The sequence below is a fragment of the Arthrobacter sp. 179 genome (assembly GCF_052379645.1).
In the GTDB taxonomy this organism is placed as follows: domain Bacteria; phylum Actinomycetota; class Actinomycetes; order Actinomycetales; family Micrococcaceae; genus Arthrobacter_H.
Map to the genome: position 1 here is coordinate 1 of NZ_JBQSYU010000001.1, position 110,198 is coordinate 110,198.

General features: G+C 67.6%; 113 protein-coding genes, 2 tRNA genes, 2 pseudogenes and 1 riboswitch (1 of these 118 running past the window's edge). Of the genes and pseudogenes, 55 read left to right on the top strand and 62 right to left on the bottom strand.

The window, feature by feature from the left end:
- Nucleotides 1–243: 243 nt before the first annotated feature.
- A complete protein-coding gene (locus ACT3UE_RS00005) occupies nucleotides 244–3,975 on the bottom strand; it encodes a proline dehydrogenase family protein (protein ID WP_444566062.1) in 3,732 nt (1,243 codons plus the stop codon).
- Nucleotides 3,976–4,093: 118 nt separating this feature from the next.
- Here ACT3UE_RS00005 and ACT3UE_RS00010 point away from each other — a divergent pair, with 118 nt between their 5' ends.
- The 7 genes from ACT3UE_RS00010 to ACT3UE_RS00040 all read left to right on the top strand — a co-directional run bounded on the left by ACT3UE_RS00010 (nucleotide 4,094) and on the right by ACT3UE_RS00040 (nucleotide 10,369).
- A complete protein-coding gene (locus ACT3UE_RS00010; protein ID WP_444553823.1) occupies nucleotides 4,094–5,023 on the top strand; it encodes a LysR family transcriptional regulator in 930 nt (309 codons plus the stop codon).
- 162 nt (nucleotides 5,024–5,185) lie between these two features.
- Nucleotides 5,186–6,706, top strand: coding sequence for a sodium/proline symporter PutP (gene putP / locus ACT3UE_RS00015; RefSeq protein ID WP_444553824.1), 1,521 nt, complete (start codon nucleotides 5,186–5,188; stop codon nucleotides 6,704–6,706).
- Between the two features lie 253 nt (nucleotides 6,707–6,959).
- On the top strand, nucleotides 6,960–7,223 hold the full coding sequence (locus tag ACT3UE_RS00020) for a GlsB/YeaQ/YmgE family stress response membrane protein (protein ID WP_444553919.1): 264 nt from the start codon (nucleotides 6,960–6,962) through the stop codon (nucleotides 7,221–7,223).
- Nucleotides 7,224–7,338: 115 nt separating this feature from the next.
- Nucleotides 7,339–8,742, top strand: coding sequence for a DUF1731 domain-containing protein (locus tag ACT3UE_RS00025; protein ID WP_444553825.1), 1,404 nt, complete (start codon nucleotides 7,339–7,341; stop codon nucleotides 8,740–8,742).
- A gap of 6 nt (nucleotides 8,743–8,748) precedes the next feature.
- Entirely contained in the window at nucleotides 8,749–9,267 is a 519-nt protein-coding gene (locus ACT3UE_RS00030) for a methylated-DNA--[protein]-cysteine S-methyltransferase (RefSeq protein WP_444553826.1), read from the top strand.
- Nucleotides 9,268–9,283: 16 nt separating this feature from the next.
- Entirely contained in the window at nucleotides 9,284–9,682 is a 399-nt protein-coding gene (locus tag ACT3UE_RS00035; protein WP_444566063.1) for a hypothetical protein, read from the top strand.
- 57 nt (nucleotides 9,683–9,739) lie between these two features.
- On the top strand, nucleotides 9,740–10,369 hold the full coding sequence (locus ACT3UE_RS00040) for a DUF2249 domain-containing protein (protein ID WP_444553828.1): 630 nt from the start codon (nucleotides 9,740–9,742) through the stop codon (nucleotides 10,367–10,369).
- 7 nt (nucleotides 10,370–10,376) lie between these two features.
- Here ACT3UE_RS00040 and ACT3UE_RS00045 read toward each other — a convergent pair whose 3' ends face one another.
- On the bottom strand, nucleotides 10,377–11,294 hold the full coding sequence (locus ACT3UE_RS00045) for a 2-dehydropantoate 2-reductase (RefSeq protein ID WP_444553829.1): 918 nt from the start codon (nucleotides 11,292–11,294) through the stop codon (nucleotides 10,377–10,379).
- 38 nt (nucleotides 11,295–11,332) lie between these two features.
- On the opposite strand from ACT3UE_RS00045, the gene ACT3UE_RS00050 reads away from it, so the two are divergent.
- The gene (locus tag ACT3UE_RS00050; RefSeq protein ID WP_444553830.1) at nucleotides 11,333–11,869 is read left to right on the top strand and encodes a DUF421 domain-containing protein; all 537 of its coding nucleotides are present in this window, start codon (nucleotides 11,333–11,335) and stop codon (nucleotides 11,867–11,869) included.
- A gap of 57 nt (nucleotides 11,870–11,926) precedes the next feature.
- On the opposite strand, the gene ACT3UE_RS00055 is transcribed toward ACT3UE_RS00050, so the two are convergent.
- Nucleotides 11,927–12,002: transfer RNA gene (locus tag ACT3UE_RS00055), tRNA-Ala, on the bottom strand.
- 201 nt (nucleotides 12,003–12,203) lie between these two features.
- Between ACT3UE_RS00055 and ACT3UE_RS00060 the strand changes: the two genes are divergently transcribed.
- Together ACT3UE_RS00060 and ACT3UE_RS00065 are read left to right on the top strand one after the other, a co-directional pair.
- Nucleotides 12,204–12,629, top strand: coding sequence for a VOC family protein (locus ACT3UE_RS00060; RefSeq protein WP_444553831.1), 426 nt, complete (start codon nucleotides 12,204–12,206; stop codon nucleotides 12,627–12,629).
- 158 nt (nucleotides 12,630–12,787) lie between these two features.
- Nucleotides 12,788–14,170, top strand: coding sequence for a sugar porter family MFS transporter (locus ACT3UE_RS00065; RefSeq protein WP_444553832.1), 1,383 nt, complete (start codon nucleotides 12,788–12,790; stop codon nucleotides 14,168–14,170).
- Nucleotides 14,171–14,183: 13 nt separating this feature from the next.
- Here the strand turns inward: ACT3UE_RS00065 and ACT3UE_RS00070 are convergent, their stop codons facing one another.
- The 3 genes from ACT3UE_RS00070 to ACT3UE_RS00080 form a co-directional block, all read right to left on the bottom strand.
- Nucleotides 14,184–15,419, bottom strand: coding sequence for an MFS transporter (locus ACT3UE_RS00070; protein WP_444553833.1), 1,236 nt, complete (start codon nucleotides 15,417–15,419; stop codon nucleotides 14,184–14,186).
- Between the two features lie 145 nt (nucleotides 15,420–15,564).
- Nucleotides 15,565–16,773, bottom strand: coding sequence for an NAD(P)/FAD-dependent oxidoreductase (locus tag ACT3UE_RS00075; protein ID WP_444561151.1), 1,209 nt, complete (start codon nucleotides 16,771–16,773; stop codon nucleotides 15,565–15,567).
- Nucleotides 16,774–16,866: 93 nt separating this feature from the next.
- Complete coding sequence (locus ACT3UE_RS00080; RefSeq protein WP_444561150.1) at nucleotides 16,867–18,018, bottom strand: N(5)-(carboxyethyl)ornithine synthase; 1,152 nt, start codon at nucleotides 18,016–18,018, stop codon at nucleotides 16,867–16,869.
- A 107-nt stretch (nucleotides 18,019–18,125) separates the two neighbouring features.
- Here ACT3UE_RS00080 and ACT3UE_RS00085 point away from each other — a divergent pair, with 107 nt between their 5' ends.
- Nucleotides 18,126–19,034: a cation diffusion facilitator family transporter gene (locus ACT3UE_RS00085; protein ID WP_444553836.1), complete on the top strand. Its 909-nt coding sequence runs from the start codon at nucleotides 18,126–18,128 to the stop codon at nucleotides 19,032–19,034.
- Here the strand turns inward: ACT3UE_RS00085 and ACT3UE_RS00090 are convergent.
- From ACT3UE_RS00090 to ACT3UE_RS00115, 6 genes are all read right to left on the bottom strand, one after another.
- Complete coding sequence (locus tag ACT3UE_RS00090) at nucleotides 19,031–20,503, bottom strand: enoyl-CoA hydratase/isomerase family protein (RefSeq protein ID WP_444566064.1); 1,473 nt, start codon at nucleotides 20,501–20,503, stop codon at nucleotides 19,031–19,033. The two genes, ACT3UE_RS00085 and ACT3UE_RS00090, sit on opposite strands and share 4 nt — an antisense overlap.
- A 14-nt stretch (nucleotides 20,504–20,517) precedes the next feature.
- Nucleotides 20,518–21,729: an acetyl-CoA C-acetyltransferase gene (locus ACT3UE_RS00095; protein WP_444553838.1), complete on the bottom strand. Its 1,212-nt coding sequence runs from the start codon at nucleotides 21,727–21,729 to the stop codon at nucleotides 20,518–20,520.
- 16 nt (nucleotides 21,730–21,745) lie between these two features.
- Nucleotides 21,746–21,976: a hypothetical protein gene (locus tag ACT3UE_RS00100; RefSeq protein WP_444553839.1), complete on the bottom strand. Its 231-nt coding sequence runs from the start codon at nucleotides 21,974–21,976 to the stop codon at nucleotides 21,746–21,748.
- Nucleotides 21,977–22,051: 75 nt separating this feature from the next.
- Nucleotides 22,052–22,127 (bottom strand) — tRNA-Ala (locus ACT3UE_RS00105).
- An 83-nt stretch (nucleotides 22,128–22,210) separates the two neighbouring features.
- The gene (locus tag ACT3UE_RS00110) at nucleotides 22,211–23,365 is read right to left on the bottom strand and encodes an alanine racemase (RefSeq protein ID WP_444553840.1); all 1,155 of its coding nucleotides are present in this window, start codon (nucleotides 23,363–23,365) and stop codon (nucleotides 22,211–22,213) included.
- Nucleotides 23,352–23,567, bottom strand: coding sequence for a helix-turn-helix domain-containing protein (locus ACT3UE_RS00115; RefSeq protein ID WP_086994207.1), 216 nt, complete (start codon nucleotides 23,565–23,567; stop codon nucleotides 23,352–23,354). Before ACT3UE_RS00115 ends, ACT3UE_RS00110 begins: the two co-directional genes overlap by 14 nt.
- Nucleotides 23,568–23,964: 397 nt before the next feature.
- Between ACT3UE_RS00115 and ACT3UE_RS00120 the strand changes: the two genes are divergently transcribed.
- Nucleotides 23,965–24,438, top strand: a complete 474-nt coding sequence (locus ACT3UE_RS00120; RefSeq protein ID WP_444553841.1) for an Lrp/AsnC family transcriptional regulator — start codon at nucleotides 23,965–23,967, stop codon at nucleotides 24,436–24,438.
- 21 nt (nucleotides 24,439–24,459) lie between these two features.
- Here the strand turns inward: ACT3UE_RS00120 and ACT3UE_RS00125 are convergent, their stop codons facing one another.
- Nucleotides 24,460–25,926 (bottom strand): SDR family oxidoreductase, encoded by a 1,467-nt coding sequence (locus ACT3UE_RS00125; protein ID WP_444566065.1) that lies wholly within the window; start codon nucleotides 25,924–25,926, stop codon nucleotides 24,460–24,462.
- Between the two features lie 55 nt (nucleotides 25,927–25,981).
- Entirely contained in the window at nucleotides 25,982–26,794 is an 813-nt protein-coding gene (locus ACT3UE_RS00130; RefSeq protein WP_444553843.1) for a tryptophan-rich sensory protein, read from the bottom strand.
- Nucleotides 26,795–26,899: 105 nt separating this feature from the next.
- Here ACT3UE_RS00130 and ACT3UE_RS00135 point away from each other — a divergent pair, with 105 nt between their 5' ends.
- The 8 genes from ACT3UE_RS00135 (at nucleotide 26,900) to ACT3UE_RS00170 (ending at nucleotide 34,395) form a co-directional block, all read left to right on the top strand.
- Complete coding sequence (locus tag ACT3UE_RS00135) at nucleotides 26,900–27,457, top strand: MarR family winged helix-turn-helix transcriptional regulator (protein WP_444553844.1); 558 nt, start codon at nucleotides 26,900–26,902, stop codon at nucleotides 27,455–27,457.
- A gap of 77 nt (nucleotides 27,458–27,534) precedes the next feature.
- On the top strand, nucleotides 27,535–28,593 hold the full coding sequence (locus ACT3UE_RS00140; RefSeq protein ID WP_444553845.1) for a polyprenyl synthetase family protein: 1,059 nt from the start codon (nucleotides 27,535–27,537) through the stop codon (nucleotides 28,591–28,593).
- Nucleotides 28,594–28,595: 2 nt separating this feature from the next.
- Nucleotides 28,596–29,480, top strand: a complete 885-nt coding sequence (locus ACT3UE_RS00145) for a phytoene/squalene synthase family protein (protein WP_444553846.1) — start codon at nucleotides 28,596–28,598, stop codon at nucleotides 29,478–29,480.
- A complete protein-coding gene (gene crtI, locus ACT3UE_RS00150; RefSeq protein ID WP_444553847.1) occupies nucleotides 29,480–31,219 on the top strand; it encodes a phytoene desaturase family protein in 1,740 nt (579 codons plus the stop codon). Before ACT3UE_RS00145 ends, crtI begins: the two co-directional genes overlap by 1 nt.
- On the top strand, nucleotides 31,216–31,578 hold the full coding sequence (locus tag ACT3UE_RS00155) for a lycopene cyclase domain-containing protein (protein ID WP_444553848.1): 363 nt from the start codon (nucleotides 31,216–31,218) through the stop codon (nucleotides 31,576–31,578). The genes crtI and ACT3UE_RS00155 overlap by 4 nt, the downstream gene beginning before the upstream one ends.
- A complete protein-coding gene (locus ACT3UE_RS00160) occupies nucleotides 31,575–31,889 on the top strand; it encodes a lycopene cyclase domain-containing protein (RefSeq protein ID WP_444553849.1) in 315 nt (104 codons plus the stop codon). Before ACT3UE_RS00155 ends, ACT3UE_RS00160 begins: the two co-directional genes overlap by 4 nt.
- A complete protein-coding gene (locus ACT3UE_RS00165) occupies nucleotides 31,886–32,740 on the top strand; it encodes a prenyltransferase (RefSeq protein WP_444553850.1) in 855 nt (284 codons plus the stop codon). Before ACT3UE_RS00160 ends, ACT3UE_RS00165 begins: the two co-directional genes overlap by 4 nt.
- On the top strand, nucleotides 32,737–34,395 hold the full coding sequence (locus ACT3UE_RS00170; protein WP_444553851.1) for a cryptochrome/photolyase family protein: 1,659 nt from the start codon (nucleotides 32,737–32,739) through the stop codon (nucleotides 34,393–34,395). The genes ACT3UE_RS00165 and ACT3UE_RS00170 overlap by 4 nt, the downstream gene beginning before the upstream one ends.
- Before the next feature lie 78 nt (nucleotides 34,396–34,473).
- Here ACT3UE_RS00170 and ACT3UE_RS00175 read toward each other — a convergent pair whose 3' ends face one another.
- The 3 genes from ACT3UE_RS00175 to ACT3UE_RS00185 form a co-directional block, all read right to left on the bottom strand.
- Complete coding sequence (locus tag ACT3UE_RS00175) at nucleotides 34,474–34,884, bottom strand: hypothetical protein (protein WP_444553852.1); 411 nt, start codon at nucleotides 34,882–34,884, stop codon at nucleotides 34,474–34,476.
- A 154-nt stretch (nucleotides 34,885–35,038) separates the two neighbouring features.
- Nucleotides 35,039–35,539: a DUF456 domain-containing protein gene (locus ACT3UE_RS00180; RefSeq protein WP_444553853.1), complete on the bottom strand. Its 501-nt coding sequence runs from the start codon at nucleotides 35,537–35,539 to the stop codon at nucleotides 35,039–35,041.
- A 43-nt stretch (nucleotides 35,540–35,582) separates the two neighbouring features.
- The gene (locus tag ACT3UE_RS00185; protein WP_444553854.1) at nucleotides 35,583–36,347 is read right to left on the bottom strand and encodes a SurA N-terminal domain-containing protein; all 765 of its coding nucleotides are present in this window, start codon (nucleotides 36,345–36,347) and stop codon (nucleotides 35,583–35,585) included.
- Nucleotides 36,348–36,591: 244 nt separating this feature from the next.
- Here ACT3UE_RS00185 and ACT3UE_RS00190 point away from each other — a divergent pair, with 244 nt between their 5' ends.
- The 8 genes and pseudogenes from ACT3UE_RS00190 to ACT3UE_RS00225 all read left to right on the top strand — a co-directional run bounded on the left by ACT3UE_RS00190 (nucleotide 36,592) and on the right by ACT3UE_RS00225 (nucleotide 44,147).
- Nucleotides 36,592–37,350 carry a LamB/YcsF family protein gene (locus ACT3UE_RS00190; RefSeq protein WP_444553855.1) on the top strand — a complete coding sequence of 253 codons (759 nt, stop codon included), beginning with the start codon at nucleotides 36,592–36,594 and terminating at the stop codon, nucleotides 37,348–37,350.
- Nucleotides 37,347–38,972, top strand: a complete 1,626-nt coding sequence (locus ACT3UE_RS00195) for a carboxyltransferase domain-containing protein (RefSeq protein ID WP_444566066.1) — start codon at nucleotides 37,347–37,349, stop codon at nucleotides 38,970–38,972. The genes ACT3UE_RS00190 and ACT3UE_RS00195 overlap by 4 nt, the downstream gene beginning before the upstream one ends.
- On the top strand, nucleotides 38,969–39,700 hold the full coding sequence (locus tag ACT3UE_RS00200) for a GntR family transcriptional regulator (RefSeq protein WP_444553857.1): 732 nt from the start codon (nucleotides 38,969–38,971) through the stop codon (nucleotides 39,698–39,700). The genes ACT3UE_RS00195 and ACT3UE_RS00200 overlap by 4 nt, the downstream gene beginning before the upstream one ends.
- Nucleotides 39,701–39,823: 123 nt before the next feature.
- Complete coding sequence (locus ACT3UE_RS00205; protein ID WP_444553858.1) at nucleotides 39,824–40,081, top strand: hypothetical protein; 258 nt, start codon at nucleotides 39,824–39,826, stop codon at nucleotides 40,079–40,081.
- Between the two features lie 19 nt (nucleotides 40,082–40,100).
- Nucleotides 40,101–40,982: an FHA domain-containing protein gene (locus ACT3UE_RS00210; RefSeq protein WP_444566067.1), complete on the top strand. Its 882-nt coding sequence runs from the start codon at nucleotides 40,101–40,103 to the stop codon at nucleotides 40,980–40,982.
- Nucleotides 40,983–41,084: 102 nt separating this feature from the next.
- Nucleotides 41,085–42,542, top strand: a complete 1,458-nt coding sequence (locus ACT3UE_RS00215) for a GuaB1 family IMP dehydrogenase-related protein (protein WP_444553860.1) — start codon at nucleotides 41,085–41,087, stop codon at nucleotides 42,540–42,542.
- Between the two features lie 77 nt (nucleotides 42,543–42,619).
- Complete coding sequence (locus ACT3UE_RS00220; RefSeq protein ID WP_444566068.1) at nucleotides 42,620–43,417, top strand: ABC transporter ATP-binding protein; 798 nt, start codon at nucleotides 42,620–42,622, stop codon at nucleotides 43,415–43,417.
- Nucleotides 43,414–44,147 (top strand): annotated as a pseudogene (locus tag ACT3UE_RS00225) (ABC transporter permease). Before ACT3UE_RS00220 ends, ACT3UE_RS00225 begins: the two are co-directional and overlap by 4 nt.
- Here the strand turns inward: ACT3UE_RS00225 and ACT3UE_RS00230 are convergent.
- The gene (locus ACT3UE_RS00230; RefSeq protein ID WP_444566069.1) at nucleotides 44,144–44,635 is read right to left on the bottom strand and encodes an Lrp/AsnC family transcriptional regulator; all 492 of its coding nucleotides are present in this window, start codon (nucleotides 44,633–44,635) and stop codon (nucleotides 44,144–44,146) included. The pseudogene ACT3UE_RS00225 and the gene ACT3UE_RS00230 sit on opposite strands and share 4 nt — an antisense overlap.
- 177 nt (nucleotides 44,636–44,812) lie before the next feature.
- Between ACT3UE_RS00230 and ald the strand changes: the two genes are divergently transcribed.
- Both ald and ACT3UE_RS00240 read left to right on the top strand, forming a co-directional pair.
- A complete protein-coding gene (gene ald, locus ACT3UE_RS00235) occupies nucleotides 44,813–45,943 on the top strand; it encodes an alanine dehydrogenase (protein WP_444553865.1) in 1,131 nt (376 codons plus the stop codon).
- Between the two features lie 75 nt (nucleotides 45,944–46,018).
- Nucleotides 46,019–46,573: a DUF421 domain-containing protein gene (locus ACT3UE_RS00240; protein WP_444566070.1), complete on the top strand. Its 555-nt coding sequence runs from the start codon at nucleotides 46,019–46,021 to the stop codon at nucleotides 46,571–46,573.
- A gap of 16 nt (nucleotides 46,574–46,589) precedes the next feature.
- On the opposite strand, the gene ACT3UE_RS00245 is transcribed toward ACT3UE_RS00240, so the two are convergent.
- A complete protein-coding gene (locus ACT3UE_RS00245) occupies nucleotides 46,590–47,042 on the bottom strand; it encodes a DedA family protein (RefSeq protein WP_444553867.1) in 453 nt (150 codons plus the stop codon).
- Nucleotides 47,043–47,091: 49 nt separating this feature from the next.
- Nucleotides 47,092–48,363 (bottom strand): MFS transporter, encoded by a 1,272-nt coding sequence (locus tag ACT3UE_RS00250; RefSeq protein WP_444553868.1) that lies wholly within the window; start codon nucleotides 48,361–48,363, stop codon nucleotides 47,092–47,094.
- Between the two features lie 180 nt (nucleotides 48,364–48,543).
- On the opposite strand from ACT3UE_RS00250, the gene ACT3UE_RS00255 reads away from it, so the two are divergent.
- The 3 genes from ACT3UE_RS00255 (at nucleotide 48,544) to ACT3UE_RS00265 (ending at nucleotide 51,408) form a co-directional block, all read left to right on the top strand.
- Entirely contained in the window at nucleotides 48,544–49,464 is a 921-nt protein-coding gene (locus ACT3UE_RS00255) for an NAD(P)H-binding protein (RefSeq protein ID WP_444561136.1), read from the top strand.
- A 67-nt stretch (nucleotides 49,465–49,531) separates the two neighbouring features.
- Nucleotides 49,532–50,506 (top strand): D-2-hydroxyacid dehydrogenase family protein, encoded by a 975-nt coding sequence (locus ACT3UE_RS00260; RefSeq protein WP_444553870.1) that lies wholly within the window; start codon nucleotides 49,532–49,534, stop codon nucleotides 50,504–50,506.
- 50 nt (nucleotides 50,507–50,556) lie between these two features.
- Complete coding sequence (locus tag ACT3UE_RS00265) at nucleotides 50,557–51,408, top strand: hypothetical protein (RefSeq protein WP_444553871.1); 852 nt, start codon at nucleotides 50,557–50,559, stop codon at nucleotides 51,406–51,408.
- Here the strand turns inward: ACT3UE_RS00265 and ACT3UE_RS00270 are convergent.
- From ACT3UE_RS00270 to ACT3UE_RS00280, 3 genes are all read right to left on the bottom strand, one after another.
- Complete coding sequence (locus tag ACT3UE_RS00270; RefSeq protein WP_444553872.1) at nucleotides 51,391–51,735, bottom strand: bifunctional 3-phenylpropionate/cinnamic acid dioxygenase ferredoxin subunit; 345 nt, start codon at nucleotides 51,733–51,735, stop codon at nucleotides 51,391–51,393. The genes ACT3UE_RS00265 and ACT3UE_RS00270 overlap by 18 nt on opposite strands.
- Before the next feature lie 160 nt (nucleotides 51,736–51,895).
- Entirely contained in the window at nucleotides 51,896–53,650 is a 1,755-nt protein-coding gene (locus ACT3UE_RS00275) for an MDR family MFS transporter (RefSeq protein ID WP_444566071.1), read from the bottom strand.
- Complete coding sequence (locus ACT3UE_RS00280; RefSeq protein ID WP_444566072.1) at nucleotides 53,637–54,272, bottom strand: TetR/AcrR family transcriptional regulator; 636 nt, start codon at nucleotides 54,270–54,272, stop codon at nucleotides 53,637–53,639. The genes ACT3UE_RS00275 and ACT3UE_RS00280 overlap by 14 nt, the downstream gene beginning before the upstream one ends.
- A 160-nt stretch (nucleotides 54,273–54,432) precedes the next feature.
- On the opposite strand from ACT3UE_RS00280, the gene ACT3UE_RS00285 reads away from it, so the two are divergent.
- Nucleotides 54,433–56,241: a bifunctional metallophosphatase/5'-nucleotidase gene (locus tag ACT3UE_RS00285; RefSeq protein ID WP_444566073.1), complete on the top strand. Its 1,809-nt coding sequence runs from the start codon at nucleotides 54,433–54,435 to the stop codon at nucleotides 56,239–56,241.
- 50 nt (nucleotides 56,242–56,291) lie between these two features.
- Here the strand turns inward: ACT3UE_RS00285 and ACT3UE_RS00290 are convergent, their stop codons facing one another.
- Both ACT3UE_RS00290 and ACT3UE_RS00295 read right to left on the bottom strand, forming a co-directional pair.
- Nucleotides 56,292–56,744 (bottom strand): hypothetical protein, encoded by a 453-nt coding sequence (locus ACT3UE_RS00290; protein WP_444553876.1) that lies wholly within the window; start codon nucleotides 56,742–56,744, stop codon nucleotides 56,292–56,294.
- A gap of 41 nt (nucleotides 56,745–56,785) precedes the next feature.
- Nucleotides 56,786–56,992 (bottom strand): hypothetical protein, encoded by a 207-nt coding sequence (locus tag ACT3UE_RS00295; protein ID WP_444553877.1) that lies wholly within the window; start codon nucleotides 56,990–56,992, stop codon nucleotides 56,786–56,788.
- 65 nt (nucleotides 56,993–57,057) lie between these two features.
- Between ACT3UE_RS00295 and ACT3UE_RS00300 the strand changes: the two genes are divergently transcribed.
- Complete coding sequence (locus ACT3UE_RS00300; protein WP_444553878.1) at nucleotides 57,058–57,510, top strand: SRPBCC family protein; 453 nt, start codon at nucleotides 57,058–57,060, stop codon at nucleotides 57,508–57,510.
- A 202-nt stretch (nucleotides 57,511–57,712) separates the two neighbouring features.
- Here the strand turns inward: ACT3UE_RS00300 and ACT3UE_RS00305 are convergent, their stop codons facing one another.
- Complete coding sequence (locus tag ACT3UE_RS00305) at nucleotides 57,713–58,381, bottom strand: DUF6226 family protein (protein ID WP_444553879.1); 669 nt, start codon at nucleotides 58,379–58,381, stop codon at nucleotides 57,713–57,715.
- A gap of 152 nt (nucleotides 58,382–58,533) precedes the next feature.
- Nucleotides 58,534–58,649, top strand: a riboswitch (SAM riboswitch).
- Nucleotides 58,650–58,683: 34 nt separating this feature from the next.
- Between ACT3UE_RS00305 and ACT3UE_RS00310 the strand changes: the two genes are divergently transcribed.
- The 3 genes and pseudogenes from ACT3UE_RS00310 to ACT3UE_RS00320 all read left to right on the top strand — a co-directional run.
- Nucleotides 58,684–59,226 carry an OsmC family protein gene (locus ACT3UE_RS00310; protein WP_444553880.1) on the top strand — a complete coding sequence of 181 codons (543 nt, stop codon included), beginning with the start codon at nucleotides 58,684–58,686 and terminating at the stop codon, nucleotides 59,224–59,226.
- Nucleotides 59,227–59,771: 545 nt separating this feature from the next.
- Complete coding sequence (locus tag ACT3UE_RS00315) at nucleotides 59,772–60,389, top strand: DUF805 domain-containing protein (RefSeq protein ID WP_444553881.1); 618 nt, start codon at nucleotides 59,772–59,774, stop codon at nucleotides 60,387–60,389.
- Nucleotides 60,390–60,621: 232 nt separating this feature from the next.
- Nucleotides 60,622–60,870: pseudogene (locus ACT3UE_RS00320) on the top strand (DUF805 domain-containing protein); the annotation flags it as partial.
- 275 nt (nucleotides 60,871–61,145) lie between these two features.
- Here the strand turns inward: ACT3UE_RS00320 and ACT3UE_RS00325 are convergent.
- The 9 genes from ACT3UE_RS00325 to ACT3UE_RS00365 form a co-directional block, all read right to left on the bottom strand.
- The gene (locus ACT3UE_RS00325; RefSeq protein WP_444553882.1) at nucleotides 61,146–61,985 is read right to left on the bottom strand and encodes an ABC transporter permease subunit; all 840 of its coding nucleotides are present in this window, start codon (nucleotides 61,983–61,985) and stop codon (nucleotides 61,146–61,148) included.
- Nucleotides 61,982–62,944, bottom strand: coding sequence for an ABC transporter ATP-binding protein (locus tag ACT3UE_RS00330; protein WP_444553883.1), 963 nt, complete (start codon nucleotides 62,942–62,944; stop codon nucleotides 61,982–61,984). The genes ACT3UE_RS00325 and ACT3UE_RS00330 overlap by 4 nt, the downstream gene beginning before the upstream one ends.
- A complete protein-coding gene (locus ACT3UE_RS00335; RefSeq protein WP_444553884.1) occupies nucleotides 62,928–63,593 on the bottom strand; it encodes a TetR/AcrR family transcriptional regulator in 666 nt (221 codons plus the stop codon). The genes ACT3UE_RS00330 and ACT3UE_RS00335 overlap by 17 nt, the downstream gene beginning before the upstream one ends.
- A 109-nt stretch (nucleotides 63,594–63,702) precedes the next feature.
- On the bottom strand, nucleotides 63,703–65,109 hold the full coding sequence (locus ACT3UE_RS00340; protein ID WP_444553885.1) for an MBL fold metallo-hydrolase: 1,407 nt from the start codon (nucleotides 65,107–65,109) through the stop codon (nucleotides 63,703–63,705).
- Nucleotides 65,110–65,238: 129 nt separating this feature from the next.
- The gene (locus ACT3UE_RS00345; protein WP_444553886.1) at nucleotides 65,239–66,513 is read right to left on the bottom strand and encodes an MFS transporter; all 1,275 of its coding nucleotides are present in this window, start codon (nucleotides 66,511–66,513) and stop codon (nucleotides 65,239–65,241) included.
- Between the two features lie 62 nt (nucleotides 66,514–66,575).
- Nucleotides 66,576–66,944: a thioredoxin gene (gene trxA, locus ACT3UE_RS00350; protein WP_444553887.1), complete on the bottom strand. Its 369-nt coding sequence runs from the start codon at nucleotides 66,942–66,944 to the stop codon at nucleotides 66,576–66,578.
- A 40-nt stretch (nucleotides 66,945–66,984) separates the two neighbouring features.
- On the bottom strand, nucleotides 66,985–67,875 hold the full coding sequence (locus ACT3UE_RS00355) for a sulfite exporter TauE/SafE family protein (RefSeq protein ID WP_444566074.1): 891 nt from the start codon (nucleotides 67,873–67,875) through the stop codon (nucleotides 66,985–66,987).
- Between the two features lie 45 nt (nucleotides 67,876–67,920).
- A complete protein-coding gene (locus ACT3UE_RS00360) occupies nucleotides 67,921–68,217 on the bottom strand; it encodes a rhodanese-like domain-containing protein (protein ID WP_444566075.1) in 297 nt (98 codons plus the stop codon).
- Nucleotides 68,218–68,246: 29 nt separating this feature from the next.
- Nucleotides 68,247–68,840: a rhodanese-like domain-containing protein gene (locus ACT3UE_RS00365; RefSeq protein WP_444566076.1), complete on the bottom strand. Its 594-nt coding sequence runs from the start codon at nucleotides 68,838–68,840 to the stop codon at nucleotides 68,247–68,249.
- A gap of 118 nt (nucleotides 68,841–68,958) precedes the next feature.
- On the opposite strand from ACT3UE_RS00365, the gene ACT3UE_RS00370 reads away from it, so the two are divergent.
- From ACT3UE_RS00370 to ACT3UE_RS00395, 6 genes are all read left to right on the top strand, one after another.
- Nucleotides 68,959–69,216: a metal-sensitive transcriptional regulator gene (locus tag ACT3UE_RS00370; RefSeq protein WP_444553891.1), complete on the top strand. Its 258-nt coding sequence runs from the start codon at nucleotides 68,959–68,961 to the stop codon at nucleotides 69,214–69,216.
- 112 nt (nucleotides 69,217–69,328) lie between these two features.
- Nucleotides 69,329–69,526, top strand: a complete 198-nt coding sequence (locus tag ACT3UE_RS00375; RefSeq protein ID WP_444553892.1) for a hypothetical protein — start codon at nucleotides 69,329–69,331, stop codon at nucleotides 69,524–69,526.
- A gap of 36 nt (nucleotides 69,527–69,562) precedes the next feature.
- Nucleotides 69,563–69,751, top strand: coding sequence for a hypothetical protein (locus ACT3UE_RS00380; RefSeq protein WP_444566077.1), 189 nt, complete (start codon nucleotides 69,563–69,565; stop codon nucleotides 69,749–69,751).
- 88 nt (nucleotides 69,752–69,839) lie between these two features.
- Nucleotides 69,840–70,847 carry a uridine-preferring nucleoside hydrolase UriH gene (gene uriH / locus ACT3UE_RS00385; RefSeq protein WP_444566078.1) on the top strand — a complete coding sequence of 336 codons (1,008 nt, stop codon included), beginning with the start codon at nucleotides 69,840–69,842 and terminating at the stop codon, nucleotides 70,845–70,847.
- Entirely contained in the window at nucleotides 70,844–71,812 is a 969-nt protein-coding gene (locus ACT3UE_RS00390) for a ribokinase (protein ID WP_444553895.1), read from the top strand. The genes uriH and ACT3UE_RS00390 overlap by 4 nt, the downstream gene beginning before the upstream one ends.
- Nucleotides 71,813–71,845: 33 nt before the next feature.
- The gene (locus ACT3UE_RS00395; protein ID WP_444553896.1) at nucleotides 71,846–72,709 is read left to right on the top strand and encodes a fumarylacetoacetate hydrolase family protein; all 864 of its coding nucleotides are present in this window, start codon (nucleotides 71,846–71,848) and stop codon (nucleotides 72,707–72,709) included.
- A 19-nt stretch (nucleotides 72,710–72,728) separates the two neighbouring features.
- Here the strand turns inward: ACT3UE_RS00395 and ACT3UE_RS00400 are convergent, their stop codons facing one another.
- Both ACT3UE_RS00400 and ACT3UE_RS00405 read right to left on the bottom strand, forming a co-directional pair.
- Nucleotides 72,729–73,406 carry a FadR/GntR family transcriptional regulator gene (locus ACT3UE_RS00400; RefSeq protein WP_444553897.1) on the bottom strand — a complete coding sequence of 226 codons (678 nt, stop codon included), beginning with the start codon at nucleotides 73,404–73,406 and terminating at the stop codon, nucleotides 72,729–72,731.
- Nucleotides 73,403–74,680, bottom strand: coding sequence for an MFS transporter (locus ACT3UE_RS00405; protein ID WP_444553898.1), 1,278 nt, complete (start codon nucleotides 74,678–74,680; stop codon nucleotides 73,403–73,405). Before ACT3UE_RS00405 ends, ACT3UE_RS00400 begins: the two co-directional genes overlap by 4 nt.
- An 82-nt stretch (nucleotides 74,681–74,762) precedes the next feature.
- Here ACT3UE_RS00405 and rraA point away from each other — a divergent pair, with 82 nt between their 5' ends.
- The 4 genes from rraA to ACT3UE_RS00425 all read left to right on the top strand — a co-directional run bounded on the left by rraA (nucleotide 74,763) and on the right by ACT3UE_RS00425 (nucleotide 77,400).
- Complete coding sequence (gene rraA / locus ACT3UE_RS00410; RefSeq protein WP_444566079.1) at nucleotides 74,763–75,227, top strand: ribonuclease E activity regulator RraA; 465 nt, start codon at nucleotides 74,763–74,765, stop codon at nucleotides 75,225–75,227.
- 51 nt (nucleotides 75,228–75,278) lie between these two features.
- On the top strand, nucleotides 75,279–75,914 hold the full coding sequence (locus ACT3UE_RS00415; protein ID WP_444566080.1) for a hypothetical protein: 636 nt from the start codon (nucleotides 75,279–75,281) through the stop codon (nucleotides 75,912–75,914).
- 112 nt (nucleotides 75,915–76,026) lie between these two features.
- A complete protein-coding gene (locus ACT3UE_RS00420; RefSeq protein WP_444566081.1) occupies nucleotides 76,027–76,761 on the top strand; it encodes a YcnI family copper-binding membrane protein in 735 nt (244 codons plus the stop codon).
- Between the two features lie 63 nt (nucleotides 76,762–76,824).
- Entirely contained in the window at nucleotides 76,825–77,400 is a 576-nt protein-coding gene (locus ACT3UE_RS00425) for a copper resistance CopC family protein (protein WP_444553902.1), read from the top strand.
- 21 nt (nucleotides 77,401–77,421) lie between these two features.
- On the opposite strand, the gene ACT3UE_RS00430 is transcribed toward ACT3UE_RS00425, so the two are convergent.
- Nucleotides 77,422–78,267, bottom strand: coding sequence for an HpcH/HpaI aldolase/citrate lyase family protein (locus tag ACT3UE_RS00430; RefSeq protein ID WP_444553903.1), 846 nt, complete (start codon nucleotides 78,265–78,267; stop codon nucleotides 77,422–77,424).
- Between the two features lie 149 nt (nucleotides 78,268–78,416).
- Here ACT3UE_RS00430 and ACT3UE_RS00435 point away from each other — a divergent pair, with 149 nt between their 5' ends.
- On the top strand, nucleotides 78,417–79,514 hold the full coding sequence (locus ACT3UE_RS00435; protein WP_444553904.1) for a YihY/virulence factor BrkB family protein: 1,098 nt from the start codon (nucleotides 78,417–78,419) through the stop codon (nucleotides 79,512–79,514).
- Here the strand turns inward: ACT3UE_RS00435 and ACT3UE_RS00440 are convergent.
- Nucleotides 79,511–80,758 carry an NAD(P)/FAD-dependent oxidoreductase gene (locus ACT3UE_RS00440; RefSeq protein ID WP_444561127.1) on the bottom strand — a complete coding sequence of 416 codons (1,248 nt, stop codon included), beginning with the start codon at nucleotides 80,756–80,758 and terminating at the stop codon, nucleotides 79,511–79,513. The genes ACT3UE_RS00435 and ACT3UE_RS00440 overlap by 4 nt on opposite strands.
- Entirely contained in the window at nucleotides 80,755–81,798 is a 1,044-nt protein-coding gene (locus ACT3UE_RS00445) for a Gfo/Idh/MocA family protein (protein WP_444553906.1), read from the bottom strand. The genes ACT3UE_RS00440 and ACT3UE_RS00445 overlap by 4 nt, the downstream gene beginning before the upstream one ends.
- 179 nt (nucleotides 81,799–81,977) lie before the next feature.
- On the opposite strand from ACT3UE_RS00445, the gene ACT3UE_RS00450 reads away from it, so the two are divergent.
- Nucleotides 81,978–82,406, top strand: a complete 429-nt coding sequence (locus tag ACT3UE_RS00450) for a LapA family protein (RefSeq protein ID WP_444553907.1) — start codon at nucleotides 81,978–81,980, stop codon at nucleotides 82,404–82,406.
- A 70-nt stretch (nucleotides 82,407–82,476) separates the two neighbouring features.
- Here the strand turns inward: ACT3UE_RS00450 and ACT3UE_RS00455 are convergent, their stop codons facing one another.
- Both ACT3UE_RS00455 and ACT3UE_RS00460 read right to left on the bottom strand, forming a co-directional pair.
- Nucleotides 82,477–84,069, bottom strand: a complete 1,593-nt coding sequence (locus ACT3UE_RS00455; RefSeq protein ID WP_444553908.1) for a GMC family oxidoreductase — start codon at nucleotides 84,067–84,069, stop codon at nucleotides 82,477–82,479.
- A 36-nt stretch (nucleotides 84,070–84,105) separates the two neighbouring features.
- Nucleotides 84,106–85,623: an aldehyde dehydrogenase family protein gene (locus ACT3UE_RS00460; RefSeq protein ID WP_444553910.1), complete on the bottom strand. Its 1,518-nt coding sequence runs from the start codon at nucleotides 85,621–85,623 to the stop codon at nucleotides 84,106–84,108.
- Nucleotides 85,624–85,931: 308 nt separating this feature from the next.
- On the opposite strand from ACT3UE_RS00460, the gene ACT3UE_RS00465 reads away from it, so the two are divergent.
- Nucleotides 85,932–86,228 carry a DUF503 domain-containing protein gene (locus ACT3UE_RS00465; RefSeq protein ID WP_444553911.1) on the top strand — a complete coding sequence of 99 codons (297 nt, stop codon included), beginning with the start codon at nucleotides 85,932–85,934 and terminating at the stop codon, nucleotides 86,226–86,228.
- Nucleotides 86,229–86,246: 18 nt separating this feature from the next.
- Here ACT3UE_RS00465 and ACT3UE_RS00470 read toward each other — a convergent pair whose 3' ends face one another.
- The gene (locus ACT3UE_RS00470; RefSeq protein ID WP_444566082.1) at nucleotides 86,247–87,434 is read right to left on the bottom strand and encodes an NAD(P)-dependent malic enzyme; all 1,188 of its coding nucleotides are present in this window, start codon (nucleotides 87,432–87,434) and stop codon (nucleotides 86,247–86,249) included.
- A gap of 232 nt (nucleotides 87,435–87,666) precedes the next feature.
- Nucleotides 87,667–88,512 (bottom strand): carbon-nitrogen hydrolase family protein, encoded by an 846-nt coding sequence (locus ACT3UE_RS00475; protein WP_444566114.1) that lies wholly within the window; start codon nucleotides 88,510–88,512, stop codon nucleotides 87,667–87,669.
- Nucleotides 88,513–88,595: 83 nt separating this feature from the next.
- Here ACT3UE_RS00475 and ACT3UE_RS00480 point away from each other — a divergent pair, with 83 nt between their 5' ends.
- Nucleotides 88,596–89,006, top strand: coding sequence for a helix-turn-helix domain-containing protein (locus ACT3UE_RS00480; protein WP_444566115.1), 411 nt, complete (start codon nucleotides 88,596–88,598; stop codon nucleotides 89,004–89,006).
- A 58-nt stretch (nucleotides 89,007–89,064) separates the two neighbouring features.
- Nucleotides 89,065–90,360, top strand: a complete 1,296-nt coding sequence (locus tag ACT3UE_RS00485; RefSeq protein WP_444566083.1) for an aminotransferase-like domain-containing protein — start codon at nucleotides 89,065–89,067, stop codon at nucleotides 90,358–90,360.
- A 31-nt stretch (nucleotides 90,361–90,391) separates the two neighbouring features.
- On the opposite strand, the gene ACT3UE_RS00490 is transcribed toward ACT3UE_RS00485, so the two are convergent.
- The 6 genes from ACT3UE_RS00490 to ACT3UE_RS00515 all read right to left on the bottom strand — a co-directional run bounded on the left by ACT3UE_RS00490 (nucleotide 90,392) and on the right by ACT3UE_RS00515 (nucleotide 96,576).
- On the bottom strand, nucleotides 90,392–91,114 hold the full coding sequence (locus ACT3UE_RS00490) for an NUDIX hydrolase (protein WP_444553914.1): 723 nt from the start codon (nucleotides 91,112–91,114) through the stop codon (nucleotides 90,392–90,394).
- 17 nt (nucleotides 91,115–91,131) lie between these two features.
- Nucleotides 91,132–91,713, bottom strand: a complete 582-nt coding sequence (gene idi, locus ACT3UE_RS00495) for an isopentenyl-diphosphate Delta-isomerase (protein ID WP_444566084.1) — start codon at nucleotides 91,711–91,713, stop codon at nucleotides 91,132–91,134.
- A 57-nt stretch (nucleotides 91,714–91,770) separates the two neighbouring features.
- Nucleotides 91,771–93,156, bottom strand: a complete 1,386-nt coding sequence (locus tag ACT3UE_RS00500) for a dihydrolipoamide acetyltransferase family protein (protein WP_444555641.1) — start codon at nucleotides 93,154–93,156, stop codon at nucleotides 91,771–91,773.
- A 41-nt stretch (nucleotides 93,157–93,197) separates the two neighbouring features.
- Nucleotides 93,198–94,172 (bottom strand): alpha-ketoacid dehydrogenase subunit beta, encoded by a 975-nt coding sequence (locus ACT3UE_RS00505; RefSeq protein ID WP_444555642.1) that lies wholly within the window; start codon nucleotides 94,170–94,172, stop codon nucleotides 93,198–93,200.
- Nucleotides 94,169–95,332, bottom strand: a complete 1,164-nt coding sequence (pdhA, locus tag ACT3UE_RS00510; RefSeq protein ID WP_444555643.1) for a pyruvate dehydrogenase (acetyl-transferring) E1 component subunit alpha — start codon at nucleotides 95,330–95,332, stop codon at nucleotides 94,169–94,171. The genes ACT3UE_RS00505 and pdhA overlap by 4 nt, the downstream gene beginning before the upstream one ends.
- 122 nt (nucleotides 95,333–95,454) lie before the next feature.
- Nucleotides 95,455–96,576 carry a histidinol-phosphate transaminase gene (locus tag ACT3UE_RS00515; protein WP_444555644.1) on the bottom strand — a complete coding sequence of 374 codons (1,122 nt, stop codon included), beginning with the start codon at nucleotides 96,574–96,576 and terminating at the stop codon, nucleotides 95,455–95,457.
- Nucleotides 96,577–96,692: 116 nt separating this feature from the next.
- Between ACT3UE_RS00515 and ACT3UE_RS00520 the strand changes: the two genes are divergently transcribed.
- Nucleotides 96,693–97,103 (top strand): phage holin family protein, encoded by a 411-nt coding sequence (locus tag ACT3UE_RS00520; RefSeq protein ID WP_444561157.1) that lies wholly within the window; start codon nucleotides 96,693–96,695, stop codon nucleotides 97,101–97,103.
- A gap of 15 nt (nucleotides 97,104–97,118) precedes the next feature.
- Here ACT3UE_RS00520 and ACT3UE_RS00525 read toward each other — a convergent pair whose 3' ends face one another.
- Both ACT3UE_RS00525 and ACT3UE_RS00530 read right to left on the bottom strand, forming a co-directional pair.
- Nucleotides 97,119–98,582, bottom strand: a complete 1,464-nt coding sequence (locus ACT3UE_RS00525; protein ID WP_444566085.1) for a hypothetical protein — start codon at nucleotides 98,580–98,582, stop codon at nucleotides 97,119–97,121.
- Nucleotides 98,579–98,800, bottom strand: coding sequence for a hypothetical protein (locus tag ACT3UE_RS00530; protein ID WP_444566086.1), 222 nt, complete (start codon nucleotides 98,798–98,800; stop codon nucleotides 98,579–98,581). Before ACT3UE_RS00530 ends, ACT3UE_RS00525 begins: the two co-directional genes overlap by 4 nt.
- 198 nt (nucleotides 98,801–98,998) lie before the next feature.
- On the opposite strand from ACT3UE_RS00530, the gene purB reads away from it, so the two are divergent.
- A complete protein-coding gene (purB, locus tag ACT3UE_RS00535; protein ID WP_444555648.1) occupies nucleotides 98,999–100,408 on the top strand; it encodes an adenylosuccinate lyase in 1,410 nt (469 codons plus the stop codon).
- A gap of 3 nt (nucleotides 100,409–100,411) precedes the next feature.
- Here purB and ACT3UE_RS00540 read toward each other — a convergent pair whose 3' ends face one another.
- The 10 genes from ACT3UE_RS00540 to ACT3UE_RS00585 all read right to left on the bottom strand — a co-directional run.
- Nucleotides 100,412–101,239, bottom strand: a complete 828-nt coding sequence (locus ACT3UE_RS00540) for an ABC transporter ATP-binding protein (protein ID WP_444555649.1) — start codon at nucleotides 101,237–101,239, stop codon at nucleotides 100,412–100,414.
- The gene (locus tag ACT3UE_RS00545) at nucleotides 101,236–102,390 is read right to left on the bottom strand and encodes a FecCD family ABC transporter permease (RefSeq protein WP_444555650.1); all 1,155 of its coding nucleotides are present in this window, start codon (nucleotides 102,388–102,390) and stop codon (nucleotides 101,236–101,238) included. The genes ACT3UE_RS00540 and ACT3UE_RS00545 overlap by 4 nt, the downstream gene beginning before the upstream one ends.
- Nucleotides 102,387–103,358: a FecCD family ABC transporter permease gene (locus ACT3UE_RS00550; RefSeq protein ID WP_444555651.1), complete on the bottom strand. Its 972-nt coding sequence runs from the start codon at nucleotides 103,356–103,358 to the stop codon at nucleotides 102,387–102,389. Before ACT3UE_RS00550 ends, ACT3UE_RS00545 begins: the two co-directional genes overlap by 4 nt.
- A gap of 85 nt (nucleotides 103,359–103,443) precedes the next feature.
- Complete coding sequence (locus tag ACT3UE_RS00555) at nucleotides 103,444–104,484, bottom strand: iron-siderophore ABC transporter substrate-binding protein (protein WP_444555652.1); 1,041 nt, start codon at nucleotides 104,482–104,484, stop codon at nucleotides 103,444–103,446.
- Between the two features lie 132 nt (nucleotides 104,485–104,616).
- Nucleotides 104,617–105,228, bottom strand: coding sequence for a response regulator transcription factor (locus ACT3UE_RS00560; protein ID WP_444555658.1), 612 nt, complete (start codon nucleotides 105,226–105,228; stop codon nucleotides 104,617–104,619).
- Nucleotides 105,222–106,355, bottom strand: a complete 1,134-nt coding sequence (locus tag ACT3UE_RS00565; RefSeq protein WP_444555653.1) for a sensor histidine kinase — start codon at nucleotides 106,353–106,355, stop codon at nucleotides 105,222–105,224. Before ACT3UE_RS00565 ends, ACT3UE_RS00560 begins: the two co-directional genes overlap by 7 nt.
- 11 nt (nucleotides 106,356–106,366) lie before the next feature.
- Complete coding sequence (locus ACT3UE_RS00570; RefSeq protein WP_444555654.1) at nucleotides 106,367–107,119, bottom strand: ABC transporter permease; 753 nt, start codon at nucleotides 107,117–107,119, stop codon at nucleotides 106,367–106,369.
- Nucleotides 107,120–107,157: 38 nt separating this feature from the next.
- Nucleotides 107,158–108,105: an ABC transporter ATP-binding protein gene (locus ACT3UE_RS00575; RefSeq protein ID WP_444555655.1), complete on the bottom strand. Its 948-nt coding sequence runs from the start codon at nucleotides 108,103–108,105 to the stop codon at nucleotides 107,158–107,160.
- Nucleotides 108,106–108,194: 89 nt separating this feature from the next.
- A complete protein-coding gene (locus ACT3UE_RS00580; protein WP_444561122.1) occupies nucleotides 108,195–109,736 on the bottom strand; it encodes a M81 family metallopeptidase in 1,542 nt (513 codons plus the stop codon).
- A protein-coding gene (locus tag ACT3UE_RS00585) for an aminotransferase class I/II-fold pyridoxal phosphate-dependent enzyme (protein ID WP_444561121.1) crosses the window boundary here: on the bottom strand, nucleotides 109,736–110,198 show its 3' end. Its footprint extends 743 nt past the window's final position; the window shows 463 of its 1,206 coding nt (coding positions 744–1,206); the start codon falls outside the window, past its right edge; the stop codon is at nucleotides 109,736–109,738. Before ACT3UE_RS00585 ends, ACT3UE_RS00580 begins: the two co-directional genes overlap by 1 nt.

Sequence of the window (110,198 nt, forward strand, 5' to 3'; positions counted from 1 at the left end):
GGGCCATCACCGAGGCCAGCGCCACGGCGGCGAGGCCATCGGGCTCGGGGGCCGGGCTTTCGCGGTCCACGAGCAGGACAATGACCTGGACCAGGGCCGCGGAGGAGCCCGGGGTTTCTTCGCTCATGGGCGGGCGGCTTTCGTGATGGGAGGGTAGTTGACTCCACCGATGATGCCACACAGACGAACGACGCCGGCCCGGGGTCGGAACCCCGGGCCGGCGTCGTTGGACACGCTGCGGATCTAGATGATCGCGTCGCTGAGGTGGTCGGGCGTACCGAAACGGTGGGCCGTGATCGAGATCGCCTGTTCACGCAGGAACGGGAGCATCTCGACCCGCCCCGCGGCCACGACCGGGTGGTCGTAGATCGCGACGTCGGGTTTGCCCTGTGCCGCGGCGTAGGTGGCCCGCGACGAGGCGCCGATGTAGCGGATCCGGGTTCCGGAATCGGGGCCGGTCCGGCGTGCCAGACGCTCGACGTGTCCCTTCCACATCCGGTCGTCCTCGACCGCCACCTCGACGCCCTCGGAACGCAGTGCCGCCAGCACGCGGGCCGGCAGTTCGGTGGTGACGCTGACACTGATCCCCGCCCCCGGGCGTTCGGTGGTGCCGATCCGTCCGCTGGCCCCGGCGCTGGAGGTGGCCTTATGGGCGCGGAGCCCGGCAGCCACCACCCGCAACAGTTCGGCCATCCCGTGGCCGGAGGTGCCCTCCTCGTAGCGCACGGTCACCGGGACCGGACGATAGCGGAAGAGGTTGCGTTCGGCCTGCAGCATGGAGACGTCCTTGACGGCCCCGAACTCCTTGACCACCTGGTGGTAGTCGGTCGCCCGGGCGGTCTGCAGCCAGAGGAAGTCCTCGGCGGCGATGGCGTTGCCCGTCGCGGGACCGGCCTCGGCTGCGACGACCCCGAGGATGTCGCTGCCTCCGGCGACCTCCGCGTTCGAGGTGGCCGAGGTGTCGGTCCCCGTCGCGGTGCGCACGGTGGCGTGGGAGACGGCCGCATGGGATTCGGCCGCGGCTTCGGCCTCGGCGCTGACCGGGGCGTCGGCCCAGGAGCCCATGCCGACCAGGTAGTTCGGCCCACCGGCCTTGGTCCCGGCGCCGACGGCCGACTTCTTCCAGCCCCCGAACGGCTGCCGGCGCACGATCGCCCCGGTGATGCCGCGGTTGACGTAGAGGTTGCCGGCCTTGACGTTGTCCAGCCAGTACTCCAGCTCATCGGGGTCCAGCGAGTGGAGCCCGGTGGTGAGTCCGTACTCGATGTCGTTGACCATTTCGACGGCTTCTTCGAGGGTCTCGGCGGTCATGACCCCCAGGATCGGGCCGAAGTACTCGGTCAGGTGGTATTCGGAGCCACGCTGCACCCCGGTGCGCACCCCCGGGCTCCACAGTTGGCCGGTGTCGTCGAGTTGGCGCGGTTCCAGCACCCAGCGTTCACCGGCCCCCAGGGTGGTCAGCCCGCGCAGCAGCTTGCCCTGCGCCGGTTCGATGACCGGGCCCATCTGGGTTCCGGCGTCGTCCGGGTAGCCGACCTGTAGTGAACGGACGGCGTCGATGAGCTGGCTGTGGAAGCGCGGCGACTTGGCGACCGCGCCGACCATGATCACCAACGAGGCAGCCGAGCACTTCTGTCCGGCGTGGCCGAAGGCGGAGGCCGCGACGTCGCGGGCCGCCAGATCCAGGTCGGCCGAGGCCGTCACGATGAGCGCGTTCTTGCCCGAGGTCTCCGCCAGCAACGGCAGGTCCTCGCGGAAGGAACGGAACAGTTCGGCGGTTTCATACCCACCGGTGAGGATCAGCCGGTCGACGCTGGGATGCGAGACCAGCCGGGTGCCCAGATCGCGTTCGGAGAGCTGGACGAAGGAGAGCAGTTCGCGACCGATCCCGGCCGCGTCCAACGCCTCCCAGATGGCCTGGACCATGATGGCCCCGGAGCGCGCCGCCTGCTTGGCCGGTTTGATGACGACGCCGGAGCCGGCGGCCAGTGCCGAGAGGGTGGAACCGGCGGGGATGGCCACCGGGAAGTTCCACGGAGGGGTCACCACGGTCAGCCGTGAGGGGACGAACGTGGCCCCGTCGACGGTGTCCAACGCGCGGGCGGATTCGGCATAGAAGTGGGCGAAGTCGATGGCTTCGGAGACTTCCGGGTCGCCCTGGTCCAGGGTCTTGCCGCATTCGGAGGCCATGACCTCAAGTAGTTCACCGCGATGGGCGGCGAGCCGTTCGCCGGCGTGGTGCAGGACCGCGGCACGCTCGGCACCGCTGAGCCCGCCCCAGGATTCCGCTGCCGCGTGGGTGGCCGCGATGACGGCGTCGACCTCGTCGGTGGTGTTCAGCAGATGGGATTCGATGGTCTCGCGCCCCAGTGTGCTCTGCGGGACACTGGCCAGGATGTCGTTGGCCCAGGCCCGGTTCCCGGCCAGATCGGGGTCGGTGTCGGGGGTGTTGGAGAACTTCCGTTCCCCCGAGGCGTATTCGGCGACCTCCGCGGCGGCTGCTTCGGTGTCGTAGCTGCCGCGGTCCTGGATGCGGTTCGGGGTGGGGACGACATCGCTCAGGTCCTCCAGGGAGGCCCGGAACCGGTCCGTCTCGCGTTCGAAGAGGGCTTCGTTCTCGTGCAGTTCGAAGACGGCCGACATGAAGTTCTCCTGGCTGGCCCCTTCTTCGAGCCGGCGGATGAGGTAGGAGATCGCCACGTCGAATTCCCCGGGGTGGACCACCGGGGTGTAGAGCAGCAGGGAGCCGACGTCGGCCTTCACGGCCGCTGCCTGGCCGGTGGCCATGCCCAACAGCATCTCGAAGTCGATGCCTTCGGAGATCCCGCGGGCCTTCGCCAGCAGGTGGGCCAGGGCGACGTCGAAGAGGTTGTGCCCGGCGATGCCCAGGTGCACGTTGGCGGTGCGCTCGGGACGCAGTGCGTAGTCGATCACTGCCTTATAGGAGGTATCCGTGGCCTGTTTGGAATGCCAGGTCGCGGCCGGCCAGCCGTGGATGTCGGCTTCCATGATCTCCATGGGCAGGTTGGCGCCCTTGACCAGGCGGACCTTCACCGGTGCGCCGCCGGAGCCGACGCGTTCGGCAGCGAACTCCTGGAGTTCGATCATCGCCGGCAGGGCGTCCGGCAGGTACGCCTGCAGCACGATGCCGGCTTCGACGTCCTTGAACTCGGGCAGGGCCATGAGCCGTTTGAAGACGGCCATGGTCAGGTCGAGGTCCTTGTATTCCTCCATGTCCAGGTTGATGAACTTGCGCGGGGAGGAATCGCGGGCCTGCCGGTAGAGCGGGGTCAGCTGCTCCACGATGTTCCCGACGGCCGTGTCGAAGTCCCAGTGGTTGTGCGGGGCGACGCTGGAGGAGACCTTCACGGACACGTAGTCCACGTCGGGGCGGCGCAGGAGCCGGGAGATGCCCGCCAGCCGGCGACCGGCCTCCTTCTCGCCGAGGATGGCCTCGCCGAGCAGGTTGATGTTCAGCCGCACGTCCTCCTGCTGGATCTTCTCGATGGCCGGACCGAGTTTGGCATCGGTGGCATCGACGATCAGGTGGCCGACCATCTGGCGCAGGACGCGACGGGCGACGGGGATCACGACCCCGGGCAGGGCGGGGGCCATGGCCCCTCCGAGGGCGACGGCGGAACGCATGTACCAGGGCAGGAAGGAGGGGACCTTCGGGGCCAGTGCCCGCAGGTTCCGGGCGGCGACATGCAGGTCCTCCGGGCGGATCACCCCGTCGACGAAGCCGACGGTGAAGTCCAGACCCTGCGGATCCTTCAGCACTCCGGCCAGTTGGCGGGCCGAGGCATCGACGGGTTGTTTGGAACCTTCGGTCAGCCAGTGGCGGACCAGGGCAATGGCGTCGTCGGCCAGGTCCCGAGGGGAAATGGGGTCCGTCCCGACGGAAGGAGAAGTAGTGGTCACGTCAGTGATGCTCCTAGCAGAAAACGACCGGTGGGGAACCGGCCTGCGCGACATGGGGCAGAGTCCCCCACGAAGTAAGTATCCAACGCCCATGAGTTAAGGAAAAGCGACGAATAGTGAAGGATGATGTTAAGCGGAAGTGAATCGACGATGAATCGTGAAAGGGGTCACCATGCTGGAGGTCAGGAGGCTGCGCCTTTTACGGGAATTGAGCATCCGCGGCACGGTATCCGGGGTCGCCGCGGCGCTGAATTACAGTCCGTCGGCTGTCTCACAACAGTTGTCCCTGCTCGAGAAGGAAGCCGGGGTGGCACTCCTGCGCCGTAGCGGTCGGATGTTGGCCCTCACCCCGCAGGCGCAGGTCCTGGTTGCACACACCACCGAGTTGCTCGCGGCGCTGGAACGCGCCGAAGCCGCCCTGTCCAGCACCCTGCCGGCGATCTCGGGGACCGTGCGGCTGGCCATGTTCCAAAGTGCCGTACTGGCCCTGATGCCAGCCGCACTGGAGGCCTTGCGCACCGACCATCCGGGAATTCGCGTGGAAATGACCCAACACGAACCGGAAACGGCACTGCATGAGACCTGGGCCCGCGATTTCGACCTGGTGGTCGCCGAACAGTATCCGGGCCATGCGGCCACCCACTACCACGGGCTGGACCGGCAACCGCTGGCACTGGACTCCATCCGGTTGGGGGTGGCGGCCGAGGCGACCGGCCCCTCGGCGGTCGATGCCCTGGAGCAGGCCGCCACCCTGCCCTGGGTCATGGAACCGCGCGGCACCGCCTCGCGGCACTGGGCCGAGCAGCTTTGCCGGACCGCGGGCTTCGAACCGGATGTCAGATACGAATCGGCCGATCTGCAGGCACATATCGCCCTCGTGGAGTCCGGGCAGGCGGTGGCCCTGCTACCTGATCTGGTCTGGGCCCACCGTGAACCGCGGCTGCGACGCCTCGAAGTCCCCTCACGCCCCTGGCGGACGACCTTCACCGCCGCCCGGGAATCCAGCACCCAGAACCCGGCCATCGCCGCGGTCCGCAAAGCCCTGGAGGACCAGGCGGACTCCTTGGCCCGGAACACCCCCCATGTGGTCACGGAAAGATAACACCCCCGTGACGCCAATCACACAGATCATTGACAATGCCCTACTCTGAGAAGCACACACTCGCATCGCCCGGTGGTTGACAAAGGTTGACAGCTGGCCGGACGTACCTTTCCGGGGACTCCTCGGACGCACATTCCACCTTCCAGCCAAACGAGGAACACCATGTCTGAACAAGCATTCCAGCTTGTGGCCATCGTCATATATCTCGCCGCAATGCTCGGGATCGGCTACTACGCCTACCGCCAAACCTCCGACCTCGACGACTACATGCTCGCGGGCCGCGGACTCCGCCCCGGGGTCGCCGCACTCTCCGCCGGCGCCTCCGACATGTCCGGCTGGCTGCTGCTGGGCCTTCCCGGTGCCATCTACGCCTCCGGGCTGATCGAAGCCTGGATCGCCATCGGCCTGACCGTCGGCGCATGGTTGAACTGGAAGTTCGTCGCCCCGCGCCTGCGCTCCTACACGGAGATCTCGCAGAACGCGATCACGATTCCCAGCTTCTTCGAGAAGCGGCTCAAGGATAATTCGCACGTGCTGCGCATCGCCGCCTCGGCGATCATCCTGGTCTTCTTCACCTTCTATGTCTCCTCCGGCATGGTCGCCGCAGGCAAGTTCTTCGAGAGCTCCTTCGGCTGGAACTACACCATCGGCATGGTCACCGTGGCCGTGATCACCCTGGGCTACACGCTCTTCGGCGGCTTCATCGGCGCTACCCTGACCGATGTCGCCCAGGGGCTGCTGATGTTCGTTGCCCTGATCACCGTGCCGATCGTGGGCGTGATCGCCACCGGCGGCATCGGTGCCACGGTCGACGGCATCAAGGCGGCCCAGCCCGGCGCACTGAACCTCTTCGATGGATTCGGTGTGGAGCCGACCGGGCTCTGGCTGCTGGGCATCATTTCCGCCGCGGCCTGGGGCCTGGGCTACTTCGGCCAGCCGCACATCATCGTCCGGTTCATGGCACTGCGGAGCCCCGCCGACGCCAAGGCCGGCCGCCGGATCGGCGTCAGCTGGATGGCCATCTCGGCCCTCGGCGCCGTGGCCACCGCCCTGGTCGGCATCGCCTACTTCGCCGACGACCCGGCCAAGGAAATCACCGACCCGGAGACGGTCTTCCTGCTGTTGAGCCAGATCTTCTTCCACCCCTTCCTCGCCGGCCTGGTGCTGGCGGCGGTGCTGGCGGCGGTCATGTCCACGATCTCCTCGCAGCTCATCGTCTCCTCCTCCGCCTTGGTGGAGGACCTCTACAACATCGTCGGCCGGGAATCGACGCCCAAGAAGCAGGTCGCACTGGGCCGGGCCGGCGTGCTGGTGATCGCCGTGATCGCCTTCCTCATCGCCCTGGACCGCGAGGCCAGCGTGCTGGATCTGGTGGCCTTCGCCTGGGCCGGCTTCGGCGCGGCCTTCGGCCCGCTGGTGCTGCTGAGCCTGTACTGGCGCAAGCTGACGAGCACCGGCGCCTTGAGCGGCATGATCGTCGCCGCGGCCACCGTGTTCATCTGGGGCAAGACCCCCGTGTTGACGGAGAACCTGTACGAGATCATCCCGGCGTTCATCCTCAACGTCGTCGTTGCCGTCGTCGTCTCGAAGATGACGGCGAAGCCCAACGAACTCATCGACGAGGAGTTCTCCGCCATGGAGGGCCAGGTGGCAGCAAAGCCCCGCCAGGCCTCCACCAAGTAGAAGCAGGCGACCGCCGACGGCGGCATGCCACCAGCGTCCCGGATTCCGGGATGCCGGTGGCATGCCGCCGTCGTCTTTCCCGAGGGGGTGGACGGCTCGTGGCGGACCTCACGGACGCGATGTGACGACAAATCTGGTCCAGAGCGATTTTTGTCAATTCTTGCTGCTAATATTTCGATACGTACCCCGGAGACAGCATGTCCCCGGGGCAAACCGCCCACGCCACGTGGGAACGTAAAGGAGGAATATCGTGCTGCATTTCCTGGCTTTTCTACTTCTTGGACTGATTGCCGGTGCCATCGCGAAGGCGATCCTGCCCGGTAGGCAGGGAGGCGGCTGGATCGCCACCCTCATCCTCGGCGTCATCGGCGCCATGCTGGGTGGTTGGATCGGCGGCGAGTTGTTCAACGCTAATACAGGCCAATTCTTCAGCATCGTTTCCTGGATCTGGGCCATCATCGGTTCGTTGATCGTTCTGGTCATCTGGGGCTTCATCACAGGGCGCCGCAAGGCCTAGGCCATAGCGGCAACACCGACGAAGGTGGCCATCCCGCACGGGGTGGCCACCTCACGCGTTAACGCCCCTTTTCATGGCCCCTGTTTGTCCGGTGGTTCGCGGCTAAGCTGAAACCATGGCCTGGAACCGCACGCAAGAGCATGTGCTCGCCCTGGCGCCGGACGATGTCTGGCGCATCATCTCCGATCCCGCCCGCCTGCCCGACTGGAACCCCGCGGTCAGGTCCCTGGTCCCCGCCCACGACGGCGCCCTGGTTCCGGGCAGCCGGCTGGCCTTCACCCCGAATCCCCCGTTGCTGGGCGCGGTGCATTCGCGGACGGCACCGGATGCGGTGGTCACACGCAACCAGGCGGGGGTCTCCTTTGCCTGGCGCCAGCCGCAGCCCGGTGGTGGCCTGCTGGTGCATTGGGAGATCGCCGAGCATCCAGCCGGGACCCTGCTGACCCAACGGGTCGCCATCGAAGGCCACGGGTCCTGGCTGTTCACCGAGTCGAACGCCAAGCCGCTGGCCTCGCACTTCGCGGAGAATTGTGCCCGGCTCTACCGATTGGCCGGCGGAACCCCGGATCCGTCCCACCGGATCGTCATTGCCGGCGGCAGCGGCTTCCTCGGCATCCGGTTGGCCGCAGATCTCCTCTGCCACGGCCTGGACCCCGTGATCCTCACGCGGAGTCCCGACCCCGTCTCTCCGTTCCGCCAAGTCCGTTGGGATGGGCACAGCCAGGGCGCCTGGACCACCGAACTGGACCCTGCCGAGGGCAGCGTCAGCCTGGTCAACTTGGCCGGACGGCTGGTGGATGCCCGCCCCACGGCAGAGAACATCGCCGAACTGCGCGACTCGCGGGTCGATGCCACCCGCGCACTCGTCCAGGCCAGCCGGAAACACGAGGTCCCGCTGGACCACTGGGTCCAGGCCAGCACGACCGCCATCTACTCCGATGCCGGTGATGAACGGCTCACCGAGGACTCCCCCTTGCCCGAGGCCACGGCCGCCCTGCCGCAGATGACCGGTGTCGCCCGGCCCTGGGAGGAGGCACTGAACGGCGCCCGGGCCCTCCGGTCCACCATCCTGCGCACCGGCGTCGTCCTGGAACAGGAGAGTCCTGCCTTCGACCGGTTGTCCCTGCTCGCCCGCACCGGACTGGGCGGCCCGGTCGGCTCGGGCGTCCAATGGGTCAGCTGGATCCATCTGACCGATTGGCTGCGCATCGTGCGGGCCGGCCTCGGACTGGAGCCCGGGATCGATCTGGATGAAGGGGTCGTGATCGCCGCTTCCCCGGCTCCGGTCCGCAATGCCGGGTTCATGGCGGCACTGAGATCCGTGCTGGCGCCGGGCCCGTTGAAACGTTTCTCACTGGCCACCCCGGAACCGATGCTCAAACTCGGCGCGGCCGCCCTCCGCACCGACCCCGCCCTGGGTCTGACCGGACGGCATGCGACGTCGAACCGGCTGCCCCGGGCCGGGTTCGCCTTCACCTATCCCGAACTCGATGGCGCACTCGCGGCCATCACCGGTTAGTCCGCCATGCTCCGCTACGCGTACATGGACTCACCGATCGGTCGGATCCGGCTCTCCGCCACCGGGAAGGGGTTGGCCGGCGTCCACATGGAAGACCATGCCCACCAGCCCGCGGGGCCGCCGGAAGGCACCGAGGTCTCCGATTCCGCGCCCTGCCCGATCATCGGGCAGGGCATCGACGAACTCGGCGAATACTTCGCCGGCACCCGAACCCGTTTCGACGTGACCCTGGATCCCTCCGGCACCGACTTCCAGCAGCGGGTCTGGGCCCTGCTGCGCACCATCGACCATGGGACGACGCGCAGCTACGGGGATCTGGCCGCCGCACTCGGTGACCCTCATTTGTCCCGCGCCGTCGGTACCGCCAACGGACGTAACCCGCTGTCGATCATCGTCCCCTGTCATCGCGTCATCGGCGCCGATGGGTCGATGACCGGCTATGGCGGAGGGGTCGACCGCAAACTCTTCCTGCTCCGGCTCGAGGGCGTCCTGCCGTCGGCCGAGGACCAGCCCCCGTTGTTCTGACGCCCGAGGAGGCACCATGCGTACCGTCGCCATTGTCTACTACGGCCGCCACGGCCCCAGCCGCGCCTATGCCCAGGCACTGGAGAATGCCCTGCGCGGTGCGGGGAACCTGGCCGAACAGATCCAGGTGCGTGACGCCGCGGCCAACGACGTCGTCTTCTACGACGGGCTGGTCCTGGTCGGGCCGCCACTCTTCGGCCGCCTGCATGGCCTGGCCCTGGCCCGCGCGCTCGCCCCCGAACGCCATAGCGCCGTCGTGGTCCTCGGCGGAAACCGGCCGGCGGAACACTACCGGAAGCTGTTCCGTCCGGCCGAGCGCCCCAGCATCTCCTTCTTCCAGGAGCAATCCCACCAGGACACCTCGGTGGTCTTTTCCACGGTGGCCCCGGTGGTGGACTGGGCCAGGAAGCTCTAGGAACGGCCACGGCCTACCGTGGAGTCACCAGTTCCCCCGAAATCAAGGAGACCACCGATGACCAACACCGATCCTCCCGGAACCACGCAGGAACTGGACCTGCGGGAACTGGATGCCCCCGAGCGCCACCGGCACGTCCTGGAACGGTATGCGCAGCTGCCGGTCGAGGCGTCCCTTCTTCTGGTCGACGACCGCGACCCGCACGACCTGCGCCACGAGTTCGAGTCCGAACACCCGGGCAGCCACGAGTGGGAGCAGCTGGCCTCCGGCCCCGGACGGTGGCGTATCCGCCTCACGAAAATGGCCAGCACCCCGCTGCCTCGGTTGCTACTCGACACCCGGGCCGTGGCCGGGCGAACGGGCGAACCCGGGGTCTCGGGAGCGGTGTGGAACATTCCGGCCCGCGAACGCGACCTCGACTCGAACATCATCTCCCTGGAGCCTGGAGGCTCCATCGACGCCTACGCCGGCCCCGAACTCGATGTACTCATCCACGTCCTGGGCGGCGAGGGCACCCTGGGCACCGAACGCGGGGACGTCCCGCTCTCCCCCGGGTCGCTGGTCTGGTTGCCCCGCCGGTCCCGGCGGTCATTCGCGGCCGGGCCGGGCGGGCTGCGCTACCTCACGGTGCATCAGCGCCGGCAGTCACTGGTGCTGCGGACCACGCGTCCCGACGCCCCGGCCTGACCCCTCCTCAGGGTGCCGGTGCGGCCGCGGCCCGCCCGCCGGCCCGGAGCTGCACCAACGTCAGATCCACCAGCGGAGTGTCCACCTCCACGGCGCGGGCCCGCACCTGGAGGTCCCCCAGGATGTGTTCGGCCTCCGTGGCGTGTCCGGAGACCACATCACGGTAGAGCGAGGAAACGAACGCCGAACCGGGATCGGTGAGCAGACCGACGGCCTGGTCGTGGCTGGCCGTCTGCGTGCGATGCCCGGCCGCCGCGGCGACGGCCTCGGTTTCGGCGATCGCGGCATCGATATGGGCCCGCCCCCCGGCGGCGAGGATGTTGCCGACACTGTTGCGGAACAGGCAGGTGACGACCCCGGCGGCGGCAATGAACACCCACTTGTCCCAGAGCGCCTGCAGCACGTCGTTCGTTTCGAAGAGCTCCAGCCCGGGGACCCGCAGCGTGTCGGAGATCCGTGCAGGCACGGCACTGCCGTCGAAGGTGCCGATGGTCATGGTGGCCAGGTCCGTCATTTGCCGCACGGAACCCTCCTCGCCCAATGCGGCAATGATCTTCACCAACCCGCCCAGCGGGATTCCGGCCGGCAGGGACCGGATCAGGTCGATATGGCGCATCCCGTTGAGGAAGGGGACGACGGTGGTCCCGGTGCCGATGAACGGGGCCGCGTCGTCCAGGGCGGCGTCGAGGCCGGTGGCCTTCACGGCCAGCAGGACCAGATCGAATTCCCCGGCGGACTGACCGGCCGTGATGACCTGGACGGGCAGGACCCGGTCACCGTCCGGGGCCATGAACCGCAGCCCCCCGCGGCGGAGTTCTTCGGCCCGGGCGGCCCGGACCAGATAGGTGACGTCACGGCCTGCTTCCAGCAGTCGTGCACCAAAAGCACCACCGGTGGCCCCGGCGCCTACGATCAGTATCCTCATATCGACAGTATCCCCCACCCCCATGCCAGAATGTCCGAATGGACTTGAGTTACTTCTGGACCGGCTGGGAGCCGGTCATACATACCCTGCTCATCGGCATCGTCGGCTATCTCGTGCTGGTGATCCTGCTCCGGGGGACCGGGCCGCGCACCATGGCGAAAATGACGCCGTTGGACTTCGTCATCGCCGTCACCCTGGGGTCCACCTTCGGCCGCACCGTCACGGCGGTCGATGTCAGTCTCGCCCAGGCGGTGGCAGCACTGGTGCTGCTCGTCGGGGTGCAGTGGGCCCTGGCAGGTCTCCGGGCGCGCTGGAACGTCATGCGCCGTGTCCTGGACTCACCCCCGGTGCTGCTCTACTACAACGAGGAACTGCAGCACCGGGCGTTGCGCCGCCACCGGTTGACGGAAGCCGATGTGCACACCGCTGCCCGGCAATCGGGGCAGGGGTCCCTGGCGGACGTCCAGGCAGTGGTCCTGCAACAGGACGGCTCGCTGGGAGTCATCACCCGTTCCGCGATGGGCGACGGCTCCAGCATCCTGCCCTACGCCGAGCGCGAGGGTGAAGGCCACTAACCCGGGAAAGACAAAAAGGGCTTCCCGATTCCAATGAACCGGGAAGCCCTTTTCCTGTGGTGGAGGTAAGGGGATTCGAACCCCTGACCTTCTGCATGCCATGCAGACGCGCTACCAACTGCGCCATACCCCCGCAGGTCGTCCCCACCGTCGGCTTCCGACGTCCGGGACGATTCAATAATCTACAGCACCGGCCCCGTGATGCGCCAATCGGGGCCTCCCACGCGGGAGCGCCACCGGCAGGAGCGCCCCTCCCCTTCACAAGCCCGCGCTGCGGCAGCAGGATGGGTGGAGGACACCACCGTGTCCGTTCCCCCGGACGAAGGGCACCACCATGAGCATCGGAATGACCCCCTACCTGAGCTTCGGCGGCAATGCCCGTGAAGCCATGGAATTCTACAAATCAGTTTTCGGCGGCGAGCTGAGCGTGCTGACCTTCGCCGAGGGCATGGGCGAAAAGGATCCGGAACAGAGCCAAAAAGTCATGCACTCCTCGTTGTTCCTCGAACGGGGCATCCACCTGATGGCCAGTGATCCGGGCCCGGGATGCGATCCCACCCCGAACGGGACCATCTCGCTGAGTTCGGACGGGTCCGAGGGCGGCGACGGGGACACCCTGCGCGGCTGGTGGGACCGGCTCGCCGCCGACGCCACCATCACCATGGCACTGGAAGAAGCCCCCTGGGGCGATTCCTTCGGACAACTGACCGATGGGTTCGGCATCAACTGGATGTTCAACATCACGGCCGCCCACGGCTAGGCCCCGGGCCGCCTTCCGGCCCCGGAGGGTGCTGGCTGTTCCGGAGGGGACCAGGACCAGTAGGCTGAAAACGGTGGACCAGGCCACCTCGTCCAGGTGCTTCGCCTGCCGTGGCAGCCCCACGGCCCGCGTCCCGACCGCCTCTCAAGAAAGCCGCCATGCGCACAGAATCCCGGGACCGCACGAACCCTGCCCCGAAATCGCCCAAACTGGTCTACGCGGTCAGTGCCATCGCAGCGGTCGGGGGTTTCCTCTTCGGCTACGACACCGGGGTGATCTCCGGGGCCCTGCTGTTCATCAACGACGACTTCTCCCTGACACCGCTCACCGAAGGCGTGGTCGTCAGTTCCATCCTCGTCGGGGCGATCATCGGCGCCGTGGGATGCGGGCCCCTCGCGGACCGTCATGGACGGAAGAACACCATCATCGCCGCGGCAACCGTCTTCACGATTGGTGCACTGTTGGCGGCCTTCGCCCCCACGGCGGAACTACTGGTCGTCGCCCGCCTGGTCCTGGGTCTGGCGGTCGGGGCCGCGTCGGTGCTGGTTCCGCTCTTCATCGCCGAAGCAGCACCCCCGGCGATCCGCGGTCGGCTGGTTTCGGCCAACCAGCTGCTCATCACCATCGGCATCCTGGCTGCCTACCTGACCAACGCACTGTTCGCCTACGACGGCGGATGGCGGTGGATGTTCGGTCTGGGCGTGATTCCGGCGATCGTGTTGGGCGTGGGGATGCTCTTCCTGCCGGAGACCCCCCGGTGGCTCTTCGAGAAGGGGCGGACCGAGGAGGCCCGCACCGTATTGGGCCGGCTCCGGGACCCGCAGACGGCCGATACCGAGTTCCAGGAGATCCACCGGTCCCTGCACGAGGACCTCGAACCCAAGTCCACACTGCGCGACCTCACCACTCCGTGGGTCCGGCCGGCGCTGATCGCCGGCATAGGCGTGTCCATCTTCGGCCAGGCCAGCGGCATCAACAGCGTCATCTACTACGCCCCGACGATCTTCAACTCCACCGGGCTCGGAGCCTCCACCGCCATCCTGGGCACCGTGGGCATCGGGGCCGTGAACGTCGTCATGACCATCGTCGGCATGTCCCTGGTGGACAGGATCGGGCGTCGCATCCTGCTGATGAGCGGATTCGCCGTCATGAGCATCACGCTCCTCGTCCTCGGCTTCGTGCTCCACGGCGACAGCCTGGACCCCTCGGCCGGGTGGATCGCCATGGTGTGTCTGGCCGTCTACATCGCCGCCTTCGGCGCCAGCGTCGGCATCGTCGTCTTCGTGCTGCCCTCCGAGGTCTACCCGCAGCGGATCCGCGGCTCGGCCATGAGCGCCACCCTGATGTGCAACTGGGGCATGAACTTCGTGGTGTCGCTGACCTTCCTGTCCCTGTTCGACGCGCTCGGCAAGTCGTGGACCTTCTGGCTCTATGCCCTCATCTGTGCGCTGGGCTGGCTCTTCGCCGTCAAGCTCGTTCCCGAGACCAAGGGACGCAGCCTGGAGGAGATCGAGTCCTGGTCACGGGCGCGGGCGAACTGATGCCCCCTGGGGTCTAGTTGGGCCCGGCGGCCGGGATTTGCGCCGCGGCCGCCTCGGCGGCCGCCCGGACCTTGAAGACCCGGGCGGTCAGCAGTGCCAGGCACAGACCCAGCAGGGCCAGGCCTGCCCCCAGGAAGGCCGGGGCCTGGTAGCCGAAGCCGAGTTTGATCACCACGGCACCCAGGGCCGCACCGAGGGCGTTGGCGACATTCAGCGCCGAGTGGTTCAACGAGGCCGCCAACGATTGGGCCTTCGGCGCCGAATCCATGAGCAGGGCCTGCAGGCTCGGCACCAGGATGGAGCCGGTACCGCCTAGGATGAAGACCAGGATCAGGGCGGGCACCGGGTAGGGCGAGAGGACCCCGAAGGCGCTCATGAACACGACCATGGCCGAGGTGGCGATGTAGATGCTGCCATGGACCGACCAGTCGGCCAGCCTCCCACCCAGCAGGTTCCCCAGGACCATCCCGATCCCGTAGAGGCTCAGGACCAGCGGGACGGCCCCTTTTTCCAGACCGGTGACATCGGTCAGGGTCGGTGAGATGTAGGAGTAGACGGCGAAGAAGCCCCCGAAGCCGACGATGCCGGTGGCCATCGCCAACCAGACCCGTCCGCTGCGCAACGCGGACAGTTCCCGGCGGATGCTCGCCCCCTCATGGATCGGGTTGTAGGGGACCCAGAGGCGGATGCAGATCAACGTCAGGACACCGACCAGGGCCACCGAGGCGAACATCCACCGCCACCCCAGCTGCTGACCCAGCCAGGTCACCGCGGGCACCCCGAGGACGTTGGCCACCGACAGGCCCATCATGACCCAGGCGATCGCCCGGCCACGCATGGTGGCGGGGACCAGGTTCCCGGCGAGGATGGCGGCGAGTCCGAAGTAGGCCCCGTGGGGCAGCCCGGAGAGGAAGCGGGTCACCAGCATCGAATCGTAGGTCGGGGCCAAGAACGAGGAGAAGTTGGCGAGGGTGAAGAACACCATCAGCCAGGACACCATCGTCTTATGCGCCACCCGGGCCCCCAGGGCGGTCAGCAGCGGGGCCCCGACCACGACGCCGAGGGCGTAGGCGGAAATCATCAGCCCCATGTCGGCGTTGCCGACACCGAGGTCCGTTGCCCCCTCCTGGAGCAGGCCCATGATGGCGAACTCGGTGGTGCCGATGCCGAATCCGCCCAACGCCAGCGAGACCATGGCAATGAACAGGGGACGCCCGGTAAGCATGGTGTTATGTGGCGGGTGGGTCATGCGGCGGTTCCTACCTTCGGGGTTCTGCGGTGGAGGGTGACCGGCCAGGTGCCTCTTTGCCGTCCGTGGCGCGTATCGACCACAACAGTCTATGGACCCCGTTCCATTCCCGCACCATCGACGACGCGGAGCCCCGCCCCGGGGCTCAGAGGTCGGCCAGTTCCACCCCGGTGTCGGCCAGCCGCTCCTCAGCCACCGTGCGGCCCACGATGGAACGCAGGGTGTCGTTGACATCCCAGATGTTCACGTTCATGGCCGCCGTAACGACGCCTTCCTCGAGCCAGAAGGCAATGAACTCCCCCGAGTCCAGGCTCCCCCGGACGACGGCCTGGGCACCGGGCCCGGCATGCCCGACGTATTCCATGCCCAGATCGAACTGGTCGGTGAAGAAGTAGGGCAGCCAGTCGTAGCGGTCCGCATGCTTCAGGATGGTCTTGGCCGCGAGTTCACCTTGCCGGATGGCGTTGTCCCAGTGCTCGACCCGCAGCCGGCCCAATTTGGTGTTCACCGCGTTGGCGAGGTCCCCGGCGGCGAGGATATCGGGATCGCTGGTGCGCAACGACGCGTCCACCAGCACCCCGTTGTCGGTTTCGAGCCCGGCGGCCTCCGCCAGGGAGGTGGCCGGGACGGCGCCGATGGCAATGAGCACGACGTCGGCCGGCACCTCGCCGTCCGAGGTGTCCAGGCCGGCGGCCCGTCCGTCCCGTTCGATGATGCCCTTCACCTGGGTGCCCAGGCGCAGCTGGACCCCGTTGCTGCGGTGCACCTCCGCGAAGTGTGCGCCGATCTTTTCGCCCATGACGTTTTCCAGCGGCGTGTTGTTCGGGGCGACCACGGTCACTTCCATCCCGGCCTGCCGGGCGCTGGCGGCGACTTCGAGGCCGATCCAGCCGGCCCCGACGACGGCGAGGCGCCCTCCGGCGGCCAGGGCGTCCTTGAGAATCTGCGCATCGCCCAGCCGGCGCAACATCATCACCCCGGGCAGATCGGTCCCGGGCAGGTCGAGGTGACGCGAATCGGCGCCGGTGGCCAACAGCAACTGGCCATAGGGGAACTCATCCCCCGAATCCAGCCGCACCACATGACGTTGACGGTCGATCTCGGAGGCGTGCCCACCGAGCACCAGGTTCACCTCGTGCGCGGCGTACCATTCGGCGTCGTGCTCGACGCCTGCCTCGGCGTCCTGCTTGCCCTGGAGGAACTCCTTGGACAGCGGGGGACGCTCATAGGGCGGGGTCGCCTCATCGGCGATCAGGGTGATGCTCCCGGAGTACCCCTGCTCGCGCAGGGTCTGGGCGGCATGCGATGCCGCGAGTCCCCCACCGATGATGACCGTACCGTCCGATGTTGCCATGATGACCTCCCGGCTGATGCTGCTTTTCCCCGGTATGGGGACTCCTTCCTTCAACGTAGGCCCGTCCCCGCCGGGGTGCAAGCACCGGTGGGATCAGGCCGGCTCGTGCGGGTACCCCAGCGCCCGGTGCTGGAATTCGAGGATCGCCGGGTTGGCGACCGCACCGTCCCGGATCTCGATGGCCCGGGTGACGGTTTCGCTGTTTCCCCAGGCGTCCGGACCGCCCATGACCAGGGGCAGGAACGGCAGAAGTGCCTCGCTGATCTCCCAGCTGGCCGAGTTCCAGAGATAGGACGGGCTGTGGTCCACCGCGTAGTAGTCGATGTTCTTTCCAACGGTGAACATCGGCTCCGCGAAGGTGGTGGGACGGGCCCAGTCGAAGCCCATTCCCGCGTCGCAGGAGACGTCGATGATCAGGCTGCCCGGTTCGAACGCCCCCAGGTCCTCCGTGCGCAGATACAGCAACGGGTCGTTGGGGTCCTGCAAGGTGCAGTTCACCACGATGTCGCTTTCGGCCAGGAACGGTGCCAGCGGGACCCGCCCCCGGTCATCGGTGATGACCTCGGAGAGGTAGGGGCCGCCGTCGTGGTCGAATTGGATCATCTGTGCGGCGTGGATCGGCGCCGCCACCGAGGCGACCTTGCGGTTGGTGAGCACCCGGATGTCGCTCACCCCGTGGGCCTTCAGCGCGGTGACCGCACCCCGGGCGGTGGCCCCGAAACCGATGACGACGGCGGTGAGCCGGCGCCCGTAGTCCCCGGTGACCCCGGTCAGGGCCATCGAATGGATGACCGAGCTGTAGCCGGCGAGCTCGTTGTTCTTATGGAAGACATGCAGGGAGAACCCGCCGTCACCGGCCCAGTGGTTCATGGCTTCGAAGGCGATCAGCGTCAGCTTCTTGTCGATGGCCAGCTGGGTCATTTCGCGGTCCTGGACGCAATGCGGCCACCCCCAGAGCGTCTGGCCTTCGTGCAGGTCCTCGAGGTCCCGGGCCTGCGGTTTGGCCAGCAGGACCGTATCGGCGGCATCGATGACAGCGGTACGGTTCGATACCCCGCGAACCAGGGTGGTCAGATCGGCGTCGGAATATCCGAACCTCTCCCCGTAGCCCTCCTCCAGAACCATGCGGGCCCGCAATGCCGGATCGATGCGTTCCAGGTGCGCGGGGTGGATGGGGACGCGATGCTCGTCGACTTTTCGCGATATGCCCAGTACGCCCAGAACGGGTTCCTTCTCAGTTGCCATGGTCCACATCCCTTATCGGGGCGCCGCCCTGGCGCCATTGGCCTTAGGCTACACCGCAGCCGGGCCCACGGTCCCCGGTCCTAGACTGGCACCATGGGGAAGCCAACATGACCGTGGTCATCGCGTTCATCGCCAACATCCTGGTGGCGATCGCGAAGTCGGTGGCTGCCGTGGTGACCGGCTCGGCCTCCATGGTCGCGGAGGCCGCCCACTCCTGGGCCGATGCGGGAAACGAGATCTTCCTGCTCATCGCCGACCGGCGTTCGGCCCGCCCGAAGGACTCAAGGCACCCGCTGGGTTTCGGGCGGGAAGCCTACGTCTGGTCGATGTTCGCCGCCGTGGGGATCTTCACCGCCGGCGCCGTCTTCTCGATCATGCACGGGCTCCAGGAACTCAGCAACCCGGCCCCCGTGGAGTCCCCCGGGATCGCCTTCCTCATCCTGGGGCTGGCCTTCCTGATCGAGGGCACCTCCTTCACCCAGGCCGTGGTGCAGGCCCGGCGCAAGGCCCAAGCGCAGGGCACCTCGACGTTCGAGCTGGTGCTGCGGACCTCCAATACGACCCTGCGGGCCGTGGTGGCGGAGGACTTCGCCGCCCTGATCGGTCTCCTCGCCGCCGGCACCGGCATCTACCTCCACCAGGTCACCGGCGATGCCCGATGGGATGCGGCCGGCTCGATCGTCATCGGCGTGCTGCTGGCCGTCGTGGCGTTGGTGCTCATCGACAGGAACCGGTTGTTCCTGATCGGCGCCAGTTCCACCCCGGAAATCCGGGCGCGGGTCGGCCGGGCCCTGCAGCGGCATCGGGAAATCGAGCGGGTCACCTACCTGCATCTGGAATACATCGGACCGGACCGGCTTTTTCTGGTCGCCGAAGTGGATCTGGTGGGAAACGATCCGGAGGAGGACGTGGCCCGGCAGATGCGCCGGCTCGAACGTGAGCTCGAAGCCCATGAAGGCATCGAAACAGCCGTGTTGTCGCTCTCGGTCAGCGACGAGGCGTCACTGGAGTTCTAGGCCTCACGCCAGCGGGTGATTCCACCGGTCCACGCCGGGAATCCGGCACCATCTACCGAGGCGATGTTCAGTGCTGCGGCCATCGCCGGCCCCTGGTCCTCCAGGTGTTTGCGTCCGGCCCGGGCCATCGCCGAGAGCAGGCGTGTCTGGGCCGGATCGGTGGACAGCCCGGGGGCCTCCTGCCCTCCTTCGGGGGCCGGGGCGATGGCGTCCCGGCGGGGCGGCTCCTGCAGGCTTTCGACCACGGCCTGGAACAGCGGGGACGCCAGCCCCGCCTTCTCGGCGGCCCGTTCAACGGAGATGGCTGACATCCCCCCGACCACCAGGTCCCGTGCGGTGTCCCGGGCGGCCGCCAGGAGGTCCGCTCCCATCCGCCGGGCCATTTCCGGGGCGCTCATCCGCGCATCCTCGCCGACTTCGTCGTCCGCCACCGCAGCGGTTCCCGCGGCGGCAGGAGTCTGGGCAGCGGCGGAGGTCACCGCATCGGGAACGGCACCGGTGGTCGCGTCGATGGCCTGGCGTCCGGCCGCCTTGCGGTCGGTGTGCCGCAGGCCGATCATCGCCGTGGAGACCGGCGAAACGACGGTCTGCGTGTAGTAGCGGGCCTCGATGGCGGTGGCTGTCTCCACGTCGACCTGTGCCCCTTCCACGGCGGCGGCGAGGATGGCGCGTGGCGCCGGGTTGTGCAGCGCGTCCGGGCGGCCGCGCAGTCGGGCGGGCAGGAACTGCAGGATCTCGGTCAACGCGTTCCGGCCGGGTCCGGTGGGAACCTGCGGTGCCCCGTCGGGAAAGACGTAGCCCTCGGCGTCCCAGGGCTGGCGCGCCACGGGATGCTCCCGGATCCACCGTCGTGCTGCCGGCAGCAGGTGTTCCTCGGTCTCGAGCGACTCGTCGATGATGCCCAGTTGGAGCCCGTCCCGGGCGCCCACGATGGTTCCGCTGAGCAGCAGTTCGTCCAGGGCGCGTTCGATGCCGAGCAGCCGGGTGGTGCGCAGGACGCCTCCGGCGCCCGGGCAGATCCCGAAATCGACTTCGGGCAGACCGAACCTGTTGCCGGGGGCGTCCACGGCGATGCGGTGGTGGGTGGCCAAGGCCAGCCCCAGGCCGCCGCCGATGGCCGCCCCGTTCAGTGCGGCCACGACGGGGACCCCGGTCGTTTCCAGGCGGCGCAGCAACCGGCCCCACCCCCGGGCCAGCTCATCCACCGTCCGGGCATCCGCGGCGGTCGCCGCGGCCATCGCCTCCAGATCGGCGCTGGCGCAGAAACTGCTCTTCGCCGAGGTGAGGATGATTCCGGCGACGGAGGCGGGGTCCGCGGCCCGGCGTTCGTCGAGGGCATCCAGCCGTCGGGTCATCGAGGCGATGAAGGCAGCATCGAGCAGGTTCACCGTCCGTCCGGGGGCATCGAGGATCCAGGTGAGGATCCCGGCGTCGTCCTCCTGCTCGCGAATGGCCTCTTGCTCTTCCATGTCCATCCTCCGGTTCAGCTGCGTTCGATCAGGGTGGCGACGCCCATGCCGCCGCCGATGCACAACGTGACCACCGCACGGCGGAGCCCGGTGCGTTCGAGTTCATCGACCATGGTGCCCAGGATCATCGCCCCCGTGGCACCGAGGGGGTGGCCCATCGCGATGGCGCCACCGTGGACGTTGAGCCGGTCGTCGGCGATGGCGAAGTCACGCTGGTATTTGAGTGCGACGGCGGCGAAGGCCTCGTTGATCTCCCACAGGTCGATGTCCTCGGGGCCCAACCCCGCGGTGGCCAACAGCTTGCGGGTGGCGGGGGTGGGGCCGGTGAGCATGACCGTCGGATCCGCTCCGGAGACCGCGGCTGCGGTGATACGCGCCCGCGGGGTCAGCCCCAGGTCCTCGCCCACGGTTTCGGAGCCGATCAGGACCAGACCGGCCCCGTCGACGATGCCCGAGGAGTTGCCCCCGGTATGGACGTGGTCGATCTCCGGGACCCAATGGTATTTTTCCAGCGCGACGGCATCGAAGCCGCCATCGGTGCCCATCCGGGCGAAGGCGGGACGGATCGAGGCCAGCGTGTCCACGGTGGTCCCGCGGCGCAGATGCTCGTCGTGGTCCAGGACGGCCACCCCGTTCTGGTCCTTCACCGGCACGATCGACCGCTCGAAGTACCCGTGGTCCCACGCCGCGGCAGCCCGTTGCTGTGATCTGGCGGCGAAGGCGTCCACGGTCCTGCGGTCGAAGCCTTCGATCGTGGCGATGAGGTCGGCGCTGATCCCCTGCGGGACGTAGGAGGTGTCGAAGCTGGTGGCCGGGTCGAAGGCCCAGGCCCCGCCGTCGGAGCCGATGGGGACCCTGGACATGGATTCGACGCCGCCGGCGATGACCAGATGTTCCCAGCCGGAGCGGACCTTCGCGGCGGCAAGATTGGCGGCCTCCAGTCCGGAGGCACAAAACCGGTTGAGTTGGAATCCGCCGACGGTGTCCGGAAGTCCGGCGGCGATGGCCGCGATCCGGGCGATGTCGGCCCCCTGGTCGCCGATCGGGGTGACCACCCCGAGGATGAGATCGTCGATGCGTGATTCATCCAGCCCCGGATTGCGTTCACGCAGGGCATCGATCAGACCGGTGACCAGCGAAATCGGTTTGGTCCCGTGCAGGGCCCCCTGGCGACCGCGACCGCGCGGGGTGCGCACGGCGTCATAGATATAGGCTTCGCTGCTCATGCCAGCTCGGCTCCCTTCAGCGCATCCGTCCTGCGTGCAACATCGCACGGTGGTTCCATCGTAGGCGGTTCGGCTCCACGGGGGCAGGGTCGGGTGCTTCACCGGTCGGCGGCAGGGAAACCATGGCCCGGATCTTCTGCGGTGCTGCCTGCGACTTCGCGGGCGAGGCATTATGCCTGGCCGTCCTTCCCACGGGCCAGCCGTGGGCGGCGGCGAACCAGCTGGCAGGAGCCGCAGGTGAACTCATTGGAAGCCCGGGACCCGGTCGGCCGAAGGGCAGAAAAAGAGTCCAGTCGGGGTGACACCCGGCTGGACTCCGCTGTGGTGGAGCTTGGGGGAATCGAACCCCCGACCTTTTCATTGCGAACGAAACGCTCTACCAACTGAGCTAAAGCCCCGCGCGCATGAAATCACACGCTGATACCACGTCCGTCAGCTTAACGCACTCCAAGGGGTCAACACAAAACATGCCGGCCCCGGCTCAGCTATTGCGGCCGCGCGCAGCCACGATCCAGCGGTCGACTATGTCGTAACCGGCCTCCGGACCGGTCCTGCCGTCCTTCCGCCGGACCACCGTCACCGCATCCACGAGATTCGGCACGAGGCACACGTGGTTCGGGATGACCTGCAGGACCTCCCCATGGCCCGGAAGCCGACTTCCCGCCGGGTACTCCACGGTCCCGTGGTGCTCCGATAGTGCCGAGACATGCGCCCGTGGGGCACCCAGGATCCGCCCGAATCCGGTGGCCCAGGCGGGGCGGTCCCCTCCGAGGACCTTCGACCCGGCATCGAGCACCACCTGCCCACCGCCCTCGGGGCGGTCCCGCCGGGAGACGACCGTTGCCGCGACCGTCAACGCGATGTCCCCGACGTCGCAGTGGCCCATTTCCAGCTGCTGGGCATCGTTGAACACATAGACCCCGGGCCTGACCTCGGTGGCCGCGCCGGGCTCCGAGGCATAGGCCGTCGGGGTTGAACCGCCACTGAGCTCCAACCCTTCGAAGCCGGCGGCCCGCAGCGAACCGGCGGCCTGACGCAGAACCCGGGATTCGTCGTCCACGGCGCCCGCGGAGGCGCCGGGGCCATAGCTGTGCCCGGGGAAGGTGAACAAGCCCACGATGCGCAGCCCGGCCTCGCGGGCCGCCACGGCAACGGACGCGGCCTCCTGCGGATCCGCGCCGCTGCGGTGGTGTCCGCTGTCGAGTTCGATCATGATGCCGGCCGTAGCTGCTTCCTCGCCCAGTCGGGAGGCCAGGTTCCGTGCTCCTTCGAGGGAATCGACGCCGACGCGCAACCGGGTCCGTCGGGCCAGTGCCGCCAATCGGGGTGCCATCGGCTCGCCCACCCAGAGCGGATAGGCGATGAACAGGTCCTCCACGCCGGCGTCGGCGAAGACCTCGGCCTCCCCGAGGGTCGCTACGGTGAGTCCGGTTGCTCCGGCGGCCCGCTGCATGGCCGCGATCTGCAGGATCTTATGGGTTTTGGCATGGGGACGCAGTCGCTGTCCCCGTGCGGAAACGGCCCGCCCCAGCGCGTCGATGTTCCGGCGAAGGATATCGAGGTCGATCAGGACCTCGGGGGTCTGCAGCGTCGAGGGGACGACGGCGGGGAGCTTGCTGCCCCTAGCGGCTTCCATCACTGGTGATGCCACCGTCCTGTTTGAGCCCTTCGCGGGTGGCGACATATTGACGCTCGATATAGGCCTCGAGTTCGCTGCGCTCCACGCGCCAGACGCCCCGCCCGCCGACCTTGATGGCGGGGAGCTCGCCGCTACGGACCAGCGAACGAACCTGGGGCATGTTCACGCTCAACTCCTCGGCGACGTCTTCCAGACGCATGAATCTCATATCTCGAAGTTAGCCCGTGTTTGACGTCGTTTCCAGTCATTAGGAGCACGTGGGGACAATCAGGGGTCACGTCACGTAGGCCCGCAGGATTCCCTCTGGGGGAATCTCGCGGGCCATACTCGTAGTGGACTATTGGTTGCGGGGCTTCTTGGGCCGTACCGTTCCGGAAGCGCTGGTGGTGCCGCCGAACCGTCAACCTGACCTTCGAATGCTTGTGGCATTGCCCAGTTCCTCTCATCAATAGACCATTCGCCGGTCAGACCGCGCAACAGTATTGATTTTGATTGATCAATATGACTACTCTTGGATTCCGTTCGCGGAGAACGTTGGTCATTTTGACCGGCATCCGGCCGAGGCCATCCGCAGCACCCCAGCAAAGGAGCACCGGGTGACACCCGAGCGATATCAACTCGACACCACGGATCGCCGCATCCTGGCCGCCATGGACCAGGACCCGCGCATCCCGATCATGATGCTGGCCCAGCGGCTGGGCCTGGCTCGTGGGACCGTACAATCCCGCCTCGAGAAGCTGGCAGCCTCGGGTGCCTTGCGTCCCAACAGCAGTCGCGTCACCCCTGCCGCCCTGGGCCGCGGGGTCTCCGCCTCCGTCTCCGCGGAATTGGACCAGTCCAAGCTGGACGAGGCGATCGCTGCGTTGCGGGACATTCCCGAGGTGCTCGAATGCTTCGCGCCGGCCGGTGACACCGACCTGCTCATCCGGGTCGTGGCCTCGGACCCGGATGACCTGTACCGGGTCAGTGAGGTCATCCGTTTCTGCCCGGGCATCACGCGCACCTCGACGTCGATGTTCCTGCGTGAGGTCATCCCCTACCGCACCACCGGCCTGCTCCACGAACCCTGATCCGTCGAAAGGCAGTGGGTTTCAGGCCCCGGAGCGTTGATGCGCTGCGCGGACCACGCGGTCCACCATGCTCTTGAAGATGACCCCATGGAAGGGCAGAACCCCCAGCCAATAGAGCCGACCCCATAAGCCGCGGGGGAAGAAGATCGCCCGCTGACGGTACATGCTTCCGCCCCCGGGCGCCGGCTCGACCCTCAACTCCAGCCAGGCGCCACCGGGCACCTTCATCTCGGCGCGCAACAGCAGTGACTTCCCGGGCTCGATGGCCTCGACGCGCCACCAATCAACGACGTCATTGAGCATGAGGTTCGTTTGACTCCTGCGCCCACGACGCAGCCCGACACCACCGGCCAGCTTGTCCATCCAGCCACGGACCGACCAGGCCAGGGGCATGGAGTACCAGCCGTTATCGCCACCGATGCCCTCGATGACCTTCCACACCTGCTCGGGGGAAGCGTCGGAGGCCCGTTCCCGGTCGTCGGTGAAAACGGTCCGCCGGGCCCATTCCGGGTCACTCGGCAAGGGTTCGGCCGGCTCCGCCAGTACTTCGGCATTGGCCCAGGACGTCTCCACGGCCCCCGCCTCGATCTTGATCAGAGCCAACTCCACCGACCGCTCATAGCCGGTCAGGCCGCCCTCGGGAGGAGAAATCAGATCATCGATGCGCCGGTCCTTCACCACGCAGTCATGCTGCAACGACTCCACCAGCGGGATGGCCAGTGCGCGGGGAATGGGCGTGACCAGATTGACCCACTGGCCGGCGAGCCACGGGGTGAGCACGGGCAGCGCAATCACCCAGGGTTGGCGCAGACCCGCGACCTTGGCATAACCGCGCATCATCTCCGAATAGGTCGGGGCGTCGGGCCCGCCGATATCGAAGGTTCCGGCGGCCCCTTCGGGCAACTCGGCGGCATTGACCAGATAGTAGAGCGCGTCCCGGACGGCGATGGGTTGGACCCGGTTCCTCACCCAGCGGGGCGCGGGCATGACCGGCAGGACGTCGGTGAGGTGCCTGACCATTTCGAAGCTGGCGGATCCTGAGCCGATCAGTAGTCCGGCTTGCAAGACCACCGTTGGGGTTCCCGAGGTGGAGAGGATCTCACCCACCTCCTTGCGGGAGGCCAGATGGCGGCTGAGCTCACCTTCGGGGTGGAGCCCGGAGAGGTAGACAATCCGCTTCAGACCAGCTTCGCGCGCGGCCTGGGCCACGTTGAGCGCACAGCTACGCTCGATTCGTTCGAAGGAGGCGTCCCCACCCATGGAGTGCACCAGATACATCATGACGTCGACCCCCTCGACCAGCTGCTGCGCGGCCCGGGCGTCCTCGAGGGCCCCTTCGACGACTTCCACCTGATGGGCCCACGGAATATCGCGGAGCTTGGCGGGATTGCGGGTCAGCACCCGCACGGTGTGCCCCCGTTCCAGCAATAGCGGAACCAACCGGCCCCCGACGTATCCGGTGGCTCCGGCCACGGCAATGCGGCTCATCTGCTTCTCCTTCGTCGGTGGTGCTCTTGAAAACTGGTGGTTCAACGAACAGCTGTCACGACCGCGCGACCTCGGCTGCCGGCCCGTGCGTGACCAGTCGTGCCGCCACGACGGCTACCAGGACGAGGGCTGCGGCACTGGCCGCAGTGACGGCCACGGGGGTGGATTCCAGCCCGCCGTCGCTGCGGCCGACGGTGATCCAGACCAATCCCCACGCCAGCGCCACACCGGGTCCCAGCCGACCGCGCGAGTACACCGCGGTTCCCACGCCGATCGCTGCGACCACCAGTAGGACGGCACCGGCGATGACCGGCACCGGAAGCCCGAAACCCGTGAACCCGGAGGAGGCCAGCAAGGCCGAGACGTTGGCCACTGCGGCCACCGACACCCACCCCAGATAGAGGCCAAACGTGCCACCGAGAACAACCCGGTCCAGCAGATTGGACTCCGGGGTGCGCCGCAGGATCACCAGGATGACGCACAGCGTGGCCAAAAGGGCGAAGATCACCACCACGCTGACCCCCAACCATCCCAGTTGGACCACCCCGAGCCACAGGGCGTTGAGCAGGCCGGACGCCGCCGCCCATCCTCGGAGCTTGCGGTGAAGGGCATCATCCCGCCGGGAGGGCAGGAACTGGACCACGGCGTAGAGCAGGAGGCCGAGATAGATGATGCTCCAGATCGAAAAGGCACCCGACCCCGGTGCCAGGATGGTGCCATCCGCTGACAGCCAGCCGTCCGCCACATCCTGCACCGACGTCCCGACCACGGCGCCGCTTCCGAGGAAGGCCCCGGCGATGGCCAAGGCCATGGCGGCAGCCGTCAGCAATGGGGCCAGGGTGCCCGAGCGTGCTGTCGTGGTCGGCATTCTTCGCTCCTGCTTCATCGTCTCCAGAGGAGTCGCACTCGACAAATGGTGATTCATGCACAAGTATGTAGCTAGATTTTCTTATTATCAAGTAAGGCTGGACCCATGGCAGAGAATGAGCAACCCACCTCCCCGGCGAGCCGAATGCACCCGGCATCAGTGCACCTGCGCAGGATCCTGGTGCTCAATGACGTCATGGAATACCGCATGCGGATGCACCTGAAAACAAACGACACCGATTTCCAGGCCATGCAACAACTCATGCAGCTGGGGCCGCTGACACCCTCGAAATTGGCTGGGGCCCTCCACCTGACCACGGCGGCCATCACCAGCGTCATCGACCGGCTGGAAAAAGCGGGCCATGCCGAACGCGTCCCCCACCCCACCGACCGCCGCGGGGTCCTGGTCAAACCCACCGACTCCTCGGTACGCGAGGCCATGGCGCAACTCATGCCGATGATCCTGAAAACCGACTCCCTGGTGCGGGAGATGGACGACAAGGAACAGCAGGCCGTCACCCGCTATCTGCAGGGAGCAGCGGATGCCGTACAGGAACGGATCGACGCGATGGCCCAGGAACACCAGGAGCAGTCGGAGGAAACCGGCGGACCCACCACCGCCGGCCCCACCGCAAAGGCGAAGAAGACGGAGGATGGGACATGAGTACCGAACTCCATGAGTGGAAACACGCAGGCTCATCCGGAAGCGTGTGCACGAGGCCGCCTCCTGAATCAACCGGCATGGCGCCTTCGCCCCAGGAGGCCTCCCCCTCCTTCGACGAGATGGTGCAACGAATACTCGATGCGGAGCAACGGGCGGACCGTGCGGCACCGGGGTTGAACTCACGGAACTACGACGCCTTGTGCCGGCGACTGGAAGCCACCCTGCACGGCGGCAAGCGGACGCGACCCCACCTGGTCCACGTCGCCTTCCGGGCCTTTGGAGGCCGGGATCTCGAGGCAGCAGCCACACTCGGTGCCGGATTCGAAATGCTTCACGCCGCCTTGCTGATGCACGACGACGTCATCGACCGTGATTTCGTCCGTCGCGGTGTCCCGACCCTGGGAGCCGGGTATCGCGACGATGCACTGGCCCATGGACATGCCTCGGGGACCGCCGAACATGCAGGACATTCAGCCTCCATCATCGCCGGCGACATCCTGCTGGCTGGTTCCATTCGCCTGGCGGCCTTGGCCTCGGCCGGCTCCCCGAACGCCCGCACCATCCTCGACGTGGTGCATTCCGCGCTCCTGGCTTCAGCCGCCGGGGAACTCGATGACCTGGTGTTCTCCCTCTCCCCGGCCAGGACACCTGAATCCGATGTGCTGAACATGGAACGGCTCAAGACCGCCATCTACTCCTTCGAAGCCCCGCTGCAAGCCGGGGCGTTGCTCGCTGGCGCGCCGCCACGTCTGGCGGCACGGTTGGGCGGGTTGGGCCGGAACCTGGGAACCGCCTACCAGATCATCGACGACGTCCTGGGGACCTTCGGGAACCCCCAGGAGACCGGCAAGTCCATCGACTCGGACCTACGCTCGGGCAAACGCACCGTGCTGACGGCCCAGGCGGAAGGCCACCACGGGTTCCGCTACGCCCGGGATGCCTACGCTGCCGGTCGTGCCGGCATCGAGGAGGTGCGTTCGGCGTTGGCCGATAGCGGCGCCGAACCCCGAGCCCGGGCCCTCGCGTCGAAGTTGGTCACCTCCGCCTTGAACGAGGCACGGGGTCTCGAGCTGACTCCGGCGATCCTCGACGAGCTCGCCACGATCGGCGAACATGTCCTGAATCGGAAGAAGTAGTCATGAGCATCGAGGACCTCTCCAAATACTCCGACGCGGCCGGCCGAAGTGCCGGCGTCGTGATTTCCCGCTATTCCTCCTCGTTCGGTCTCGCCTGCCGGATGCTGGGCCCCCGGGCCCGCCGGGACATCGAGAACATCTATGCGTTGGTTCGTGTCGCCGACGAAGTGGTGGACGGCGCAGCGGCTGCCGCCGGTCTGGATGTCGTCGCCGTGGGCGAGCAATTGAACCGCCTCGAACAGGAGACCGAGCTGGCGATGCTGTCGGGGTACAGCACCAACCTGGTGGTCCACGCCTTCGCCGGCACGGCCCGGGACTGCGGGATCCAGGCAAGCCTGACACAACCGTTCTTTGCGTCGATGCGAGCCGACCTGACGGTCACCCGGCATGATGCCGACTCATTGGAGGAATACATCTATGGTTCCGCCGAGGTGGTGGGACTGATGTGCCTGCGCGTCTTCCAGACCATGCCCGGAGCCAGCAAGGGCCACGACCAGGAACTGGAACGGGCGGCACGCAGCCTCGGATCAGCCTTCCAGAAAGTCAACTTCCTGCGCGATCTGGCGGCCGACGGCGAGGAACTGGGACGCAACTACGTTGCCGCCTCCGGCACCGCGCCCCTCGACGAGGCGGCCAAGGACCATTTGATCGCCCAGATCCGCTCGGAACTCATCGAAGCGCAGGCGGGCCTTCCCCTTTTGGCCCCCGGCGCCCGGCGGGCCGTTGGCTTGGCCCACGGGCTGTTCGTGGCCCTGGTCGATCGGCTTGACGCAGCTCCCGCAGAGCACCTGCTCCAACGCAGGATCCGGGTCCCGGGAGCCGAGAAAGCTTCGATCGCGCTGCGTGCCATCGCAGCACGGTCCCCGCGCAAGGCAAAGGCAGTTTGATGAGCTGGACTTCATTCCGACGTCGTGCCGCACGACGCTACTACGACCCCGCCGCCCGGGCCGCACGACGAAACAGGCGCGGTCCCACCGGCTCGGCCCCCACCACCGGCCCTTCGTCCCCGACGGGCCAAGCAACCCGCAGGATCGTGGTCATCGGCGGCGGCATCGCGGGGCTGGCCACCGCTGGCCTATTGGCCCGCGACGGTCACGACGTCACGCTTTTGGAACGCGGGGAACAACTCGGAGGACGGGCCGGACGCCATGCGGTCGACGGCTTCACCTTCGATACCGGCCCCTCCTGGTACCTCATGCCCGAGGTCATCGACCACTGGTTCCGGCTCATGGGAACCAGTGCCGACGAGCAACTCGACCTCGTGAAGCTCGCCCCCGCCTACCGCACCTTCTTCGAGGCGTACCAGGAGCCGGTGGACGTGCGCACCGGCCGAGCCGACGTCGAGGCACTTTTCGATTCCATGGATCCCGGGTCCGGGCAGAAGCTGCGGTCCTATCTCGAGTCAGCGGAACTGACCTACTCGCTGGCCAAGAAGCACTTCCTCTACGACGACTTCCGCACCTTGGCGGGGCTGGCCCACCCCATGGTGCTCCGCCATGGGGTGGACATGGCCCGGCTGCTGGCCACGAACCTCAACGCCTTCATCAGCGCAAGGTTCCGCGACCCGCGCCAACGCCAGTTGCTCGGATACCCCGCGGTCTTCCTGGGGACCACCCCCTTCAAGGCGCCGGCGATGTATCACCTGATGAGCCACCTGGATCTCGCCGACGGCGTCCTCTACCCCAAGGGCGGATTCGCCGCCCTCGTCGATGCCATGGAAGCCATTGCACGCGCCGCAGGCGTCACGATCATCACCGACGCCACCGCGCAACGGATCACCACCCGTGACGGGTCCCGCCGGCGTGCCGTGGTCGATACCGTGGAATACTCCGATGCCGCCGGGGCCCGGCAGGTAATCCAGGCCACCGACGTGGTGGCCGCCACCGATTTGCACCATGTCGAGACCACGCTGCTTCCGCCCGGAAGGCAGAGCCACCCCGAACGGATGTGGCGGCGGCGCGACCCGGGCCCCAGTGCGGTACTGGTCTGTCTGGGGATCCGTGGAAACCTCGATGAATTGGTCCACCACAACCTGCTCTTCACCGCCGACTGGCGGGAGAACTTCGGCCGGATCGACGCCGGGGAGGACCTGGCCTCGCAGACATCAATCTACGTCTGCAAACCCAGTGAAACCGATGCCGGTGTTGCCCCGGCCGGGCACGAGAACCTTTTCATCCTCGTCCCTTCCCCGCCCGTTGAGGCCTGGGGTGCCGGTGGCGCCGACGGCACCGGGGCGCCCATGGTGGAACGGGTGGCCGACGCCGCCCTCGACCAGCTCGCCGAATGGGCGGAGATCCCCGACCTGCGTGAGCGGATCGTCGTGCGGCGCAGCTACGGTCCCGGGGATTTCGTGGAGAACTTCAATGCCTGGAAGGGCAGTGCACTGGGTGCTGCCCATACCTTGCGCCAGAGCGCCTTCCTGCGGCCGGGGATCCGCAGCGCCAAGGTAGACGGTCTGTTCTACGCCGGAAGTTCCGTCCGCCCCGGCATCGGGGTCCCCATGTGCATGATCAGCGCCGAACTGGTCCTCAAGGCCATCCGCGGGCAGACGTTCCGGGGCGCGTTGCCGGTGCCCGGGCCTCGAACGACCAGGGCGAATGCCGAATCCCCGGCGAGAACGGCATGACCTATCTGCTGATCCTGTTGTTTCTGCTCGGCTGCATGACGCTGCTCGATGCCCGCTTCGGCCTGTTCTTCTGGTCACGCCCTTGGAAGGCGGCGCTCGTCCTGGCCCTGGGCATCGTCTATTTCCTGAGTTGGGATCTATGGGCCATCGCTGCGGGCATCTTCCTGCACCGCGACTCCCCCTTGATGACCGGCATCATGCTGGCCGACCAGCTTCCCTTGGAGGAGCCGGTCTTCCTGCTGTTCCTGAGCTACCAGACCATGATCGCGTTCACCGGATGCATTCTCTGGCTTCGCCACCTGGCCCGGGACAAGACAGGCCACCGGGCCACCGTGCAGGAAGGACCGGTGGGCTCGTGAGCTATCTGGCACTGAACTACTTCTTTCTGGGGCTGTCCCTGCTGACACTGCTCGGGGCCTCCCTGGCCCGTCGGCTGGATCGCCGTCGGATGACGGCGATGTTGGTCGGTGTCTTCGCCCTGTTGATCCTGACGGCAGTCTTCGACAACGTCATGATCGGCTCAGGGCTTTTCGACTACTCCTCCGAGACGCTGGCCGGGCCGAGGGTCGGTCTGGCTCCGTTGGAGGACTTCGCCTATCCTCTGGGGGCCGCCATCCTGCTGCCTTCGGCTTGGTTGCTGTTGGATCCCCGTCCCCGAAAGGACCCATGAAGGACCTCATTGCCACCTCCCGCCCCGTCTCGTGGGTCAACACCGCCTACCCGTTCGCGGCTGCCTACCTGCTGGCCACGGGTGGCATCGACTGGATCCTGGTGGTGGGGACACTGTTCTTCCTGCTGCCGTACAACCTGGCGATGTATGGGATCAACGACGTCTTCGACTACGAATCGGACCTGCTGAACCCCCGCAAGGGCGGGGCCGAAGGGGCGGTCGTGGATCGAACCCGGCACCGGACGATCCTGTGGGCCTCGGCGTTGTTCGCGCTGCCCTTCGTCCTTGCCCTGGCCACGCAGGGCGGTTGGCCCGCCAACCTGGTCCTGCTGGTGTCCTTGTTCGCCGTCTATGCGTACAGCGCCCCGGTGTTCCGGTTCAAGGAACGCCCCTTCCTGGATTCGGCCACCTCCAGCATCCACTTCGTCTCCCCTGCCCTGTACGGGCTGGTCCTGGCCGGGGCCACCTTCACCCCCGGGCTGTGGTGTCTTTTGGCGGCCTACTTCCTTTGGGGGATGGCCAGTCATGCCTTCGGGTCGGTGCAGGACATCGTCCCGGACCGTGAGGCGGGCCTGGGCTCGGTGGGCACCGTGCTCGGCGCCCGCCCGACCGTCGTCGCCGCTGCCGCTGCCTATGTTGCCGCCGGACTGTTGATGCTAGCCAGTGCTTGGCCCGGGCCCCTGGCCGGGCTGTTGGCCTTGCCGTATGCGGCCAACGTCCTGCAGTTCCTGCGTGTTGACGATGCCGGATCGGGGGTCGCCAACCGGGGATGGCGCCGCTTTTTGTGGTTGAACTACTTCACAGGGTTCTGCGTGACCATGCTGCTGATCTGGTATGTGGGGATCCGATGAGTTCGATCATGTGGTTTCGCGACGACCTACGCCTCGCCGACAACCCCGCCCTCCTGGCGGCCACCGACGACGGCGGGGTCGTGGCCGTTTACATCCTCGACGAGGAATCGGAGGGGCTGCACCCACTGGGTGGGGCCGCCCGCTGGTGGCTGCATCAGGCCTTGACCGGTCTGCACAGCGATCTCGCGGACCGGGGCATCCAATTGGTGTTGCGCCGTGGCCCGGCGGCCACGGTCATGTCGGCTCTGGTGCAGGAGCTGAACCCGGAGAGCATCTATTGGAACCGCAGGTACTGGGAACCAGAACGGGTAGTGGATACGGCGGTCAAGGAGAACAGTCGGGTCGCCGGAGTCCATGCCGAGAGCTTCCAGGCCTCGCTCCTTCACGAACCGTGGAAGGTCACCACCGGTCAGGGCGGGCAGTACCGGGTCTTCACGCCGTTTTGGAACCAGCTCAAGAAACTGGACTTCCGACACCCGATGGAAGCCCCGTCAGTTGGCGCCAACCCACGTGATCCGCGGCCGGGAAAGGAGATCCCCGCAATCGGTTCGGACGATCTGGCTACCTGGACACTGGTTCCTGCCGGTTCCACCTGGCCGGAAAAACTCGCGACCCATTGGAGCCCCGGAGAGGCCGCCGCCTGGCGCTTGCTGGAGGAGTTCAGCGAGGAGGCCGTGGCCGACTACGAAGAGGGGCATGATTTCCCGGGCATCGCCGGCACCAGTCGACTGTCGCCGTATCTTCGCTGGGGACACATCAGCCCCTTCCAACTCTGGCATGCCCTCTCCGAGGCTCCCGGCCCGAGCACGGCTGGCGCTGCGGCCTTTCTGCGGCAGGTGGGATGGCGCGAGTTCTGCTGGCATCAGCTCTTCCACCACCCGGAATTGGCCCAAGCGAACCTACGGCGGGTCTTCGACGGCTTCGACTGGAGATGGCCGACGGAACCCGGGTCGGCCACACCGGCCCGGCTGCGCGGTATCCGCAGCCCGACGGCGACCACCGAGCAGGCCGTCTCGGAGGAACCCGTGGACGCCTGGAAGGCGGGGTGCACCGGGCTGCCCATGGTCGACGCGGGCATGCGTCAGCTGTGGGAAACCGGGTGGATGCACAACCGCGTGCGGATGCTGGTCGCCAGCTTCCTGACCAAGAACATGGGGGTGCATTGGCAGGTCGGGGAACAATGGTTCTGGGAGACCCTGGTGGATGCCGATCAGGCGTCCAACCCGGCGAACTGGCAATGGGTGGCCGGTTCCGGCGCCGATGCTTCACCGTTCTTCCGGATCTTCAACCCGCAAACCCAAGCCAAGCGCTTCGACGCGAATGGCCGGTATGTCTCCCGCTGGGTCCCGGACGCAGCACTTCCCGACTATCCCGAGCCCCTCGAGGACCTCTCCGAGTCCCGTCGGCGGGCGTTGGCGGATTACGACCGGATCAAGAAGTCTAGCATGCATCGGGCTATTTGGCTCGGCGCAAGGTGGCCCCTGGAAGAAGGCCGGGTAGCGCCACCGCATGTAGAACATGACGACCACACCCAGGGCAAGCACCGCGATACCCAGGATGAACACCATCCCGAGCCCGGCGATGTTGCTTCCCGATCCGTACTCGGGGTCCATCGAGTCGACCGCGGTCTTGAAGAGCGCCTTCGACGTCGGTGACACCCCGCGGCAGGTCGCAGGCTCTTCGGCCGCAGCTGGAGCGCTGTTGAAAGGGCTGCTCTGCGGCCAGCACCAGGGCTAGGAGCCGGTGGCGCCCATCATCGACTGCATCAGATCGGGGTTGGCGGACTGGTAGGTCAGCCAGAGGATCCCGGCGCTCAAGGCCAGCGAAAGGCCGCCCCAGATGACCCCGAGCTTGGCCAGGAAGCGGACCTCGTCGCTCGGCATGGGGAGTTTGTCCGTCTTGAAATCATCGGCCAGACGCCCCATCCGCATCGCCGGGGATTCGGGGACGCGTTCGGTGAGCCCGGCCAGCGTGTTGGCGGCCCAGTCGGTGCGTCCGCCCTGCAGGCGGGCGATGGTCAGATCGTGCTTGCGATCCTGACGGAGCTGGATGATGCGATCACCATGGCGGGCCAGCAGGATGTCCTCGCCGAGATGCATCGTCCTGCCCGTTGCACGCTGCTGACGATCCGGTGCGACGCTCATGACCATGCTCCCTCCGAGTGAATCGACACTCCGTGAAATTCTTCGTACTATCAAAGTACGCCGCAAATCCGCGCCGACACGGTGAAGGGCGTTGGAAGGCGAGCAAACTCACAAGGGGGTGTGGGGCGCGCCGCCCCGCGGGGAGCGCCCACGTTCACCGAGCGGAAAAATGCCAGATGACCCCGATGGTCCAGACCGAACCGGCGAGCGCGGCGCAACCGAATTCGATGAGTATTCCGATCCCCGTGGACTTCAGTGTCCTCACGCTGGCGCGCATCGCGGATCCCAGGTTCCGCCTCCGGGCATATTCGGCCAGGAGCAGCCCGACACCGAACCCCAGGAAGAGCCCGACGATGGGGATCAGGAACATCCCGGCAATGCCTGCGGCCACGGCGAACAGGATCGTTCCCCGGGGGATCTGTTGGCTTTTGAGGCTGCGCCCGGTCAGGACCATCGACGCCGACCAGCCGGCCAGGGCCAGGACCATGCCCACCACCGCGCAGGTCCACGCCGCCGGGCCGCCGATGAACAGGGCCCATCCCAAGAGCGTGAGGATCGTCAGCAGGCTTCCCGGCAACACGGGATAGATCGTTCCTGCGACGGAAAAGACCAGCAAAAGGCCGGCGATGATGGTGACCAGGACCTGTGTATCCACGGTCCTAGTCTGCCAGCATCACCGGCCCGGAAACGTCTCGATCCTAGAGGTTGATCTTGACGTCGGCGTCCTTACGCAGCTTCTTCACCAGTGTCTGGGTGGCTTCGTTCTCCTTCTGCTGGACGAGCTGCTGCTTCAGCTGGGACTTGGCGTCCTTGTACTTGGGCATCTCCGGGGCGTCCTCACCGGATTTGCCCTGCTGCTTCTGGGCGTCCTCGGCCTTCTTATAGGCGGCCTTCAGCTCCTTTTCGCTGGGTTCGAAGGGACCGGCTTCCTTCTCGATGTAGCCTTCGACCTCGACCTGCTGCTTGATCTGCTTATCAACGGTCTTGCGCTCCATGCCCTGCTTCTTCAGGGCGGCCAGGAACTCCTTCTTATCCATCTGCTGGGACTTCGCCGCTTCGGTCAGCGCCTTGTCCATCTGCCTTTCGGTGGCTTTCACGCCGGCTGTCCTGGCCTTCTGGATCAGCAGTTCGGTGCCGACCATGCCGTCGGCGACCTGCTTCTTCATCTCCGTCTGGTCGGAGAGGTCCTGGCCGGACATCTGTGCCTGCATGGCCGCCTGCTGGAACTGGCTCTCGTAGACACGGGTGAACTCCTTCTTGGAGATGTCCTTGTCATTCACCGTGGCCACGACATCGGGAATGCCCTTCAGGTCCGGCGAGGGGGCGGCCGCCTGCTCACTGGACTGCGAGGAGGGTGCCGCGGACGAGCCATCGGCTTCTTCATTGCCGCCGCTACCGCAGGCAGTGACCAGGGAAAGCGACCCCACCAGTGCCAGTGCGGCCAGCATCTTCTTCTTGTTCACGTGCTACCTCCTGAGGATTTTGAATCTTGTCGAGGCTAGCAATGCGACCTGAACGTCCACTGAAGATCGCCCCCTCCACGGCAGATTTATGCTCTGGGCCAACTTCCGGCCCCTCCGGGCGGGGCCGGTTCTCCGCCGTGGCTGCTCCTCGCCGACGGCGGAACCAGCCCGCAACCATCGGATTGTTGAACAATCATTGTCTCTGGTGCATGCTGGTCGGACCAGCAACCGGACGGAGACCACGGTGCCCACCATCGACCTGAACAGCGACGTCGGCGAATCCTTCGGCGAGTGGAGCAAGGGCGACGATGCCGCCATGTTCCGCTCCGTCACCAGCGCCAATGTCGCCTGCGGCTTCCATGCCGGCGACCCCTCCACCATGGGCCGGACGTGCCGCGATGCCGTGGCTGCCGGAGTAGGCATCGGGGCCCATGTCTCCTATCAGGACCTGGCCGGCTTCGGCCGCCGCTTCGTGGACTGCTCCCCCGTCCAACTGGCCGACGACATCCTGTACCAGCTCGGGGCCCTCGATGCGGTGGCCCGTGCGGCCGGTGGTTCCATCAGCTACGTCAAACCCCATGGCGCCCTCTACAACGCCATCGTCCACCACCGTGAGCACGCCGAGGCCGTCGTCGACGCGGTCAAGGCCTTCGGCAACGATCTGCCCCTGCTCCTGCTGCCCGGATCCGTGGCACTGGAACGCGCCGAATCCGCCGGATTGCGTCCGGTCATCGAGGCCTTCGCGGACCGTGCCTATGATTCCGACGGGTCGCTGGTCCCGCGCCGCGAAGAAGGGGCCGTGCTCCACGATGCGGCAGCCATCAGCACCAACATGGTCCGGCTGGCCACCCGGGGCACCCTGACGGCCCGGGACGGCTCGACGTTGTCGATCCCCGCCGAGAGCATCTGCCTGCACGGCGACACCACCGGAGCCGTCGAACTCGCGGGCGCGGTCCGCCGGGGACTGGAGGAGGCAGGCGTGGACATCCGGCCGTTCGCATGAGGACGACGGCGCTGCGTTGGGCCGGCACGCGCACCCTCCTGGTCGAAGTCGGCACGCTGGAGGACGTCGTGGCCCTCCACCGCCGGTTGACCGATGCTCCGTTGCCCGGACAGATCGAGGTGCTCGCCGCGGCATCCACCGTGATGCTCGCCTTCGACACCCGCGCCCACGCCCTGGCGGCCCCCGCCGCCCTGGACCGGTTGGATGACGGGCCGTCGACCACGGTGGGCGGACGCGAGATCACCGTGGACGTGGTGTACGACGGCGATGACCTCGCCGAGGTCGCCCGGATGACCGGACTGGGCGCCGACGGGGTCATCGCCGCCCACACGGCCCAGCTCTGGACGGCCGCCTTCGGTGGTTTCGCGCCGGGTTTCGCCTACCTCCACGGGGACGACGCGTCCTTGGAGGTGCCGCGTCGGCAGTCCCCACGCACGGCCGTGCCGGCCGGATCGGTGGCCGTGGCGGGGAGGTTCTCGGCCATCTACCCGGCCCGGTCCCCGGGTGGGTGGCAGCTGATCGGCCGCACGCAGGCCGTGATGTGGGATCTGGACCGGGACCCTCCGGCGCTGGTCCGGCCCGGGGACCGGGTCCGCTACCGTGCCGTCCGTGAACTCGTTGAGCTCCACCCGACGGCCGGCACCCCCACCCCACGGGCCGAAGACACCGGAGGCGCCGAGGCCTCCGACACCTCCCTTCTTGTTCTTTCCCCGGGACCGCAGTCCCTGATCCAGGATCTGGGCCGCCCGGGGCTGGGCGATCTCGGGGTTCCGGCGGCAGGTGCCGCCGATACCGCCTCGGCCCGGCAGGCCAACCGGCTGGTGGGAAACCCTGCCCACGCGGCGGTGGTCGAAACCCTGGTGGGAGGACTGCGGATCCAGGCCTGCGGCGAGCTGACGCTGTCCTTGACCGGTGCCGCCGAGACGGCGACGGTCTCCGGACCCCACGGCCGACGGCCCGTGGCGGCCCGCGCACCCTTCGCCCTCCACGATCACGAGGTCCTCACGGTGCAGGCCCCGACCAGCGGATTACGCAGCTACCTCGCGGTCCGCGGCGGGCTGGTGGCCGAGGCGGTGCTGGGCAGCCGTTCGGCGGACACGTTATCGGGCCTCGGCCCGGCACCACTGGTGTCCGGCACCTCGGTGCCGGTCGCTTCCGTGGCCCGCGGGCATATCGTCACCCACCCCGAACCCTCCGTCCTGCCCCGGCCCCGGGAGGGCACCGTAAATCTGCGCATCACCTCCGGCCCCCGGGCCGACTGGTTCGCCCCTGACGCCATCGATGCCCTCTGCCGCCACCCATGGTCCGCCGGAAGCCAGTCGAACCGGGTCGGGCTCCGCCTGGAGACCGGCGACCGGCAAACCCCCGTGGAACGCATCCGGACCGGCGAGCTGTCCAGCGAAGGCACGGCCACCGGCTCCCTGCAGGTTCCCCCCTCGGGGCTGCCCGTCCTCTTCCTCACCGACCATCCCGTCACCGGCGGGTACCCGGTGATCGCCGTCGTCGTCCCCGAGGACCTGCCGGCCGCAGCCCAGGTTCCCCCGGGTACGTCCATCCGCTTCACCGTGGTGGACCCCGACACCCTGCTGCCCCGACCACCAGCCAGGAGCCGGGAGCCATGACGCCTCCAGTTCATGAGCACGACGGCGCTGGCTCCCGTCACGCCCACACGGGGGCGTGGATCGCCGCGGTCCTTCGCCGGCGGATCGCAGCGGGCCTGCTGACCCCGGGGTCGAAGCTCTCCGAGCAGAAGCTCTCGGTGGAGCTCGGTGTCTCGCGCAACACCCTGCGGGAAGCCTTCGGGACACTCGTCGCCGAATCGGTGGTGGTGCGGATCCCCAACCGCGGGGTCTTCGTGGCCTCCCCCGGAGCCGAGGACGTCCGGGAGATCTACCGGGTGCGCCGGGTGATCGAACCCTCCGCCGTCCTGTGGGGCACCCCTGCGGAACGGGAACTGGAAGCCATGGACGCCATCGTCCGCCGGGCCGCGGAGGCCCGGGACGCCGGGTCGGTGCCCGGGATGGCTGACGCGAACCAGGCCCTGCATCAAGCGGTCATCGCCCTGACCGGAAGCCAGACGCTCCAGGTGCTCATGGACCGGGTGCTGGCCCGGATGAGACTGGTCTTCCACACCATGTCCACGACGCCGGATTTCCATCCGCACTACGTGGAACGCAATATCGGCCTCGTGGCCTGCCTGCGGGCCGGCCGGCCGGAGGAGGCGGCCCGGATGCTGCGCGATGGCCTCGATGCCGCCGAGGGGGAAATCCTGGCCCGCATCGAGGCCCGGGCCCCCGATCCGGAGGTCCGCCATCGCGCAGTGCCGGTCACGCCAATACGAAATAAATAGGTCTATCAAATAATTGATAACTAGAATATCGTACTACTTGAGACGAACGCAGTCCCACACCAGACCTGACTCACCCGGAGCAGGCACCGAAATTTCGTCCGCGACCGAAGAGGAAGTTTTGCGATGTCACAGGAAGCCAGCACGCCACAGGAATCCGGAGCAAACCAGGTCAGCGACTGGTCGGATCTGGGCCAGCAGTTGTGGTCCTATCTCACCGGACGCGGCGCAGCCGTGAACTACACGCTCGTTGACATGACCGTCGAAGTCCCCCGGGACATCGGTCCGGACGCACCTCGTGCGACCTGGAAGTTCGACGGCACGCTGCGGGTCACCACCAGCGATGATCAGGCCGTCGGCTCGGACCCCCACCGGGATCGGTGATGATCCGATGAGACTGGATATGGACCTCGCCTTCTCAGTCACCGTCCCGGCGACCGATACCGAGCCGGAGTCCACGGTGAACGGAACCATGAAGGCCAACGGGACCGAGGTGGTCATCAGCACCGACACCCCCGATCTGTACCGGATCGGTCCGCGTGCCGATCTGCGCTCGGTCAGGGGATTCGCCAAGGAGCTCAGCGAGTGGGGCCTGAGTGTTTCACTGGCTTCACCCGAAGGGACCATCGTGTCGCTGGGAGCCGTCAAGGCCAATGCCGCACAGCGGCTACTCACCAGATCGGCCCACATCCGGCCGGGAAAGGACGGGACTTGGTCCGCGCTGCTCCGCGGTTCCCCGGGCGATCCCGCACAGAGCCTGGTTCCCCCGGGAACACCCTTCCCGCTCTCGCCCACGTTCCAGCGCAACTACCGGATGCGACCGACGACGACCCACTACACCTATGGTGGCGGCCGCCCACGGTTGATCTTCGTGAAGGACGGCGAAGCCTGGGACGGGCGCCCGGCGCAGGTCTTCGACCTGAGCGTAGAAACCACGGTGATCGGCGGCAACGCCGAGGCCGAACTCCGGCTACCGCAGACCAGCGATGCCCATGCCACCATCACCCACTCCACGGATGATGAGTACATCCTCACGGCCACCTCACCGGTGACCGGCAGCACCCGGTTGCCGGAGGGTGGCTCCTACACGTTGCGTACCGGCGCCCGCATCGGCATCGGCCCCTGGCGGCTGGTCTTCGTCCGCGAGGAATATGCCGACCATGGTCGCCCCCATGGCGGTCGGCAAGGCGGCGAGTTGGCCTACCAGAAGCCGCAGTACGATCACCGGTATGGAGCGGTCGAACACGACGCAATCTACGGACTGGGAGACCCGCGCGAGGACTAGCCCCGGGTGCCTCGCCACGCATGGCGCGGCGAGGCACCGGACATGCCCCACGACCCCGGCGGTGGTGTCGCGTGGACTCATTTGAACGGTACCCTCGAGCATGTGAAGTTTCTCAATGACGTCAACCCGTCCCATGACCTGACCTATAACGACACCTTCATGGTGCCCTCGCGTTCGGCCATCGCCTCACGCACGAGCGTGGACCTGACCACCCCCGACGGCATCGGAACCTCGATCCCGTTGGTGGTGTCCAACATGACCGCCGTCGCCGGACGGCGCATGGCGGAAACCGTGGCCCGTCGCGGAGGCATCGCGATCCTGCCCCAGGACATCAGCCGGGAGGCGGTCGACGACATGGTCGGCCAGGTCAAGGGCGCCCATACCGTCTTCGAAACCCCGATCACCGTCCAGACCACCGATTCCGTCTCGACCGCCCTGTCCCTGCTGGGGAAGCGGTCCCACGGGGCCGCCGTCGTCCTCAACGGCCACGAGCCGGTGGGCATCGTCACCCTGGGCGACTGCCAGGAGGTCGACCGCTTTGCCCGCATCTCCGAGGTGATGAGCGAGAACATCGTCACCGCTTCGGTCGACGAGGACCCGCGCGCCGTCTTCGATACGATCGCCGAACGCCATCTGTCCATGGTTCCCATGCTCGAGGACGGCCGGCTGGCCGGGGTGCTGACCCGCAAGGGCATCCTGCGCTCGACCATCTACTCCCCCGCCGTCGACCCGCAGGGCCGGCTCATGGTCGGTGGCGCCGTGGGCATCAACGGGGACGTGGGGGCCAAGACCACCAGCCTGCTCGAATCCGGCGTCGACGTCCTCGTCGTGGACACCGCCCACGGCCACCAGGAGAAGATGATCGAGGCGCTGCCGCAGGTCACCGCCGCCCGGGATGAATTCGCCGAACGCACCGGCCGTCGGCTGAAGGTCGTGGCCGGGAACGTCGTGGCCGCCGAGGGGGTGACCGATCTGGTCTCCGCCGGGGCGGACATCCTGAAGGTCGGCGTCGGCCCGGGGGCCATGTGCACCACCCGCATGATGACCGGGGTGGGACGCCCCCAGTTCTCGGCCGTGCTCGAATGCGCGCAGGCTGCCCACGAATCGGGGGCCGAAGTCTGGGCCGACGGCGGGGTGAAGTACCCGCGCGACGTCGCCCTGGCCCTGGCCGCGGGCGCCGCCAGCGTCATGATCGGCTCCTGGTTCGCCGGAACCCACGAATCCGCGGGCGACCTGGTGGTGGACCCCCACGGCCGCTCCTATAAGGAAAGCTTCGGGATGGCCTCCGCCCGTGCCGTGCAGAACCGTACCAAGAGGCAGTCGGCCTTCGACCGGGCCCGTTCGGGACTATTTGAGGAAGGCATCTCGCATTCGCGGATGTACCTCGACCCGGCGCGTCCCGGGGTGGAGGACCTGGTTGATTCGATCATTTCCGGCGTCCGTTCCTCCTTCACCTACGCGGGAGCCGAGTCGATCGCCAGGTTCCGCGAACGTGCCGTCGTCGGCGTGCAGTCCAGCGCCGGCTATGAGGAAGGCCGTCCCCGCGAAACCTCCTGGTAGCCACCCGCTCCGGGCCGCCGGCCGGATGCGGGCCCACGGGCTTGACCCGTGGCCCCGGCAGGGATCTCATGGGTTCCATGGGCACTGAGGCACCAGCCATCGAAGTCGACGACCTGGTGGTCCGTCGCGGCCGGACCGTGGTCCTGGACGGACTGGGGTTCTCGGTCGGTTCCGGGGACGTGGTGGGGTTGCTTGGCCCCAGCGGCTGCGGGAAGTCGACCCTGCTGCGCAGCATCGTCGGAACCCAGCTGGTCCACGGCGGGAGTGTCCGGGTCCTCGGCGAGCCGGCCGGTTCCCGGCAGCTCCGCCGCCGGGTCAGCTACATGACCCAATCGCTGAGCATCTATGACGATCTCACGGTGCGGCAGAACCTCGAATACTTCCGCAAGGTCCTCGTCGCCCCCGGCGGGGACACCGACCGGGTGCTGGAGCTGACGGATCTGGCCGGTTCGGCCCATGAGGTCACCGAAAACCTCTCGGGTGGCCAGCGCAGCCGGGTTTCGCTGGCGGTGGCCCTGCTCGGGGACCCCGAGGTGATGATCCTGGATGAGCCCACCGTCGGACTCGATCCCGTGCTGCGGGCGGACCTCTGGTCCCTCTTCCGGCAATTGGCCGCGGACGGGGCCACCCTGCTGATCTCCAGCCATGTGATGGATGAGGCGACCCGGTGCGACCGGTTGCTGCTGATGCGCGAGGGCAGGTTCATTGCCGACGATTCCCCCGCCGGACTGCTGCGGAGCACGGGAACCGGGACCACCGAGGAGGCCTTCCTGACCCTGATCGCCGCCAACGACCCGCCGGCCACGGCCACCCCGCGGACCCGCGGACGGCATCGCCGGGCCCCGGCCGGTCAGGCCCCGGGAGGCAACCGGTGAGCCCCTCGGGCACCTGGGCGACCGCCGGACGCGTCCTGGCGCAGATCCTTCATGATCCACGCACGATCGCCCTCCTGCTGGTCGTCCCGAGCCTCCTGATCGGCCTGGTGGCCTGGATCTTCTCCGAGACCGACGTCTTCAGCACCATCGGGCCGGCCCTCATCGCGATGTTCCCGTTCATCGTCATGTTCCTGGTGGCGAGCATCAGCACGCTGCGCGAACGTCGTTCCGGGACCCTTGAACGGCTGTTGACCATGCCCCTGGGCAAGGGGTCCTTCGTGCTCGGCTACGCGTTGGCCTTCGGTCTGCTCGCGGTGGCGCAGACGGCGATCGCCGTGGCATTCTCGATCTGGGTCTGCGGTCTGGAGATCAACGGCCGGCTCTGGCTGCTCTTCCTGGTCGCGGTGGCCGATGCCCTGCTGGGCACCGCCCTGGGCCTGCTGGCCAGTGCCTTTGCCCGCACCGAGTTCCAGGTCGTGCAGTTCATGCCTGCCTTCGTCTTCCCGCAGATCCTCCTGGGGGACTCTTCCTGCCCCGCGCCCAGCTCCCGGACGTGCTGGAAACGATCGGGGACTGGCTGCCGCTCTCCCACGCCATGGACGCCCTGACCGCCGTGGCCACCGGTGACGAGGACTCCGGCTACATCGTGGTGCGGACCCTGTTCATCGGGGCGTGGATCGTCGGTTCCATCGTCCTGGGTTCGATCACCCTGCGCCGCCGCACGCCCTAGAGCCAGGGAACTTCGCCGCGGGTATGTTCGAAGACCAGTGAGGTCTGCGTGGAGGCCACCGCCGGATTGGCCGAGAGGTTGTCCAGGACGAACTGGCGCACATCGTTGGAATCCTTGACCGCCACGTGGATCACGAAGTCATCCGTTCCTCCCAGGAAGAACAGCTGCATCACCCCGGCCTTGCTGCGGATCTCCTCGGCGAAACTGGACATCAGGTGCCGTGCCCCGGGGCGGATCCGCACGAAGATCAGCGCCTCGAGCGCATGCCCGAGGACCTCCGGATCCAGATCCAAGGTGAATTTGCGGATGACCCCCGTCTCACGCAGCGCGTTCATGCGGGCCAGGCAGGTCGAGGGGGCGATCCCGAGCTCCTCGGCCAAGGAGTTGTTGGTCCGCCGCGAGTTCTCGGTGAGCATCCGCAACAGACCACGGTCGATATCATCGAGCTCGTAATGCCGACTGGTCCGAACATTCTTCGCTGTGGCCACGTCACACTCTTTCGGGCGGATGGAAATTACGGATATTCTCGATTGTACCGAAATAAAATCTGCGTCACACCCGAAGAACCGCAGGAAAGCCACCACTGTTTCGTACCGCCAGCCGTCGACCCCTGGAGAGGAAATCCGAGGGTCCGTCACGGCGTACAGACCCACCAAGGAGTCCTCATGATCATCGGCGTCCCCCGTGAAATCAAGAACAACGAGTTCCGCGTCGCCATCACCCCGGCAGGGGTCTCCGAATTCGTCGCCCAGGGTCACGAGGTCCTCGTCGAGACCGGCGCGGGCCTCGGCTCGGGCATCCCCGACGAACTCTACGTCGACGCAGGGGCGACGATCGCCTCGGACGCCGACGGGGCCTGGGCCGACGCCGACATGGTGCTCAAGGTCAAGGAACCCGTCGCCGAGGAATACCACCGCATCCGTGCCGGCCAGATCCTCTTCGCCTACCTGCATCTGGCCGCCTCGAGCGAGTGCGCCCGGGCCATCATCGACGCCGGCGCCACGGCGATCGCCTACGAGACGGTCACCGCCGGCCGGACCCTGCCGCTGCTGGCGCCCATGTCCGAAGTCGCCGGTCGGCTCGCCGCACAGATCGGGGCCTTCCAGCTCCAACAGCCCACCGGCGGCTCGGGCATCCTGATGGGCGGCGTGCCCGGCACCCGCCCGGCCAAGGTCGTGGTCATCGGTGGTGGTGTCGCCGGTGAAAATGCGGCGGCGATCACCTCCGGCATGGGCGCCGACGTGACGATCATCGACATCAGCCTGGCCCGGTTGAAGGAAATCGATGTCGCCTACAACGGTCGGATCAAGACGCTGGCCTCCACGAAGTTCACGATCGCCGGCGAGGTCGCCGCGGCGGATCTGGTCATCGGTTCGGTGCTGATCCCCGGGGCCGCGGCCCCGAAGCTGGTCACCACGGAGATGGTCTCGCATATGCGTCCGGGATCGGTGTTGGTGGACATCGCGATCGACCAGGGTGGCTGCTTCGAGGGATCGCATGCCACCACGCATGTCGACCCCACCTATACGGTGCACGACGCCGTCTACTACTGCGTGGGGAACATGCCCGGCGCCGTCCCGCAGACCTCGACGGTGGCGCTGACCAACGCGACCTTGCCCTACGCGCTACGGATCGCCTCCAAGGGCTGGCAGCAGGCACTACAGGACGACGACGGGCTCGCCAACGGCTTGACCGTGCACGACGGCCACGTCACCTTCGCCCCCGTGGCCGAGGCCCTGGGGCTGGCCCACACCCCGACCGCAGAGGTTCTCGCCGCAGCAACGAACCACGCGTAGGCCCCTCCGCCGCTGCTCCCCGTCGGGCCCCAGCCGCCTACCGGTCTAGGCTTGAGGCTGGCGGAAAGGAAAAAGATGTGGGAAGAATATGGACTGACGTGGGTTGATGCGGCACGGGTGGTGGTATCCGCCATTGCGCTCTACCTCGTGGTGCTGGGGCTGATCAGGGTCATGGGCCAGCGCACGATGGCGAGCCTGTCCAGCTTCGACCTGGCAGCCGCCGTAGCCCTCGGCGCCGTCGTCGGGCGGGCGATCCTCGGCTACACCCCGACGGTGGTCGCCGGCGCCCTGGGACTGGTCACCCTGCTGGCGCTGCAGGCGGTTACCGGTCAGCTGCGTCGGTTCCGGCGGGTCTCGGGAATGATCAACAACCGCGCGTTCATACTCATGGCCGGGGACGAGGTCATCCAGGCCAACCTGCGGCGGACCCACGTCTCCGAGCGGGAACTGGTGGCCCGGCTGCGCCAGGCAGGCATCCGCCACCGCACCGAGGTCGCCTGCGTGATCCTGGAGTCCACCGGGCAGATCAGCATCCTGCGTTCGGGGGTCCTGATCGAACCGCGGATGCTCGAAGGCGTCACGGGCGCGGATCTGGTCCCGGCCTCGTTCATGGCGGTCCCCTCCGACTAGGGGCAAGCCCCATGCTCTAGCCGTTCCGGCGCCGGTACCTGATCCACAGGACGGCCCCGGCCACCACCACGACCCCGGCCAACGCGATCCACTGCCAGCCGACCGCGATGGCCGCGTAGACCACCGCCATCCCCACCGTGGCGTAGATCAACGCCCACATCAGGCAGCCGACGATCACGGCGGGCAGGTAGCGCGACAACGGCATCCGGGACATCCCCGCGCTGGCGTTCACCGCGGTCTGGATCCCGATGGTGAGGAAGGACAGCGGAACCGCCAGGATCCCCCAGCGGGCGACGAAGCGCTGGGCCCGGCGGTAGATCGGGCCTTCCAGGACGTATTCGAAGCGGGAATGGCTCACCCCCGCGGCGACCCCGCGACCCACCCAGTAGGTCGTGTTCGCCCGCGCCATGGAGAGCAGGAAGAGGAAGAGGTACGCCCAGCCGAAGGGAGCCTCGCGTAACCAATCCATTCACCCAGAATACCGCCGAATCCAGGGCGTCCCGACCACGGCCGGACCCTTAGGGAACGGATTTGATCCGATACACCAGGGCGGCCGCCGCCAGACCGATGATCGCCGCCAAGACGAACAGGGCCATGTAGCCGCCGAGGAACTTCACCGCCAGCAACGCCAGCGCCGGGGCGACCACCTGGGGCAGCGCGGCCGCGACATTGACCACCCCCATGTCCTTGCCACGGGCCGCTGCCGAGGGCAGCACCTGGGTCAACAGCGCGAAGTCGACCGCGAGATAGGCCCCGAAGCCGATGCCCAGGACCGCCGCGCCGACCATCGCCGCCGGCCAGACCTGGAAGAACGCCATGATCAGCGCGGCGCAGGCGATCACCGCCGAGGCCCCGGCGACGAAGACCTTGCGCTGTCCCACCCGGTCGCTCCACCGCCCGGCCAGCACGCTGGTGATGACCACCATGACCGCGTAGAGCCCGGTCAGCACCAGCACCCCGGCGGCGGGATCCGGATGGTGGATCACATCGGTGAGGAAGAACAGCAGGTAGACGATGACCAGCTGGTTGCCCACGAACATGAGGAAACGGGTCAGCCAGGCCCAGCCGAAGTCCGGATGCTTCACGGGGTTGATCCAGAAGGAGCGCAGGAACCGGCCGAGCCGGAACGGCGGATGGTGCCCCGGAGGAAGGACCGGATCATCACGATGGGTCAGGTAGGGGATCACCCCGACGGCGATGGCCGCCGCGCAGATCCAGTATCCGACGGCAATGTTGCCGGAGATGACGAATCCGACGACGGATCCCCCGAGGATGCCCAGGGTCTGGCCCATGGCCGCCAGCCCGCCCACGGAAGCCCGCTGGGCGACCGGCACCCGGTCCGGGACCGCAGCGGTGATGGTCGAGTACATGGCGTTGCAGCCGGCCTGGACCAACGCCCAGCCGATCACCAGGGCGGCGACCGTGGTGGCCCCGGAAAGGAAGAGCATCGCCGCGGTGCCCAGCACCGCTCCGGCGAGGATCCACGGCGAGCGCCGGCCCCATCTGGAGGTGGTCCGGTCCGACAGGGCCCCGGTGACGGGGTTGGCGACCAGCGCGACGGCGGCACCGCAGGCGGTCACCAGGGTGAGGATGGCTTCCTTGTTCCCGGCGTCGATCGCCGTGGCCTGCAACCCGATCAGGATGTTGATGGGCGCGAAGAACGCGACGTTGATGACCAGGTTGACCATGATCGCCCCGGTCACCCAGCGGGCTCCGACGCGTCGGGTCGGCTCGATCAGTGCTTCCGCGGGGGAGGCGGCGGTCCCGGCCCCGGTGGCGTCCTCGTTCACGACTCCCCCGTTCACAGGACGCCTTGCAGCGCACCGGCTCCTACGGTTCCTACCAGGGCGATGATCAACAGCCACGTCAGGGGCTTGGCGAGGGAACGAGTTTTTTTCATGATGTCGCCATCGTATTCGCAACCGCCCCCTCCGCCCATTCCACGTCGCCCCCGGCGTACCGTGGGGGTCATGACCGACGACGTTTCCCCCAACACCCCCTTGATCGCCATCACCGGCGCCACCGGCAAGGTCGGTTCCCGGGTGGCCCGCCGCCTGGCCGGAACGGTGCGGTTGCGGCTGTTCTCCCGTGACGTCGAACGGGCCGAGGCCGCGGCCCGCGCGCTGCCCCGCACGACGGCGGCCGCCGAGGCTTCCGCGGCGGCCCTGGACTTCGCCGATCAGCCGGGGGCCGTCCGTGCCCTGGAGGGGGTCGACGTCGTCCTCATGGTCTCCGCGGAGGAGGCCTCCGACCGGCTGGCCCAGCATGCCGCGTTCATCCGGGCGGCACGGGCGGCCGGGGTGGGACAAATCGTCTATACCTCGTTCTTCGCCGCCGCCCCCGATGCCGTCTTCACCCTGGCCCGCGACCACTTTGCCACCGAGAAGCTGCTGGCCGATTCCGGGGTGCCGCATACGATCCTGCGCGATAACTTCTACCAGGACGTCTTCCCGCTCTTCGCCGGTGACGACCATCTTCTGCGCGGCCCGGCGGCCGAGGGCAGGGTTTCCGCGGTGGCCCGGGACGACGTCGCCGCGGTGGCGGCAGTGGTGCTCGCCGAAGCCGCCGTGGCCTGGGCCGCCGGGCGGGAACCGGTCCATGCCGGCCACACCTACGACCTGACCGGGCCCGAGGCGTTCGACCTCCATCAGGCGGCAGCGGTGATGACCGAGGTCACCGGGGTGCAGACCCGCTACCTCCACGAGACCGTGGCCGAAGCCCTGGCCTCCCGGGACGGTCTGGGTGCCCCCGACTGGCAGATGGACGCCTGGATCAGCACCTACACCGCGATCGCCTCCGGGGAGCTGGAACCGGTCAGTGCGGATGTCGAACGGCTGCTGGGCCGTCCGGCGCAATCGCTGCGCCGGACGTTGGAACGCCTGCAGGACTGACCGGCACCCGCCCCCGGCGACCGCGCCGGGTCCACGGACCACGAGAACCAGTACGAAAGGCCCTGCCATGTCCCCCACCAACCCTCCGGCCCACCGGCTGGCCATCCTCGACGACCATCAGGACGTCGCCTTGGATTTCGCGCCCTGGACCACGCTGGAGGACGTCGAGATCGTCGTCTTCCACGACACCCTGGCCACCGCCCGGGACACCGTGGAGGCCCTGGCGGGATTCGACATCATCGTCGCCATGCGCGAACGCACGGCCTTCGATGCCGAGATCATCGCCGGCCTGCCCGGGTTGAAGCTGCTGGTCACCACCGGAAAGGTCAACGCCTCCATCGACCTCGACGCCGCCACCGGGGCCGGCATCACGGTCTGCGGGACCGCCGGGTCCACCACCGCCACCCCCGAGCTCACGTGGGCACTGCTCATGGCCTGGATGCGGGATGTCCCGGCCCAACAGGCGTCGTTGCGGGCCGGCACCTGGCAAAACGGTACCGACGTCGGCTTCGGCCTCTGCGGCAGCACCCTGGGCATCCTGGGACTGGGCCGGATCGGTTCACGCATCGCCGCCTACGGGGCGGCCTTCGGGATGGACATCATCGCCTGGAGCCAGAACCTGGAAGCGGACCGGGCCGCCGCGGCAGGGGCCCGGCTCGTGGGTCGCGAGGAACTGTTCGCCTCCGCCGATGTCCTGAGCGTCCACCTGCAGCTCTCGGAACGCACTCGCGGACTGGTCGACGAGACGAATCTTCGCCTGCTGGGGCCCGCCGGGCTGCTGGTGAACACCTCACGGGCCGCGATCGTGGACCAGGAGGCAATGCTGCGGGGTCTGCATGAAGGCTGGCTGGGCGGCGCGGCACTGGATGTCTTCGACGTCGAACCGCTCCCGGCCGACCACCCGGTCATCGCCGCGCCGCGGACCGTGCTCAGCCCGCATCTGGGCTACGTCACCCGGCAGACCTACGAGGTCTTCTACGGGCAGGCCTTCGAGAACGTGAAGGCCTGGCTGGCCGGTGCCCCGTTGCGTCGGCTGAACTAGGACGCGCCCGGCGGCCTCCGAACCCCGCGGTTCCTCGATACGATGGATCCATGTCAGCAGAGGAACGCCGCGAGGGCCAGTGGGCCCCCCGCAACCGGGAATGGAAGTTGGCGCACCACCTGCTTCCCGCCTTCGTCATGGCCGGGTTCCTCATCGGGCTGGGGATCTGGGCGCTGGTCCTGCAATCGCTGCTCTTCGGGGTCCCCCTGGTGGCCTTCGGGATCGGGACCGTCGTGTCACTGTTCCGCGAATTCCGGCTGACCCCCGACGCCCGGCTTCCCGAGCTCAGCGCAGTGGACACCTCCAGCGGTTTGCGGGCCTCCACCCGTTTCGCCTACCGCCATAATTCGGCGGCCTTTGCCGCGGCCACGGTCGGACTCGGGGTCATCGGGCTGGTCGCCGCGCTGGCTGCGGTGGGGAAATTCGCGCTGTGGCACGCAGGATTCGAACGCTTCTGGACCATCGCCGGCGCCATCGTCCTGGGCGTGGCCGGATTCATGATCCTGCGCGAGGGCCTGCGGTTGCTGCGCATCGCCTCCGCCGAGCAGCAACCGGGGGTCTTCCTGACCCGGAGCCGTGTGGTGGTCTTCGGCCCCCTGGGGCTCGCCGAGATGTATTGGCGGGACATGGGCTCGATCAGCGCCGAGAACCCCCGCGGCCGCACCCCCCTGGGCCGGAGAGGCCCGGCGTTGGTGGTCCTGCGTGGCCGCGACCGGACGGCCTCCGACGGTCCGGAAGACCACGGCACCACCGCCCGCAAGGAGGTGGTGGTGCAGGTGGCGTACCTGTTGGCGGACCCGAACGTCCTGCATTCGGCCTTGGTGCACTATCTCGAGCACCCGGCCGACCGGCCCGAACTGGGAACGACGCTGGCGCTGGAGCGCCTAGCCGGCGTTCGGTGACACTCCGGGGTAGAGCAGGATGTCCCCGTCGCGGACCTCGACCTTGTGGATGCGGGCGTTGACGGTTGCCGGCAGGCAGAGTGCCTCACCGGTCTTGAGGCAGAAACGGGCCGAGTGCACGGGGCATTCGACTTCGCCGTCTTCGATCCAGCCTTCGGCCAGCGACGCGGTTTCATGGGTGCATTCGTCGTCGAGCGCGTAGAAACCACCGTCTTCGCTGTGGAAGATGGAAATATCGTTTCCGGTTCCCGTGTCATCGGAGTCGATGACCTTGGCCTCGCCTTCTTCGATGTCTTCGACCGGTCCCACATTGATGGGTTCGCTCACGGTGTCACTCCTTGGTTGGTGCAGCGGGACACCAATCGGGTCCCTGTCTTTCCAGTGTTGTCCAACGCCGTTCGCCGCGCAATGTGGCCCGTCACAACGGGGGCGCCCCCTCCGGGAAGCACCCCCGTTGTGACATCGAGCCCGGACCCCCGGTTCCCGGTCAGTCCCCCTCGACGCCGGCACGGTGCGCGCCCCGTGGACGCTGCCCCGGTCCATCGCCTACCGGCTCCATGGCCTGGGCGGCCGGCACGGGGGCCATGGACGGCACGCGGGACGGTTCGCTGCCGCCACCACTGGCTCCCACGGACACCGGTTCACGGTGGTCCGTCGGCCCGGGCACGTCGCTGGCCGCCAACTGCCCCTCGGCCGCCGAGGTCGCCGGTATCTCACGCTCGATGCGGGTGGCCAGCTTCGATTCCTTCATGAAGAACAGGGCGATGGTCGCGGCGATGGCCAACGGGACCATCCACAGGAACAACGGGACCAGGGCCTCGTTATAGGCCGAGACGATGACCTCGCGGATCGGGGCCGGCAGCGAGGTGACCAGTTCGGGGGTCAGCGAGTTGGTGCTGGCTCCCGACGAGGCGCCATCGGGCAACTTATCGGCCAGGATGTCCTTCAACCGGCTGGCGAAGAGCGAACCGACCACTGCCGAGCCCAGGGTGGCCCCGACCTGGCGGAAGTAGTTCTGCCCGGCGGTCGCCGTGCCGACGAACTTCAGCGGGAAGGAGTTCTGCGCCACCAGGGTGAGCATCTGCATGCTCATGCCCAGCCCCAGACCGATCACGCCCAGGAACACACAGATCATGTAGACCTCCGTGTCGGAGTGGATGGTCGAAAGCAGTCCGAGGCCCAGGCCCAGGCCCAGCGTGCCGGCCATCATGACCTTCTTATAGCGCCCCGAGGCCGAGACCTGGCGCCCCACGACGATCGAGGTCACCAGCAGGGCGCCCATCATCGGGATCATCAGCAAGCCGGCTTGGGTCGGGCCGAAGCCTGTGACCATCTGCAGGTAGGTGGGCATGTAGCCGATGGCCCCGAACATCGCGATGCCGACCATCAGGGCCGCGAATGTCGTCAGGACGAAGTTGCGGTTCTTGAACAGCATCAGCGGGATCACCGGTTCGGAGACCTTGCGCTCGACCAGGACGAAGGCCACCGCGAAGACCAGGGTGGCCGCGAACAGTCCCAGGATCTCGGGGGAATCCCAGGCGTAGGTGTTCCCGCCCCAGGTGCAGGCGAGCACCAGGGTTGTGGTGGCGATCCCCATCATCATCATCCCGACGACGTCGATCTTGGGGCGGGCCTCGTTGACCGTCCGGGGCACATGCAGCAGGAAGATGGTGGCCAGCACCGCCAGGACGCCCAAGGGCAGGTTCAGCCAGAAGGCCCAACGCCAGCCCGGCCCCTCCGTCAGCCACCCACCGAGCAGTGGTCCGGCGACCGAGGACAAGGCGAAGACCCCACCCATGACGCCCATGTATTTGCCGCGCTCACGAGCCGGGATGACGTCGGCGATGGTGGCCTGGGAGAGGATCATCAACCCGCCACCACCGAGCCCCTGGACGACGCGGGCGAGGATGACGCCGTTCATGGTGCCGGAGAGGGCGCCGAGCACAGACCCGCTCATGAAGATCAGGATGGCGATGATCAGCAGCGGTTTGCGCCCGAAGAGATCTCCGAGCTTGCCGTAGACCGGCATCATGATGGTGGAGGCCAGGATGAACGCCGTGATGATCCACGCCATGTGTTCGACGCCGTTGAGCTCGCCCACCATGGTGGGCAGGGCGGCGGAGAGCACGGTCTGATTCAGCGAGGCCATCAGCATCGTGATCATCAGGGCCGCGAAGAGCAGCATGATGTGGTTCTTGCTGCCGAGCACCGGCTTGGCTCTGGTGGTTTTAAGCGTTGTCATGGGTGGCTTGCATTACCTCTCGGAAAATCTTGACGGTTGAGTCGATATGCAGATCGATGTCGGCGACGGTCCCTTGTGGATCGGAACGGTAGGCGAATCGGGTGATGGTTCCCGCGAGCATGAGCAGCGCCCGGGCGGAATCCTGGCCATCGGGCAGCAGGTTCAGCGTTTCCTCGGCCGCTTCGCTGTCCATGCGTTCGTGCAGGATCTCGTCGACCAGCCCTTCGGCGGCATTGATGTGCTGGACCATCCGACCCTTGAGTTCCGGATACCGGGTGATGATGTCGCGCCTAACCTCGTAGGCATGTCCCCGGCCGAGGCTGGTCGCCATGACACCGGAAAGGATCCTGACGATCCGGGTCAGCAGATCGGCATCACTGGTCCGGAACTTCTCGAGCAGCTCGTCGGATACCGAGGGTGCCCGCGTGCCCAGGATGGCATCTTCCTTGGTGGGGAAATAGTTGAAGAACGTTCGTTTGGAGACCCCCGCACGGGAGGCGACCGCCTCGATCGTCACGGAGACCGGCCCGTCTTCGAGCGTCATGGCAGCTGCGGCGTCATGAATCGCGTTCCAGGTCTCGAGGCGGTTGCGCTCACGCTGGGTCAAGGGCACTTCTTGCATAGGTACAGTTTATGCACTCATGCAAAGATTGCACAACTGCAATTTTTGTGGAATAGACCACATTTTTTCCTTGACAGGCCTCTGTCGCTCGGCAGGATCGCCCGTATGCCGCGCCGCGAGTGTGTGGCACCTCACATATCGCACCCTCGGGAGTCTCGACATGAACCCACGCACGCATTCGATCCAGAGAGCCGGCGTGATCGTCGCGGGCCTCGCATTGGCCGCCACGACCCTGGTGGCACCGGCCCAGGCCGCCCCAACAGTCACCAGCTCGGGAAACCATCACGGCGGCGGCCATGGCGGGAACCACGGCGGACGTCACGGCGGGGGCCACGGCGGAGGTCATGGAGGCGGTCACCATCAGCCGCGGACCAGCACCATCCAGTTGCTGGGCATCAATGACTTCCACGGTCGGATCGAGGCGGGCGGCACTTCGGCCGGCGCCGCGGTGGTGGCGGGAGCCGTCAAGGAGTTGTCCGGCAAGAAGAAGCACAACACACTGTTCGTCTCCGCGGGCGACAACATTGGCGCCTCGACGTTCACTTCCTTCTCCCAGGACGACACCCCCACCATCGACGCACTACGCACTGCCGGGCTGGATGTCTCCTCTGTGGGAAACCACGAATTCGACCGCGGCATCGACGACCTGAAGAACCGGGTCATCCCGCGCTACGGAAAGCACAACAGGAACGCCGGGGCCGACTACGCACTGGGCGCCAACGTCTACCATGAGGGCACCCACCAGCCAGCGTTGAAGGAATATGCGCTGCGCAAGGTCCAGGGCGTCACGGTCGGCTTCATCGGCGTCGTCACCGAACAGACCAAATCGTTGGTCACCCCCTCCGGCGTGGCCGGCCTCGACTTCGGTAACCAGCTCGAGGCCGTCAACCGGGTCTCGACCCAGCTTTCCGACGGCAAGAAGTCCAATGGTGAGGCGGACGTGATCGTTCTGCTGGCCCATGAGGGGTCTGCCAGCACCGACTGCTCGGCGATCGCCGACGAGGACACCGCCTATGGCGAGCTCATCCGCGGGGCATCGGCCGACGTCGACGCCATCTTCTCCGGCCATACCCACCAGGAATACGCCTGCTCTTTCCCGGTGGAGGGGTGGTCGTCCTCGATGAAGCGCCCGGTGGTCCAGGCCCATGAATACGGCACCACTCTGGACCGGGTGAAGATCACCGTGGACCGTCGTTCCAAGAAGCCGGTCGCCCTCTCGGGTTCACTGGTGGAGCTGACGAAAACGAACCACGCCGGCGAGACGGTTCCTGCCTTCCCAGCGGATCGGCGCGTGGCACGGGCCGTGAAGAAGGCGGCCGAACAAGCAGAGATCGTCGGCGCAGAACAGGTGGGCCGGATCAGCGCCGACATCCTGCGCGGCGGGAACGAGCCGGGGGCCGACCGCGGCGTCGAATCCTCGATGGGTAATCTCGTGGCGGATATGCAACTGTGGGCGACCTCCAACGAGGATTTCGGCGGCGAACCGGCACAGATCGCCCTGATGAACCCGGGAGGCCTGCGGGCCGACCTGCTGTATGGCACGAACGGGACCGTCACATATAAGGACGTGGCCAACGTCCAACCATTCGGCAACACCTTGTGGACCGAGGACCTCACCGGGGCTCAGTTGAAGACCGTGCTGGAAGAACAGTGGCAGCCCGATGGCTCCAGCCGGCCCAAGCTGCATCTGGGGATCTCCGAAGGCCTGGACTACACCTACACGGAGGATGCGGCCCGCGGCTCACACATCACCTCGATGACCTTCGACGGTGCGGCCATTGCCGACGACGACGTGTTCAAGGTGGTTATGAACTCGTTCCTTGCCGCCGGTGGTGACAACTTCACCACGTTGGCCGAGGGGGCAAACGCGACCGACTCGGGCCAAAGCGACCTGGTCGCTGCCCTGGATTACTTCGAGGCCCACGACGTCGTCGACCCGGCCCCGCTGGGCCGGGCCGTCGCGCAGTAGTCGCAGTGTCCGCGCCGGCCATTCGCCGGCGCGGCCGTTGCCGGCCGCCTTCAGCCCATGCGCGAATTCGCCAGGATGATGCCGATGGGGGCCGATACCAGGATGATCACGATCATCGCCCGGTATCCATAAAGCCACCACCGCTGTTCCGAGGCAGCACCGCGGGCCGCCCAGATGAACAGGCCCATGGCGACGACGATCAGCCCCGCACCAATCCACGTCAGCAACGTCAGGGAGAACATCGAGCCACCCAGTACGGCGATATTGGCGAGGTTGTACGTCAAGACTTCGGCCGAAACGAAGCCCTCCGACGGGGTTTTTACGGCCAACCGGGCCTGGCCCAGGCCCAGCACCACTTGCGCGACACCGACCACCAGCACCAGATAGGCGACCGCCCAGGCGGCCAAATAGGACGGGGAGGCGGCACTGATGGCGGAGAAGAGACCACCGAGCAGCATGCCGAGGCCACCGATGACGAGGAAGGGAGTCGCTGTTCTGTTCACGCCTACAGACTACGGATTCACCGTCTCCCGTGGAACAACCCTCAGGCCCGGTTCTTCAGGGTGTCTTGACGCCGAAACTCCCGCACCCATACGGAGAGCGTGAATCCGGAGCCTGCGACGATGAGCGCGCCGATCACGGGCAGCCACCAGGATTCCCCGAAGAGCCCGAAGACCAACAGCAGTAGACCCACGAGGATCATGGCGCAGTAGGCGGCAATCAGGAGGCGTTGCTGGGTGGAGAAGCGCATACGCGCACCGTACCGCGTATTCGCCGACCTTTCGAGAGGCGGGCAACACCTGAGAGACTCTGCCCATGAGCGTTTCCTTCCAGTGCACGACGTGGACCACCATCCCTCAGGAACACTTATTCGATCTGGCCCGGAACATCGACACCCATCAACAATCGCTGGCGAAGTCCCGGGAGGAGGCCATCGCCGGTGTCACTTCCGGCCTCATCTCACTCGGTGAGAACGTGACATGGCGGGCTTGGCACTTTGGCGTCCCCCTGAAGATGACCAGCCGCATCATGCAGATGGAAGCACCGCACTCCTTCATCGACGAACAGGTCAAGGGCCCGTTCCGCTGGTTTCGTCATATCCATGAGTTCAGCCAGGAGTCGGGGGGAACAACCATGGTTGACCGCGTCGATTTCGCCGCACCGTTCGGCCCTCTCGGTCGTTTGGCAGAGAAGCTCTTCCTGGCCCGTTATCTGCAGAAGCTCATCGAGGAGCGGAACCGCCATCTCAGCGCCGGGCCCGTGGACTAATTAGCGGCCCTGATTGCGCGGATGCTTCCGTGCAACGCGTTCATTTCCGCGCTTATGGTTGCCGGTGATTCGCGCCATGAGTGCCTGCGGTTCTTGTGTTTCGATGTCGGCCAGGAAGCACGTGGCCATCATCCCGCGCAGTGTTGACGCCCGCCGGCCCTGATGGAAGATCACGACGGAACCGCCACGGGCACACGGTTTGTCAGCCCCCTGCCGCACCAGCCGCGTCTCGCACCGCTTCCGGCCACGGCCGCCAGTGCCCATCGGAAGGGAGCATGGCTTCTGCCACCTCCATCCTTCCCTCGGGCACATCCTCGGCATGGATGCACCCGGCTTCTTCCCACCGGCCCGGCTCGGCCAGCCGATAATCGACAGATTGGTCGTCGTTGGGATTAATTCGTTCAAAATAGCCGCCTGAGACGACGGCTCGCACCACGGATTCAAGGTTTTCCAACAGCTCCTGGACATCGTCATCGCAGGCATCGCAACCGCATACCGGATAGTGGGCGTCGTAGAGGGCGCCAGCGTGCAGGAAGATCCCCGGGAACCCGGTGAAGACGAAGGTCAGCGGGGCCGCGAGCAGGTTGGACGGGACGACCCGGACCGCGTGGACGACGTCCTCCGAGGGGAACAGCAGATCGGAAGCAACCTCCGGGTCCCGTTCGGCGACGACGTCAAAGGCGTCCAACAGCCAGTCGAGCTGGGCATCAGCGACCTCATGCAAGGGAGCGAACCGGTGTCGATGGCCCACCGTGGAGTAGGCGCGCGAAGGCGGAGACATCCCTTCCCACCGATGGCCGTAGGCGATCGGGGCGCCCTGTCCATCGCGATGGATCTCCGGGGTGAACTCCGGGCGCCGGTATCCGCTCATGGCCCCACGATAACCGCTGGGATACCCCCTGGCGAGGGGAATCCTGCTGCGGGGATGGCGGGCTCTCCACCCGCGGATGACCCGGCGTATGTCTCCGGATGACGCGACGCGTTTGCCCGATCGGCGTTCCCGCCAGCAGAATCGAACCCAAGAATCAAGAGATCCAACCTGAGGCCCTGGCCGGTTGGACGGCAACCCCCTTCGCCATAGTGGGGTGCCCCAGGTGACGATTCGACGCCGTCCCGACCGGGAGGCGTAAGTATGGCGCAGCGCCACGCTCGCCATGACAGCGAAGGAACGCCATGACCCAGACCCTTGCAGAAACCAGCATTTCCAACCGCGCCGAACGCCTCGATTCCGCGGGATCCGCCTGGGCGGAACGGATCGGTCAGAACACTGCCAGCGCATCGCTGCAGTTCCGCGCGACGGCCGACCCGGTGGGCTCGGTCGGTTCGACCATCCGCGCCGGACGCCACGAATTCACCGTCGACGAACCGGCGGCATTGGCCGGGGACGACGTCGCCGCCAGCCCCGTCGAATACGCCCTCGGGGCGTTGATCTCCTGCCAGGTGGTGGTCTACCGCCTCTATGCTCACCAGCTGGGCATCACGATCGACTCGCTGGACATCTCGGCGGACGCCGACCTGGATGTGCGCGGCCTGTTCGGCATCGAGGACAAGGTCCGCCCGGGATTCGGTGATGTGCGGCTGACCGTGGACGTCTCGGGTCCGGCCACCGAGGAACGCTATGCCGAACTCCAGGCGGCCGTCGACGCCCACTGCCCGGTATTGGACGTCTTCACGAACCCGACCCCGGTGACCACGACCCTGCGGGTCAACTCCTAGAAGGCGGCCAGCAGCCGACTCCCAACAGGACCTCCGAACCGGCTGTACCTGCCGAATTGCACGGTGTTGTCCCTGGGGCTGCGGCTCCTGGTGTCCAGTCACGATCCATGAAGCAGCGATCTCTTGATGTTCATGAAGTGAGCTTCTGTCTAGTTCGACGGTCCAGTGACAACTGTCCGGCTCCCGGCACCGTGATGGCCAAGTTGAAACCGCTGAGCTGTCGTGGATCGGGGTCTTCCCCGAGGACCAGTGCGCCCAGGCCTGCCACTGCCGGCGGCGGGAGCCGTCAGCAGGGCAGTGGCGGTGGCCGGCAGCCTCCAGAGGTCCCCCTGAACCACAAGGTGTAGGCGGGCAATCCTCCGATGCCACCGAGCTAGAGGTAGCCGGTTGCCCCGGCGGCCTCGAGCTAGTCGGGGTGGCTCCGGGGGCCTACCCCACACCAAGGGCAGACACGACGCGACATGGGGAGTCCTCCCCATCGCATGTCAAGGCTCCATCTGGAAGACTACTCCCGATCACCCGAAATACTTTCGATGGAGGAAATTTTGAGCAGCAGCACCCCCAACCCCTATGGCAACCCCGGAGGGGTCACCATGCCCACCCATGGTGAGGCTCCCTTGGACCAGCCGCTCTACGGGGCCAGCTTCGGCCAGGCCATCAAGCGCTTCTTCAAGAAGTATGCGACCTTCTCGGGTCGGGCCAGCCGCAGCGAGTTCTGGTTCTTCGCGCTTTTCAACGCCATCGTCTACACCGTGTTCTACGGCTTGGCGATCGGATTCGGACTGGCCGGCTCCGACCCCGTCACCGGTGAAATGGGTGCCGGCGGGGCCATCCCCTCCTTGGTGATCGGGCTCTATGGGTTGGCCATCATCATCCCGTCCATCGCCCTGAGCGTCCGCCGCCTGCACGACGGCAACTTCAGCGGATTCCTGTACCTGCTGATCCTGGTGCCGATTCTCGGTGGGCTCGTGGTCCTCGTCCTCATGATCATGCCCTCCGTCCCCGAAGGTGCTCGTTTCGACGCCGATGGCGGCGCGGCAGCCTACGGGAACGCCTTTGGCACCTCTGCCGGGTACCCGGGAGCACCGGCTGCCGGCGGCGGTTTCGCGGGCCAGAACCCCCCACAGGGCTACCAGCAGCCCACCGACCCGACCCAGGGCTAGCCAAGCCCCGGCGATGTCCCGGCGGTCCGCCGCCGGGGCATCGGCCCCGCACGCCAGCGCACACCGCCTGGCCTCGACTCCCCCGGAGAACCCCTTGAGCGCTGGTTACCCCAACCCCTACGGCGGCCCCGCGGGATCCGTCGCCCCGTAAAGCAACCCCTCGGGGCGCACCGTCACCTTCGGGGAGGTCCCGGTGGAGCAGCCGCTCTACGGCGCGGATTTCTATCAATCCGTGAAGCGCTTCTTCGGCAAATATGCAACCTTCAGTGGTCGAGCGAGCCGGAGTGAGTACTGGTGGTTCTGCCTCTTCAACAGCATCGTCTATCTCGTCCTCTTCGCCGTGTTCATCGTTCTCGGGGTCGGTGGCATGGACCCGGTGACCGGCGAGATGGGGCTCGGCGCCGCCTTCCCGCTCCTGCTGCTCACTGTCTACTGGCTGGGGACCTTCGTCCCGAACATCGCGCTCTGCGTGCGTCGGCTGCATGATGGGAACTTCAGCGGGCTGTTGTACCTGCTCACCCTGATCCCTTTCTTCGGCGGGGCTGCTCCTCTTCATCCTCCTGCTCATGCCCTCGGCCCCCCGCCGGCGCCCGTTTCGACGCGGATGGCGGAGCGGCAGCCGGCGCGGCCATGCTCGGGGCACCCACCGGGCATCCAGGCTCCGCGGTCGGCTACCCCGGCGCCCCGGCCGGCGATCCCGCGGGGCAGTACCCTCCACAGGGCCACCGGCAGCCCACCGATCCGACGCGGGGCTAGTCACGCCCCACGGATGTCCCGGCGGTTCAATGCCAGCACCGAGAGCCCGATGCACACCAGACCCACCCCTGCCAGCAGGAGGGCCGCCGGGACATCCACCCCGCTCACCAGCGGGGATTGTCCGTAGGCCCAGTAGTAGGGCGACAGCCCGTGCAACCATTCCAGTTCCGGATTCTGGTTGCCGATGGCGTTGAAGGCGTATCCCAGCACCGCCACCACGGCTCCGACGCCGATCCCGTGGATCCGCCGCCCCCCGATAGCCCCGCCCAATAAGGCGAAGGAGCCGTTGAAGAACACCAGCAGGGCGAACATCAGCACCCCTGCCACGGCATGGCCGGCGTCGATCCCCAGTTCCGAGGGCCCCTTGAGGATCAGCAGCACGGCCAGGATGAACAGGTGCAGGAGCAGGATCCTCATGACCAGCGCCGCGGCCCGTTCGAGGACCAGCTGGCTGCGGGTCACGCCGTGGGCCAGGGTGAGTTCGAGCAGGCCCGATTCCTCATCCCCACCAATGGCAGCCGCCCCGGCGCCGACGGCCATGATCGTCATCAGCAGGAAGCCGATCAGGCCGAAGACGGTCGCCTGGGTGTAGCCCGGTCCGCTGGTGATCTGGCCGTAGTTCAACGCGTCGACGAGTTCGGGGGGCAGGGACTGGATCATTTGCTTCATCTGCTCGCTGCCCCCGATGGACGGGTAGAGCGGCAGATACAGGCCCATCACCGCCAGCATGGCCAGCGCCCAGATGAGCATCGAGGCCTTCGCATCGATGAGCGCCTTGGAGAAGAGCGGAAGGACTCGCGGACGGCTTTGCCGGCCGCGGTGCAGGGCGGTGGCGCTCATGAGGTGGTCCTTCCGGCGCCGTGGTGCCCGTCGGTGGTTCCCGGGGTCCGGTACAACCCCAAGACCACCTCTTCCAGATCCGGTTCCTCCACGGCCAGGTCCACGGGCCGCAGCCGGGGCAGGAGGTCCACCAGCTCAGCCACCGGACCGGACCACGTCGCCGAGGCCTGGCACACCGGCCGGCCGTCGCCGTCTTGCATCTGCTCCAGCCGTAACCCGTCGAGGCCTTCCAGCGCCCCCAATAGCCCCCGCACCTGGTCGACGGGCAGCGGGGTTTGGATGCGCAGGCGGCTGGTGGCTCCCTCGCGTAGTTCGGCGACCGTGGAGGTCGTGGCAATGGCTCCTTCGCGCAGGATCGCCACGGTGTCTGCCGCCTGTTGGATCTCGCTGATGACGTGCGAGGAGAGGAAGACCGTTTGCCCGGCTTCGCGTGCTTCGGCGACCAAGGACAGGAATTCTTGTTGCATCAGCGGGTCCAGTCCGCTGGTGGGTTCATCGAGGATGAGCAGTTCGGGTTCGTGCATGAAGGCCTGGATGATCCCGAGCTTCTGCTTATTGCCCTTGGACAGCCGACGGGTCTGCCGATCCAGGTCGAGCCCGAGGCGTTCCGCCAGCCCCTCGACCCGGCCGGAGGCGACGGGCCCGCTGATGTCCTCGAAGTGGCGCAATAGCCGCCGTCCGGTGGTCCTGCCCTCGAGGATCAGTTCCCCGGGCAGGTAGCCGATGCGTCGTCGGAGGTCCGGACCGGCCTGGCGCGGTGGGACGCCGAGGACACCGAGGTGTCCGGCGCTGGGCCGGATGATGTCCAGCAGGCAACGCATCAGCGTGGTCTTTCCGGCGCCGTTGGGCCCGATGACCCCGAACACGGATCCGCGCGGGACGGCGAAGTCGATACCGTGCAGGACCTCGTTGTTTCCGTAGCTCTTGTGCAGTCCAGTGACTTCAATGGCGTGGCCCATGACCGTCCTTTTCTTCGAGCGTGGTGGCGGCTTCCCGCGTAGCGTCAAGGAATGCGGAGTCCGTATACAACGGATGCGTATAAAGGTCGACGGCGGGGACCGCGAGTCGGTCGATGGCTTCCACACCGAACCCCTGCTGGCCCAAACCACGGGCGACATGGCGACCCAGGACCAGCAGGCCCAACGACTGGGTGACCATCAGGGCGGCAGTGGCTTCGGGGTCCCCGACCTGGCGCATAGTCCCGGCCCGGGCGCCGTCCTGGAGGATCTGCAGAGTCAGGGAGAAGTAGGCGTCGAAGAGGGAGTCCCCTGCCTCCGAATCCTCCACCACCGCTCGTCGGATATAGGCGAGCTCACGTTCATATGCAGCGGGGTTGGCCAGATATTCGGTCAGTGCGTCACGCAGCTTGGCGGGGTCTTGGGACTTGGCGGTGGCCGATTCATGGGCCGTTTCCAACACGTGGGTATCGCAGGCCCGGCGCAGCCCCTCCTTGGTGCCGAAATAGTGGATGACCAGCCCTGGGGAGACCTCGGCGGCGGAGGCGATGTCGCGCACCGTGGTCCGGGAGAAGCCGTGCCGACCGAAGAGGGTGATCGCGGCATCGCGGATCCTGGCCCGGGTCGTGACATCACCATCAATTGAACGCATGTTTAAGATACTAAACAACGGTTCAGCATAGTCAAGGGTCGGACGCTGCACGCACGCAAAGGAGGCGGCCCCGCAGTGGGGGGCCGCCTCCTTTCGTCAGGGAATGAGCCTAGGCATTCACTGCCTGGCATGCTCCCTTCCATGCCTCCCAGCCGGCATAGCTGCCGTCGAGCTCGATGACGTCGTGACCGGCACGGCGCAGGGCGCTGGCGGCGACCGAGTTACGCACCCCGCTCTGGCAGTAGGTCACGATGGTGCCCGAGGTCGGCAGCTCGTCCTGGTGCCACAGGACGCGCCCGCCACTGAGCTGTTCGGAGCCGGGGATGTGGCCCTCCGCGTGTTCGGTCTTATTGCGCACATCGAGCACGAGTGCCGCGTCGAAGCCCTCGAGTTCCTCTGGCTGGAGCAGCGCCGGGGTATGCATCGGCAGCCCCTCCAGGCCGGTGACGTAACCGGCGACCCGGTCGATCCCGACCCGCACCAGGTGGTCCCACATCTCCTGGGCTTGATCCTGGGTGTCCGCCAGCAGAACCAGTGGACGCTCATCGGTCTCCGGGTCCACCGCCCAGGCGCCATAGCTGGCAATCTTCTGACCAGCGGGGATGTTCAGCGAGTGGTCCACCGTGCCCTGGTGCACCTCGTGGTGTGATCGGGTATCGACGAAGCTCACCGTGTCCAGTTCGAGATCGCGGCGAACGTCGTCGGTGGAGAGCTCCTCCAGGGCGGGGCGTTCGCCCAGCATCGCCGGGCCATCTCGGTTTTCCCGCTTCATCCGACCGAAGTAGGCATGGGCATCGGGCTGGCCGTTGAGCAGCTCGTGAACGAAACCCTGCTCGTCATTAGCGGCAATGTACGGTCCCCACCAGGAGTAGAGGCGCTCATACCCGACGGTGGTCGCCGGGACCGCACCGAGGGCCTTGCCGCAGGCGCTGCCCGAACCATGGGCCGGCAGGACCTGGACGTAATCCGGTAGGGCCAGGAACTTCTCGCGCAGGCTCGTGAAGATGAGGCTGGCCCCTTCGAACCGGGTATCCACTCCTCCGGCTGCCTCGTCGAGCAGATCCGGCCGGCCGAGGTCCCCGACGAAGACGAAGTCCCCGGAGAGCATGAAGCCGGGCTGATCGGAGAAGGCCCCGTCGGTCACCAGGAACGAGAGGTGCTCCGGGGTATGCCCGGGGGTATGGGAGGCGGTGAGCTTGATGTTCCCGACGGTGATGTCATCGCCGTCGTAGAGCCGGTTGGCCTCGAAGTCATATTGCCAGTCGGGGCCACCTTCGCCGGAAACATACATTTCGGCCCCGGTGGCAGCGGCCAGTTCACGGGTACCTGAGAGGTAGTCGGCGTGGATGTGGGTTTCGGTCACCGCGACGATGCGCATGCCGTTTTCCGCCGCAAGGTCCAAATAGGTCTGGATGTCCCGGCGGGCGTCGACCACCACGGCCTCGCCGTTGCGCTGACAGCCGATGAAGTAACTTGCCTGCGCCAGATCTTGGTCGTAAATGCGCTCGAGTAGCATGCGATCTCCTTCGCGTGATTCGATACCCCGGGGGGTATTGGTTTCATGACGACAATAATACACCCGGGGGTATTTCTCAACCAATGGGTCCCCGGCGTCGAAACTGTTTTAGTAGTGCGTAGGGGTGTTTCAGGCGGGGATGGGGTGATGGGTTTCCTTCAGCCGGGCGGCGACGACGATCGCCGTGAGTACGCTCAGGATCGCTGCCATGACGACCGCGGCCTGCAAGCCCAGGGCGTCGGCCACCAGGCCTCCCGCGATTGCACCCACCGCGTAGCCCGCATCACGCCAGACCCGGTAGACCCCCACGGCCCTCCCCCTCCAGGCTGGATGGGCAACGTCCCCGACAACGGCCAGCAGCGTGGGGTAGACCATCGCGGTTCCGACCCCCAGCAGCGCGGCCGCTGCCGCCCAGATGCCGAACCCGTCTCCGGCGGCGATGACGGCGAGCGCAACTCCTTGGACGGCCATCCCCCAGACCACCAGCTGTTTGCGCCCGATCCGGTCGGACAGTGCTCCGGTGACTAGCTGCCCAAGGCCCCAGACGCCCGGGTAGATGGCGAAGAGGAGTCCGATCCGCCCGTCGCTGAGGTGAGCCGTGGCGAACAGTAGGGGGAAGACGCCCCAGGAGAGCCCGAAGTTCAGGTTGTTCACCAACCCCGCCCAGCTGGCCGAGGAGAGCGAGGGGTCCTTGAAGCTGGTCAGCTCGGCGATCCGCCGGCTATCCAGCTGCGCGTCCACCCGGGTGGGGCCCGCAGACCGTGCCGTCGCCTGTTGTTCTGCTTCCAACCGGGAGTGGCCCTTGGTTTCACGGACGAACAGGCCGGTGAGCACGAGCCCGAGGGCCGTATAGGCGATCCCGAGGAGGAACGGGGCGGGACGCAAACCGAATTGTTCGGCCAGATGCCCGGTCAGCAGGGAGGTGATGGCCACGGCACCGTATCCCGCCGCTTCGTTGAACCCCATCGCCAGGCCTCGCCGGTTCGGTCCGATCAGGTCGATCTTCATCACCACGGTGGTGGACCAGGTCAGGCCCTGGTTGACGCCCAACAGGATATTCGCGGCCACGACCCATCCCCAGCTGGGAGCCAGGATGAGCATCAAGGGGACCGGGACGGCGAAAAGCCAACCTATCATCAGTACTGGTTTGCGCCCGTGACGGTCCGAGAGCGTTCCGGCGAACCAGTTGCTGACGGCCTTGGCGATGCCGAAGGCCGCGACATAGGAAAAGATGAACGTGTACCCGGAGAGGCCGAACTCGGCGCCGGCGAGCAGGGGCAGCACCGTTTGCTGCTGGCCCACCATTCCACCGACGAGGGCGTTGACCGCCACGAGCAGCACGAACTGCGGGGCATTCGCCCGCAACCCCAACACGGGGATCCTCGCGCCGGACTTTTTCTTCATGCGGGACTTCCCTTCGGTCGGTGTCAGGCGGTTCGGCGAGAGCCGCTTCAGCGGCCCGGGTTTCAGGCTTGCTGACCCTGCTGCTCCAGTTGGGAGCGGACGGTATCCATATCGAGTTCCTTCACGGCTTCGATGACCTTTTCCAGCTCCTTCCCTGGCAGGGCACCCGGCTGACTGAATACGAGGATGCCATCACGGAAGGCCATCAGTGTCGGGATGGAGCTGATGCCCGCGGACGCCGACAGGGCTTGTTCGGCCTCCGTGTCGACCTTTCCAAAGAGTACGTCGGCATGGTTGTTCGAGGACTTCTCGTAGGTGGGGGCGAACGAACGACACGGTCCGCACCAGGCCGCCCAGAAGTCCACCAGGACGATGGGGTTCTCTTGCAGGGTTTTCTCGAAGTTCTTTTCGGTCAGGTCGATGGTGGACATGTTGACTCCTTTTCGTGGTGACGGTGGTTCCGTCGAATAGTTAGCGGGAGGTCGTGATGACGGGCTCTTCGTTGGAGGCGAGGAAGCGGGCCTTGCACGAGGGAATGAGGTACCTGCAGGCCACCGCGGCCACCGCCAGTACGACCCCGAGAATGCCGACCACCAGGTTGGCCGGGGCCGGTAGCTCCTGGACCAGGACGAACACGCCCATGGCCAGGACGAACACCCCAAATCCCTTGCGCAACGCGTTTTCGGGGATCCTGCCGGCCAGCCGCGAACCGACCAGTGAACCCAGGATCGCTGCGGCAGTCACCCCCGACACCAGGGCCCAGTCCAGGGAGATGGTGGTCAGGTACCCGCCCAGTCCGGCGAAGGACTTCAGGGCGATGACCACCAATGAGGTGCCGACGGCCACGGGCATGGACAGCCCGCCCATCAGCGCCAGCGCGGGAACGACGAGGAATCCGCCGCCGGCACCGACGAGCCCGGTGAACAGGCCGACGACCAGGCCTTCGAGGATGACCTTGCCCAGCGGAAGATCGCCGTCGTGCACCTGCGCACCTCCGCCCTTGCGGCCACGGATCATGGCCATCGACGTGGCAACCATCATCAGCGCGAAGGCGATCATGAGCACCGTTCCGGGGATATGTCCGCCCAGCAGTCCGCCGCCGAAGGCCCCCGCCATGCCGGTGGCCCCGAAAACCAGGCCGGTGCGCCACTTCACCCGGCCGTTGCGGGCATGACTCACGGCACTGACCGCCGAGGTGGCCCCCACCACGAACAACGAGGCGGCGATGGCCTCCTTGGGATTCATTCCTGCGACATAGGTCAGGATCGGAACGGTGAGGATGGAGCCACCCCCGCCGAGCAGGCCGAGGGAGAGTCCGATCAGCACCGAAAGGACGAGTGTCAACAGGAGGGTCAGCGTCATGGCAGGGTCCTTATCGGAAGTCGGAGGAAGGCGGGGGCCCTCGGGCTAGGCGGTGGGCAGGCCGGCGCCCTGCCAGGCGGACATGCCGCCGGCCATGGTGTCCGCCGTGTAGCCGGCGGCGTTGAGCGCATCGGCCACTTGGGCGCTGCGGTTTCCGCTGCGGCAGACCACGATCACGGGGCGGTTGGCATCAAGCTCCCCCACGCGTTCGTTCAGTTGTCCCATCGGGATGTGCACGGCGCCGGGGATCATTCCTTCGGCGGTTTCGAAGTCCTCGCGGACATCGAGGACCTGTTCGGTCCTGCGGCGTTGGTCGGTTTCGGTGATCGTGGTTTCAGGCATGGTGGCTCCGTTGGGGTCAGGGGTGGAAATCAGTGGTTCGAACGCGGGATCTGGCCGATCACCGCACGAGGCGCCGGGCAGGTCGCCCCCTGGTTCCACGGCATCTTGGACAGCGCCTGGCCCATGGCGCAGGTGTTGGTGGCCGCCGAGACGGTCAGCCCGGTACCGATCATCCCGGAAAGCAGCCGGAGCTTGGGTGAGAGGAATTTCCCGGCCAGCAGGCCGGCGACGACCAGGGATCCGGCCACCAGGCGTACCTGACGCTCCAGGTCCCAGCGCTGGACGCCACGGACGACGTCCCCACCGGCGGCGGCAAAAGCGGGCACCCCGCCATCGAGCACCTGGGCATGGTCGACCCCGACGCCGTCGAGGCGGGTGCGCGCCTGGTCGGCACGGACCCCCGACTGGCAGACCAGCACCACGCGGCCGTCGAGTCGTTCGGCCAGTTCGGCGGTGTGCTCGGAAAGCAACGGAAGCGGCACGTTATAGGAGCCACGAATGTGCATGGTCTCGAATTCGGCGGCGGAGCGGACGTCGATGATCTTCACGTCCTGCTGCTCATCGATCCAGTTGCGGACCGTCTGCGCATCGAGATCGGTGACGGCGGGTGTTGCAAGGGACACGTCTGCTTCTTCCTGTCGGATCAGTGGTTCCCCAGCAGTCTGGCATATACCCCCCCGGGTATGCAAAAACACCCAGGGGGGTATGATGGGACAACGCCAATCATCACAAGGAGCAGACATGCAACTCGACACCGCCGAACTCACTCCGGTCATCAATCGACTCAAGCGCGCCCAGGGCCAGCTCTCGGCCGTCACCCGGATGATCGAGGAGGGACGGGAGTGCAAGGATGTCGTCACCCAGCTCTCGGCGGTCTCCAAGGCACTGGACCGGGCCGGCTTTGCGATCATTGCCACCGGACTGGAGCAGTGCCTGGCCAGCGAGGACAACTCGATGGACAAGAAGGAACTGGAGCGCCTCTTCCTCTCGCTGGCCTAACTCGTTGGACGGCGCCCCATGCCCTGACTTTGATACCCCCGGGGGTATGTGTCACAGTAGGTTGCAGCAGGACGAATCCTGCTCGTGATGTCACCGAAACCAGGAGAAACCCATGTGCCGAGCCGTAAAATGCCGCAAATGCCAGAAGACGACGTGGGCCGGATGCGGTCAGCACGTCCAGCAGGTCATGGCGAACGTCCCCCGGGCGGACCGGTGTTCCTGCGATCCGAACGCCCCCAAGGATTCCTCGGCATCCGGCGGCTGGCTCTCGCGCCTGTTCAAGCGCACACCGACCAACACCGGGGGTTAAACTGGTCTCCTGACGCCCCTGAGAGGAGCCGCCACCATGGAGCACGACGCACGCCCCACCGTTCCCCAGGCCGATAGCACCCCGCTGCTCGGCGGAAACCCGAGCGCACCCGGCCTGCGGGAATCCCATGACCCGCAAGCCGGCCCCAGGAACCCTTGGCCGGCGCTCATCGGCATGATCACGACGCTCTCGGTTCTGGTGATCGCGCTGGTCATGCTGCTCTAGAACCGCCCTCCAACACCGCGGGTTAGGCTGGTGGACTGACGCCGGACACTGCCCGGCACCCCACCCCCCTGATGACGTGGAGAAGAACATGGGCGCACACGCCGCCACCGCTGGACCCCGGAAGATCATCCTGGACTGCGACCCCGGACATGACGACGCAGTGGCGATCCTGCTGGCCCACGGAAACCCCCAGATCGAACTACTGGCCGTGACCACCGTCGTCGGTAACCAGACCTTGGCCAAGGTCACCGAAAACGCCCTCGCGGTGGGCACCATCGCGGGGATCACCGGGGTCCCCTTCGCGGCAGGTTGCGACCGCCCGTTGGTCCGACAGCTCAAGACCGCCGGCGATATCCACGGCGAGACCGGCATGGACGGACCCGCCCAGCCGGAGCCCACCATCACGGTGGATCGGCGTCACGCAGTGGATCTGATCATCGAGACGGTCATGGCCCACGAACCCGGCACGGTAACCTTGGTTCCCACCGGAGGATTGACCAACATCGCCATGGCCGCCCGCAAGGAACCGCGCATCGTTGAACGGGTGCGCGAAGTGGTGCTGATGGGCGGTGGCTACCACGTGGGCAACTGGAGTGCCGTCTCCGAATTCAACATCATCATCGACCCCGAGGCGGCCCATATCGTCTTCAACGAGGACTGGCCAGTGGTCATGGTGGGACTGGACCTGACCCATCAGGCATTGGCCACCGATGAGGTCATCGCCCGGATCGAAGCCATCGGCACCAGCCCGGCGAAGTTCGTGCGCGAACTGATGGATTTCTTCGCCAGGACCTACCAGGACCATCAGGGCTTCGATGCCCCACCCGTGCACGACCCTTGCGCCGTCGCCTACGTCATCGACCCGACCATCGTCTCCACCGTGAAGGTCCCCCTCGACATCGAACTGCGCGGAACCCTGACCCTGGGCATGACGGTCGCCGACTTCCGGGCCCCGGCACCCCCTGGGTGCAACACCTCGGTCGCGGTGGATCTGGACCACGGACGGTTCTGGGATCTGGTCACCGACGCCCTCGAACGCATCGGTGACGTCGACCTGTCAGCCACCCCCTCGACTCCAGCGGAGGCCACGGCATGAACACCCCCGGCGGTGCCCCGATCCGCGGAGGCCGAGTGGTGGTCGTCGGTTCCCTGAACGCCGATCTGACCATCTACACCGAACGCCTCCCCTCCCCGGGCGAAACCCTGCACGGGGAAGGTTTCACGGTGAATCCCGGGGGCAAGAGCGCCAACCAGGCGGTCGCCGCTGGCCGGCTCGGCGCCGACGTGACTCTGCTCGGTGCCGTCGGCGATGACCCGCACGGCACCATGCTGCTCGAATCCTGTTCCGCGGCAGGCGTGGATACCCAGGCGGTACGGCGCGTGGAATCGGTGGAAACCGGCGTCGCCGTGGTGACCGTGGATGCCGCGGGCGAGAACAGCATCGTCATCTCCGCCGGAGCCAATGGAACCGTCTCGGCGGCGACGATCGCCGACGCGTCGGGGCTCTTCAGGGCTGCGGCGGTGGTGTGCCTGTGCCTGGAAGTCGCCCCTCAGGCCGTGCTGGCCGCGGCCCGGGCCGGGCACGACGCCGGGGCCACCGTGGTCCTGAATCTCTCCCCGTACGCCCCCATCAGCCGTGAACTGGCCGAGCTGACATCCGTGTTGCTGGTCAACGCCCACGAGGCCTCCCAGTTCCTGGACGGCACGGGCATCCCCGCGGCCGATGACGACGATGACGCCTGGCACCCGGTGCTCGCCCGTTTCCTCGACCGCGGGCTGGACCGCGTGGTCGTCACCCTCGGTGCCCACGGATCGGTGGTGCTCGATGCCCACCCCGACGCCGCGGCCCCGATCACCAGGATCGCCCCCACCCGGGTCCACGCGGTGGACACCACCGGGACCGGAGATGCCTTCACCGGCGCGGTGGCGACCCGACTGGCGGCCGGGGACACCCTGGCCGACGCCTCGGCCTTCGCCTCAGTGGCCGCCGCCCTGGCTGCCACGCAGAAGGGCACGCAGGCGGCCTACCCCGACGAAGCAGCGGTCGCCGCGGCACGCTAGGCCCTGCGGGCCCCGCCGTGATGGGATGGTGGCATGAAACTTGCCACCCTCCGCAGGCCCGGGACCGGGGCCACCTTCGCCGCGGTCATCCACGGCGAGACGGCCCACGAACTGACGGGCTTTTCCGACGTCGGGGGCTTTTTGGCCGCCGACGAGCAGAGCCGCGCCGAATCCGTCGCGGCGGCCGATCCCGCCGCCTCCCTGCGGACCACGCCCCCGGGGATTCCGGTGACCGAGGCCGACTTCGCGACCTTGGTGGGAGCCCCGGAGAAGGTCTTCTGCATCGGGCTGAACTACCGCAACCACATCCTGGAGACCGGGCAGGAACTGCCCGAGCACCCCACGGTGTTCACGAAGTTCGCCCGCTCGCTCACCGGCCCGATGGACCCGATCGACGTGCCGCCGGAGGACCACCGGCTCGACTGGGAGGGCGAGTTGGCCCTCGTCATCGGCGCCCCGGGCCGCCGGATCCCCGAAGCCGATGCCGCCAAGCACATTGCCGGCTACGCGGTCGCCAACGACATTTCGATGCGCGGTTGGCAGGGCCGGACCACCGAATGGCTGGCCGGCAAATGCTGGGAGGCCTCCACCCCCGTGGGCCCCTATCTGGTCAGCGCCGACGAGTTTCCGGACCGGGCCCGCATCCGCACCCGCGTCAACGGCGAAACCATGCAGGAGGACTCGACCGCGGATCTGGTCTTCGGCCCCGCCCGCCTGGTCGCCTACCTCTCCACCCTGGTGACGTTGGTCCCCGGGGACCTGATCCTCACCGGGACCCCGGCAGGGGTGGCCCTGGGGCGTCGCAACGAACAGGGCCGCCACCCCTGGCTCAAGGCCGGGGATGTGCTCGAAACAGGCATCGACGGGCTCGGCACCCAACGCAACCGGATCCGCTAGGAGGTCGCTGGGTCCTGGCTCAGCCGGCCTCGGTGAAGGAGAGGCAATACAGCAGGTTCGCCACCGTGCTGCGATCCGCGGCATCCGGGTCCGCGGCGGCGATCGCCTCGACCAGTTCCTCATGACCTTCGGCCCGGCACCCGTCGAAACCGCGGTGGAGGCGTTGGGCCAGCTTGGACCCGTGGAAGACGTCGCCGAAACTGGCATACAGTTCGACCAGCAGGGCATTGCCGGAGGCACGCGCCACCGCCAGATGGAACTTCCAGTCGGCGTCGATCCACCCCTCGATGTCCTCGGCCTCCCAGGCCCGACGACGTTCGGTCAGGATCACCCGCAGCTGCTCCACCTCGGCGTCCCCGGCGACGGCCGCGGCCAAGCGGGCGGCCTGGGCATCCAGGGCGAATCTGACCTGCATGACTTCCTGGTCGGAATGACGCTGGTAGACCTGCCCGATGGCGCCTTCGATCTCGCTGCGGGTGCGCACATAGGTCCCGTCCCCGCGCCGGACCTCCAGCATGCCCGCATGCGCCAGTGCCTTGATGGCCTCGCGCAGCGTGCCCCGGGAGACGGCGAAGCGTTCGATCAGCGCCGGCTCCGCAGGGATTCGCGCCCCGACCGGCCACTCACCAGAACTGATGGCCCGGCGCAGGGCATCGGTGACTTGTTGGACCAAGGGCGTCCGCGACGGAATGCTCATGCCGCCACCTCGCGCCGGGGCGACCTGCCGGCCCGGCGCCCCGGACCGCTCGGGCCATCGGAGGTCAACGCGAGCGCCAGCAGCAACTGGACCACGGCGACGGCGAACAACACCCACAACGGTCCGGTCCAGCCGCCCGTCCGGGTATGCAGCAGCGCGAGGCCGAAGGGTCCCGCGCTGGCCACCAGGTAGCCCACCGACTGGGCGACCGTGGAGATCGCCGTGGTTTCCGCGGCATTGCGGCCACTGCGGCTGATGACCACCAGCAGCAAGGGGAAGATCGTCAGTCCAAGGCCCAGCAGGACCACGGAGAGGACGGAGAAGTCGACCGGCAGCAGGATCAGGCAGCACAGACCCAGCAGGATCCCGACACAACAGACCATGAAGGCCGGGCGCAGCAGGTGCGGGCGGGTGGCCATGGCCAGCAGCACCACCGTTGCGGGAATCGTGACCAGCTGCATGAGCCCCAACATGATTCCCGCGTTCGCGGGGGCCATGCCCCGGGAGATCAGGATGACCGGCAACCAGCTGATCAGCGAATAGACCAACAGCGCCTGGACCGTGAAGAACCCGGTGATCAGCAGGCCCTTGCGGGTCCGCAGGACGGCCAGCAGCGATCCCCCGGATTCGGCCGGGGCCACCGGGTCGGCGGCATCCTGCCGGGGCCGCGGTCGACCGGCGATCGCCAACGGGAGGAAGACCAGGACCGAGACAGCGGCCAGGATCGACCAGGCCGCCAAACCCAGGCTCGGGGATCCCAGCTGCCGGGCCAGCGGGACGCCGAGCGCCGAGGCGGCCGTGGCCCCGAGGGACATCGTGATCGTGTACGTCCCGGTCAGGGCCGAAGTCCGGTGGGCATAGTGCTCCCGGATGAAGGAGGGCATCGCCACGTTGCACAACGCGATCCCGCACATTCCGGCCACGGTGCCCACCAGCAGCATGCCCACCGAGGGGATCGCACGGATCGCCAGCCCGGCGGCCAGGATGATCAGGGCCAGCAGGATGGTCCGTTCCACACCGATCCTGCGGACCAACCAGGCCGTCGCCGCACCGGCGAAGGCGAAGGTGACCGTGGGGATGGAGGGGAGGATGGCGGCCACCAGCGGCCCGTACCCGAGCACGGCCTGCAGATCGTGGAACAAGGCGGCGGCACTGGTGATGCCGGCCCGCAGGTTCAGCCCCACCAGCACCACGGCGAGCACCCCGAGCACCGTGATCCACCGCCCCCGGGGCAGGACGACGGCCGGTGGATCGGTGGTTCTCGAGGAAGGCATGGGAAAACATTAGACGTCTGATGTTTACTGGACCAACTGTTGTGATCCACATCCTGTCCGTGGTTCGTTTTATGCTGGGTTCATGACTTTCACCACCTGCGACCTGTTCGACGACGACGAATCGCTCCAGACCCTGTCCCTCCAGCTGCAGAACCTGGGCGGTCGGACCCGCTTCAGCGGCCCGGTCCGGACCATCCGCTGCGATCGCGACAACGCCCTGCTCAAACAGACCCTGAACAGTCCCGGTGCGGGCGCCGTGCTCGTCGTCGACGGCGGCGGCTCGCTGGAAACCGCGCTCATGGGGGACATGATCGGTGAAGCCGCCGTGGCCAACGGCTGGTCGGGTGTGGTCATCCACGGCTGCATCCGTGACCGCGTCGCCCTGGCCGGGCTGGACCTGGGCGTGAAGGCGATGGGCTCGAATCCGCGCAAATCCTCCAAACACGGCACCGGCGAGGCCGACGTCGTCCTCGCATTCGGCGGGGTCGACTTCCGGCCCGGCGCCATGCTGCATTCGGACGAGGACGGGATCGTCGTCGAGGCCTGAGCCGCCCGGCGATAGTTCGTTGCGGCCACCGGCATGACGGGAGCAGACCCGATGAGCGCCAGGGCACCACTGCGCCTGTGGCGTTCGATCGCGGTCACCTCCACGGTGATGGCCCTCGCTGCCGGGGCGCACGTACTCGGCGGCGGACCGCTGCCGGGACTGCCGGTCCTGGTGCTGCTCGCGGCACTGGTCAACCTGCCCGTGGTGCTGCTGGCGGGTCGACGCCTGTCCCTGCCCACGCTCACCGCCGTCCTGGGGCTCGGCCAATGGTCCCTGCATCATGCCTTCGCCTGGTTCGCCACACCACCGGACTGCACCGGCGGGGCACCGGAGGTCCCCTTCGGCCACCACGGCTCCGTGGTGGCCGGGATCTGCGGCAGCGCGTCCCCGCTGGCCCACGGGGCGGCAGCCCACTGGGGGTCCATGGGTCTGCCGATGATCACGGCCCATCTACTGGCCATCTTCCTCTCCGCGGTGGCGTTGGCCCGCGGCGAGGCGGCCTTGTGGATGCTCATGGCCTGGCTCTCCCCGCTGGCCTCGCTGCCCCGCCCGGCCCCCTTGGCACCGAAGGGCCCCGTCCAGCAGGCCATGTTCGCCCTGCCGCTCCTCCGGCCCCGGTCCAACGCCCGCGCCGAACGTCTGCGCGGACCACCCCGGGCACTCCTCCCGCGTTCGCTGCGCCCCTGACCCGACGGGGCGGCGGATTCGGGGCATCCCCTCCCACCCCGGGAACCGGAGTGGGAGCACCGTGAACCGCCCGAAGGCCGTGCCCCGTACGGCCCATTGCAAAGGAAACCCCATGACTTCTCCCCACGCCGCTCCGACCCGCCACCGGGTCCTGACCTCCACGGCGGCCCTCGCCGCCACCGGCGCCCTGATGGCCCTAGGTGCCGGGGCCGCCTCCGCCCACGTGACCGTCAGTCCGAACCAGACCGCCGAGGGCTCCTACGCCCAGGCGACTTTCAGCGTCCCCAATGAATCGGAGTCGGCCACCACCGACAAGCTGACCGTCTCACTGCCGACCGATACCCCGTTCATGTCGGTGAGGGTCAAGCCGGTCGACGGTTGGAAGGCCACCGTCAAACGCACCAAACTGGACGAGCCCGTGGAATCCCACGGTTCCACGGTGACCGAGGCGGCGAGCTCGATCACCTGGACGGCAGACCGGGCCCACCGGATCGGCCAGGATGAGTTCCAGACGTTCACCGTCTCTCTGGGCACCCTGCCGGAAGCCGGCACCGATGTGGTCCTGCCCGCCTCCCAGCATTACACCGACGGGTCCGTGGTGAAGTGGGACGAATCCGCGAAGGACGGTGCCGAACCCGAGCATCCGGCCCCCACCTTCACCACCACCGCGGCCGCCGACGACGAGCCGGCCGCCTCGGCGGCCCCGTCCGGCACGGCCGGGGCCGCGGACGCCCCGGCGGCCGGCTCGGAGGGAACGGCGACGGCCGCCTTGTGGATCGGGGTCGCAGGAATCCTGCTGGGCGCCGTCGCCCTGGTGCGGACCGTCGGTTCGCGCAGGAACCAATAGCACTACCCGGTGGCCCGTCGTTCCGGCGGGCCACCGGGCCCCGACTCCTTGAAAGCGAATCCCATGAACCAGCATCGGTCCACCCTCTCGTTGCGGAAGGCCGGCACCCGTGCGGCGGGCCTGCTCGCCGTTCTGCTCCTGGCCCTTCTGGGGCCCATCGGCGCCGCGAGCGCCCACGACCAGTTGATCTCCAACGACCCCGGCTCCGGCTCCACCGTGGAGGCCATGCCGCAGAAGATCGTCCTGACCTACAACAACACCCCCATCGCCATCGGCTCGGAGATCCGGGTCGAGGACGACGCCGGCACCAACTGGGCCGCCGGCCCCGCGAAGGTCACCGACCGCGATGTCGAACAGGCCATCCAGGACGGGACCCCGGCCGGCGAGTACACCGTGAAGTGGCGGGTGGTCTCCTCCGATGGCCATCCGATCCAGGGGACGTTCACGTTCACCACCACCAGCGGGGCGCCGGAAGGTGCCGCCACGCCATCGGCGGCCGCGGACGAGGACACCGGCGAATCCACCCGGGAGGCCGATGGGCAGGGTCTGGCCCCGTGGATCATCCCGACCGGGCTTGCGGTACTGATCGTCATCGGTGCCGGGACGGCCATCCTCTGGCGTCGACGCCCCGGCAACTAGGCCGGGCCGCCACAGACGGGATCAGGCGTTCCAGAGTCCGTAGGAGTCGGCCAGATCCGCGATCTTCTGGGCGCGGGCCAGACGCGGCAGGTAGGAGCCGTCGCCGACCGAGGCGCCGGCGGCGTGGGCCTCGAGCAGCTCGTGGGCCCAGGAAAGCTCGTCGGTGCTCGGGGAGAGGTCCTCGTTGATGTCATCGACCTGTGAGGCCGAGAGGCTCAGCTTGCCGGTCATCCCCATCGTGGCGGTGGTCCGGCAGCTGGCGTGTACGGCCTCGGAGCCGGCCCCGGCGGCCGCCGGACCGTCGATGGCCCCGGGCAGCTGGCCGACGCGGGAGGCCACCACCAGCTTGCCGCGGGCATAGGCCAGGGCCAGCGGGTCGTCGGAGACGCCGGTGTCCTTGCGGAAGTCGTTGACGCCGAAGGCCAGCCGGAACGTGCCGGGGGCCGAGGCGATCGGGGTGGCGTTTTCGATGCCGACCGCCGATTCGATCAGGGCCAGGACCGGGGTGCCGGCCTGCAGGCGCATCGCCGTCAGGGTCACCTGTTCGGGCTTTTCGGTCATCGCCAACATGACCCCGCGCAGCCCCTTGGCCTTGGACAACGCCGCCAGGTCCTCGGCCCAGAACTCGGTTTCGATCCCGTTGACCCGCACCCAGGCGGTCATCCCGGTGCTCAGCGCCTCGACCACGGCATCGCGGGCCTCGGCCTTCTGGTCATCGGGCACGGAGGCTTCCATGTCGAAGATGACGGAGTCCGCTTCGGAGGACAACGCCGGGGCAAACGATTCGGGGTTCGCGGCATTGACCAGCAACCACGAGCGGGAAAGTTTGGCAGGCAGGGACGCGGCGCGGCGGTTACGAAGGGACATACCTACACACTACCGAGTTGGCGCCCCCGCCTTCCACCGGACGGGGCGGGCATCACACCCGGCCCGGGAGGTTGTGCCTCCCGGTGCCTCATGCTTGACTTTCAGTGCCCACGAAAACCCACGTCAACCACTAGTCAGCGGAGGCTTCCATGCCAGGTCATCGCCACGCCACCCCGGAGAACGGCACTGCTGCCGATACCTCCGCGAAGGGCCGCAACGCCCCCTCGCCCGACGACGATCGCAAGCCCTCGGCCCCGACCGACCTACGCGGCCCCTCCTGGAAATACGTGTTGAAAAGGTCCATGCACGAGTTCACCCGGAACAAGTGCACCGATATGGCGGCGGGCCTGACCTACCACGCGGTGCTTTCGGTCTTCCCGGCCCTGCTGGCGATGGTCTCCCTGCTGGGCGTCGTCGGCCAGGCCGAATCCACCACCAAGGCGCTGATCGGTTTCCTCGAACAGTTCGCCAGCGAGGGGGTCGTCGATACGTTGCGTCAGCCCATCGAACAGCTGGCCAACACCCCGTCGGCCGGGTTGGCCCTCATCGTCGGCATCCTCGGCGCCCTGTGGTCGGCCTCGGGCTACACCGGGGCCTTCGGACGGTCGATGAACAAGATCTACGACGTGGCCGAGGGCCGCTCCTTCTTCAAACTCAAGCCGGTGCTGCTGCTGGTGACCCTGGTGATGCTGTTGGTCGCCGTCGTCGTGGTGGTCCTGCTGATCGTCTCGGGCCCCATCGCCAAGACCCTCGGCGACCTGATCGGTTTCGGCGACACCGCCGTCATGGTCTGGGGCATCGCCAAATGGCCGCTGGCCGTGCTGCTGGTCATCCTCGTGATCGCCATCCTCTACTACGGCACCCCGAACGTGAAGCAGCCCAAGTTCCGGTGGCTCAGCATCGGTTCGGTCATCGCGTTGGTGGTCCTGGCGGTGGCCACCGTCGGATTCTTCTTCTACGTCTCCAACTTCGGCAGCTACAACGCGACCTACGGGGCCATTGGCGGGGTCATCGTCCTGCTGCTGTGGATCTGGATCGCGAACCTGTCGTTGCTGCTGGGAGCCGTCTTCGACGCGGAGATGGAAAGGGCCCGCCAGCTCCAAGGTGGCATCAAGGCCGAACGGTCGGTGCAGTTGCCCCCACGCGACACCAAGGCCAGCGATAAGCAGGCCCTGGTCGAGGAACGTGACGTCCAGGCCGGCAGCTCTTTGCGGCACCAGTCGGTGCGCGAGCCCGAAGACAGCTAGCGGGCGAGCTTCTTGAGGTTGACGGCGGGGTCGGCCAATTGGGCGGGGTCCACGCGGATCCGCCGGTCGATGATCCGGCGGGCCGCCTTCACCGCCAGCCCGCCGTCGACCGCGGCACAGCCGAGCAGATAACCCTCGCCGTCAACCCGGAAGGCCATGACGGGCACGCCGTCGGCCTCGCGGATCACGGTGGTCCCCGGGGCGGTCATCGACCCCACGCCCTCGACGTGGACCCCGTGGCGGTCGGACCAGAACCAGTCGGCCCGTGGGGCCGGGGCGTCGCCCCCGATGATGGCCGAGGCGGCCTGGTGTCCGGAGTTCATGGCGTTCTCCCAGTGCTCCGCCCGGCGTTTGAGCACGCCGCCGGTGGTGCGGGTCCGGGCGCAGTCCCCCACAGCGTAGACGCGTCGGTGGCTGGTGCGTTGCCTCTCATCCACGATGATCCCGCCGTCGACCTCCAGCCCGGCCGACTCGGCGAGCGCCGTGTTGGGGGTGATCCCGACCCCCACCAGGACGGCGTCGGCGGTGATCTGCTCCCCGCTGGCCAGCGCGATCCGGTGGTGTTCCCCGTCGCGGGTGATGGTTTCGGGGATGCCGGTCACCACGGTGATCCCCTTCTCGGTGTGCATGGCGTGCAGACGCCGGGCCAGTTCCGGGCCGACGGCCGGGACCAGGGGCGGATCCATGGGGTCGATGAGGACGACGACGGCCCCGAGTTCACGGGCGGCGGACGCGGTTTCTGCCCCGATGAGTCCCGCCCCGATGATCGCCAACCGGGTGCCGGGCCGCAGCACCGTGCGCAGCCGGTCCGCGTCGGCCCGGTGGCGCAGCTCCAGCACGGTATCCAGGTCGCCGCCGGGGATCGAGAGCTTGCGGGCCGTCCCCCCGGTGGCCAGCACCAGCACGTCCGCGGCCAGGGCCGTACCGTCGGCCAGGACGGCTTCGCCGGCCCCCGGGCGCACGGTGGCCACGGTGCCGGTGAGGATCTCGACCTCGTGCTCCCGGCACCACGCGGCGTCGGCGAGCAGCAGGCCGGCCTGATCGGTGTGCCCGAGCAGATAGGCCTTGCTCAAGGGGGGCCTGTCGTAGGGCAGCCCCTCGGGATCCACGATCCGCACCCCGCCGGTATGGCCCAGGCTGCGCAATTGGCGGGCCACGGAAAATCCTGCCAGCCCGGCACCGATGATCAGGACCGAGGCTTCCGGCCCCGGTGCCGCCTGGTCGTGGCTGGCTACGGGGTTCATGCCCGGTTCCTCTCGTGGATGTCTTCGATGATCTGCAAGGTGGCCACGGCATCCGCCGGGTCCACCGGAAGCGGGCCGTGGCCGTGGACCCCGGCGGCGAAGCTGCGATAGAACTTCGGATAGGCGCCCACGTCGGAGGGCACCGTCTCCATGGCCCCCGGCACGCCGAGGCGGCCCCACTCGTTATCGGGCACCCGCCCATATCCGGCGTCGTCGGGTTCCATTCCGGCGTCGAGCGCCGCCTCCTGCCCGTCGGTTCCCCACGTTTCGAAGCCGGCCTCGGTCCCCAGGACCCGGAAGCGGGGTGCCGGGACCGCGAAGTGCAGCCCGACCGATAGATGCGAGTCCACCCCGCTGTGGTGCCGGATGACGATGGAGGCATCCTCATCGGCATCGGAACCGCCGGTGCTGAGGCGCCGGGTCAGCCCGTACACCGAGTCCGCCGGCCCGAACAGGACCAGTGCCTGGTCGATGACGTGGGTGCCCAGATCGAACAGGACTCCCCCGCCGCCGGCGATCCCCGCGCTGTCCTTCCAATCGCGCAACCCCGCGGGTTTCCACCGTTCGAACCGTGATTCGAAGGTGTGCACCTCGCCGAGCGCCCCGTCCCGGACCAGACGCGAGAGAGTCAGGAAGTCGGCGTCCCACCGACGGTTCTGGAACACCGAGAGTTTCACGGCGGCGGCCCGGGCCGCCTCGATGACTTCACGCCCCTCGGCAGCGGAAGTGGCGAAGGGCTTGTCGAGAACCACATGCAGGCCGTGGCCGATCGCTCTCAGGGCCAGGGCGGCATGGGTCGCTGGCGGGGTCCCGATGACCACCACATCGAAGTCGGCGGCCCGGGCGAAGAGGCTCTCGGCGTCCGGCATGATCAGCGTGTCGGGATGGGCCGCGGCGGCAGCAGCCGCGCGTTCGGGGTTGCCGGTGATGATCGCGTCGAGGGAATAGTCGGGGTCCGCGGCAATCAGGGGGGTATGGAAGACCCGGCCGGACAGCCCGTATCCCAGTACGGCAGTACGCAATTTCGGGCGCGGGATCACGTTGGCTCCTTCGGGACGGTCATACGCCAAACCCTACCAATCCGGGCGCCGGCGGCGCGGGCACGTAAACTGTCCCCAGGGTCCGGAACGCATCCACGCACCGGCCCACCCCCGGCAGTCCGGGCCCGGAAACAACCGGGGACGGACGGAACCGGCCCGCGTCGACGAAAGGTAGTGCCATGGCCAAGGACCCGCAGGATCGCCCGAAGCCGGCGAAGACCCCCCGGGAGCCGGCACCCGGAACCCCCTCGGGTGGCGCACCCGCCGGAGGGACCCCCGAGCACCGCCCCGGAACCAGCGACGGGGCCGGACGCCCCGAGGACCCGATGCGGGTGACCCGCAGCGGGGTCATGTGGACGGCAACCGTCCTGGCGTTGGTGTTCCTGGTGCTGCTGATCATCTTCATCGCGCAGAACACCAATACGGTGCAGCTGCGCTACTTCGGCTGGGAGGGGACGGTCCAACTCGGACTGGCGCTCTTCGTTGGAGCGGTCGGCGGCGGCATCATCGTCGCCATTGCCGGTGCCGCCCGCATCGTCCAATTGCGCAGCCACGCCCGCAAGGGAAGAGTCAAGCCGGGCAAGCCCGGGAAGAAATCCACGCAGTAGGTCCCCACAGACGAAGGGCCGCCCCGCATTCCGCGGGGCGGCCCTTGACTTTTTCCCTGCCGGCGACCGGTCAGCCCTTGCGGGCCTGCTTGATCAGTTCGGCGCACCGCTCACCGATCATCATGGTGGTGATGTTCGGGTTCACGGTGACCTGCTCGGGCATCACCGAGGCGTCGGCCACGCGCAGCCCCGTGACCCCCTTGACCCGCAGTTCGGGGTCCAGCGGCGACAGATCGTCGTCGATGGGCCCCATGCGCACGGTGCCGACCGGATGGTAGACGGTGTTGTGCGTGCGCCGGATGTAGTCGGCGATCTCCTCGTCCGACTGGGTCTCCGTCCCCGGGTAGAGTTCGCGCCCGGCCCATTCGGCCATGGCCGGCTGGGAGACGATCTCGCGAGCCTTGCGGATGCCGGCGATCATCACGCGCATGTCATGGCCTTCGGGGTCGGTGAAGTAGCGCGGGTCGACCTTGGGCTTATCGCGGAAGTCGCCGCTGCGCAGGCGCACGGTACCGCGTGACTTCGCGTGGGTGACGTTCGGGGTCAGGCAGAAGCCGTTCTCCGTGGTCGGGTAGCCCTGACGCAGGGTGTGCATGTCGAAGGGCACCGAACCGTAGTGCATCATCAGGTCGGGACGATCCAGGCCCTCGGTGGTCTGCGTGAAGATCCCGATCTCCCACCACTGGGTCGATTCGGACACCATCGGCTGCTTCGCTTCCCACTGGATGACCCCCTCGGGGTGGTCCTGCAGGTGTTCGCCCACCCCGGGGGAATCCACGCGGACCTCGACCCGGTTCTCCTTCAGCTGTGCTGCCGGGCCGATCCCCGAGAGCATCAACAGCTTCGGCGAGTCGATGGCCCCGGTGGAAACGATGACCTCCTCGCGGGCGGTGAGGTGATGGGTCTTGCCGAATCCGTTGTCCACGACCGCGACGCCGGTGCACCTGTTGGCCTCGTCGAAGGTCAGGACCTTGGCTCGCAGCCCGGTGAGCAGATGGAAGTTCTTCCGGTCGGCAATCGGGTGGATGTAGGACACCGAGCTGGAGGAGCGGGTGCCGTCGGCCTTGCGGTTGATCTGGAAGAAGTTCGCCCCGTTGGTGACGGTGGCGTTGTCGTTGAACTTCGCCCGCGGGATCCCGGCCTGTTCGGCGGCGTCGAGCACCGCCACGCCGCTGGGATCCGCCGGGGGGACGTTCATCAGGTGCACGGGCCCGGAGTCTCCGTGGTGCGGGGCCCCGGGCCCCGCGTCTTCGTTGGTCTCCAACTGCTTATACAGCCGGAAGGCGGTCTCGGCGTTCCAACCGGTGGCCCCGTATTTCGACTCCCATTCGTCCAGGTCCTCGCGCGGGGCCCAGAAGGCGATGCAGGAGTTGTGGCTGGAGCAGCCGCCCATCACCTTGGCGCGGGCGTGGCGCATGAACGAGTTGCCGTTCTCCTGCTCCTCGATCGGGTAGTCCCAGTCGTAGCCGGATTCGAGTAGTTCCATCCAGCGGTCCAGCTGCAGGATCTCATCGATTCCCCGGTCATCGGGACCGGCCTCGACCAGGGCCACCTCGAGTGAGGGATCCTCGCTCAGGCGGGCGGCGACGGCGGCACCGGCGGACCCGCCGCCGACGACGATGTAGTCGAAGGCCGAACCGTCCAACGTCTCGAAATCAGTCATTTTAAGTACTCTCCTTGGCTCAGGCTCGGAAACGGGCTAGGCGCGGTCGGCGAACCAGCCGGTGACTTGCGGGGCCGTGTTCTGGTAGATGTGCTTGGCTTCCTGGTACTCGCCCAGCCCGGTCGGGCCGAGCTCGCGACCGACGCCCGACTGGCCCATGCCGCCCCATTCGGCCTGCGGCAGGTAGGGGTGGAAGTCGTTGATCCAGATGGTGCCGTGACGCAGGCGTCCGGCGACCCGCTGGGCCCGTCCGGCATCCTGGGTCCAGACGGCGCCGGCCAGGCCGTAGACGGTGTCATTGGCGGTGGCAACGGCTTCGTCCTCGGTGGAGAACGTCTCGACGGTGACCGTGGGACCGAAGGCCTCGTCCGTGACGACGGACATGCCCCGGCTGACCTGGTCCAGGATGGTCGGCAGGTAGTAGTGCCCGGCCCCCAGCCCGGTTCCGTCCTCCTCGGTGGCGGCCCGACCGCCGGTGCGCAGACGGGCGCCTTCGGCGACGCCCCTCTTCACGTAGGCGTCCACCTTCTGAAGGTGGGCGGCGGAGATCAGCGGGCCGGTTTCGGCCTCGTCGTCGTAGGGGCCGCCGATGCGGATGTCCTCGGCCCGGCGGACCAGTTCATCCACGAAGGCTTCGGCGATGGACTCGTGGACGAGCAGCCGGGCCCCGGCTGAGCAGACCTGGCCGGAATGCACGAAGGCACCGTTGAGGGCGTTGTCCACGGCGGCGTCGAAGTCGGCGTCGGCGAAGACGACGTTGGGGTTTTTGCCTCCCAGTTCCAGCGCGACCTTCTTCACGGTTCCTGCAGCGCCTGCGGCGATCACCCGACCAGTGACCAGACCGCCGGTGAAGGAGACCATGTCGATGTCGGGGTGGCTCGACAGCGGGGCCCCCGCGGTGGCCCCGGCACCGGTGACCAGGTTCGCGACGCCGTCGGGCAGCCCGAGTTCGGCGAAGAGGTCCATGATCAGGATGGAAGTAGACGGCGTCAGCTCGGCGGGCTTGAGCACGAATGAACACCCCGCGGCAATGGCCGGGGCCATCTTCCAGGCGGCCTGCAGCAGCGGGTAGTTCCAGGGGGTGATCATCCCGCACACACCGACCGGTTCGTAGGCGATGCGGGAGACGACCGTGTTGTCCCCGGCATCGACGACGCGTCCGGCATCCTGACCGGACAACCGGCCGAAGTACTCGAAGCAGTTGGTGATGTCGTCCATGTCGATCCGCGATTCGAGGATGCGCTTGCCGGTGTCACCGGTCTCGGCGCGGGCGAACTCCTCCTTGCGTTCACGCAACCGCTCGGCGACCTTGAGCAGGAAGGCCCCGCGTTCGGGAGCCGGAACCGAGGACCAGACCCCGGAGTCGAAGGCCGCCCGGGCCGCGGCGATCGCCCGCTCGGTATCGGCTGCTGCCGCCTCGGAGGCCGTGGCGACATGCGTGCCATCGGCCGGGCAGATGATCTCGCGGGTTTCACCGGAGGCTGCCGCCTCCCATTGCCCGCCGATGAACAGTGTGTGCTGGTTGGGGTACGGGGTCTGCGGCGTAGCGGTCATGCCTGCTCCTTCGGGTTGCGGGGTGCTTCGTCTTCGGGGCCGATGGCGGCGCCGAAGCAGGCGAACTGGTGGGTCAGCGTCCGGTCGGGTCCCGGGGGCCGTCACCGGCGGGTGGCCAGGCATTCGGTGACCGGGCGGATCCGGCCGTTTTGCTCGAAGTCATATTCAGCACAGTAACAAGAAGGAGGGCCGACGTAGAGTGCCCGCGCATGTTAGCACGGGGTATCGGTGAGCAAACGCACACCGGAACCGGCCGGTCGCCGCCGGCTCCCCTTGGCCCTTCCCCCGGCATGACGCAGGATGGGGGCATGTGGTTCGGTTGGGTTGAGTTCGATGTGCTGCTCGGCGATGTGCACTCGCTGAAGGCCAAACGCGCCGTCGTCCGCCCCCTCGTGGCCGAACTGCGGCGACGCTTCGAGGTGTCCGTCGCCGAAACCAGCCACCAGGACCTCCACCGGCGGGCCGGCATCGCCGCCGGTGTCGTGGCCGCGGATGCCGGCCACGCCATCGAGGTGCTCGACGGCGTCGAACGCCTGGTCGCGGGCCGGCCCGAGATCGACCTTCTCAGCGCCCGGCGCCGGCTCCACTCCTCCGAGGACGAGTAGGGTCCTCCCCGGTCCGGCCTACTCCCCGGAGGCGACCTCCTGCACGGCCGCGGCCACCGCGGCGGCCACCCGCGGGTCCAGGGGCGAAGGGACGATGAAGTCGGCAGCCAGGTCCCCACCGACCAGATCGGCGATGGCCCGGGCCGCAGCGATCTTCATCCGTGGGGTGATCCGCCGTGCCGACGCGTCCAGGGCCCCGCGGAAGATCCCCGGGAAGGCCAACACGTTGTTGATCTGGTTCGGGAAGTCGCTGCGCCCGGTGGCGACGACCTGCCCGAAACGGGCCGCGACCTCGGGCATGACCTCGGGGTCCGGATTCGACAGCGCGAAGATGATCGCGCCGTCGTTCATGGCCTCCAGATCCTCCGCGGGGACCTGCGAGGAGGAGACCCCGATGAAGGCGTCGGCCCCGTCGAGGGCCTCGCGGATCCCGCCCATGACCGAATCGCGGTTGGTGATGGCCGCATATCTGGCCTTGATCGGGTTCAGGTCGTTCCGGTCACGGTGGATGACCCCCTGTGAATCGACCAGCACGACGTCGCCGATGCCGACATTGACCAGGATGTCGGTGATCGCGATGCCTGCGGCCCCGGCGCCGGAGACGACCACGCGCAGCCCGGCCAGCTCCTTGCCGACCACCCGGGCCGCGTTGGTCAGTGCCGCCAGGACCACCACCGCGGTTCCATGCTGGTCGTCGTGCATCACCGGGCAGTCCAGGGCCTCGATGAGGCGTTCCTCCAGTTCGAAGCAACGCGGTGCCGAGACGTCCTCGAGGTTGATCGCCCCGAAACTGGGACGCAACCGGACCAGGGTCTCGATGATCTCCTCGACATCGGTGGTCTCGAGCACCAGCGGAATGGAGTTCAACCCACCGAATTCCTTGAACAGGGCACATTTCCCTTCCATGACGGGCAACGACGCCGCGGCGCCGATGTCGCCCAGCCCCAGCACGGAGGTCCCGTCGGAGACCACGGCCACCAGCCGGGAAGCCCAGGTGTGGGTGGCGTGGCGGGCCGGGTCCTCGGCGATCGCGCGGGAGACCTGGGCGACCCCCGGGGTGTAGGCGATGGACAGGGCCCGCTTCGAATCCAGGGCCATCGTGGACTGGACGGAGAGCTTTCCGCCTTCATGGGCGGCAAAGACCTCCCGGCTGCTCACGGGCGTCGTGGGGCCGGGGGTGGTTTCAGGGGTGGTCGAGATGGACATGTGGATGCTCCTGGAGAAAGACTGCCGTTCGGGAAGCGGGCCCGGCGCGGATGAACGCGGACTGCCTGTTCTCCGGCGACCGGGTCGTCACGCGAAGGGCAGCCTGCCCTGCTCTGCGGCGGCCGGCCCGGGGTGGTGGCTCGCGGCGCTGGCGCAGTGGTCAGTACTTTCTTTAGACCGTTATCCACCAGAGTAGGGCATCGATGGAGCCGACCCAACCATGACGGTGGCCCTAGCCGGCCTCGGCCTCGGTGGCCCCGGGGGCGACCACCCGGCCGTCGGGGCCGATCCGTCGGGCGTTGGCCAGCACCGGCAGTTTCCGGCGGGCCTGCTCGACCTCTGCGAGGTCGAGGTCCACGACGGTGAGCTCGGGGCCCTGCGGCAGGCAGGCCAGCGTGCGGCCCAGCGGTGAGATGACGGCGCTGCGGCCGACCCCCAACGGGGTGCTGTCGGTGGCGGGGCGTCCGCTGGCCGCGGGGTCGGCCTGGTCGCAGGCGACGATGAACGTCGTCGTATCCAGTGCCCGGGCCCGGATGAGGGCCTCCCACTGCTCGGCCTTGTCCGGGCCGTCGCCCCAGGAGGCACACACCAGGTTCACCGTGGCGCCGGCCGCCGCGTTCGCCCGGAACAGATCGGGGAAACGCACGTCGTAGCAGATCGACAGCCCGAAGACGACGCCGTCGAGTTCGAAGGTGGCGATCGATCCACCCGCGGTCACGGCATCGGATTCGGCGAACCCGTAGGCGTCGTAGAGGTGGATCTTGTCGTAGCTGGCCTCCACCCCGGGGCCGGTGGCCAGCAGCGTATTGCGCACGCGCCCGTCCTCGCCGGGGGTGAACATCCCGTGGACCGTGACGATGCCCAGTTCGGCCGAGAGGGCGCGGATCCGTCGGGCCCAGTCCCCGTCCAGGGGCTGGGCCACCTCGGCCAGCGGGTTGCCGAAGGCGCACATGGTGGCTTCGGGAAAGACCACGACGGCGGCACCGGCGTCCCGGGCCCGGGCCGCCTGGTCACGGACCAGACCGAGGTTGGCCTCCAGATCGGCGGTGGAGTTGATCTGGGCCAGAGCGATTTTCAACGTCATGTCTTCGAGGTTGCCATACCCCGCCGATCCGCCCAAGGGCCCCGCCGGCAGGGCATGATGGTCTCATGCCACAGGAGATGACTGCCTTGACCAGAACCACCCAGCATGAGGCGCTGGCGGGACCCGACGCCGCCCGGCTGGCCCGGGCGTTGGGGGAGTCCGCCGATGCGACGGTGTTCGTCAACGGCACGGCACTGCGCCTGCCGTCGGCGGCGGCCGGAGCCGTCTTGGATCTGCTCGGCCGCCTGGCCGACGGGGAAGCGGTCGTGCTCAGCACCGCCGAGCGATGGCTGAACACTTCCCAGGCGGCCCGGCTGGCCGGGGTGTCCAACACCTACATGCGCAACCTCACCGATGCGGGGACCATCCCGGTCGAGTACCGCGGCAGCCACCGCAGGATCAAGCCCGCGGACATCACGGCCTGGGTGGCCTCCCGGCGGGTGGAGGCCCCGCCCGCGGATCAAGGGGGCGGCGAGGCCCCCGAATAAACATCTCCTCGGTAACAACTGTTGCCTCATGGTGAACCCATGTTGTTACGATGTGAGGGTGAACACAGCAGAGAACCCCACCGCCCAGGACCGCGAATCGTTGCCCACCGAATCGGAGCTTGCCCTTGAGCGGGCCGAGGCCTCGACCCGACACGAGAGCCTGTTCTCCGAACGCGCCGCCAACATCAAGCAATCCGCCGTCCGGGACGTCTTCGACATCTCGCTGCGCCCGGGGCTGGTCTCGCTGGCCGGGGGAAACCCCTACCTCTCGTCGCTTCCCTTGGAGAAGATCGGGACGATGGCCCACCAGCTCATCGCCCAGGAGGGGCTGACTGCCCTGCAATACGGTGGTGGCAAGGGCACCATCGAGCTGCGCCAACACATCTGCGAGGTCATGGCCGAGGAGGGCATCACCAATGTCGACCCCGAGAACATCGTGGTCACCGCCGGCTCACAATCGGCCCAGGACGTAGCCTGCAAGGTCTTCTGCGACCCCGGCGACGTCGTGCTGTGCGAGGACCCCACCTACGTCGGGGCCCTGAACACCTTCGAGGCCCACCAGATCCAGGTCGAATCGGTCGCCATGGACGAGGACGGGCTGGTTCCCGAGGCCCTGCGTGAACGCATCGCCGAGGTCACGGCCACCGGTAAGCGGATCAAGTTCCTCTACACGATCCCCAACTTCAACAACCCCTCGGGCATCTCGCTGGCCGCCGCACGCCGTCAGGAAGTCGTCGACATCTGCCGCGAGGCCAACATCCTCGTCCTCGAGGACAACCCCTACGGGCTGCTGAAGTTCGACGGCGAGCCCTACCCGACGCTGCGGGCGGACAACCCGGACGACGTGATCTACATGGGCTCGTTCTCCAAGATCCTGGCCCCCGGCCTGCGCATCGGCTGGGCGTTGCTGCCCGAGCACCTGACCCGCAGGTTCTACCTGGCCAGCGAGGCGGTGGTGCTCTGCCCACCGACCCTGAACCAGATGCTGATCACCAGCTACCTCGACGGGCATGACTGGCGCGGCCAGATCTCCGCCTACCGCGGACTGTATGCCGAGCGTTGCACGGCCATGCTCTCCGCCCTCGAGGAACTCATGCCGGAAGGGGTCCGCTGGACCACGCCGACCGGGGGCTTCTTCATCTGGGTCACCCTCCCGGAGGGGATCGACACCTACCCGCTGCTCGCCGAGGCCATCGACGACGGCGTCGTCTTCATCCCCGGGGCGGCCTTCACCCCCGGGGACGAGCCGAACAACCGGTTGCGACTGGCCTTCAGCGCCATCGACCCGGAGAAGATCCACGAGGGCGTCAAGCGTCTGGCGGTCGTGTTGAACCGGGCCATCGACGCCGCCTGATCCCTCCGTGGGCCTCCAGGCCCCCGGTTCGTTACCGCTGCCCTGCGGACTGTTCGTGGAACCACGGCCGGACATCGAGGGTGATCCGGTTCCGGGCCCCCGGGGGTCCGGGGTGCCCGTCCAGGTCGTAGGCCTCGTCGCCGGCCCAGGCCACGATCGGGTGGCCCTCGTCGTTGCGGGCCCCGACGCTTTTGAAGTCCGCCGGTTCACTGGCCCGTGCGGCGGCCACCGCCGCTGCCGCGCTCCGGTGGCCGCTCAACCAGTTCAGCGTCATCCAGGTGGGCGGGACCAGTTCCATGGACCCGCCGGCGTGGCGTTCCAGGGCCTCGGCCGGGGTCAGCCACGCGTGATCGACATGCTCCTCGGGACTGAGCCGGAGCGGCCCGGTGGCCTCTGTGTCCACCGCCGCCAGGAAGAACCAGGTGAGCAGCCGTTTCGGCACGCTGGGCGGCGGGGTCCAGATGGACAGGGCGGCCAGATCCTCCTGGGCGATCACCATCCCGGTCTCCTCCCGGGTTTCGCGTACGCCGGCACACCGGGCGGCCCCGGCGGGCGGATCGGGGCAATCCCGCGGGACCTCGTCCCGGTCCTCCGGATCGACGTGGCCTCCGGGAAAGACCCAGGCCCCGGCGAAGGAACCGCGGTGGGAGGGCCGTTCCAGCAACAGCACCTCCAGTCCGCGGGGCGCATCGCGCAACAGCACCACGGTGGCCGCATCACCGTGCAGGGCGGGCTCGTGCGTGGCCTCGGGCATCGACGGTCCTTCGTCCCTCATCGGATGGGTTCCGGGCCGGGACCCCGGTAGGGGATCTCCCGGGAGTCCAGCTGCTCCAGCTGCAACACCAGCCACGGACTGAAGGCCCAGGGGGTGGCGCGGACCGCGGCGACCAGGTCCTGCGGAGCCACCCAGTGGTGTTCGGCGACTTCGCTGGGCCGGGGGTCGACCCCGGAGGCGGCCCGGGCGAAATACACCGGGCAGAACTCGTTCTCCACCACCCCCGAGGCATCCTCGGCCCGGTAGGCGAACTCCGGCAGGACCATCTCGACGGCACCCAGCTCCATCCCGAGCTCGAACCCGGCCCGACGGTGCACGGCATCCTCGCGGGGTTCACCCGGTGCGGGATGCCCGCAGACGGAATTCGTCCACACTCCAGGCCAGGCCTTCTTGGCCAGGGACCTGCGGGTGACCAGGACGCGCCCTTCGGCGTCGAAGACATGGCAGGAGAAGGCCAGGTGCAGCGGCGTCGTCCCGGTATGTACTTCCGCCTTGTCGGCGCTGCCGTTCTCCTGGTGGTCGGCGTCGAGCAGCACCACGTTTTCGGCGGGCCCTGGTGGTGGCGTCCGGGTTCTCACGATGGGTTCCTCTCCCCTGGTCCTTCGGTGAAATCCGACATCCCCGGCGGGATGCGGCTAATCGAGCAGCAGTGCCGGCTCTTCCATGATCGCGGCGATGTCGGCCAGGAAGCGGGCCGATAGATCGCCGTCGACCACCCGATGGTCGAAGCTACCACCCAAGGTGGTGATCCAGCGGGGGACGACGTCCCCGTCGACCACCCACGGCTTCTGCCGGATGGTGCCGAAGGCGATGATCGAGACTTCGCCGGGATTGATGATGGGGGTCCCGGTGTCGACGCCCAGGACCCCGATGTTGGTCACCGTCAGCGTGCCCTCGCGCATGTCCTCGGGCCGGGTCCGCCCTTCCCTGGCGGTGGTGGTCAGCTCGTTCAGGGCCATCGCCAGTTCCTTCAGGCTCAGATCCTGTGCGTCCTTGAGGTTCGGGACCACCAGGCCCCGCGGGGTCGCGGCTGCGATCCCGAGGTTCACGAAGTGCTTGACGTGGATTTCGGCACCCTGCCCGGTATCCACCCAGCTGGCGTTGACGCCCGGGTTCCGCGCCGCGGCCCAGATGACCGCCTTGGTGAGGATCAGCAGCGGGGAGACCTTGATGCCTTCGAAGTCGCGGGACTTCTTCAGACGCTGGATGAACTCCATCGTCCGGGTGGCGTCGACATCGACGAAGATGCTCACATGCGGAGCGGCGGACACGGAGTCGACCATGGCCTTGGCGGTGGCCTTGCGCACCCCGCGCACCGGTTCACGGGTGATCCGCTGCGCCGTGGCCCCACCGGTGGGCCGGTGGTTGGTCAGGTCCTCGCGGGTGATCTGCCCGTGCGTACCGGTTCCGCGGACATCGGAGAGTTCGATGCCCAGGTCCTTGGCGATCTTGCGGACCGGCGGCTTGGCCAGCACCCGCTCGGGCGCCGGGGGCCCCGGGGTCGGAGCAGGCTTCGTGGCGGCTTCGGCCACCGGTGTTCCTGCGGGGGCAGGTGCGGGGCGGGCTTGGGCGCCCGGCGGGGTCGCGGAGGCACCGGGACGGGTGCGGGGGCGCCGGCGGACGGGATCCGACTTCGGGCCCGAGCCGACCAGCGGGCCTGGGGCCTGCTCCTCGACGGACGCCTCGGCCACTTCCCCGGGGGTCGGGGCCGGCGGCGGGGCAGCGCCGTCAGTGGGCGCCGGGGCGGCCGTGGCTTCCGGCTCGGCCGGGGCGCCGGGCTGTTGCCCGATTTCGTCGACGGAGAACAGCGGCTGGCCGACTTCCACGACCTGTCCTTCGGCGGCGTGCAGTTCGGTGACCACCCCGGCATACGGGCTGGGCAGTTCGACCAGGGACTTGGCGGTCTCGATCTCCACGAAGACCTGGTTGATCTCCACATGGTCGCCGGTCTTGACCTTCCAGGAGGCGATATCGGCCTCGGTCAGGCCTTCGCCGACATCGGGCAGGTTGAAGGTACTCATGGGTGGCTCCTTGGGCGCATGCTGTTCGGGGTCCCGGGCATCTAGTACTCGAACGAACGATCCACGGCATCGAGCAGCTTGTCGATATCCGGTAGGTACTGGTCCTCGACCTTGGCCACGGGGTAGGGCATGTGGAATCCGCCCACGCGGATCACGGGGGCCTCCAGCGAAAGGAAGGCCCGCTCCGAGACCCGGGCGGCGATCTCGCCGCCGATGCCTCCGAACGTGGGGGCTTCATGGGTGACGATGAGCCGGCCGGTCTTGCGGACCGAATCGGTGATGGTGTCGAAATCGATCGGACTGATCGAGCGCAGGTCCACCACCTCGATGCTGCGCCCGTCCTCCGTGGCTGCCTCGGCGGCAGCCAGGGCCACCGGGACCAACGGACCATAGGTGACGATCGTGGCGTCGGTCCCCTCACGGATGACCTGGGCGCTGAAGGCATTCTGCGCCGGATTCTCGGTATCGACCTCGCCCTTGAGCCAATAGCGGCGTTTGGGTTCGAAGAAGATGACCGGGTCCTGGCATGCTGCCGCTTGCTGGATCATCCAGTAGGCGTCGTGGGGGTTCGACGGGGTGATGATGCGCAGGCCCGCGGTATGGGCGAAGAGTGCCTCGGGTGATTCCGAATGGTGTTCGATGGATCCGATGCCACCGCCGTAGGGGATCCGGATGACCACGGGGGCGCCGAAACGGCCCTCGGAGCGGGCGCGCATCTTGGCCAGCTGGGTCGTGATCTGGTTGAACCCGGGGAAGACGAAGCCGTCGAATTGGATTTCGGCGATCGGCTTGTAGCCGCGCAGGCTCATGCCGATCGAGGTGCCGATGATCCCGGATTCGGCCAACGGGGAATCGATGACGCGTGAGGTCCCGAAATCGGCCATGAGCCCCTCGGTGACCCGATACACCCCGCCGAGCCGGCCGATGTCCTCACCGATCAGCAAGGATTTGGGGTTCTCCTCCAGCACGCGGCGCAGGCCGGTGGACAGGGCCTTGGCCATGGTCATCCTGGTCATCGGGGACCTCCGGATCCGGGGGTTGCTGCCGGGTCGGCATCGGTGAAGCCCGCCTCGTAGCGGCGATGGAATTCCAGTTCCTCGCGGACCAGCGGGTGCGCTTCGGCGTAGACGTTGGCGAAGGACTGGGCCAGGGTCGGGTCCGGGAAGTCCATGGCCTCCCGGCGGACCCGGGCAGCCATCTCATCCCCGTCCGCCGAAAGCCGGGCGAAGAAGTCCTCGTCGACCAGTTCCGCGGCGCGCAGGTACTTCTCCAGCCGGGCCAGCGGGTCCTTGAGATCCCAGGATTCCTCTTCGTCCGTCGTGCGGTATTTCGTGGGGTCGTCGGCCGTGGTGTGGGCGCTGCGTCGGTAGGTCTGCGCTTCGATCAGCACCGGCCCCCCGCCGCCACGGGCGTGCTCGAGGGCCCACCGGGTGACCGCATGCACGGCCAGGACGTCGTTGCCGTCCACGTGGATGCCCGGGAAGCCGTACCCGGCGGCCCGCGCGGCCAGCGGCACCCGGGACTGGACCTCGAAGGGGACCGAGATGGCCCACTGGTTGTTCTGGCAGAAGAAGACCACCGGGGACTGGTTGCTCGCGGCGAAGACCATCGATTCGTGGGTATCGCCCTCGGAGGAGGCACCATCACCGAAGTACGCGACGACGGCGGTACCCTCCTGCGCCAGACGCTCCTCGTCCCAGTCGGCCTGGTCGCGTTGGATGCCCATCGCATAGCCGACGGCATGGGGCATCTGGGCGGCCAGCACCATCGTGTACATGTGGAAGTTGTTCTCCCGCGGATCCCATCCACCGTTGGAGATGCCGCGGAAGACGCGGAGCATCTGCGGGAAATCGACGTCGCGGGTCAGCGCGACGCCATGCTCGCGATAGGTCGGGAAGAGGTAGTCGCGGGCTTCGGTGGCCCGGCCGGAACCGATCTGCGCGGCTTCCTGGCCACGCAACGGCACCCAGAGCGCCAGTTGCCCCTGCCTCTGCAAGGCGGTGGCTTCCTCGTCGAACCGGCGGGTCAGCGCCATATCGCGGTAGAAGCCGCGGAGCGCATCGGCATCCACATCCGCCAGATAGGGCGAATACTCGCTGTCGGTGACGAGTTCTCCATCCGGCGTCAGCAACTGGATCAGCTCCGGTGCCGCGGCCGCCTGGGCGGTTGAGGTCATGCGCGTGGGTACCCTTCACTTAGAAATATGCCTCCCGCGGCATAGGTTCCGCAGGAGGCATATAACGGAAATACCACTCCAGCCTACTGGCCCGTGGGCCCGTGGCCGGAACCGGCTACCGGCTAGGAAACGGCGGGTCGTTTTGGATACTTGCTACAAACCTCGAGGAAACGCGTATTGGCCTCCTCCTCGCCGATGCTCACCCGCAGGCCCTCGACACCGAAGGCCCGCACGGACAGTGCCTGCTCGTCGGCAACCCGGGCGAAATCGGGGGTATCGGCCCCGAAGTCGAGCCAGATGAAGTTGCCCTGGGGGTCGGGGACCTCCCAGCCGATGGCCCGCAGACCCTCCACGACACGGGTCCGTTCGTCGACCAGGTGTTGTACCCTTTCGACAACCTGGTCGATGTTCTCGATCGAGGCGACCGCCGCCTTCTCGGCCAGACTGGATACCGCGAACGGGGTGGCGATGACGCGCAGGTACTGCGTGATGGACGGATGCGAGATGGAGTAGCCGACGCGCAGGTTGGCCAGCGAGTGGGCCTTGGAGAAGGTTCGCAGGACCACGACGTTCGGGTACTTCCGGTACATCTCGATGCCGTCGACGGCATCCTCGAGGCGGACGAACTCGTTATAGGCCTCATCGATGACGATGAGTACGTTTGCCGGGACCGAGTTGATGAACTTCTCCACCTCGGCGGTCGTCAGCGCCGGGCCGGTGGGGTTGTTGGGGGTGCAGAGCATCACGACGGAGGTCTGGGCATTCACGGCTGCCGCCATGGCGTCGAGGTCATGACGCCCGTCGGGCAGGTTCGGGATCTCCACGGCATCCGCGCCGGTGGTCTGGACCACGATCGGGTAGGCCTCGAAGGAGCGCCAGGCGTAGATGACCTCATCGGCGACGTCATCGTCGTTCTGGCCGGCAAAGGTCTGCAGGATCTGGGTCAGCGCGCCGAGGCTGCCGGCGCCGGTGACGATGTCTTCGGCGGGAACGTCGAGGTATCCGGCCAGTGATTCGCGTAGCTTCGTTGCCAGCGGGTCCGGGTACCTGTTGTAGTCCACACCCTCGCGGATGGCCTCCATGACTGCCGGGACGGGACCCAGCGGGTTCTCGTTGGAGGACATCTTATAAGAGGTGAGGCCGGAGACGGCGGTCGGAGGTTTGCCCGCGGCATACTTCGGAAGCAGATCCAGCACCGGACGTGGTTGCACCTTGACGGGGGTGGCGGGGTTCTTATTGCTCATGTCTCTACCCTAGCGTCGCCACGGCCTCCCCCGCCGCCCGGACCCCGGCATGGCTCGCCGATCCACCGGCCCCCGAAACACCGGTCCTCCGGGTGGCGGTATGGAAAGATGGCAGGATGCTGCGCTTCATCGTCAGAGTCATCGTCAACGCCGTGGCCCTCGCTGCCGCCGCCTGGATCATCCCGGGGATCTCCGTCGGCTCCTCGGCCGCGAGCCAAGCCACGGGGAACGACAGTGCGGGCACCGTGGTGGCCTACCTGTTCATCGGCCTGATCTTCGGGATCGTCAACGCCGTGGTCCGCCCGATCATCAGCTTCCTCTCGGTACCCATCACCTGCCTGACCCTGGGGCTGTTCGCGATCGTCATCAACGCGGCCATGCTGCTGCTGACCTCCTGGTTGAGCAGCTACACCCCCATCGGCCTGCATGTGGACACGTTCTTCTGGGATGCGGTCCTGGGCTCGCTCATCATCAGCATCGTCTCGGCACTGATTGGTTGGGTCGTCCCGGACCGCCACGACCGCTAGGAACCCACGCCGCCTCTAATGCGGCGGGGTGCTGTCCAAGGCCCGATGTCTCGGGCGCCCCGGCGGGCGGCGGACCGGTTTGATCCGGGCCTTGCGTGGCCCGGTCGACGGCACGCGACGGAGCTTGACCGTGGTCACGGTGGCCGTGGTGGCGCCGGCGAACAGGGTCCCCAGGGCAGAACGGGCCTCCACGACGCCGGGGTCGTCGCTGGTGGCCAGTTCCCCTGAAAGCTGCGTGTAGTTGCCCAGCTGGTGCGCGGCCCCGAACCCACCGGCTTGCAGATCGGTATCCGGGGCATACCCCTCGAAGTGCACAGTGACCTGGTTGCTGCTCTCGGGGTTGGGGCGGCCATCCAGGCCCGGCACCATGTCATCGACATGCTCCAGGTGCAGCCCGCGGGTGCCCTCGGGCAGCACCGTGCTGCCGACGGGCGATCCGGTGGTGACGACGTAGTCGACGTCGTACCGGGCCACCAGGTCCTCATCCACGGCCAGGTTCGCCGCATGGATCCCCCCTTGGCTGTATCCGGTGATGACCAGCCGGTCCCCCGGGCGGGCCCCGGACGCGTCCAGCGCCTCGGCCGCGGCCTGGGCCACCTGCCTGCTGCCCATCCCGGTCCCCTCCACGATGCCTGATTCGTCGAAGGGATTCCTCGAGGCCCAGTACCGCCCCTGCCGGGCCGGTTGGGTCCCCGGGATCGTCAGGACATGAACGGGCCCGCGCGCTGTCCGGGTGGTGGTGACCAGCACCGCCCCCTCCCCCGAGACCTGCGCCTCCGCCCGGCGTTGGAGATCCATCAGGTCCGGCACCGTGCCCTCGAAGGCCTCCGGTGCCGCCGTCGACACGGCCCCGAGGCGAATGGTCCGCACATTGAAGATCCATCGCACGGCGGCCAGCCCGGAGAGCCCGATGGCCATCCGTTCGGCCACCCCGCTGCGGAAGGGGCCCCCATGATCCCGATCCCCCAGCAGGCGGGCGACCACCGAGGACGCGGCCGCCATCGAGGGATCCGAGGCGGGCCGGCCACCGAGCAGCAACCAGGGAAGTCCGTAACCGGGAGCCGCATTGATCAGGTCCTCGGTGGTCTGCGTATCCGGATGGCCATGATTGGAGGAGAACCGGTCCTGCACGGCGGCAGGTAGCACGGCGGAGCGTTGCTCATAGGCCTTCAAGGCCGCCCTGCGTTCAGCCTGCTCATAGATTGCCCGGCTGGCATCGAGCCCGGCCCGGCACTCTTCCACGGTGTCGCCGACCCCGATCGCCAGTTGGTTCCCCGAGCGTAGATACGCCTCGGCCGCGGAGGGGAGGAACCGCCCCTCGACGGCGACCGGGGGCCCGGCATCGGCCAGAGCGGTGGTGATCAGCATCCGGGCCGCGATCAGACACTCGCCGGCCCGGGCCAGCCGTGCCGCGGCGCGTTCGAATTCGTCGAGTTGGAAGTCGGCGCTGGGAGAACCCCCCGAGCTGGAATGGCTCACGGGGCACCGGCCAGCGCGGAGGCCCGTTCACTGGCGAAGGCCACCAAGGCGTCCTCCAATTCGCGCGGCAGGGCCTCGAGCTGGCCCAGGCATGACTCGAGCCGGCGGCGGTAGGCCATCCCGGCCGGGGACCGCCAGTCCACGTTCAAGGCGGCCAACAACTGCCCCCTGGCTTCGGAGACCTCCCCCAGCGCCAGACGCGTCCTGGTTTCCATCACCTCACGATCCACCAGCACCCCTCCCGCCTCCGGACCCCGTCCGAGGTCTCCATGTCGCCGCGGATACCCCCACGGTAGGAGAAGCACCGGACCGGCACAGGCCCCGCCGTCGTTCTTGTGGATATCCGCGCGCCCGGCCCGCCGCGGGAGAGGTCATCCGGTCCCGCCCCGGGCACGGCTCATGAAACAATGGGCCCCATGGCTGAATCCGCGCGCACCTCCCTTGCATCCGAACCGCTGGCCCTTGGCGCCCTCGACGGACGGTACCGTCCGGCCGTGGCCCCGCTGGTCGACCACCTTTCCGAGGCGGCCCTGAACCGAAACCGGGTCCACGTCGAGGTCGAATGGCTGATCCACCTGACCTCGCGGTCAGCGCTTCCGGGCGTCTCCCCACTGACCTCCGAGCAGATCACGGCCTTGCGGCGGATCGTCACCGACTTCGATATCGACTCGGTCTCCGAACTCGCCGAGATCGAGGCCATCACCGTCCACGACGTCAAGGCCGTGGAGTACTACATCAACCGCCGCCTGCCGGGGATCGGCATCGAGGATCTGACCCCGCTGGTGCACTTCGGGTGCACCAGCGAGGACATCAACAACCTCTCCTACGCGGTCGGGGTGAAGGACGCTGTCACGCAGGTGTGGCTCCCCGCAGCCCGGGCCCTTGTGGGGCAGATCGGCGCCATGGCCGAGACCACCCGCACCGTGCCGATGCTCTCGCGCACGCATGGCCAGCCGGCCACGCCGACGACACTGGGCAAGGAGCTCGCCGTCACCGCCTGGCGGCTGACCCGCCAGCTGGACCGGATCGAACGCACCGAGTACCTGGGCAAGATCAACGGCGCCACCGGCACCTACGCCGCCCATTACGCTTCGGTCCCCGACACCGACTGGCAGGAGGTCTCCCGCACGTTCGTCGAAGGCCTCGGCCTGGACTGGAACCCGCTGACCACCCAGATCGAATCCCACGACTGGCAGGCCGAGCTCTACGCCGACGTCGCCCGCTACAACCGGATCCTGCACAATTTCTGCACCGATGTGTGGAGCTACATCTCCATCGGCTACTTCGCCCAGGTCCCCGTGGCCGGGGCCACCGGGTCCTCCACGATGCCGCATAAGGTCAACCCGATCCGCTTCGAGAACGCCGAGGCCAACCTGGAGATCTCCAACGGCCTGCTGGACACCCTCGGCGCGACCCTGGTGACCAGCCGCTGGCAGCGCGACCTCACCGACTCCTCCTCGCAGCGCAACATCGGCACCGCCTTCGGCCACTCCCTGCTGTCCATCTCCAATGTGGCCAAGGGGCTGGAACGCCTCGACGTGGCCGAGGAGGTCCTGGCCGACGACCTGGAACACAACTGGGAAGTGTTGGGCGAGGCGATCCAGATGGTCATGCGGGCCGAGGCCATCGCCGGGGTCCCCGGCATGGAGAACCCGTACGAACGGCTCAAGGAGCTCACCCGCGGACACCGGGTGGACGCGACCCGGATGAAGGAATTCGTGTCGAGCCTGGGGTTGAGCGAACAGGCGTCGGCCCGTTTGAAGGAGCTGACCCCGGGGACCTACAACGGGATTGCCGCTGAGCTGGTGGACCACCTGGGGCGGTAGTTCCTAGTCATCCCCCACGCCGGCACGGAGGTGGGGGACGACCATGGGGGTGCCCGCTTGCGGGTCGTCCATGATCTCGGCCCCCAGGCCGAAGATCCCATGCACCAGTTCCGACGTCAGGATCGACCGTGGTGTTCCGTGCGCCCGGATCGCCCCCTCCTTCATCACCACCAGATCCGAGGCGAAGCGTGCCGCCTGGTTCAGATCGTGCAACACGGCCACGATCGTCCGGCCTTCCCGGTTGAGCTCGGCGAACAGCTCCAGGAGGTCGTATTGGTGGGCGATGTCCAAAAACGTCGTCGGCTCGTCGAGCAGGATGATGTCGGTGTCCTGGGCCAGCACCATCGCCAACCAGGCCCGCTGGCGTTGGCCCCCGGAAAGGGAGGCCACGGGCGTCTGCTCCGATCCGAGGAGCCTGGTGCGTTCCAGGGCCGCGGAGATGGCCACGTCGTCGGCCGGGGACCATTGACGCAGCAGCGTGTGATGGGGGTGGCGTCCGCGGGCCACGAGCTCCCCGACGGTGATCCCCTCCGGGGCCACGGCGCCCTGGGGCAGCAACGACACCCGGCGGGCCATGGTCCGCCCGCGCAGGCGGGCCACCGGTTCCCCGTCCAGGGTGATCCTTCCGGCGGCGGGCCGGTTGACGCGGGCGAAGGCCTTGAGCAGGGTGGACTTGCCGCAACCGTTCGGGCCCACGATGACCTTGAAGTCCCCGGCGTGGATGTCCAGGTCCAGGTTCTCCACGATGGTGCGGTTCCCGTAGCCCAGACGGATGGCTTCGGCGCAGAGGAGCGGACCGCGGTGGCCGGTTTCGGCGGGTGGGCGGCTCATGTCTGCCCCTTTCTGAATTCGTGGACGAGCAGGAGTCCCAGATAGACCCCGCCGATGGCCAGGGTCAGGATCCCGACGGGCAACGCCTTCGCCCAGGGGGCTTGTTGGGCGACGAGGTCGGCGGCCACCAGGAGCACGGCGCCGGTCAGCCCGGAGAGCAGCAATTGGGGTCGCCCGCTGGCGGCGAGGCGTCGTGCTATATGCGGGGCGGTCAGGGCGATGAAGGCGATTGGACCGGCGACGGCGACCGCCCCGCCGGCGAGGATGACACTGAGCAGGACGGCACGACGGCGGGTACTCACCGCCGGGGAACCGAGCCCCTGGGCGACGTCGTCCCCCATTTCGCTCAAGGCCAGCGGGACACTCAACAACGCCAAGGGAATCGCACAGACGGCCAGCACGATTCCGACGATGGCTGCGTGTTCCCAGGATCGCGCTTCGAGGCTTCCGTTCAGGTAGGCCGAGAGCATGGTCGCCTGGTCACGGGCGACCAGATAGACGACATAGTGGGTGAAGGCGGCGGCCATCGCCGAGACCCCGATGCCGGCCAGGATCATGCGCAGTGGATTCCCGAATCCGGTTCCGGTGCCCAGGGCGACGAGTCCTACAGCGGCAGCAGCACCAAGCACCGAGCCCACCGGAATCGAGGCAGCACCGGGCAGCAGCAGGCCGAATAGGGCCGCGCCCGCACCGGCCCCGGCGCTGACACCGATGACGTCGGGGCTGCCCAACGGGTTGCGGGTCACCGATTGGAACAGGGCCCCCGAGAGGCCCAACGCCACCCCGGCCCCGATGGCCACGACCAGACGCGGGCCACGTAATGTTCCCAAGACGAAGGCCTGCTTGGCGTCCTCGGCCCCGCCGAAAAGGGCCCCGAGGAGTCTGGACGGCTCGATCCCGAGTCCGCCCATCGTCAAGGTTGCAAATCCTGCAGCCAGCACTGCGGCCACCAGCAGGAACCCGACGGCCAGCGGGCGTCGGGACACCGGCAGTGCGACGTGGTGGCCCAGCCGCAGGACGGGTCCGACCGCCGCAGGCCTTGGCTCTGGTTCCCGGTGCCGTGGTGGCCGGGCTGCCGGTTCCTGCGCGGATCCGGGAGTGGTCTCTTCGTCGTCCCCCCGGGATACCGGGCGCGTAGTCAGATCACTCATGAGCGGTCCCCGAGTTTCCTGACCACCAGCAGCAGGACCGGGGCCCCGACGAAAGCGGTGACGACGCCGACCATGAGTTCCTGCGGGCGCAGCAACACCCTGCCGATGACGTCGGCGGCGAGCAGCACGGCGGGCCCGACCAGGAGGGATCCGATGAGTTGGCGGCGCATGTCCAGTCCGACCAGGGCCCTGACGATATGCGGTACGGCCAACCCGATGAAGGCGATCGGCCCGACGGCGGCGGTGGCGGCGGCACTCATCAGGGTCGCGGCCCCGAGCCCTCCGGCCCGGATGAGCCCCGTATGGACGCCGAGTCCGGTGGCGGCGTCGTTCCCCAGGGCCAGTGCGTTCATTCCTCCGGCGACGGCGAACGCCATGACGAGACCCAGCAGCAGGAACGGCAGGACGGAAAAGAGCTGGGCGTAGGCGCCATGGTGCAGGGAGCCGACGACCCAGAAACGGTAGTTGTCGAAGGTCTGGGGCAGACTGAGCGCGATCCCCTGGACGTAGGCGGTGAGTACCGCGGTCACGACGGCACCGGCCAGGATCAGTCGCACCAGATTGGCGTTGCTGGATCCCGCGGTGCCCACGACGTAGACGACTATCGCTGCCATCCCGGCCCCGACCAGGGCCACCCAGACCGCCGCGGGGGATCCCAACGTCAGGCCGAAGAGTGCCGTGCAGGTGACCATGGCCGCTGCGGCGCCGGCGTTGATGCCCAGCAGGCCGGGGTCGGCCAGCGGGTTGCGGGTGGCGCTTTGCATCAGGGTCCCGGCCACGGCCAGGGCGGCACCGACGGCGACGCCGAGCAGGGTGCGTTGGTAGCGGGCGTCGAACACGGCGGCCAGATAGGGATCTGCATGACCGCCGAGGGCATCGAAGACCTGGGTCAGGGTGGTGGGCTTGGAGCCGAGGGTCAGGCTCGCCAGGACGACGACGGCCAACACCAGCAGGCAGCCCACGAACACGGGCACCCCGCGCGGCAGGCGCGGACGGGGTGTCCGGGCCTGCCGCGTGCCGTCGGTGGTGGTGCCGAGGGTGCTGATGGCGGGGTTACTTTCCGGCCTGCTCGATGGCCTCGTCGATCATCGGGAGGTAGCGGTCCACGGCATACGGGACCGTCAGCGGGTTGATCATCGAGGAGGCGGTGACGAAGGCGTTGTCCTCGCTGGCGACCACCGCGCCCTGCTTGATGGCGGGGATCTGGGCGTAGAGCTTATTCGATAGGGCCTGCTTGCGGGCTGCAGCGTCGGAGTAGAACGTGAAGATCAGGTCGCTGTCGTTGAGCTGGTCGGCATTTTCGTAGCCGATGACCGCAGAATCGGTGCCTTCGGTCTCCTCCATCTCCTCCACGGCAGCGTCGACCTTCAGGCCCAGGGCCTTGACCATGGCGGCGCGCTGCTCGGTGGGTTTGAAGACCCCCAGGGTGTCGGGGGTGGTGTAGATGTAGGAGAAGGTGTGCTCGGCATAGTCGGGGTGCTCCTCGGCGACATCGGAGAGCTGCTGCTTCAGGTCGGAGACCAGGTCCTGGGCCTCGGCTTCCTCTCCCAGCGCCTGCCCGACGATGTCCATCTGCTCATCCCAGTCGATGCTCCAGGCCTGATCCGGGTAGGCGACGGTCGGGGCAATCGCGTCCAGGGTGTCGAACTGCTCCTGGGTCAGACCGGACCAGGGGGCCAGGATGACGTCCGGTTCCAGATCGACGATCTTTTCCATGTCGAGCTTCTCCCCGGCCCCGACGAGTTCGGGCAGCTCCCCGCCGTCGTCCTCCACTGCGTCGTGGATCCACGGCAGGTAGCCGGTGTCGTCGGCGGCCCACGCATATTCCTCCATCCCGACGGGGATGGTGCCCAGGGCGATCGAGGTTTCGGTGGAACCCTGGCCCAGGGTGATGACCCGCTCCGGTTTCTCGGGGATCTTTGCTTCGCCCAGGGCACTGTCGATCGTCACGGGGAAGCCGGCGGTCTCACCGGAGGAGGCTTCCTGGCCGTTGCCGGCGGCAGCGTCGCCGCCGGCACAGCCGGTCAACACGAGGGCCGACGCGGCGGTCAGGGCCACGGTCGCCCCGAAGGAGCGGAGAGAGGGAAGGGGCATGAGGATCCTTAGGTGATGCGGTCCCGCAGGGGTCCGGCGCGACTCCGGAAATGTACGAAAGTTAGGTTACCCCAACCTAATAAGCGATGTACAACGCCACGGGTTCATCATCTAATTATCGGTGCGGTGATCCTACAGCCACCCGCGCTCGGCGGCGATGCCCGCGGCCTCGATCCGGTTGACCGCCCCGGTCTTGCCGATGGCTGCGGACAGGTGGTTCCGCACGGTCCCCGCGGAGAGATGCATGGCCGCCGAGATCGCCGCGACGGTCCGACCGTTCCGGGCCTGTGCGAGAACCTCGCGCTCCCGCTCGGTCAGCGGGTTCCGCCCCTCGGATAGCGAGGTGGCCGCCAACTGGGGGTCCACCACCCGCAACCCGGCGTGGACCTTGCGGATGGCCTCGGCCAACTCGGCCGCCGGGGTGTCCTTGACGACGAATCCGCTGGCCCCTGCCTGGAGCGCTTCACGGAGATAGCCGGTGCGCCCAAACGTGGTCACCATCAGCGTCCGGCAGCCGGGTACCTCCTGGTGGATCCGGCGGGCGGCCTCGATCCCGTCCAGGCCCGGCATCTGGATGTCCAGGACGCAGACGTCGATCTCGCAGGAGGCCGCCCGTTCGACGGCGTCCACCCCGTTATCGGCTTCGGCCACGACGTCCAGGTCGGTTTCGAGTCCCAGCAGTGCCACGAGGGCACCGCGCACCAGCGCCTGGTCGTCGGCGACGAGGATTCTGATGCTCACCAGCTGGCCTCCACCCGAGCTCCGCCGAGCTCTGCTGCTCCGATGCGGAAACCCGCCCCGGCTTCGGCCATGCGCTCGCTCATTCCACAGACCCCGTTCCCGGCCGTGCTGGTCCCCCACCCGACCCCGTCGTCTTCAATGACCAGTGAATTGGGGCCGAAACGGATCACGCAGCGGGTGGCCTGGGCATGGCGCAGCACGTTCGTGCCCGCCTCGCGCAGGAACCAGCCCAGCGGCCCATGGAACTTCTGCGGGACCTCCCCGGCGGGCTCGCCTTCGATATCCACGTCGATCCCTGCCCCGGTGAGCGTGATGCGCAGCGCCTCGAGCTGATTGGGAAGGTCATTGCCCAGCAGTCCACCCACGGTGGTCCTGACGTCGGAGAGGGCTCCACGCACCAACGAACGGATTTCGGCGATCTCCGCGCGACTACGCTCGGGGTCATCAGTGATGAGCCGCTCGGCGAGTTCGGCCTTCACGGCCACCACGGTGAGCGTATGGCCCAGGACATCGTGCACATCCCGGGCGACGCGTTCGCGTTCGGAGACCACGGCGAGGTCGGCCTGAATCTCGTCACTGCGCGTCCCGGCCTCGATGAAGGCGAAGGTGACCATGTTCAGCACGAAGATCCCCGCCTGGATGGCCACGATGTACAAATAATCAGTGATGTCTCCGGCGAGCGCCGACAGCAGGAGGGTCAACCCGATGCTGGCGATGCCCACCGCCCAAGCCCCGGCCCGCGACAGCAGGAAGCAGGCGTAGGCGATCAGGAACGGGCTCATGTAGATCGCGTCGAGGCCGATGATGGCACCCATCCCGAGCAGGATGGCGACCAGTGCGGCCAGGCCCAACGGGGTCCAGCGGACCCACTTCGCTTCCGGGTCCAGCCGGTTGCCCAGGATGAAACCGGTCAGGTAGACGCCGATGAACAGGCCGATCAGCAGGAACGCCAGGACCAGTAATCCGGGGCCGAGGTCGGCCTGGACGACGGCGGCGACGGTATAGCCCAGGAAGATGAGCCAGATGGCCGAAAGGAGCCAGCCGTGGCGTTCCCAACCGCTCCTGGCAGACGACGGCTCGGCCGACGCGACGGACGGACGGGCGGCGGCCCGGGTCTCGGGGATGGTCATCCCGTCGTCTCCTAACGGCGTGCCTGGCCGCGGCGTACGGCCAGGACCGCGACGATTCCGAAGATGAGAAGCCATGCCACCAGATTAGCGATCAACCCCCACAATGGGTCGACTTCCGGCGATTGGGCCTGTGCCCCCTCGAGGATCGGCCACCGCACCAGCCCCACATACCCGTACATGGGGGTGAAGCGTGCGACTTGCAGCAGGGTTCCGCTCAGGGGGATGAAGACGTTCCCGAGGAAGGCCAATATCACCAGGGCTCCGGAGGCGACCCCCATGGCTGAATCGCTTTTGAAAAGCATGGCGATGGCGTAGCCGAAGAGGGAGAACAGGACCGAGCCGACCAGGGCGATGAGGAAGGTGACCGGCCACATCCACGCACTGTCGACGCGGGCACCGGTGAAGGCGCCGACCACGAAGACCACGGCGATGGCCAGCGCGGTGATGGCCAGGGCGACCACCGCCTTCCCGGCCACGAATCCTGCGGGCCGCAGCGGGGTCAGGGCGATCTGTCGACCCCACCCCTGCATCAGCTCGACGGCGGCGACCCCGGTGACGGCGGTGGCGGCCACCGAGGCGCCATAGGCGGCCATCGAGGCCATGATGTAGAATTTCACGTTCCCGTGGCCGGCGGATTCCCCGCCGTAGCCGAAGGACAGCCCGAAGATCACATACATCAGGGCCGGGAGGATCAGGACGAACATCAGGTTCATGACGTCGCGCAGCTGGCGGGTCAGATCGATACGGACGAAGGTGGCATTCATGACGGTTCCTTTGGCGTGGGGGCGAAGCGGGGCGGCGTTCAGGCGCCGGCGGTCTCGGCGGCCGGCTCGTTGGTCATCTGGACGAAGGCGGTCTCCAGGCTGGGGGCGGAGATTTCCAGGTTGGTTCCGCCCGTCCGGGTCAACAGGTGCAGGGCGACGGCGTCGGAATCGCTGGCCGTGACGGTGATGCGTGGACCGTTCACCACCACCGCGGTCACCCCGTCCAGGGCCTTCAACTCGGCCAACCGCGGGTCGGCCGCATCGATGGTCCCGTGCTCCTGCAGGGTCGCCGCGACGGTTCTGCCGGAGGCCAGGGCCCTGACATTGGCGGTGGTTCCGTCGGCGATGATCTTCCCGGCGTTCATCAACACGATGCGCTGGGCGAAGCTCTCGGCCTCCTCCAGGTAGTGGGTGGCGAAGATGACTGTCCTGCCTGCCGTGGCATCCCGGCGCATGGTGGCCCAGAAGGCGCGGCGGGCGTTGACATCCATGCCGGCGGTCGGCTCATCGAGGATCAGCACGTCTGGGTCCGGCAGCAGGGCCAACGCGAATTTGAGCCGCTGCTGCTCGCCACCGGAACATTTGACCACCTTGCGGTGGGCCAGCCGGGTGATGTCGGTGGCCTCCATGACCTGTTGGACCCGGTCCTGGGCCCCGTGGAGGGAGGCGATGGCCAGTACGGTCTCCTGGACCGAAAGGTCCCGGAGCAGGCCGCCGGTCTGCAGGAGGGCGGAGACCCGGCCGGCACGGACGGCTTCCTGGGGTTTGCCACCGAAGATGGAGACCGTCCCGGAGGTGGGGTCGGTCAGCCCCAGGGCCATGTCGATGGCGGTGGTCTTGCCGGCCCCGTTGGGTCCGAGCAGGGCGACGATCTCCCCCGGGGCGACACTCAGGCTGATGCCGTCGACGGCGTTGAGCCGGCCCCCGTCCACGGAGAAGGTCTTGTGTAGGTCCTGGAGTTCGAGGGCTGCTGTCGTGGTGTCCATGGGACCAGTCTTGTGGTTGAGCCGTTCCGACGCCTCTGGCAGCGATCACCTTCCGACCATGACCGTTGTCATGGTCCGGTCTCCGCCGGTCAGGCCCGCTTCGTGCCGCTGGACGGGAGGAGCGTGGCGGTGAGATCCGGGTCGGTCATGTCGGGATCAAAGGGGAACATGGGTCGCTCGATGTTCCGGTGGCCCAGTCTCAGGAGGTCCTGGTCCACCCCTCCGGGGGTCAGTGCCAGCATCCAGTCGGCGGCCACGTCGAAGAACTCGGGGTCCAGATAGCCGATCTTCACGATCACCAGGTCCGCCTCCGAGACATCCAGCCCGGCCGCTTCGAAGTCCGAGATCCGGTGGTAGGGCTTGCGGCGTTCGGTGATGATCGCTTCGATCGAGCCGATCTGGACCACTGCCACGCGGCCCGAGGTCTCATCCCCCGCGCTGATCTGAACCACGGTCCCGTCCAGGAGAACCGGTCCGGCGTGCAGATGGTCCACCGCGGCCCCGGCCGAAACCCTGAGGCGTGCTCCGACCCCCGCCTGATGGCACGCCTCCACCGCCGCCTCATCGAAGAGGGAGGCGACCACGGTCCGCGGGCCCCCCGCAATGAACCTGGGATCCTCGATCAATCGGGTCAGCGTCCAGGTCACATCCCCCGTGCCTCCGGCCGTCGGGTTGTCCCCGGAATCGGAGAGCACGTAGGGACGCGGCGCACCGTCGGCGAGCGCTACGTCGAGACAGTCGGCCAGGGGCGCCGCCGGGGCGACGAAGGCGAAGTCGGCCCGCGCATCCCAATATGTGCGGGCCAGTTCGGTGGCCTGGGCTGCCGCGAGGTCGGCGTCGTCCCCGGTGACGACCACGCAGGCTGAGCACCGCGGTTCGTCCGCCCAGGCGTAGCCGACCCAGAGGGAGGCATCCACGATGCCATCCAGGGCTTCGATGCCGGGGATCGCCGCGTAGATGCCCCGCGCCGGCTCCAGTCGGGTGGAGGTCTTCTCCCCGGGCAGCAGCACAGGGATCCGGACGTAGGCCTTGGCCGGGGCTCCGGTGCCTTCGAGCAACCGGGCCTGCAGGTTCGCCATGGCCCGGGTCTTGGTTTGTTGCTCGTCCTCGTGAGGAGCCATGCGGTAACAGGTGATCAGATCGCAGGCGTTCACCAGTTCCGCCGAAACATTGCCGTGCAGGTCCATCGGGGCGGAGATCAGTGTCCGCGGCGTTCCCGCGGCCGCACTGGAGTCGTCGAGGGCGGTGCGGACGGCCCGGGCCAGATCGGCTTCGGCATCCTGCCGTCCCAGGACCGTCATGGCGCCATGGATGTCCAGCAGGAATCCGTCGAAGGGGCCGCAGGCACGGATCATGGACACCAGTTCGGTCTTCAACGCCTCATAGACCTCGGGAAGGACCATGCCCCCGGGCAGGGACCGGGCGTGGACCAGCGGCACCCACTCCACCTCGTCGGCGACCGCCGGATCATGTTCGGGGCCATCCGGCTGCAGGACCGCATAGCGGGAGAGCAGTTCGTCGTCGTGCGTGAACCGGAAGGCCTCGAACCCCGAACGGTGCGGGGAGAAGTTCGAGGCTTCGATGGACATCCCGCCCACACCGATGCGTGGACGTCCACCCCGACGGCGCATCAGCGCCCCGCCTGGAAGCGGATGATCCGTTCGATGGCTTCGGTGACGGCGTCTGGGCCGGCGGCGAAACTCAACCGGACCGCCCGGCGCCCGCCGACGACGTCGAAATCGGCTCCCGGTACCAGGGCGACCCCCTCCTGCTCCAGCAGCGCGGCGCAATAGGCCGTCGAATCCTCGAAGCCTTCAAGGGCCTCCCCCAGGTGCGCGTACACGTAGAACGCCCCGTCGGCCGGGGCGGCCTGGCCCCATCCGAGCCGGGGCAGGTTGTCCAGCAGGACGGCACGGGTGGCCGCGAACTGGTCTACGAAGGCTTCCGCCTGCCGGTAGGACTCCTCGGTAAAGGCCTCCACCGCGGCCATTTGTGCCGGCGCCGGCGGGCAGAGGGCCACGTTCCCGGCGAGTGCCTCGACCGCTGGCAGCAGGTCATCGGGCACCAACGCCCAGCCCAGGCGCCAGCCGGTC

Coding starts and splice junctions, on each gene's coding strand:
- ACT3UE_RS00135 (WP_444553844.1), top strand. CDS start 26,900: ATGGCAGAGAATGAGCAACCCACCTCCCCGGCGAGCCGAATGCACCCG.
- ACT3UE_RS00045 (WP_444553829.1), bottom strand. CDS start 11,294: ATGAGGATACTGATCGTAGGCGCCGGGGCCACCGGTGGTGCTTTTGGT.
- ACT3UE_RS00450 (WP_444553907.1), top strand. CDS start 81,978: ATGGCCAAGGACCCGCAGGATCGCCCGAAGCCGGCGAAGACCCCCCGG.
- ACT3UE_RS00305 (WP_444553879.1), bottom strand. CDS start 58,381: ATGAGCGGATACCGGCGCCCGGAGTTCACCCCGGAGATCCATCGCGAT.
- ACT3UE_RS00465 (WP_444553911.1), top strand. CDS start 85,932: ATGTGGTTCGGTTGGGTTGAGTTCGATGTGCTGCTCGGCGATGTGCAC.
- ACT3UE_RS00060 (WP_444553831.1), top strand. CDS start 12,204: ATGAGCATCGGAATGACCCCCTACCTGAGCTTCGGCGGCAATGCCCGT.
- ACT3UE_RS00255 (WP_444561136.1), top strand. CDS start 48,544: ATGACCGACGACGTTTCCCCCAACACCCCCTTGATCGCCATCACCGGC.
- ACT3UE_RS00195 (WP_444566066.1), top strand. CDS start 37,347: ATGAGGACGACGGCGCTGCGTTGGGCCGGCACGCGCACCCTCCTGGTC.
- ACT3UE_RS00010 (WP_444553823.1), top strand. CDS start 4,094: ATGCTGGAGGTCAGGAGGCTGCGCCTTTTACGGGAATTGAGCATCCGC.
- ACT3UE_RS00155 (WP_444553848.1), top strand. CDS start 31,216: ATGACCTATCTGCTGATCCTGTTGTTTCTGCTCGGCTGCATGACGCTG.
- ACT3UE_RS00085 (WP_444553836.1), top strand. CDS start 18,126: ATGACCGTGGTCATCGCGTTCATCGCCAACATCCTGGTGGCGATCGCG.
- purB (WP_444555648.1), top strand. CDS start 98,999: ATGGCTGAATCCGCGCGCACCTCCCTTGCATCCGAACCGCTGGCCCTT.
- ACT3UE_RS00470 (WP_444566082.1), bottom strand. CDS start 87,434: ATGTCCATCTCGACCACCCCTGAAACCACCCCCGGCCCCACGACGCCC.
- ACT3UE_RS00040 (WP_444553828.1), top strand. CDS start 9,740: ATGACCAACACCGATCCTCCCGGAACCACGCAGGAACTGGACCTGCGG.
- ACT3UE_RS00415 (WP_444566080.1), top strand. CDS start 75,279: ATGAGCGCCAGGGCACCACTGCGCCTGTGGCGTTCGATCGCGGTCACC.
- ACT3UE_RS00075 (WP_444561151.1), bottom strand. CDS start 16,773: ATGGCAACATCGGACGGTACGGTCATCATCGGTGGGGGACTCGCGGCA.
- ACT3UE_RS00500 (WP_444555641.1), bottom strand. CDS start 93,156: ATGAGTACCTTCAACCTGCCCGATGTCGGCGAAGGCCTGACCGAGGCC.
- ACT3UE_RS00310 (WP_444553880.1), top strand. CDS start 58,684: ATGACCCAGACCCTTGCAGAAACCAGCATTTCCAACCGCGCCGAACGC.
- ACT3UE_RS00035 (WP_444566063.1), top strand. CDS start 9,284: ATGCGTACCGTCGCCATTGTCTACTACGGCCGCCACGGCCCCAGCCGC.
- ACT3UE_RS00420 (WP_444566081.1), top strand. CDS start 76,027: ATGACTTCTCCCCACGCCGCTCCGACCCGCCACCGGGTCCTGACCTCC.
- ACT3UE_RS00090 (WP_444566064.1), bottom strand. CDS start 20,503: ATGGAAGAGCAAGAGGCCATTCGCGAGCAGGAGGACGACGCCGGGATC.
- ACT3UE_RS00435 (WP_444553904.1), top strand. CDS start 78,417: ATGCCAGGTCATCGCCACGCCACCCCGGAGAACGGCACTGCTGCCGAT.
- ACT3UE_RS00540 (WP_444555649.1), bottom strand. CDS start 101,239: ATGAGCCGCCCACCCGCCGAAACCGGCCACCGCGGTCCGCTCCTCTGC.
- ACT3UE_RS00260 (WP_444553870.1), top strand. CDS start 49,532: ATGTCCCCCACCAACCCTCCGGCCCACCGGCTGGCCATCCTCGACGAC.
- ACT3UE_RS00170 (WP_444553851.1), top strand. CDS start 32,737: ATGAGTTCGATCATGTGGTTTCGCGACGACCTACGCCTCGCCGACAAC.
- ACT3UE_RS00580 (WP_444561122.1), bottom strand. CDS start 109,736: ATGCGCCGTCGGGGTGGACGTCCACGCATCGGTGTGGGCGGGATGTCC.
- ACT3UE_RS00095 (WP_444553838.1), bottom strand. CDS start 21,729: ATGAGCAGCGAAGCCTATATCTATGACGCCGTGCGCACCCCGCGCGGT.
- ACT3UE_RS00115 (WP_086994207.1), bottom strand. CDS start 23,567: ATGCGTCTGGAAGACGTCGCCGAGGAGTTGAGCGTGAACATGCCCCAG.
- ACT3UE_RS00440 (WP_444561127.1), bottom strand. CDS start 80,758: ATGAACCCCGTAGCCAGCCACGACCAGGCGGCACCGGGGCCGGAAGCC.
- ACT3UE_RS00065 (WP_444553832.1), top strand. CDS start 12,788: ATGCGCACAGAATCCCGGGACCGCACGAACCCTGCCCCGAAATCGCCC.
- ACT3UE_RS00175 (WP_444553852.1), bottom strand. CDS start 34,884: ATGAGCGTCGCACCGGATCGTCAGCAGCGTGCAACGGGCAGGACGATG.
- ACT3UE_RS00005 (WP_444566062.1), bottom strand. CDS start 3,975: ATGTCGCGCAGGCCGGTTCCCCACCGGTCGTTTTCTGCTAGGAGCATC.
- ACT3UE_RS00100 (WP_444553839.1), bottom strand. CDS start 21,976: ATGAGTTCACCTGCGGCTCCTGCCAGCTGGTTCGCCGCCGCCCACGGC.
- crtI (WP_444553847.1), top strand. CDS start 29,480: ATGAGCTGGACTTCATTCCGACGTCGTGCCGCACGACGCTACTACGAC.
- ACT3UE_RS00405 (WP_444553898.1), bottom strand. CDS start 74,680: ATGCCTTCCTCGAGAACCACCGATCCACCGGCCGTCGTCCTGCCCCGG.
- ACT3UE_RS00280 (WP_444566072.1), bottom strand. CDS start 54,272: ATGCAAGAAGTGCCCTTGACCCAGCGTGAGCGCAACCGCCTCGAGACC.
- ACT3UE_RS00050 (WP_444553830.1), top strand. CDS start 11,333: ATGGACTTGAGTTACTTCTGGACCGGCTGGGAGCCGGTCATACATACC.
- ACT3UE_RS00265 (WP_444553871.1), top strand. CDS start 50,557: ATGTCAGCAGAGGAACGCCGCGAGGGCCAGTGGGCCCCCCGCAACCGG.
- ACT3UE_RS00490 (WP_444553914.1), bottom strand. CDS start 91,114: ATGCCCGAGGCCACGCACGAGCCCGCCCTGCACGGTGATGCGGCCACC.
- rraA (WP_444566079.1), top strand. CDS start 74,763: ATGACTTTCACCACCTGCGACCTGTTCGACGACGACGAATCGCTCCAG.
- ACT3UE_RS00545 (WP_444555650.1), bottom strand. CDS start 102,390: ATGAGTGATCTGACTACGCGCCCGGTATCCCGGGGGGACGACGAAGAG.
- ACT3UE_RS00480 (WP_444566115.1), top strand. CDS start 88,596: ATGACTGCCTTGACCAGAACCACCCAGCATGAGGCGCTGGCGGGACCC.
- ACT3UE_RS00395 (WP_444553896.1), top strand. CDS start 71,846: ATGAAACTTGCCACCCTCCGCAGGCCCGGGACCGGGGCCACCTTCGCC.
- ACT3UE_RS00340 (WP_444553885.1), bottom strand. CDS start 65,109: ATGCTACTCGAGCGCATTTACGACCAAGATCTGGCGCAGGCAAGTTAC.
- ald (WP_444553865.1), top strand. CDS start 44,813: ATGATCATCGGCGTCCCCCGTGAAATCAAGAACAACGAGTTCCGCGTC.
- ACT3UE_RS00220 (WP_444566068.1), top strand. CDS start 42,620: ATGGGCACTGAGGCACCAGCCATCGAAGTCGACGACCTGGTGGTCCGT.
- ACT3UE_RS00240 (WP_444566070.1), top strand. CDS start 46,019: ATGTGGGAAGAATATGGACTGACGTGGGTTGATGCGGCACGGGTGGTG.
- ACT3UE_RS00520 (WP_444561157.1), top strand. CDS start 96,693: ATGCTGCGCTTCATCGTCAGAGTCATCGTCAACGCCGTGGCCCTCGCT.
- ACT3UE_RS00140 (WP_444553845.1), top strand. CDS start 27,535: ATGGCGCCTTCGCCCCAGGAGGCCTCCCCCTCCTTCGACGAGATGGTG.
- ACT3UE_RS00425 (WP_444553902.1), top strand. CDS start 76,825: ATGAACCAGCATCGGTCCACCCTCTCGTTGCGGAAGGCCGGCACCCGT.
- ACT3UE_RS00380 (WP_444566077.1), top strand. CDS start 69,563: ATGGAGCACGACGCACGCCCCACCGTTCCCCAGGCCGATAGCACCCCG.
- uriH (WP_444566078.1), top strand. CDS start 69,840: ATGGGCGCACACGCCGCCACCGCTGGACCCCGGAAGATCATCCTGGAC.
- ACT3UE_RS00400 (WP_444553897.1), bottom strand. CDS start 73,406: ATGAGCATTCCGTCGCGGACGCCCTTGGTCCAACAAGTCACCGATGCC.
- ACT3UE_RS00370 (WP_444553891.1), top strand. CDS start 68,959: ATGCAACTCGACACCGCCGAACTCACTCCGGTCATCAATCGACTCAAG.
- ACT3UE_RS00345 (WP_444553886.1), bottom strand. CDS start 66,513: ATGAAGAAAAAGTCCGGCGCGAGGATCCCCGTGTTGGGGTTGCGGGCG.
- ACT3UE_RS00505 (WP_444555642.1), bottom strand. CDS start 94,172: ATGACCAGGATGACCATGGCCAAGGCCCTGTCCACCGGCCTGCGCCGC.
- ACT3UE_RS00575 (WP_444555655.1), bottom strand. CDS start 108,105: ATGGACACCACGACAGCAGCCCTCGAACTCCAGGACCTACACAAGACC.
- ACT3UE_RS00080 (WP_444561150.1), bottom strand. CDS start 18,018: ATGGCAACTGAGAAGGAACCCGTTCTGGGCGTACTGGGCATATCGCGA.
- ACT3UE_RS00360 (WP_444566075.1), bottom strand. CDS start 68,217: ATGCCTGAAACCACGATCACCGAAACCGACCAACGCCGCAGGACCGAA.
- ACT3UE_RS00070 (WP_444553833.1), bottom strand. CDS start 15,419: ATGACCCACCCGCCACATAACACCATGCTTACCGGGCGTCCCCTGTTC.
- putP (WP_444553824.1), top strand. CDS start 5,186: ATGTCTGAACAAGCATTCCAGCTTGTGGCCATCGTCATATATCTCGCC.
- ACT3UE_RS00295 (WP_444553877.1), bottom strand. CDS start 56,992: ATGCGCTTCTCCACCCAGCAACGCCTCCTGATTGCCGCCTACTGCGCC.
- ACT3UE_RS00210 (WP_444566067.1), top strand. CDS start 40,101: ATGGACCTCGCCTTCTCAGTCACCGTCCCGGCGACCGATACCGAGCCG.
- ACT3UE_RS00430 (WP_444553903.1), bottom strand. CDS start 78,267: ATGTCCCTTCGTAACCGCCGCGCCGCGTCCCTGCCTGCCAAACTTTCC.
- ACT3UE_RS00110 (WP_444553840.1), bottom strand. CDS start 23,365: ATGGAAGCCGCTAGGGGCAGCAAGCTCCCCGCCGTCGTCCCCTCGACG.
- ACT3UE_RS00300 (WP_444553878.1), top strand. CDS start 57,058: ATGAGCGTTTCCTTCCAGTGCACGACGTGGACCACCATCCCTCAGGAA.
- ACT3UE_RS00130 (WP_444553843.1), bottom strand. CDS start 26,794: ATGCCGACCACGACAGCACGCTCGGGCACCCTGGCCCCATTGCTGACG.
- ACT3UE_RS00390 (WP_444553895.1), top strand. CDS start 70,844: ATGAACACCCCCGGCGGTGCCCCGATCCGCGGAGGCCGAGTGGTGGTC.
- ACT3UE_RS00165 (WP_444553850.1), top strand. CDS start 31,886: ATGAAGGACCTCATTGCCACCTCCCGCCCCGTCTCGTGGGTCAACACC.
- pdhA (WP_444555643.1), bottom strand. CDS start 95,332: ATGACCTCAACCGCCCAGGCGGCCGCGGCACCGGAGCTGATCCAGTTG.
- ACT3UE_RS00555 (WP_444555652.1), bottom strand. CDS start 104,484: ATGCCCCTTCCCTCTCTCCGCTCCTTCGGGGCGACCGTGGCCCTGACC.
- ACT3UE_RS00375 (WP_444553892.1), top strand. CDS start 69,329: ATGTGCCGAGCCGTAAAATGCCGCAAATGCCAGAAGACGACGTGGGCC.
- ACT3UE_RS00330 (WP_444553883.1), bottom strand. CDS start 62,944: ATGGGCCACGCCATTGAAGTCACTGGACTGCACAAGAGCTACGGAAAC.
- ACT3UE_RS00565 (WP_444555653.1), bottom strand. CDS start 106,355: ATGACCATCCCCGAGACCCGGGCCGCCGCCCGTCCGTCCGTCGCGTCG.
- ACT3UE_RS00515 (WP_444555644.1), bottom strand. CDS start 96,576: ATGAGCAATAAGAACCCCGCCACCCCCGTCAAGGTGCAACCACGTCCG.
- ACT3UE_RS00025 (WP_444553825.1), top strand. CDS start 7,339: ATGGCCTGGAACCGCACGCAAGAGCATGTGCTCGCCCTGGCGCCGGAC.
- ACT3UE_RS00325 (WP_444553882.1), bottom strand. CDS start 61,985: ATGAGCGCCACCGCCCTGCACCGCGGCCGGCAAAGCCGTCCGCGAGTC.
- ACT3UE_RS00460 (WP_444553910.1), bottom strand. CDS start 85,623: ATGACCGCTACGCCGCAGACCCCGTACCCCAACCAGCACACACTGTTC.
- ACT3UE_RS00455 (WP_444553908.1), bottom strand. CDS start 84,069: ATGACTGATTTCGAGACGTTGGACGGTTCGGCCTTCGACTACATCGTC.
- ACT3UE_RS00275 (WP_444566071.1), bottom strand. CDS start 53,650: ATGACAACGCTTAAAACCACCAGAGCCAAGCCGGTGCTCGGCAGCAAG.
- ACT3UE_RS00245 (WP_444553867.1), bottom strand. CDS start 47,042: ATGGATTGGTTACGCGAGGCTCCCTTCGGCTGGGCGTACCTCTTCCTC.
- ACT3UE_RS00200 (WP_444553857.1), top strand. CDS start 38,969: ATGACGCCTCCAGTTCATGAGCACGACGGCGCTGGCTCCCGTCACGCC.
- ACT3UE_RS00205 (WP_444553858.1), top strand. CDS start 39,824: ATGTCACAGGAAGCCAGCACGCCACAGGAATCCGGAGCAAACCAGGTC.
- ACT3UE_RS00570 (WP_444555654.1), bottom strand. CDS start 107,119: ATGAATGCCACCTTCGTCCGTATCGATCTGACCCGCCAGCTGCGCGAC.
- ACT3UE_RS00285 (WP_444566073.1), top strand. CDS start 54,433: ATGAACCCACGCACGCATTCGATCCAGAGAGCCGGCGTGATCGTCGCG.
- ACT3UE_RS00030 (WP_444553826.1), top strand. CDS start 8,749: ATGCTCCGCTACGCGTACATGGACTCACCGATCGGTCGGATCCGGCTC.
- ACT3UE_RS00125 (WP_444566065.1), bottom strand. CDS start 25,926: ATGAGCCGCATTGCCGTGGCCGGAGCCACCGGATACGTCGGGGGCCGG.
- ACT3UE_RS00145 (WP_444553846.1), top strand. CDS start 28,596: ATGAGCATCGAGGACCTCTCCAAATACTCCGACGCGGCCGGCCGAAGT.
- trxA (WP_444553887.1), bottom strand. CDS start 66,944: ATGTCCACCATCGACCTGACCGAAAAGAACTTCGAGAAAACCCTGCAA.
- ACT3UE_RS00335 (WP_444553884.1), bottom strand. CDS start 63,593: ATGCGTTCAATTGATGGTGATGTCACGACCCGGGCCAGGATCCGCGAT.
- ACT3UE_RS00355 (WP_444566074.1), bottom strand. CDS start 67,875: ATGACGCTGACCCTCCTGTTGACACTCGTCCTTTCGGTGCTGATCGGA.